Raw genomic sequence first — 112,154 nt, forward strand, 5'->3', positions numbered from 1 at the left:
GATCGACCGCAGTGAGATGGGGCTGCCGGTGTACGACTTCGCCGTGTGCTCGGCGGAGGACCGGCGCTCCCCCATCGGCGACGGGCACTTCGAGATCGTCGTCCCGTACGGGCTGGAGCGGCTGGAGAGCGCGGACCTGATCTGCGTGCCCGCCGACCGCGCGGCGGTGACCCGGGAGTACCCCGAGCCGCTGCTGGAGGCGCTGCGCCGGGCCGTCGACCGGGGGGCGCGGGTGCTGAGCGTGTGCAGCGGGGCCTTCGTGCTCGGCGCCGCCGGGCTGCTGGACGGCCGGCGCTGCACCACGCACTGGATGCACTCGTCCACCCTGGCCCGCCGCTTCCCGAAGGCGAGGGTGGACCCCGACGTGCTGTACGTGGACGAGGGCCCGGTGATCACCGCCGCGGGCACGGCTTCGGGCATCGACGCGTGCCTGCACGTCGTCCGCCAGGAGCACGGCGCCGAGGTGGCCAACACCATCGCCCGGCGGATGGTCGTCCCGCCGCACCGGGACGGCGGCCAGGCGCAGTTCATCCAGCGGCCGCTGCCGCGCACGGCGTGCGACACGGTGGGCGAGGTGATCGGGTGGATGGCCCGCCACCTGGACGAGGAGATCACCGTCGAGCAGCTCGCGGAGCGCGCGCACATGTCACCGCGCACCTTCGCCCGCCGCTTCCTCCAGGAGACCGGGACGACCCCGTACCAGTGGGTGCTGCGGCAGCGCGTCCTGCTGGCGCAGGAGCTCCTGGAGGCCACGGACGACACGGTCGACGCGATCGCGGGCCGCAGCGGCTTCGGCAACGGGGCGGCCCTGCGCCACCACTTCCTGCGCGCCCTCGGTACGACCCCGAACGCCTTCCGCCGCACGTTCCGGGGCCCGCAGGCCGTGGCTTAGGCGTATCCCGTAGGCGCCTGGGGAAGGCTCAGGCGTTCGGGACCGTCTCGTAGCGCGGGGTGCCCTCTTCCATCTGGCGCAGGGCGTCCTTGCGGTCGCGCTTCGAGAGGCGGTCGATGTACAGGTACCCGTACAGGTGGTCCGTCTCGTGCTGCAGGCAGCGCGCGAAGTAGCCCGTGCCGCGCACCTTGATCGGGTTGCCCTGTGCGTCCTGGCCGGTCACCTCGGCGTAGTCCGGGCGGGCCAGCGCGGCGTACGCGGTCGGGACCGACAGGCAGCCCTCGTTGGAGTCGTCGAGCACGCGGGAGCCGGCCGGCAGCTCCACGAGCTTCGGGTTGACCACGACACCGGTGTGGCGGTTGCCGTCGTCGTCGGGGCAGTCGTAGACGAAGACCTTGGCGTCGACACCGATCTGGTTCGCAGCCAGGCCCACGCCCTCGGCGGCCTTCTGGCTGGCGAACATGTCGTCGATCAGCTGCGCCAGTTCGTCGCCGAACTCGGTGACGTCCTTGCACTCGTGGTGGAGGACCGGGTTGCCGACGACCGTGATCGGGCGGGCGGTGCCGCGCTCGCGGTGGGCGAGCTCGCGCTCCGCACAGTCCTCGGTGTCCACGACGTACCCGTCGTTCACAAGCTCGACGACCTCGTTCTCCTGCTGCGCCATGTCCGCCGTACGCCTTCCGTAAGTCCACCCGTTCACCAATGTGCCGGTACAGCCTACGGTGCCCGGTCAGCAGACTTCCTCGAGATCCCGCCACTCCCGGGTCTCCGGGCTGTCCGCGACCCAGCCGTCGAGCAGTCCGCGCACCAGGCCGGCCGGCGCCGCGATGCCGCATTCCCGCTCCGGCACCCACAGCGGGCCGGAACCGTTCGTACGGTGCCCGAGCGGTCCGGGATGCCCCGGTTCGCTGTGGTCGTGCGGGTCGAGGTGCTCGCCGTCGCCCTCGCCGCTCGGCATCACGCTCTCCGAGCAGGTCCGGCACAGCAGCCGCACCGACGACGACCAGTCCTCGGCGGCGAAGCCGGCGTCCGAGGCCAGCTGCTCCAGCGCGTCACGGTCCGCCTCGGTGGCCGCCTCCAGCAGCACCACCCAGGTCGGCACCGGCGAGGGCGCCCACAGCTCGATCTCGTCGAAGACGGGGTACGAGGGCCCGGCCGCGGTGACCCGCTCGCCGTGCGGGACCCCGTCGTGCAGGACGACCTCGCCCCAGCGGCGTCCCGAGGAGGGCAGCGGGATCGACAGGACCTCCATACGGGCCGGGTCCAGCCGGCGGCCCCAGACCACCTCGGCCTCCCCCTCGGGGGACAGCCGTACGGCGGCGCTGCCGAGCTCCATGCCGACCGGTTCGCCGCTGTTCTTCTTCCCGCCGGCGGCGGCGTCCCCGGGCACCTTCAGCCCGTACGCCTGCCAGGCCCGGCGGGCCAGCGGCCAGTCCTGCAGCGCGGTCGCGGCGATCCCGACGTTCCACCAGTCCGGGGCGCCGGTCTCGCGGTCCAGCAGGGCCACGGCGCGCAGTCCGGCGGCCCGCGCCTGCTCCCAGTCGTGCCGGAACTTGTGCAGCAGGGCGAGGTTGAACCAGGACTCGGACAGCCAGGGCTCCAGGTCCGCGGCTCTGGTCAGCAGCGCACCCGCGTCCTCGTACCGCCCGTCGCCGATCAGCGTGAACGCGCGGTCGGTGGCCTGCCGCCACGAAGCGGAGGGCCGATGCCGTACCTTCCCGAAGATCCTCACGATTCCCGCCTGCCGGTCCAACGGTGCAGCCTTGCGGACACCCTCACGGACACTCCTACTGGCATCCAACCATGCCCACTCGGACGGCCGCTCATTACCCATGGGTTACCCAAGTGGGACTTGACCGACTCTGTCACGTCCGCCCCTGGCCAGAACCCTTGCAAGACACTCCACGACCTCTGGCTGGTAGTCGCGCCCGGTGCCCAGCCGGAGCTGCTCCAGGGCCGCCAGTGAGCCGCCCGGGTGACGGGTCCCGCCGAGCAGGTCGTCGTACGCGTTGACCGCCCGTACGATGCGCGCCGCGACGGGCTGGTCCCGGTACGGGTCCGCCTGCCGCTCCACGACCACGGCCACCTCGGCGGGCACCCCGGTCTGCCGGGCGACCTCCCCGCCGAGCACGGCGATCCGGCGGGCCTCGGCGGCGGGCAGCCCGGCGGTGGCCCCGGCCCGGACCGGGTCGACGAGGGAGAGCTGGCCGATGTCGTGCATGAGGGCGGCGTATTCCAGCACGGTGAGCTCCCGCTCCGACAGCCCGAGCTCCCGGCCGACGGCGCAGCTCAGCACGGCGACGCGGCGGGAGTGCCCCGGGCGGGTACAGCCGGCGATCTCGGTGGCCCGGGCGAGGGAGGTGATGGTCTGGCGGTAGGTGGTGCGGATCGCGGTGATCCGGTGGAAGGACAGCTGGGTCAGCAGCAGGGGGAGGCAGAAGACGGGCAGGGCCCACAGCCCGGCGACGGCCACGCCAAGGGCCATGACGACCCCGGTGGCGCAGATCGCCGAGCCGATGCCGAGCTGGGCGCGCAGTTCGTCGCGCAGCAGCGGCCCGTACGGCCGGCCCGTACGGGCGTCGGCCGGCGCGGCGGCGAGCACGGCGTCGCAGAGGGCGGTGAGGCCGAGCAGGAAGAGCAGGAAGAGGACGAGGTACGGGCCCTGCCCGATGCCGTGCTCGAGCCGGCCGGAGTTGTAGAGCGGCTGGAAACAGACGGCGGCGAAGGCGACGGTGAGGACCCGGCGGGCCAGGTGGTCGGCGGCGGGACCACGGCCCCGGGCGATGTGCGGGACGATCCCGGCGAGTGCCGCGGCGACGACCACCGCGACGATCTGGAGCACCCCGTGGTGGGTGGACTGGGCGGCGTTCGGGCCGAGCAGGGCGTACGCGAGGGCGCCGGCGGAGCCCAGCGGTGCGGGCTGGCGCTCCTCGGCCCCGTCCCGGACGGCGCGGGGGTCGCCGTCCGCCCGGCGGTCACGGGTGTCACGGCGGGCGAGCTCGCCGCAGGCGATCAGGGCGCCGAAGGCCAGGGCGGTGCCGGGCTCGACGACGCCGTACCAGAGGGTGTGCCCGAGCCCGGCCAGGGTGAGTACCCCGGCGGCCCCGCGCACCGTCCACACGACCGCGCCCCTCATGCCCCGCCCCCGCCGTCCGCTTCCTGCCCGGCCCGCGGGTCCACGGTCCGCACGCCCAGGCGGGCACCCTGGGCCGGGAGCCCGGACAGCCCGGAGCCGCCGGGGTCCGGGACGGCCGCGGCGGGGACGGCCGCGACAGGAGCGGCGGCGGCTGCGGCTGCGGCGACGGCCGCCGGCGCACGGCCGGAAGCGGAAGCGGAACCGGCCGGGATCACCTGCACGTCGTCGTCGGCGGTGACCACCGGGTGCCAGCCGTCCCGGCCGATCGCGTCCACCAGCGCGTGCACCATCGCCGGGTCGAAGTGCGCCCCCGCACACCGTTCCAGCTCGGCCAGCGCCACCGGCACCGGCCGGGCCCTGCTGTACGAGCGGGTCGAGGTCATCGCGTCGAAGGCGTCGGCCACCGCCACCACCCGGGCCAGGACCGGAATCTTCTCACCGGCCAGCCCGTACGGATAACCGGTGCCGTCGACCCGCTCGTGGTGGTGCAGGATCGCGGACCGGGCCTCCCCCAGGAAGCCGATGCCGCGCACCATCTCGTGCCCGTACTCGGGGTGCAGCTCGATGACCCTGCGTTCCTCGGGCGTCAGCGGCCCGTCCTTGCGCAGCAGCCGGGTCGGGACGCCGAGTTTGCCGACGTCGTGCAGGATCCCGGCGATCCGGACGGCCTCGAGCCGGCCCTCGGCCATGCCCAGCTCGCGGGCGATCATCGCCGAGGCCTGGCCGACGCGCTCGCTGTGGCCGCGCGTGTAGCGGTCCTTGAGGTCGACGGCCTGGACGAGCGCCCGGATCGTGGCCTGGTGGGCGGCCCGTTCGCGGTGGTACTGGGCGAAGACCCAGGAGGAGATGTACATCGGCAGCAGGACGAGCAGCGCGGCCGGGAGCCCGTACGGGCTGCGCCACATGACGGCCATCATCAGCCCGGCGAGGCCGTGCACGCAGTGCGGGGCCAGGGAGCCGGTGAGCCGTCCGCGCCACGCGGTCCGCGCGGGCCGTCCCTCGGCGGCGGCCAGGATGCCCGCGTCGAGGGCGCTCAGTACGAGGCAGAAGGCGGCGGCTGCGGCCGCCGCGGGGAGCATCGCGTACGGGAAGTCCGCGAGCCGGCCGGCCGCGCCGGGCGGCCCGGACCCCCCGAAGGCCGCGCCGAAAGACCCCTCGAAGGGGCTTCCGCCGAGCGCGGCCGGCCCGCCCAGCAGGGCGAACGTCCATCCCGCGGCCCAGGCGGCCGTGGCCTGCTGCGCCGCGTGCCACACCCGGCGCACCCGGGCGGGGCGCTGGACCACGGCCTGGGCGAACCCGCCGGGCAGCGCAACGAGGGCGGCGGCGGCCGGCGGCAGCAGGAAGACGGCGGCGAGCACCACGGGGAAGAAGGAGCCGATGCCCTCGAGGACCCGGCGGCGGCTGCCCGGCAGCGGGCACAGCTTGGCGAGTTCGCAGCCCAGGCAGAGGAGGGCGAGCAGCCCGACGACGGGCCAGGGGGTGCCGGAATCGGCGAAGGCCGGGGCGGTGCAGGCGAATGCCGCGAGGACGGCGCACAGGATGGCGGCCCGCATGAGGGAGGGGCGCGCCGCCGGGGGAAGTACCCGCATGGCGCTCTCCTCCCCTGTGCCGTGCGCACCCGGTACCGCCGGATCGCACCGGCACCGCTTGGGGAGAATAGGCGTGGCCCCTTGTACAGGGGGCCACATTTTCGTATTGCGCCGTACGGGCGCCCCCGGATTAGCACCTTCGGGTGAACGAAGTGGGTTTCCAGGGGCAGTTGTTCGATCAGCCGGTGGCGGGATCCGCGGTCACGTCATGATCGGGGACGGCCTGGCCCGAACGGATCAGCTCGATCCGGCCCATGACCTTCGAGCGCAGATCGGTCGGCACGTCGTCCGAACCGCAGCAGCGCTTCACCAGCTTCTTCACGGCCTGCTCGAGACCGTACTTCTCCAGACAGGGATTGCACTCGCCGAAGTGTGTCTCGAACTTCGTGCAATCACTGTCCGGCATCTCGTGGTCCAGGAACTCGTACAGGTGGTCCAGGACCTCAGAGCACTCCGTCTCGTGCGGCTCTCCGCAGCTCATGAGCCCGAGCCTTTCAGGTCGTTCGACTCTCCCGCGCCGGCGGGGACCAGCCCGCGCTCACGGGCATAGTCCTCCAGCATTCCGCGGAGTTGACGGCGGCCACGGTGCAGTCGCGACATGACCGTACCGATGGGTGTACCCATGATGTCCGCGATCTCCTTGTACGCAAAGCCCTCTACGTCGGCAAGATAGACCGCGATGCGGAACTCCTCCGGAATGGCCTGAAGCGCTTCCTTCACATCTGAATCGGGCAGGTGGTCGAGCGCCTGCGATTCGGCGGAACGCAGTCCCGTCGACATGTGCGACTCGGCGCGCGCCAGCTGCCAGTCCTCGATCTCCTCCGCCGCACTGCGCTGCGGTTCACGCTGCTTCTTGCGGTAGGAGTTGATGAACGTGTTGGTCAGAATGCGGTAGAGCCACGCCTTGAGATTGGTGCCCTCGCGGAACTGGTGGAAGGACGCGTATGCCTTCGCGTACGTCTCCTGGACCAGGTCCTCGGCGTCGGCCGGATTGCGCGTCATGCGCAGTGCGGCCGAGTACATCTGGTCGAGGTAGCCGAGGGCGTCCCTCTCGAAGCGCGCATTGCGCTCCGGGGTTGTCTCCTCCGCGTGGCCTTCGTCGGTCCCAGCGACAGGACCCACCTCCTCCGACTGCGTGACGGCTCCGAAAGCGGACCCGCTCGAATCGGAGAATAGTCGACCATCCCGGCCTTCCGCCGCCTGAACCAGGCTGCGCTTGGGCCCGGGCAGGACCGTCCAGTCCAGGCCTGCCGCCTGCGGACGGTGCTGGCTGATGACCTGGGTCATGCGCTCCCTCTCCTCCGACGATTTCCCGTGCGTTTCCGACATCCGGCACAACAGAAGGGCGGGGCCGTGCATTCCCGGGGTTTGAGGCCTCTGCCGGGCAGGCTCCGAAAGGTGATCGGGATCACGTCAGAGGGGAAGTCGGGCGAGCCATGCGGTGACGGCCCCGGTGATCGCCTCGAGGGTCTCCTCCTGGGTCGGACCGGCCTTCTTCGGCACCGCGAAGCCGTGATCGGCGTGCGGGACCTCCACCAGTTCGTACACCGCCTGCGCGGTCGGCGGCGGGAACTCCTCGGGCCGCCCGAAAGGGTCCCGGCCGCCCTGGACGACCAGGGTGGGCCGCCCGGCACCGGTCAGCTCCTCGGCCCGGGACTTCTCGGGCCGGCCCGGCGGGTGCAGCGGGAACGCCAGCGCCAGCACCCCGGCCGCCCCCAGCTGGGCGGCGGTCCGGCAGGCCACCCGGGCCCCGGCGCTGCGCCCGCCCGCCACGACGGGCAGCCCGGGCTCGGCCAGCGCCGGCCACAGGCCCCGCCAGCCCTCGTCGAGCACCTTGGGCGCGGCGGCCACCTTCTTCCCGGCGACCCGCCACGGCTGCTCGACCAGCGCCACGGTGACCCCCTGCGCGGGCAGGGCGGCGGCCAGGGCCTGGAGGTCGCGGGCCTCAATCCCGCCGCCGGCGCCGTGGCTGACGGCCAGTACGAGGCGGGCCGTGCGGGCGGGTGCGGGATGCCAGGTGATGCGGGCCTCGCCCGCCGGGGTGTCGACGCTCTCGGTACGCGTACGGGTGGTCATGGACCCATCCTGCACGGGTCAGAACAGCGTGCACTCCTGCGGCGCGGCCAGCTCGTCGAGCAGCTCCGGCCCGTTGTTGCGGACGTTGCTGACGGCCGCGGACACCGGGTACGCGCGCATCATCCCGCCCGGCGGCGGTGTGAGCAGGGCCTGGAGTTCGCCGGTGTCGGTGCGGGCCGGATCCAGCCAGGCGTCCCAGCGGTCCGGGGTCAGCATCAGCGGCATCCGGGGGTGGATCTCGGCGAGCGAGGCAGGGCCCTCGGCCGGGGCCACGGCCAGCGGCCCGGTCTCGGCCTCGGCGGTGATCACCGAGCAGGTCGCCCACCAGGCCTGCGGGTGGTCGCCGGGTAGGGTCGGGTCGCGCCAGAACTCGTACATCCCGGCCATGGCGAAGACGGAGCCGTCGGCGGGGAGCACGAAGTAGGGCTGCTTGCGGGCCCGCTTCTTCTTGCCCTCGACCTCGAGCTGCCGCTCGTCGTGGGCGGTGACCCACTCGTAGTAGCCGTCGGCGGGGACGATGCAGCGGCGCTGTGCGAAGGGCCGGCGGAAGGACGGCTTCTCGGCCAGCGTCTCGGACCGGGCGTTGATCATCCGGGCGGCGCCGTCGGGGTTCTTGGCCCAGGAGGGGACGAGCCCCCACTTCAGGGTGCGCAGCTGACGAACCGGACGCGGATCCGGAGCGTCCTTCACAGGACGGTCGAGGACGACGTGGACCTCCTTCGTCGGCGCCACGTTCCAGTCGGGTGCCAGGGTCTCCTCCGGCTCCCACCGCTCGATGCCGAAGGCCTCCACCAGGTCCTCGGGCCCACGACTCGCTGCATACCTTCCGCACATGGCTGCCACACTGCCATCTCACCCGCCCACCACCGCAAGGAGTCCGCCACTCTATGGACAGCACCACGACCGCCGGCCTGTGGGACCGGCTGACCGGCATACAGACCCCGCCGGCCCTGTGGCTGGTGATCGTGACGGGCGTGGCCGCGCTGGCCGTCGTGGGGCCGCGCCCGCTGTGGCGGCTGTCCCGCAACGCCGTGACCATCGCGCACGAGGGGGGCCACGGGCTGATCGCGCTGCTGACCGGACGGAAGCTGGACGGGATCCGGCTGCACTCCGACACCAGCGGGGTCACCGTCAGCGTCGGCAAGGCGACCGGGCCCGGGATGATCCTGACCGCCGCTGCCGGGTACCCGGCGCCCTCGCTGCTCGGGCTCGGCGGAGCCGCGCTGCTGTCGGCCCACCGGATCACGCTGCTGCTGTGGGCGTCCACCGCGCTGCTGCTGGCGATGCTGGTGATGATCCGGAACGCGTACGGCGCCCTGACGGTGGTGCTGTCCGGCGCCGCGTTCGTGCTGGTCTCCTGGCTCGCCCCGGCCGAGGTCCAGGCGGTCTTCGCGTACCTGGTGGTGTGGTTCCTGCTGATGGGCGGCGTGCGGCCGGTCTTCGAGCTGGGCGCCAAGCGCCGGCACGGCGGGGCGCCGGATTCCGACGCGGACCAGCTGGGGCGGCTCACCCACGTCCACCCGGTGGCCTGGCTGCTCCTGTTCCACGCCGTCGCACTGTGCTCGCTCATCGGCGGCGGGCGCTGGCTTCTCAACCTCTGAGACGGACCCCGCCCGGCCCCGCTACGGCGGCGCGATCAAGATCTGCGTCCGGGAGGAACCACTAAAGTGGGGGCCATGACCGAGACCCCCGCGCTTCACGCCCTCTGGCCCGCTCCGCTCGCCGACGGCACCGTCCACGCCACCGTCACCGTGCCCGGGTCGAAGTCGGTCACCAACCGCGCCCTCGTCCTGGCCGCGCTCGCCGCCGAGCCGGGCTGGGTGCGCCGCCCGCTGCGCTCGCGCGACTCCCAGCTGATGGCGGACGCGCTGCGCGCGCTGGGCGTCGGCATCGAGGAGACCGCGTCCTCCAGCTCCGGCGACGGCTCCGGCGGCGAGGCCTGGCGGATCATCCCGGCCGCCCTGCACGGCCCGGCCACGGTCGACGTCGGCAATGCGGGCACGGTCATGCGCTTCCTGCCGCCCGTCGCCACCCTGGCCGCCGGCGACATCCGCTTCGACGGCGACCCGCGTTCCTACGAGCGCCCGCTCGGCCAGGTCATCAGCGCCCTGCGCACCCTCGGCGCCCGGATCGACGACGACGGCCGGGGCGCGCTGCCCCTGACGGTCCAGGGCGGCGGGGCCCTGGAGGGCGGCGTCGTCGAGATCGACGCCTCCAACTCCTCGCAGTTCGTCTCGGCGCTGCTGCTCTCCGGCCCGCGCTTCAACCAGGGCGTCGAGGTCCGGCACGTGGGCACCGCCCTGCCGTCGATGCCGCACATCCGGATGACGGTGGAGATGCTGCGCGCGGCGGGCGCCCAGGTCGACACCCCCGAGGCGGGCGGCGAGCCGAACGTGTGGCGGGTCGCGCCGAGCGCGCTGCTGGGCCGCGACATGGTCGTGGAGCCGGACCTGTCGAACGCGCAGCCGTTCCTGGCGGCGGCTCTGATCACCGGCGGCACGGTCACCATCCCGGACTGGCCGCGCCGCACCACCCAGCCGGGCGACGAGCTGCGCCGGATCTTCACCGAGATGGGCGGCTCCTGCGAGCTGACCGACGCGGGCCTGGTCTTCACCGGCAGCGGCAAGATCCACGGCATCGACGTGGACCTGAGCGAGGTCGGCGAACTGACCCCGGGCATCGCGGCCGTGGCGGCACTGGCGGACTCCCCGTCCACCCTGCGCGGGGTCGCGCACCTGCGGCTGCACGAGACGGACCGGCTGGCGGCGCTGACCGCGGAGATCAACGGGCTCGGCGGTGAGGTCACCGAGACCGCCGACGGCCTGCACATCCGCCCGCGCCCGCTGCACGGCGGCGTGTTCCACACGTACGACGACCACCGGATGGCCACCGCGGGCGCGGTGATCGGCCTGGCGGTGGGGGGCGTGGAGATCGAGAACGTGGCGACGACCGCGAAGACCCTGCCGGACTTCCCCAGGATGTGGGCTGACATGCTCTCGGGAGCGGGAGCGTAGGGCCCGTCATGCGCAGGTACGGCAAGCACACCGACGAGGACGACATCCGCCAGCGGCCCAACCCCAAGGGCAACCGGCCCCGGACCACCATCCGGCCCAAGCACGAGGACGCGGCGGAGGGCTTCGTCCTGACCGTCGACCGCGGCCGGCTGACCTGCCTGGTCGACGGCCGCACGATCCACGCGATGAAGGCCCGTGAGCTGGGCCGCAAGGCGGCGGTCGTCGGTGACCGGGTCTGGATCGTGGGCGACCTGACCGGCAAGAAGGACACCCTCGCGCGGATCGTGCGGATCGAGGAGCGCAAGTCCGTCCTGCGGCGCACCGCGGACGACGACGACCCGTACGAGCGGGTGGTCGTCGCCAACGCGGACCAGCTGGCGATCGTCACGGCACTGGCCGACCCGGAGCCGCGGCCCCGGATGATCGACCGCTGTCTGGTGGCCGCGTACGACGCCGGGCTGGAGCCGCTGCTGGTGCTCACGAAGTCGGACCTGACCTCCCCGGACAAGATCCTGGAGATCTACTCCACGTTCGGCCTGAACTACGTGGTCACCAACCGCGAGGAGCTGGCGAGCGGCGACGCCGCCGACCGGGTGCGCGAGCGCCTGAACGGCCGGATCACCGCCTTCGTCGGCCACTCGGGCGTCGGCAAGACCACCCTGGTGAACTCGCTGGTCGCCGAGGGCCGCCAGCGCGCCACCGGGCACGTCAACGCGGTGACCGGCCGCGGCCGGCACACCACCACCTCGGCGCTCGCACTGCCGCTGCCGGGCGGCGACGGCTGGGTCATCGACACCCCGGGCGTGCGCTCGTTCGGCCTGCACCACGTGGACCCGTCCCGGGTGATCCTGGCCTTCCCGGAACTGGTTCCCGGTACGGAGGGCTGCCCGCGGGCCTGCAGCCACGACGAGCAGGACTGCGCGCTCGACAAGTGGGTGGAGGACGGCCACGCGGATCCGGCGCGCCTGTACTCGCTGCGGCGGCTGCTCCAGACCCGCGAGCGCCGCGAAGGAGACTGATCGTCCGGCGGGGTTTGCCGAGCACCACGTCTGGTAAATGCATAATCGCACCACGTGACATGACGTCACCTGACGCGGGGAGGCATGCGCCATGGCGTGGCTGCTGGTGGTCGTCGCCGGAATCCTGGAGACCGGTTTCGCGGTCTGCCTCAAGCTGTCCCACGGGTTCACCCGGCTGTGGCCGACCATCGCCTTCGCCGCGTTCGCGCTCGGCAGCTTCGGGCTGCTGACCCTGGCTCTGAAGAAACTGGACGTGGGCCCGGCCTACGCGGTGTGGACGGGCATCGGGGCCGCCGGGACGGCCATCTACGGCATGGTCTTCCTCGGCGATCTGGTCTCGACCCTCAAACTCGTCTCGATCTCGCTGGTCATCCTGGGCGTCATCGGCCTCCAGCTGTCCGGTTCGGCTCACTGAGCAGGCGCAGCAGCCGCATCAGTTCACCGAGCCCCGGCTCCTCGCCGGGGGCTATCACGTAGGACAGCGCGAGGCGCACGGCGAGCTCGCACCGCTGCGCCCCCTCCCCCGGGGTGAGCGCCACCGAGGCCCGGTCGCGGACGGCCCGGGCCAGCTCCCCGGGCCCCGGGGCCGGTACGCCCGGCCGCACTCCCTGCCCGGGCGGCATCGGTAGGTTCCCGTCCCAGCACCCTGTCAGCAGGGCCCGTACGAGGGGACGCGCGCGGGCCGCCCGTACGGTCCACTCCGCAACCGAGGCGAGGCGCTCGGCGGCCCCGGCCGGGGAGCGCAGGACCCGGTCCACCCCTTCGAGGTACCAGTCGGCCTCGCGGCGCACCAGGGCCCGGCCCAGGCCCGCCTTGCCGCCGAACTCGTTGTAGAGGGTCTGCCGGGACACCCCGGCGGTGGCCGCCACGTCGACCATCCGCACGGACGGCCAGGGGCGCGCCAACAGCGCCGCTCCCGCCGCTTCCAGCAAGGACTCCCGGGCTGCCGGCATCCGCGCCTCCCCGCTCGACTTCCCCGCTCGGCCTTCCCGCCAGAGTTGACGGACCGACAGATCCTGTCAAGGGCGCCTGCCGGTCGCTCCGTGGACGCCGTTCGCCGGGTCCGGGGAGTCCCGATACTGTTCGGCCATGCCCGAGTATGACGATGACCTCCGCCTTGCCCTTCAGCTCGCCGATGCGGCGGACGCCGCCACGATGCAGCGTTTCCGCGCCCTCGACCTGAAGGTCGAGACGAAGCCGGACATGACCCCGGTGAGCGAGGCGGACAAGGCCGCCGAGGAGATCGTCCGGGCCGGGATCGAGGCCGCGCGGCCCGCCGACGCCATCCTGGGCGAGGAGTACGGCCTCAAGGGCAGCGGTCCGCGCCGCTGGGTCGTGGACCCGATCGACGGTACGAAGAACTACGTGCGCGGCGTCCCGGTCTGGGCCACGCTGATCTCGCTGATGGCGGAGGATGCCGACGGGGTCTTCCGGCCGGTGGTCGGCGTGGTCTCGGCGCCGGCGCTGGGCCGCCGCTGGTGGGCGGCGCAGGGCGGGGGCGCGTACGCCGGCGGTGCGCTGGACGCTGCGCCCGTACCGCTCGGGGTCTCGAAGGTGGGCACCCTCGGCGACGCCTCCTTCGCGTACTCCTCGCTGAGCGGCTGGGAGGAGCAGGGCCGGCTCGCCGGGTTCCTGGACCTGACCCGGCAGTGCTGGCGGACCCGCGGCTACGGCGACTTCTGGCCGTACATGATGGTCGCGGAGGGCTCGCTGGACCTGTGCGCCGAGCCGGAGCTGAACCTGTGGGACATGGCGGCCATCGCGGTCGTGGTCCAGGAGGCGGGCGGCCGGTTCACCGACCTGGACGGCGCGGAGGGCGTGCACGGCGGGAACGCGGCGGCCTCGAACGGGCTGTTGCACGAGGAGATGCTGGGATATCTGCGCCCGCGCGCCTGAGCCGTCCGTGCCCTGCGCCCGACAACCGGGTGCGCCCTCTTGATGACCCTCCGTGTCCATGGGAATCTGAGACTCCATCCGCTTGTGCGCTTGTGAAGGCCTTCTCTAAGTTCCGTGCCGTTCGGTGCGGACCTTCACCGGGCGCACCCACCCAAGCGGAGGGACTCTCCCCAGGAGGTGGCTCTCTTCATGCTCGTCCGCGACGCCATGAGCACCGTGATCCTCACCCTCGGACCCGCCCACACCCTCCGGCAGGCGGCCTGCCTGATGTCCGGCCGACGGGTCGGCGCAGCCGTCGTCCTCGATCCCGACCACAGTGGGATCGGCATCCTGACCGAACGCGACATCCTCAACTCCCTCGGCGCGGGACACGATCCCGACCGGGAGTCCGTGGGCGCACACACCACCAACAACGTGGTGTTCTGCACCCCGCAGGCCACCGTCCAGGAGGCTGCCGAGGCCATGGTCCACGGCGGCTTCCGCCATCTGATCGTGCTGGAGCACGGCGGGCCCGTCGGCATCGTGTCCGTACGCGATGTCATCCGCTGCTGGGTGCCGGCGCGGCGCAGCACCGTACCGGCGTAGCACCCGTACGTACCGGCGCAAGCCGGAGGGCCGGGCCCCGTCGGGGTCCGGCCCTTCAGCTCTCGGCGAGCGGGGAATCAGCCGCGGAGGGCCTGGACCGCGGCCTCCAGCCGCTTGCCGAAGTCACCGTCCGCCTGGCGGAAGTTGTTGATCGCGCGCTCGGCGAGGTCGTCACGGGAGACCTTGGCGATGAAGCCGGACAGGTTCTCGATCAGACGGGACTTCTCGTCCTCGGACATCAGGCGGTAGAGGCTGCCCGCCTGGACGAAGTCGCTGTCCTCGGAGTGCACCGGGGCGGCGTGGTTGCCCGTGCCGCCGGTGACCGCGGTGGACTGCCACAGCGGACGGTCCGTCTGGAAGGGGCCGCCGAAGCTGTTCGGCTCGTAGTTCTTCGCGCCCTTGTGGCGGCCGTCGTACAGGAAGCCGTCACGGGAGTTGGTGCGCGCCTCGGTGGCGTGCGGGCGGTTCACCGGCAGGTGGTCGGCGTTGATGCCGACGCGGTAGCGGTGGGCGTCGCCGTACGCGAAGAGGCGGCCCTGGAGCATCTTGTCCGGGGACGGGCCTATGCCGGGGACGAAGTGCGCCGGACTGAATATGCTCTGCTCGACCTCGGCGAAGACGTTCTCCGGGTTGCGGTTGAGCTCCAGCTTGCCGATCTCGATCGGCGGGTAGTCCTCGTGCGGCCACACCTTGGTGAGGTCGAACGGGTTGAAGCGGTACTCGGCCGCGTCCGCCGCCGGCATGATCTGGACCTGCACGGTCCAGGTCGGGAACTCGCCGCGCTCGATGGACTCGCGCAGGTCGCGCTGGTGCGAGTCGGGGTCCTCGCCGGCGAGCCGGTTGGCCTCGGCCTGGGTGAGGTTCTCGATGCCCTGGTCGGTCTTGAAGTGGTACTTGACCCAGAAGACCTCGCCGGCCTCGTTGTTCCACTGGAACGTGTGCGAGCCGTAGCCGTTCATGTGGCGGTAGGACGCCGGGATGCCGCGGTCGCCGAACAGCCAGGTCACCTGGTGGGTGGACTCGGGCGACAGACCCCAGAAGTCCCAGACGTTGTCCGCCTCCTGCGAGCCGGTGTACGGGTCGCGCTTCTGGGTGTGGATGAAGTCGGGGAACTTGATGGCGTCCTTGATGAAGAACACCGGGGTGTTGTTGCCGACGAGGTCGTAGTTGCCCTCTTCGGTGTAGAACTTCAGCGCCCAGCCGCGGGGGTCGCGCACCGCGTCGGCCGCACCGAGGTTGCCCGCGACGGTGGAGAAGCGCAGGAAGGTCTCGGTCTGCTTGCCGACCTCGGACAGGAACTTCGCCCGGGTCCACTGCGAGACGTCACGGGTGAGGGTGAAGGTGCCGTACGCACCGGCGCCGCGGGCGTGCACCACGCGCTCCGGGATGCGCTCGCGGTTGAAGTGCGCCAGCTTCTCGAGGAGCAGCTGGTCCTGGACCAGAACGGGACCTCCGACGCCGGCCGTCTCGCTGTTCTGGTTGTCGGCGACCGGAGCCCCGGCCTCCGTGGTGAGCGGTCCCTGCGTCACGTGCGCCTCCTGCGTCATTCCTTGCGTGTCCCGTCCTTGGCCTTTGCCGTACTCGATCCTACAATGGACATTGTCTAAGTCAAGTAAGGATCCAACTCCGCACAGGTTCGGGAGTTACACCGAATCCCCTCGCTGTTAGGCTGGTGTCCATGAGTGACCTGCTGGAACGACTTCGCGGACGCGGATGGCGTATGACCGCACAGCGGCGTGTCGTGGCCGAGGTGCTCGACGGTGACCACGTTCACCTGACGGCCGACGAGGTGCACGCCCGGGCGGTGGACAAGCTGCCGGAGATCTCGCGCGCCACCGTCTACAACACGCTGGGCGAGCTCGTGTCCCTCGGCGAGGTCCTGGAGGTCTCCACGGACCGCCGGGCCAAGCGGTACGACCCGAACGCCCACCAGCCCCACCAGCACCTGGTCTGCGCCCGGTGCGGCGCGATCCGCGACGTGCACCCGTCGGGCAACCCGCTGGCCGACCTCCCGGACGCGGAGCGCTTCGGCTTCGTGGTGTCGGCGGTCGAGGTGACGTACCGGGGCCTGTGCCCGTCCTGCGCGGGGGCGTGACGAACGAGAACGAAGACGGGCCCGGGAGCGATGCTCTCGGGCCCGTCTTTTTGTCGTGAAACGACTGAAGGCCCGGATCCAGAGGATCCGGGCCTTCAGCCTTCAGTAGCGGGGACAGGATTTGAACCTGCGACCTCTGGGTTATGAGCCCAGCGAGCTACCGAGCTGCTCCACCCCGCGTCGGTAAACACGACTTTACGCGACGCTTCCCGACAGATGCAAATCGCTTAACGATGGGGCCCCGATCCAGCCCCGCCGGCGTTCAAGGCGGGGGGTCCGGGGGCAGAGCCCCCGGCAACAGCGCCGCACCCGCAGGGCGGCGGAACCCCGGCCACGGGTCAGGCGGAGAGCTCCTCGGCGAGGGCTTCGCGGAGCCGAGCGGCCCGCTCGGAGACCTCCGCCGGCCCCAGCTCCATGGCCCGGACGCACCACTTCTGCCCCTCCGCCAGGTCCCCGTGCCGCGCAGCGAGGAGCCCCAGCCGCAGCGCCGCCCGGCCGTGCCCGGCCACCGCGGCCCGGGTCCACCACAGCGCGGCCTCCGGCTCGTTTCCCTCGCGGGCGAGCAGCAGGCCGAGGTTGAACGCCCCGTTCCGGGAGCCGGCCTCGGCCGCCTCCCGGTACCACCGCGCCGCGACCGCCAGATCGCCCCGCGCAGCGGCCAGCATCCCGACCCGGACCTGCGCACGCCGGTGCCCCAGCTCCGCGGCCCGCTCGTACCACTCCTCGCTCTCGGTGCGCGGGGCCCCGCCGACCGGCTCGCCCAGCGCCACCGGCTCCGGCGGCGGAGCCAGCGATTCCAGCAGCGCGGCCAGCCGGAACGCCGCCTCCGCGCTGCCGCCGCCCGCAGCGCAGCGCAGGTGCCGCTCGGCCGCCCGGTCCTCGCCGTCGCGGACCAGCGCGATGCCGACCTGCAGCGCCGCGTCGGTGTGACCGGCCGATGCGGCCCGCTCGTACCACTTCAGCGCCGCCCGGTCCTCGTCCCTGCTCGCGAACAGGATCCCGAGGTTGAACGCGGCGTCGACGCTGCCCGCCTCGGCCGCCTTCGAGAACCACGGCTCGGCCCCCGCCGCGTCGCCGGCCTGCAGCAGCATGATCGCGAGGGCGTTGGCCGCCTCGCGGTGGCCCGCGTAGGCCGCCCGCCGGTACCACTGCTCGGCCTGCGCGGTCCGCTCCTGTGCAGCGCACAGCAAAGCAAGGTTGTACGCCCCGTTCTGGTCGCCTGCGTCCATGGCGGTGCGGTACCACTTCTCCGCGGTCTGGGTCTCCCCCCGCGCGGCGTGCAGCGCGCCCAGCGCATTGGCGGCGTTCCCGTCGCCGTCCTGGGCGGCCCGGTTCCACCACGCGACGGCGCTCTCCTCGTCGCCGGCGTCGCGCAGCAGGAAGCCGAGCGCGCACGCGGCCCGTGCCTCGCCCTGCTTGGCGGAGGTCAGGTACCAGCGTCCGGCCTCCTTGAGCTCCCCGCGCGCCTCCAGCAGGGCACCCAGGTGCAGCGCTGCCCGCCGGTGCCCGCGCGCGGCGGCCTGCCGGTACCACTGCTCGGCCTCGGCGGGGTCGCCCTTGCGCAGGTGCCGGGCCAGCCGGTACGCGGCCTCGCGGTGCCCCTGCTCGGCAGCCTGGCGCAGCCAGCGCTCGACGCCCTTGTCGCCGCGGTGCTCCAGCAGGTCGGCGAGCCCGTACGCGCCCAGGGCATGGCCGGATTCGGCCGCCTGGCGCAGCCAGTACTCGGCGGCGGGCTCGTCCCCGCGCTCGCGGAAGTGGCGGCCCAGTGCGTGTGCGGCCGGGGCGGATCCGGCGACGGCGGCGACCCGCCACCAGTCGGCGGCCTCCTCGGGGTAGCCCCGCTGGAGCAGGAGCACGCCGAGGTTGTTGGCGGCGGCACGGTCCCCCTCCGCGGTGGCGCCGCGCAGGTACGGCTCGGCGCCGGCCAGGTCGCCGCGGCGCAGCAGCAGCGCCCCGAGCACGCTCATCGCGCCCGGGTCGCCCCGGTCGGCCGCGACCCGGTGCCGTGCTTCCAGCTCGGTGTCGCTCGCCGGGTCGGTCTCGGCGAACATCTCTTCCGCGAAATCCGCATCGGTCAGTGCGGTCTGCGCGTTAACGACCGGAGCCTCCTCGTTGGCCTCTGCGCCCGATTCGACTTCCGCCCTCACAAACCGCCCTGTCTCCAGCAGAGTTGACCTGTCCCCCATAAATCCCATCGTCGCATCACCTGCTACCCGCGTACACCTGGTATGTCGCAGCCTGTGAGGTCACTACAGCGTTTTGTCGACATGCCCACAGAGAGATAAGTCAAACACGCCCCCACCCCAACTCACCCGTCTCAGCTACCTCATGACCCCCGCGTGTCCCCCTGGACATGACGAATGACCTGATGAACCAGGACATGACGAAGGCCCGGATCCCATGGATCCGGGCCTTCATCTTCAGTAGCGGGGACAGGATTTGAACCTGCGACCTCTGGGTTATGAGCCCAGCGAGCTACCGAGCTGCTCCACCCCGCGTCGGTGAAACCACAGTATCACGACGCGGGACTGAGCCATTACCAACGCTGCGTCCCTTCCAACGCTGCGTCCCTTCCAACGCTGCATCCCTTCCAACTACGTACCGGGCTTCGGAGCCGCCAGCTTCGCCTCCGCGTCGATCGCCCGCTGCAGCGCCGCCTTGATGTCGTCCTGAGCCTTGCCGAAGGCCGCCCAGTCGCCTGCCTGGCGGGCCTTCTCGGCTGCCTCGATCGCCTTCTTCGCATCGTCGAGGGCCGTCTTGACCGTCGGGTCCGTGGCGGTCGGGGGCGTGGTGGTGCCCTCGCCGGGCGGGGTCACCGGGGTCGTGGGCACCGTCGGCGCCTCGGCTCCGAAGACCACGTTCAGCGCCTTCTCCAGGGAGTCCTCGAACGCGGTCTGGCCGCCGTACGTCACCAGCACCTTGCGCAGCAGCGGGTACTTCAGCCCCGAACTGCGCACGTACACCGGCTCCACGTACAGCATCCCGCCGTCCAGCGGCACCGCGAGCAGGTTGCCGTACTCCACCTCGGAGTCGCCGCCGCGCAGCAGCCGGATCGACTCGGCGATCTTCGGCTCGGACTGGAACTTGCTCTGCACCTGCTTGGGGCCGTCGACCGGCTTGCTGGTCGGCAGCTTCAGGATTCTGATCTTGCCGTAGTCCGGGGTGCCCGGATCGGCGTTGACCGCCATGAAGGCGCTCAGGTTGTCCCGCTCGTTCGGCGTGAACGTCGTGGTGAGCGAGAAGACCTGGTCCTTCTCCTTCTGGTCCGGCATCTTCATCGACAGGTAGTACGGCGGGACCGCCGTGCCGGCCTTGGTCGTCGGGTCGTCCGGGACGGCCCAGGCCTCACTGCCGCTGAGGAAGGTCTGCGGGTCCGTGACGTGGTACCGGGTGAGCAGCTCGCGCTGGACCTTGAAGAGGTCCTGCGGGTAGCGCAGGTGGTCCATGAGCGGCTTGGAGATGTCGCTCTTGGGCTTGACCGTCCCCGGGAACGCCTTCATCCAGGTCTTCAGGACGGGGTCCTCGGTGTCCCACTGGTACAGGCTGACCGTGCCGTCGTACGCGTCGACGGTGGCCTTGACCGAGTTGCGGATGTAGTTGACCTGGTTCTCCTGCGCCACCACCGCGCGCTGGCTGTTGGTGAGCGAGTCCGCGGTGCTCTGGCCCAGCGTGGTGCGAGAGGCGTACGGGTAGCCGTTCGTCGTCGTGTACGCGTCGACGATCCACTTGATCCGGCCGTCGATGACCGCCGGGTACGGGGCGCCGTCGATGGTCAGCCACGGGGCGACGGCCTCGACGCGCTCCTTGGGCGTGCGGTGGTAGAGGATCCGCGAGCCGTCGCCGATGGCGCCGGAGTACAGGATCTGCGGCTCGTTGAACGCGAGCGCGTACGCCGCCCGGTTGACCGGGTTGTCGAGGTTGACGCCGGAGTCGCCCTTGTAGCTCGTCTCCTTCTCGCCCTTGTCGTCCGAGTAGTCGAGCTCCTTCTGCGGTCCGCCGACGATCGAGTACTGCTTCGTCTGCTCCCCGTAGTAGATGCGCTGCTCGAAGTCCGTGCCGAACATCCCCTTGGAGGGCAGGTCGGACTGCGTGAAGTCGGGGGCGCCGTCCTTCACGGTGGTGCCCTTGGCCGCGACCACGCCGTAGCCGTGCGTGTACTTGAAGTGGTCGTTGATCCAGTTGTTCTTCGGGATGCCGCCGATGTTCAGCTCGCGCAGCCCGATGACCGTGTCCTGGCCGCTGTACCGGTCGACGGCGAGCGTGGACGGGAAGGCGTAGTAGCCCTTGACCTGCTGGAGCTGCTGGAAGGCCGGGGAGACGATGTTCGGGTCGAGGAGCCGGACGCTGGCCGTGGTGTTGGCCGCCTGCCGCAGCTTGGTCTTGTCCTCGGTCTGCGGGACGCCCGGGTAGTCCTTCACGTCGGACTGGTCGATCCCGTACGCGTCACGCGTCGCCTTGATGTTCTTCTCGACGTACGGCGATTCCTTGGCCTGCTCGTTCGGCTGGACCTGGAACTTCTGCACGATCGCCGGGTAGAGCCCGCCGATCAGGATCGCCGAGAGCACCATCAGGCCGAAGCCGATGACGGGCAGCTGCCAGGTGCGGCGCCACAGCGTCGCGAAGAAGAGCACGGCGCAGATGGCGGCGATGGCGACGAGGATCGTCTTCGCCGGCAGGTACGCGTTCGCGTCGACGTAGCGCAGGCCGGTCCAGTTGTCCGCGGCCTTGAAGTCGCTGGACTTCACGGCGAGGCCGTACCGGTCGAGCCAGTACGCGACCGCCTTGAGCGTCACGAAGAGGCCGAGCAGCACCGACAGGTGCCCGGTCGCCGCGGCGGTGGCGCGGGCGCCCGGGCTGGTCACGCGCAGCCCGCCGTACAGGTAGTGGACGACGACCGCGGCGATCACCGACAGCACGACCGCGGCGAAGCCGAAGCCGAGCAGGAAGCGGTACCAGGGCAGGTCGAAGGTGTAGAACGACACGTCCAGGTGGAACTGGGGGTCCTTCTGCCCGAAGGGCACCCCGTTCACGTACATCAGCCAGGTCTTCCACTGGCCCGCCGCCGAGGCACCCGCGATCATGCCGACGAGCGCCGCGATCCCGAGGAGCAGCCACTTCTTGTACGGGGCGACGCTCATCCGGTACCGGTCGAGGCTCTGCTGTTCCATCGACATCGCGGACAGCGGCGGCCGCAGCCGGTACGCCAGCCAGATGTTCAGCCCGACGGCACCCGCCATCAGCAGGCCGAAGACGGCGAAGAGGCCGATCTTGGTCCACAGGGTGGTGGTGAAGACGGTGGAGTACTTCACGGAGCGGAACCAGAGCCAGTCCGTCCAGAAGCCCGCGAACATGATGAACGCCATGCCGAGGACGGCCAGTACGCCCAAGGTCATCAGAAGGGTTCGGGCACGCCGGGAGGGGCGGCCGACTCTCATCCGTGGCCCGGAGGGGCCTCCGCCGCGGTCCGGCATCTGGAAAGCCAAGGTGCGCACCTCGAAAGTCGCTGAGTCTCGTTACTGACATTTCTCAAGCTGGGCCCCCGATGGTAGGGCCCACTCATTCAACTTACTGAGGCTTTAGTCAGTTCCCGTTATCGGGTGGAGAGGAGGCAGGATGTTGTCCATGTCCAACCTTTCGCCTTCCCCGGGCGGCACGCCGATGGCCGCCACCCCCCTGACGCGTGCCGTCCTCGAGATCGACGAGTACGCCTCCACCCTCGGCTGGGACAAGCCCGCCCGGCTCTTCGCGCTCGTCGACACCGCCAGGCTCCGCACGTCGGAGCCCCGGCTCGCGAGCCAGCTCGGCCTCGACCAGGACGACGCGGGAAAGAGCCAGCTGACCCCGATCGAGCAGGACGAGGTGCCGAAGGGCACGCCGCTGGACAAGTTCCTGGGAACCATCGCCTGGCCCGCGTCGATCGTCGGCTGCGCGCTGACGGTGGAGCGGCTGATGCTGCCGCCGTCCGCGGAGGCCTCCGTACCGGAGGGGCTGGGCGACAAGCAGCTGGCCAAGTGGGTCGCCGCACACCCGGACCGGCAGGAGGTGCGGCTCACCGTGGGCGTGCTGCGCGACGGGTCGCGGGAGTCGGCCGTACGCCTGCGCGAGAAGGACTCGTCGACCGAGGTGCTGACCGGCGCGAGCCTGGTCCCGGGCCTGGCCGACGCGCTGGCCGCGACGTTCCTGGACTGAGCGGGTCCGGCCGACCCGTTCCCGGCGGACCGGTCAGGGCTTGCCGCACTGCGGCAGCCCGGCCGTGTCCCCCTTGCTGATCTTCTCCAGTGCCTTCGTGGCGTCGCCGATGGTGGAGACCTTCACGAGGGTCAGGCCGTCGGGGATGTGCTGGGCGGCGGAGGAGCAGTTCTCGGCGGGCGTCAGGAAGTACTCGGCGCCGGCCTGGCGGGCGCCGATCGTCTTCATCTGGATGCCGCCGATGGGGCCGACCTTGCCCGCGTCGTCGATGGTGCCGGTGCCCGCGACGAACTTGCCGCCGGTGAGATCGCCCGGGGTGAGCTTGTCGACGATGCCGAGGGCGAACATCAGGCCCGCGCTCGGGCCGCCGACGTCGGCGAGCTTGATGTCGATCGTGAACGGGAATGTGTGGTCGGTGCCCGCCCGGATGCCGACGATGGCGTGCCCGTCGCCCTCCGCCTTGGCGGTGGTGATCACGACCTTGGTCGACCCGGTGGGCTCGCGGTGCGCCTTCTCGGCCTCGGCCGCCTCGGCCACGGGCACGATGGTGAACTCGACCGGCTCGCCGGCCTTGTGCTTGGTGACGAGCTTGGCCACGTCCTCGGGGGCGTTGACCGGGCTGCCGTCGACGGCCCGGATCACGTCACCGGCGTGCAGTCTGCCCTCGGCGGGGCTGCCCTTGACGACGGTGGAGACCACGACGCGGGTGCTGACCCCCGGCGTGCCCAGCTGCTTGAGGGCCGCCACCTTGGCGCTCTCCTGCGACTGGCTGAACTCCTCCGCGTTCTCCTGGGTGGACTGCTCCTCCGTCTTCCCGTCCGGGTAGAGGTTCTCGTGCGGGACGACGATGTTGTCGTCGGACAGCCAGCCGTAGACCGCTTCGAGCAGGTTCATGTCGTAGTCGGCGCCCGTGACGCGGACCGTCGTCATGTTGAGGTGCCCGCCGGCCGGGTACGTCTTGTGGTCCGCGATGCTGATGACGGGCTCGCCTCGCGAGTCCCCGAGCGTGTTCACCGTCGGGCCCGGGCTCATTTCCGAGTACGGGACCTTGATGAACACCCCTGCGCAGAGCAGCGCGAACAGCATGAGGGTGGAAGCGAGCATCGTCGCAGTGCGGCGTGGCATGGATCGACAGTACGGGACGGCCCTGACGGGCGGCCGCCGGGGCCGGTACGTACGGGGGCCGTACGCGGAACTCTCAGCGGATTCTCAGGGGGCCTCGCCCGGGACGCGTCATACCGCGTCGGAACCGGAATGGGCCGCTGCCTTCGCCCTGGCCTGATCGGCCTTGTCCATCGCTTCACGGAACCTCGCGTAGCCCGCGAGTTCGGATATGTCACCTTGAGTGCGGTCGCGCGCCGCCCAGCTGCCCCATATCGCCGCTCCGATCGCGGCGAACAGCGGAATCAGCAACCACGCCAATGACGCCATGGACGTGCCTCCCTGCCCCGAAAGTACGTGTCGTTGGTGGCTTCAACGCTCGTGCCCGGGAGGGGGTTACGCAAATCGAGGGCGTGTTGCGCGGCCGAACGGGTGGGACAGTACCGGTTCGCGAAAACCTCCCCGCGCCCGGGTCCCCCGACCTGATCAGCAGGCGCCGACCCACTCCTCCGTGCCGTCGGAGAAGGTTTGGTGCTTCCAGATCGGGACCTCGTGCTTCAGGTCGTCGATCAGCATCCGGCAGGCCTCGAAGGCCTCGCCGCGGTGCGGGCAGGACACGGCCACGATCACCGCGAGATCGCCGACGGACAGGTCGCCGACCCGGTGGACGGCGGCCAGGGCGCGGACCGGGTACTTGGCCACCACGCGCTCGGCGACGCGGCGCATCTCGGCCTCGGCCGTCGGGTGGCAGGAGTAGCCGAGCGCGTCGACGTCCGCCCCACTGTCGTGGTTGCGCACCGTTCCGACGAAGAGCGTCGTACCGCCCGTCGCGTCGTCGCCGACGGCCGTGAAGACCTCGTCGATCGAGAGCGGGGTCTCACGGATCTCGAGCAGCCGGATCGGGTCCGAAGCGGCCTGCTCGCCGGGGTGGTCGAAGTGCGGTGCCATGCAGCCATCGTGCACCACCGCTCTCACATCCCGGAATAGCCAATTCGACCGGCTGTACGACCTGCAGATATGGAGCCTCCTACAGAACCCCCGCTCGCTCCGCACACCGCAACGGACCGAGGCACCCACCGCCCGCCGGGCCCGGGGCGAGGCGCCGAGCCCGGGCCGGGGGGTCAGAGGCCTCGACGGCGGCGGGCGGCGCGGACCACTGCGGCGGCGCCCAGCAGGGCGACCGTCGCGCCCGCGGCGCCCGCGGCGGTGGCGTCCTTGCGGCCCAGGCGGCGGCCCGCGACCGTGTGCCGGCCCGCGACCTCCTGGAGGAGCTCGGCCAGCACCTCCTCGTTGGTCCAGCGCGGCCGCCAGCCCGCCGCGTGCAGCCCGCTGACGCTGACCACCCACGGGTGCATCGTGTACGCGAGGTCGCCCGCCGGGGACGGCGTCAGGCCGATCCGGTGCAGCCGGGCCGCCGCGCCCAGCGCGACCGCCGACGGCAGCTCCATGCGGCGGATGCCGCTCAGCTCCTCGACCTCCTCCTGCTCCAGCCAGCCCTCGCAGCCCACCGCGAGCTCGCCCTCGACCTTCTCCAGGGCGGCGTACTCCAGCGCGCTGACCAGGTCCTCGACGTGGCAGAACTGCCAGGTCGGCCGGGAACCGGCCACCACCAGCAGGCGCGGGGACTCGAAATAGCGGGTCAGGGCGGTGTCCGTGCCGCCGACCAGGACCGCGGGGCGGACCACCGTGACGTTCAGGCCGGGGTGCGCCCGGGGCGCCCGGCGGCCCAGCCGCTCGATCTCCAGCAGGTCGCCGACGCCGGTCGCCTCGGCCGTGGCCCGCAGCTCGGAGTCCTCCGACAACGGAATGTCGTTGTCCGGCAGCGCCCCGTAGACCATCGCCGAGGTGCACAGCACGACCCGGTGCACCCCCGCCGCCGCGGCGGCCGTCAGGACGGTCTGGGTCCCGCGCACGTTGTATGCCGTACGGGCCGCCGGGTCCGTCTCGAGGTCGAGGTCCAGCGCCAGGTGCACGACCACGTCGGCGCCGCGCAGCTTCTCGGCGATCGCGGGGTCCCGTACGTCCAGGACGTGCCACTGCGCGGCCGCGCAGTCACCGCGCCGCTCGTCGATCGCCACGACCTGCTTGACCTCGTCGGAGGCGGCCAGGCGGGCCACCAGGGCGGCCCCGACCCCGGAGGCGGCGCCGGTCACGGCGATCACAGGGCCTCGTGTCGGCTGGTTTCGCGGCTGGCGAACGCCATGGGCGCTCTCACCGTGCTCAGGGCGGTTTTCGGCGTCGTGCGGCGCGCGAACCTGCGGATCTGGGGAACTCACCAGGCGTCTCCAGCGGTTGTCTTCAGTAGGGACGCGTCGTGACGCGTACCTACCAGGTGATGTCCATCCTGCCGCAGCCCAGGAGTCGGCGGAGCACCGAGCCCGGAAGCGGGTGTGGTGTCTACGCTGGGTGGTGTTGTCGGACCATTTCCCGTCGGCCTTGCCGGCGGCCCTACGAGCCGAGGAAACCCGTGAGCGACACCCCATTCGGATTCGGCCTTCCGCCGGAGGAGCCGGAGAACGGCGACGAGGGCAAGAAGGGCAATCAGGGCGGTCAGGGCGGCCCGAATCCGTTCGGGTTCCCGGGCATGGGCCTGCCGGGCGGCGCCGGAGGCCCCGGCGGCGCGGACAATCCGTTCGCGGCGATGTTCGGCTCGATGAACCCGGACGACCTGGGCGCGGCCTTCCAGCAGCTCGGCCAGATGCTCAGCTACGAGGGCGGTCCCGTGAACTGGGACATGGCCAAGGACATCGCCCGCCAGACCGTCGCCCAGGGCACGGCGGACGGCGTGAAGGACACGAGCGTCGGCGTCGCCGAGAAGTCCGCCGTCGAGGAGGCCGTGCGCCTCGCCGACCACTGGCTGGACGGGGTGACCTCGCTGCCCTCGGGCGCCACCACGGCCGTCGCGTGGAGCCGCGCCGAGTGGGTCGAGGCGACCCTCCCGGTGTGGAAGGAGCTCGTGGACCCGGTCGCCGAGCGCGTCGGCGCGGCCATGGGCAGCGTGCTGCCCGAGGAGATGCAGGCCATGGCGGGTCCGCTGCTCGGCATGATGCGCTCGATGGGCGGGGCCATGTTCGGCCAGCAGATCGGCCAGGCCGTGGGCGTGCTCGCGGGCGAGGTCGTCGGCTCGACCGACATCGGCCTGCCGCTGGGCCCGGCCGGCAAGGCCGCCCTGCTGCCGCTGAACATCGAGAGCTTCGGCAAGGACCTGGGCGTCCCCCCCGAGGAGGTGCGGCTGTACCTGGCGCTGCGCGAGGCGGCCCACGCCCGGCTCTTCGCGCACGTGCCGTGGCTGCGCTCGCACCTGTTCGGCGCGGTCGAGGGGTACGCGCGGGGAATCAAGGTCGACACCTCGAAGCTGGAGGACGTGGTCGGCCAGCTCGACCCGTCGAACCCGGAGCAGCTGCAGGAAGCCCTGCAGGGCGGCATGTTCCAGCCCCAGGACACCCCCGAGCAGAAGGCCGCGCTGGCCCGCCTGGAGACGGCGCTCGCGCTGGTCGAGGGCTGGGTGGACGCGGTCGTGCACGAGGCGGCCAAGCCCCGGCTGACCTCGGCCGACGCCATGCGCGAGACCATGCGCCGGCGGCGTGCCTCGGGCGGTCCGGCGGAGCAGACCTTCGCGACGCTGGTCGGGCTGGAGCTGCGCCCGCGCCGGCTGCGGGACGCCTCGCGGCTGTGGGCCTCGCTGACCGACGCGCGCGGCGTGGACGGCCGCGACGGGCTGTGGGAGCACCCGGACATGCTGCCGACGGCTTCCGACCTGGACGACCCGGACGGGTTCGTGCACCGCGAGCAGCTGGACTTCTCCGAGATCGACAAGATGCTCGGGGAGGCGGCGCAGAAGCGCGACCAGGGCAAGCAGGGCGACGGCGATTCCGACGGCGAGGGTGAAGCGAAGAAGTGAGCCTGTACGACGACGCGGTGCTGGTCCTCAAGGGGTACGAGGGCCAGCCCGAGCTGCGAGACCTCTATCTGGAACACCTGGCCGAGCACCCCGACGGGGTCTACAAGCCGTGCCGGGCCGGGCACATCACCGGCAGCGCGCTGGTCGTCGACCCGGCGGGCGGGCGCGTCCTGCTGACGCTGCACAAGAAGCTCGGCATCTGGCTCCAGATGGGCGGGCACTGCGAGCCCGAGGACACCACCCTCGCCGGGGCCGCGCTGCGCGAGGCCGTCGAGGAGTCGGGCATCACCTCCGGGCTGACCCTGCTGCCGGGCGGCCCCGTACGGCTGGACCGGCACCCGATCCCGGCGCCGTGCAACTGGCACCTGGACGTGCAGTACGCGGCGCTGGCGCCGGCCGACGCGGTGGCGGAGATCAGCGAGGAGTCGCTGGACCTGCGCTGGTTCCCGTACGAGGAGGTGGCGGCGGTGGCCGACACCTCGGTCGTCCGGCTGATGGAGGCGACCCGGGCGCGGCTCTGACCCCCGGAACGACGCCCCGGAACGACGGAAGGGGCGGCCCCGCATCCGCGGAGCCGCCCCTTCCGTATGCCGTTACGGCGCGCTAGTTCCAGGCGTTGTTCTGGTTCTGCGCGTGGGCGCCGTGCTGGCCCATGCCGTACTGCGCGGCGAGGCCCTGCCCGAGCTGGGCGTTCTGCGGCGGCAGCACCTCGCTCGGCTGCACCAGCGCGAAGCCGGTGCCGAGGAAGCTGAGCTCCCAGCCCTCGCCGGTGTTGCCGCGGCGCCGCCAGACGCCGGTGGAGTGCGTCTGGGCCTGCATCTGCACGCGCAGCGAGGTGGACCAGGCGACGATGGCGTCCGCGTCGGCGTTGACGTACTTGTCGGGCGTGACCTGCATCATCAGCGGCTGCCCGGAGGTCATCAGCGCGACCTTGCCGCGACCGGAGATGTTGAGCTGGTACTTGCCGGAGCCGGAGATCCCGTACTGGCTGTCCACCGCGATGGCCTCGGTGTGCAGGGTGGAGTCCAGGGCCAGCACGTAGCTGCTGTCGACGGTCAGGCCGTCCTGGTCCACGTCCACGACGTGCACGTACTGGGCGAGGTTGGCCAGGTAGACCGTGCCCTGCCCGGAGCAGCGCATCAGGTCGAGGCCCTCGCCGGTGCGGGCGCGGGCGGTGCGCTGGGTGGTGCTCTGGTACTCGCCGTCGAAGTCGATGATCCCCTGGTAGGCGACCATCGCGCCCTTGCGGGCGAGTACGTCGTCGGAGCCGGTCAGGGTCACCCGCAGCAGCTGCGGGTTCTGGACGGCGTACCGCTCCTGGGACTGCGCCTCGGCGTGGGCGAAAAGTGCGCTCTGCATGATGTGTCCGCTCCCCCTCAGCCCCGGGTCCGGAGCCGGTCGGTGCTGTCCTCGCTGGGCTGTACGACGACGATGCCTTGGCCGGAGAAGGCCATCTGGTAGGCCTCCCCGCTGCCCCGGCCGATCATCGACGAGGCCTTGAAGCTGCGCTTGCCCTTCACCTTGAGGTTCGGGGACCAGGCGACGAGCGCGTCGGGGTCGACGTACGTCTCGTCCTCGCCGCGGCCGCAGTCGACCACGATCGGGGTGCCGCGGGAGGTGATCGCAACCCATCCGGTGCCGGCGACCTGCACGTTGAACAGGCCCTGGCCGGCGAACTTGGCCATGCCCTTGACCCGTTCGACGCCCCACTGGAGGTGGGCGTCGAAGGCGAGCAGGTTGGTGCCGTTGACCGACAGCGCGTCGTTGTTGAGGTTGATCACGACGACGTCGGCGCCGTAGTCCGCGAGGTAGAGCAGGCCGTCGCCGGTGCACTTCATCAGCGGGGCGCCCTCGCCGGTGAGCCACTGCGAGGCCATCTGGCGCAGGGCCGGCGGGTTGGGCTCGTACTGGACGAAGCCCTCGTACGCGACCATCGATCCGGTGCGCGCGAAGAGGTCCTGGCCGCTCTGCATGGCGACCTTGAGCATGGCCCGGCCGTGGTTCTCCATGCGGGCCGTGACGGGGGTGGGGGCGTAGCCCGCGAGCTGCTGGTTCATTGCGTTCATGACGGGCTCCCTCAGACCTCGTACGGCTGGACGACGATGAAGTTGCCGGGAGCGCCGCGGAACTGGAGGTTCACGGTCTCCCCGCTGTGGCCGGGGTAGGCGTTGCGCCGCAGCCGGACCTGGCTGGAGACGATCACCTGGGAGGCCGCGGACCACGCGACGATGGCGTTGCTGTCGGCGAAGGTGGTCGGGGTGACGGGCAGCACGACCGGCGTGCCGTGCGTCTTGACGATCACCGTGCCGGAGCCCTGGAACAGCATGGTGAACAGGGCGCCGCCGGGGATGCCGTGGCCCTCGATGCGACGGACCTCGTGCTGGAGGGACTCGTCGAAGGCGAGGACACTCTCGGCGGAGACGCAGATTCCGTCGCCCTGGAGCTCGATGGCGTGCAGGTGCGCGCCGTTCTCGGCGAGGAAGACCTGGCCGCGGCCGCTGCAGCGCATCAGCTGCATCTCCTGGCCGGTGGCGTTGCCGACGATACGGCCGGCGAAGCCCGCGCCCTTGTAGCTGAAGTCGACCTTGCCCTGGTAGAGGACCATGCTGCCCTGGCGGGCGAGGACGGGCTGGCCGCCCATCGCCAGGTCGACCCGCATGAGCTGCTGGTTCTGCGCGGTCCAGCGGGTGCCGGTGGGGACTTCCTTGTACGGCTGGAGGGCGGCCGCGAGGCCGGCGCCGGCGGCCTGCGGGGCACCCTGGCCGTAGCCGGGCTGCTGGCCGGGCATCTGCCCGGGCGCCTGGCCGTACGGGGGCGGCTGCTGGCCGGGGACCTGGCCGTAGCCGGGGGGCTGCTGGCCGTACGGCGCGGGGGCCGGGGCGGGCGGCGGGACCTGGCCGTGGCCGGGCATCTGGCCGTACGAGGGCTGCGGCTGCCGGCCGTACGACGGCGGGCCGGGCGGCTGCGGGGCGTGGGGCGGCTGGCCGTACGGCGCGGGGGCCTGCGGGGTGGTGATCGGGCCGACCATGGTCGGGGCCGAGTGCACGGGGGCGGGCGCGGGGGCCGGGGCCGGCTGCGGGACGTGCGGGGCCTGGGGTGCCTGCGGGGCCTGGGGTGCCTGCGGGGCTTGGACCGGAGAGCCGAAGGACGGCGCCGGGGCGGCGGCCTGCGGCGGCGGGGCGAATCCCGGCGCGGCGCCGGCCTGGGCCTGGGCGGGGGCCTGCGGCTGCTGCTGGGCCTGCGCCTGGTCCTCCTCGGCGACCTCGCCGCCGAAGTTCTTCAGCAGTGCGGCGAGTCCGCCGTCGAAGCCCTGGCCGACGGCGGCGAAGCGCCACACGTCCTTGAGGTAGAAGTCGCCGAGCATCACCGCGCGCTCGGTACTGAACTCCGCGCCCGTGAACGAGTACCGGACGACTTCCTCGCCGCCGGCCACGATCCGGATGTAACCCGGGCCGATCTGCGACATCTGCCCGGCGCCGTCGATCGTGGCGGTGAAGGACAGCTTGTGGATGCCCGCCGGAACGCGGTCCAGCGTCACCCGGAAGGACTCGGTGTCGCCGGCCTGCGTGCCGAGCTGCTGAATGGACTCCTCAGGCGACTTCGGCTGGTTGTAGAAGACGAAGTAACGGTCGTCCGACAACTGCTCATTGGCGTCGAGACCGAAGCAGCTGATGTCGAAGGCGAGCCCGGGGCCGGCGATCTGGACGCCCACGTACAGATCGGTGCCTGCCGTCAGATCGCTGATCTTGGCCTTGTGACCGCGTTGGAATTCCCTGGCCATACGTAACGACCGTCCCCCATCCCGACAGTGAAATGCGTGCCGCTCAGGCTAGCCGCATCTACCGACATCCGGCCAAGCCGGTACCGACCCGGTACATATCGAGACGTCCGCGCCCGACGGTGCGCGGGCGGGGTCATTCCTCGCGGGCCGCCGGGACCTTGGGGAGGCGCTCGGCGGCGACCACTCCCTCGAGGTAGCCGCGGGCCCGCTCGGTGCGCGGGTAGGCCTCGAGCAGTTCCCAGAAGCGGGGGCCGTGGCCGGGCACGAGCAGGTGGGCGAGTTCATGGAGCAGCACGTAGTCGACGACGTACTCCGGCATCCCCTGGAGGCGGTGCGAGAGCCGGATGCTGCCTTCGGCCGGGGTGCAGGAGCCCCAGCGGGTGTTCTGGTTGGTGACCCAGCGCACCGAGCAGGGGCGGGCACGGGCGCTGAAGTACTGCTCGGACAAACGCTCGGCGCGCTCGGTGAGTTCCGCGTCCCCGAGGGTGCGCTTGCTCTCCTGCGTGGCCAGCTTGTCAAGCATGACCCCCACCCAGCGCTGCTCCTCGGCCTCGGACATCCGGGCAGGGATGAGGACGACCGTACGGTCACCCTCGCGATAGGCGGATACGGTCCTGCGGCGGCGCGCGCTCCGGCGGACTTCGACGGCGCGCTGCTGTGGGTCGGCGGACACGCCCAAGACCGTACCCGCTCGCCGTGGCGGAAGTCGCCCTGCTCCACGGTTCGAACATGATCGATTCGGAGCCGGTACAGGAAACACCCTTTTTCTCCATCTCATATGCCTAATAACCCTTGCCTGTGGACAAATGCGCGCACGGAATGCGGCGGGCGGGCACTCTGCAGGGGAAGGGAAAGAAGCGGAGTTCGTACGAGGGGGGAAAGCCATGTATCCGAAGGTGAAGCCGGCGCTGGCGAGGGCGTGGCGGGATCTGCAGACGGTGCAGTTCGGGGTGACGCCTGCGCATGCGGTGGTGCTCGGCCCGGTGGACACGGCGACGGGATCGCTCCTCGACCGGATCGACGGAACGCGGGGCATGGAGCTGCTGCGCGCGGAGGCGGCGGCCGTGGGGCTGCCGGAGGGGCAGGTGGACGCGCTGGTGCGGAGGCTGGCGGCGGCCGGGCTGCTGGACGATGCGACCGCGGGTGGGCCGCGGGCCCAGGCGGTGCGCAAGCGGCCGGAGACCCTGGAGCGGCTCGGGCCCGATGTGGGCTCGCTCTCGCTGGTCCACCGGGACCCGGGAGGGGACTTGCGGGGTGTTGCGGCGCGCCGGGCCATACGGGTCCAGGTGCGCGGGAGCGGCCGGGTCGGCGGGGTGATCGCCGGGGTCCTGGCGGGGGCGGGCGTGGGCCGGGTCGAGGTCCTCGACGGCGGCCGGGTGGAGGCGGCGGATGTGGCTCCGGGCGGGCTGGGGCCCGGCAGCATTGGCCGGCTGCGGGCGGAGGCCGCTGCCGGGCTGGTCCGCTCATCGGCCCCGGGGCGCGCGCCGCGGACCACCGAGCACGAGGGGCCCGAGCCGGGGGTGTCCCTGGTGGTGGTCGCGCCCCGGGACGGCCTGCAGGCGTGGGCCCCGGATCCGGGTCTCGCGGCCGACTGGATCGCCACGGGCACCCCGCATCTGTATGCCGGGGTGCTGGAGGGCACCGGGCTGGTGGGGCCGCTGGTGCTGCCGGGCGTCACGGCGTGCGCGGGCTGCATGGAACGCGACCGGGTCGAGGCGGACCCGGCCTGGCCACGGATGCTGGTCCAGTGGCGCTCGGCGCACCGCCGCCGGACCACCGCGGCCTGCGACCTGGGCCTGGCCACGGCGGTGGCCGGCCTCGCCGCGGCCCACGCCCTGTCCTTCCTCGACGGCGAACTCCCCGCCTCCACGGCCTCCCGCTGGGAGGCCGCCCTCCCAGGCCTCCACTGGGAACGGACCCCTCTGCACCCCCACGCCGCCTGCCCCTGCGCAGCGGCCCGGGTCCCGGCGGAGCAGGCGGTGGGGTCATGAGGCTCTTACGAGGCGACGCAAGCCGTCCGTCGCGCCCGCCCTCCCGCTCACCGCTCGATCCGCTGTCCGGTCATGCTGTCCGATGGAGGTGGATGCCGTCCGGCGACGGCTGGATCGGTGCCGGGTTCGGGGCGGGCGCCTCGGGCAGGGCGGGGCGGAGGCGCCATGACAGGATGCGGTTGGCCGAGGGGTCATCCTGAACCGCCGCTTGCGGCACAGCAGTCTGGGAACTGGAGGGGCATATGTCTGATCTTCCCCGGAAGGCGGTCACCCGTACCGTCAAGCTGGCCGCGCTGCCGCTCGGCTTCGCGGGCCGGGTCACCTGGGGGCTGGGGAAGCGGATCGGGGGCAAGTCTGCGGAGATCGTGGCGCGCGAGCTCCAGCAGCGGACCGCCGAGCAGCTGTTCCGCACGCTCGGGGAGCTGAAGGGCGGTGCCATGAAGTTCGGGCAGGCGCTCTCGGTCTTCGAGTCGGCTCTGCCCGAGGAGGTCGCCGGGCCGTACCGGGCGGCGCTGACCAAGCTTCAGGAGGCGGCCCCGCCGCTGCCGGCCGAGACGGTGCATCAGGTGCTGGCGGACCGGCTGGGCGCCGACTGGCGCGACCGTTTCGAGGAGTTCGAGGACAAGCCGGCCGCGGCTGCCTCGATCGGGCAGGTGCACCGGGCGGTGTGGCACGACGGCCGGCAGGTCGCGGTGAAGGTCCAGTACCCGGGGGCCGGTGAGGCGCTGCTGTCGGACCTGAGGCAACTGGGCCGGTTCGCGGGGCTGCTGGGGCCGCTGATACCCGGCATGGACGTCAAGCCGCTGATCAAGGAGTTGCGGGACCGGGTCGCGGAGGAGCTGGACTACGAGCTCGAGGCCGAGGCCCAGCGGATCCACGCGGACGCGTTCGAGGGCGACGAGGACGTGGTCGTACCGGACGTCGTGCACCAGGGCGACCAGGTGCTGGTGACCGAGTGGATGGAGGGGACCCCGCTGTCGGAGGTGATAGCGGACGGCACCGAGGAGGAGCGCAACGGCGCCGGTCAGCTGCTGGCCCGGTTCCTCTTCTCGGGGCCCGCGCGCACCGGGCTGCTGCACGCCGATCCGCACCCGGGCAACTTCCGCCTGCTGACGGGGGCGGACGGCCGGATGCGCCTCGGCGTGCTGGACTTCGGCACCGTCGACCGGCTGCCCGGCGGCTGGCCCAAGCCCATCGGCACGTCGCTGCGGATGACGCTCGAGGGCGACGCCGAGGGGATCTACGGGCACCTGTGCGCCGAGGGGTTCGTGAAGGAGTCCATCGAACTGGACCCGGAGGCGGTGCTGGACTACCTGTTGCCCATCATCGAGCCCGCCCAGGCCGAGGAGTTCACCTTCACGCGGCCGTGGCTGCGCGGTCAGGCGGCCCGGATCGCCGATCCCCGGTCCCCCGCACACCAGTTGGGCCGGCAGATCAATCTGCCGCCCTCGTACCTGCTGATCCACCGGGTGACGCTGAGCACCATCGGGGTGCTCTGCCAGCTGGGCGCGACGGTACGGCTGCGGAGCGAACTGGAGTCCTGGCTCCCGGGGTTCCTGCCCGAGGAGTGAGCGCGCAGACCCTGCGGGCCTGAGGCCCGGGGGCCCGAGGTCACCACCAGGACGAGTCGAGGCGGCCCTCGATCGCCCTGAGGTTGGCCCGCGCGCAGTCGACGCAGAAGTACTGTCTGGTCCCGTTCTCCACCGAGCAGGTCCAGGTGGGCGGGGCGCCGTCGGGGGCCTTCTTGCCGCAGCGCGCGCAGACGACGGGCTGGGCCTCGGGTCCCGACGGGGCGGGGTGGGGATTCGGCTGGTCCACCTCCAGACGATATCCCCGCAAGGGGTGGAGAACCGTCCGCAACGCACCGGCGGAGGGGACGGTTCCCCTCCACTCGGCTCATCCCGCTCGGCTCACACCAAGGTGATGGTCACGTCGACGTGGTGCGCCGCGTAGCTCAGGGTTTCCCAGAGCACCGCGCCGGCGAAAGCGTAGAAGGTCGCGCCCAGCCGGGAGACGGGATCGGGCAGCCAGCGCACCGGCTTGGGCGGCAGTTCGGTCGCCGCCGTCGCTCCCGTGGTCGGTTCTGGACTGATTTCCGGCTGCTCGGGTGTCTGTGAGCTGCTTGTGCAACGATTGCACATGGTGTGTCCCTCCGGATACGCCGTGGGCCGGCCCCTCATCGGGTGTTGTGAGAGACGGTCGGTGAGAGGGCGGGCCCGCTTGTCAGTGTCGGTTCTTGAAGCGCAGGTAGAGCGTGACCACGCCAGGGATGACCGCGAATACGGACATGATCACGGGAATGAGAACCGTGGAGATGTCCGCGGCGGTAAGGGTCACCATCAGACTCACGGCGGCCGTGAGGGTGGCGAGCGAGGTCGTGCCGAGAACCACGCTGGTCTGTTCGTCTTCCCGGTGCTGCCGAGCCTGGATCGCATCGGCCTTCTCCATGATTCGTGCGTAGCGCTGGTCGGTCAGTGCGCTGTGTCGAGCGTCCTTGCCGGGCATCAGGAACCTCCTTCCATGTGATCTGCGAAGAACGTCACCACGGCGTCGAGGTCCGTCACGGCGCTGATGCGGGCATCCGCCTTCGTGGTCCCGACCGAGTTGATGGAGACCCCGAGCCGGTCTGCGGCCAGAGCCATGGGATAGGCGAAGACCCGGCGGGCCTCGAAGACCCGCTTCATCGCATCGGGCATCCCGTCGATGGCCCGCAGCCCCTTCATCACCTCGGGGTCGGCGACGTCGGCGAAGAGTACGGCGTACTCGTTGCTGCTCCAGCTCTTGCCGGACCAGGTGTCCGGCAAGTCCTTGAGCGCCTCGCGAGCGTAGAACTTCACCAGTCGGCGCAACGACTCCACCGACCGGTTCTGTTGACGCACCCAGTCGGCGCAGAGCCGGGCGTACGCGTCCTCGACGACGCATTCGATGTCCACGCGCGGATCGGAGCACGTGGTGAACGCGATCCGCTGGCATGCCGCGAACTGCTCCGCGATCAGTGCCCGCTGCACAGCGACGATCTCCGGCGTCTTCCGGTAGATCCTGACGCGGCGGTTGACGAGACTGCTCCCGGCGAAACTGTTCACCCACAACTCCTTTCTGCTTGCCCCGCCTTCACCTACGGTGCCAGGTCGGCGTCAAGGGGCTGTGCCGCGCCCGCGGTGCGGCACGACGAGCCGGGGACGGCCGGAACCTCTTGGTCGCGCAGGTGCCGTGCGACCCGGTCCATCCGCTCCAGCAGGCGCGTCACCATGCGGTCCGCCTCGTCCTGGTCGGCCGTGGCGGCATCCCGGTACGCGGCGGCAACACCCTTCATGCTGGACGCGAACTCCACGGCTCGGTCGACGTATGCGGCGAACACCTGGACCGGATTAACCGGGTTAACCAGTTCACCGGTATCGGCCACCGGGGCGCCGGAGCGGGTCGCGGACGGAGTCGGCGTCCTGCGCGCGGACTTGGCCCGGCTCATCGCCTGCTCAGCCTCCGCCTGTTGCCGTTCGGCGGCCAGCCCGCCGATGCGACGGGCGTCCTTCACCGGGAGTTCGCCGCTGCGGACCTTGTCCTTCAGGCCGTCGGTGAGCTTGAGCAGAGCGAGCCGCTGCGAGACCCAGGCGGCGGTCTTGCCGAGCTTCGCCGCCACGTCCTTCTGCCGCCCATACGCCAGGACCAGCTGCTGGATCGCCATGGCCTCCTCCAGCGGCCCTAAATCGGCGCGGTGGATGCTGGTGATCAGCGCCGCCTCGAGCATCTCCTCCGCGCTCGCCGCGAGTTCGTCACGGATGTCGATCCTCAGCTCGGCGAGCCCGGCCACCCGGGCTGCGGCCAGCCTGCGGTTCCCGTCGACCACGACGTAGTCCGCCTCGCCGAGTACGTGCTCCTGCCCGGTGTGGACGGCGAGGAAGGCCTCGCGCCGCACGACGGTGACGGCCTGGATCTGTCCCCTGGTGGTCAGCGACTGGGCTATCTCCTCGATGTCGCCGAGCCGGATACGCGGATTGAACGGGTTGTGCGCGAGCTCGGCCGGCTTCACTGCCATCGGCGCGCGCCTCGTGTCACGCTGCATGCTCTGCACCCTAGGGGCCCTGCGGGAGTCCGTCGTGCCGGCCGGCGGTCCGCCGGGCTCGCCGGGTCATCAGGGCGCGGGAACTGGCGGGACCGGGTCCTGACGCACCAACAGGTCGTCGACCTGTGCGCACCACCGAAAACGGACGTCGGCCCCCACCTCCGGTGAACCGGTTGGTGAGGGCCGACGTCCTGTCTTCTTCAACTGTCAGTGCATGACGGCCATGGCCAGCGCCCGCCGGGCGCGCATCGACACGCGCTCGGCTCGCCGTTGCATGCGGCGGGCGGCGACCAGGCGCAGGGCCTGACGCTCGGCGTCGACCTCACGCATGCGGTCGTCCATATGGGCACGAGCCAGGGCTTCTGGGATGAGTTGCATTTCACGGGTCCTGTTCTGACGCGAGGTGATCGCGCCGGCGGTGATGAAGTCTGCGGTGGCGGAGCCGTACGGCTGCTCGCTCGTCGTGTGGGCGGTCATGGAGGCCTGCTTCAAGGGGTCGTGCGTCACGGGGCGGTCGATGGTTCCGATGGCGGTCATGCCGCAACAACCGGGTTCTTGCGCGGGCGGCCACGGGGGCGCTTCCGGGCTACGACGACACCCTGGACGAACAGCTCGCCACCCCAGACACCCCAGGGCTCGCGGCGCTCGAGCGCACCGGCGAGGCAGGCCTCGACCAGCGGGCAGGTGGCGCAGAGGGACTTGGCGTACTCGACGTCCGCGGGGGACTCGGCGAAGAAGACCTCGGGGTCGTAGGTACGGCAGGCGACGGGTACGCCGAGGTTCTCGATGGCGTCGTCGAGCGCGGTCAGCGCGGTGAGGGGAGTCAAGGTGGAGTCCTCCGGGACTGCGGGCGGGGAGATCGTCTGGGTCTGCGGTACGGACGGGGCGTGCGCTTCGAGTTGCACGGTGTTTTCTTCCTCGTCTTGGTTGGCTAGTCGTTCCGGCCGGGTTCGGCCGGGGGCGGCTGGTACCTGGTCTTGCCAGTCCCGAGGCTCCTTCGTGCCGTCGTCCCCGTTCGGGGACAAACAGAAGGGCCGCGGATCCCGGGTGGGGTTCCGCGGCCCTGAAGGCGCCGGCCTGATCTTGGAATCAGGCTGGATCACTCCAGGGTTCGAGCCCACGGAAGGCCCACATCAGGTGGTGCTGCTGCTTCGTCTGCTTCGTCTGGGATCCGGCACCGGCTGCGGCCGCAAACCCATAGGCGCCATGCGCCTGGGCTTCCAGTACTGCCACCGGTGCCTGGGTCGGTCGCTCATTCCGCTCGCTCACAAGGCGCGCGGCGGGCGCGGCCAGCAGGGCGCGGCCGTCAGCGGACATCGCAGACAGACCGGTACCCAGGAGCGGGAGGAGCGAGGAGGAGCCGAGCGTGCAGGAAGCGGCGACCGAGCGATCGGTCATTTTGGTGCTGGTGATGAAGCTGGTCACTGGTCTCGCCTCCTCTCGGCGTCTCGGGGACGGGGCCCGGGGGCCTGTCCCATACGTATTCGGATAAGTACAGCACGGATCCGGAGCTTCGGAGAAGCCACCGTTTCCGTTGCTAAGAACCTATGGGGATTCGCTGGGCATGTGCAAACTATTTTTCCGACGAGTTTCTACGCGTCGTCAGTTTCCGCGCCCCCAGGCTCCTGACCTGCACAGATGGCCAGGACGTCGGCTCCGTACCGGTCGAGCTTGCGGCCGCCGACTCCAGAGATCATCGAGAGCTCGCCCTCCTCGGACGGTGCGGCCTCGGCGATCGCGACGAGCGTCCGGTCCGTGAACACGCAGTACGCGGGCAGTCCCTGCTCCTTCGCCTGGCCCGCGCGCCACTCCCGCAGCCGCTCGTAGAGGCCTTCGTCCATGTCGGACGGGCAGTCGTCGCAGCGCATCAGTTTCAGCTCGCCGGCCTCGGTCAGCGTCTTGCCGCACACCCGGCACAGCGCCGGACCGCGGCGGCTCCGCTTGCGGACCCCCCGCTCGGCCGAGGCGCCCGTGGCGCCCGCTCGGCCGCCCGGGGCCGCAGAGCCCGGCCGCAGCCCGTTCAGGAAGCGGCTGGGGCGTCGGGACGCCCGGCCGCCCGGAGCCCGGGACAGCGCCCAGGACAGCGTCAGGTGCAGCCGCGCCCGCGTGACGCCGACATAGAGCAGCCGGCGCTCCTCCTCCACCTGCTCGTCGGACTTGGCGTACGTGATCGGCACCATGCCGTCGGTCAGGCCGACGAGGAACACCGCGTCCCACTCCAGGCCCTTCGCCGCATGCAGCGAGGCGAGGGTGACGCCCTGGACGGTCGGGGCGTGCTGGGCGGCCCGGCGCTCGTCCAGCTCGACCGTCAGGTCCGCCAGGGTGGCCCCGGGCCGGCTCCGGGCGAAGTCCTCGGCGAGCCGGACCAGGGCGGCCACGGACTCCCACTGGTCGCGGACCGCGCCGGAGCCGGCGGGCGGCTCGCTGGTCCAGCCGGTGGAGCTGAGCACGGCCCGGACCTGGGAGCCGAGTTCGACGACGTCGTCGAGCAGCGGGTCGTTCCCGCCGGAGCGGGCGGCGCCGCGCAGGGCGAGGATCGCCTTCTGCACCTCGCCCCGCTCGAAGAAGCGCTCGGCGCCGCGCAGCTGGTACGGGACCCCGGCGTCGGCGAGGGCCTGCTCGTAGACCTCGGACTGGGCGTTGATGCGGTAGAGCACGGCGATCTCGCCGGCCGGGACGCCCGCCGCGATCAGGTCCCGGATCCGGATGGCGACGCCCTCGGCCTCGGCGGGCTCGTCGGGGTACTCGGCGTACAGCGGGTCGGGGCCGGGCTCGCGCTGGGAGACCAGCTCGAGGCGGTGTTCGGCGGCGCGTCCCTTGGCCTGGGCGAGGAGCCCGTTGGCGAGGTGCACCACCTGGGGGGTGGAGCGGTAGTCCCGGACCAGCTTGACCAGGGTGGCCTGCGGGTAGCGGGTGCGGAAGTTCAGCAGGTGGTCCGGGGTGGCCCCGGTGAACGAGTAGATCGTCTGGCTGGCGTCGCCGACGACGCACAGGCTGTCGCGCTCGCCGAGCCACAGGTCGAGCAGCCGCTGCTGGAGCGGGCTGACGTCCTGGTACTCGTCCACCACGAAGTGCTGGTACTGGGTGCGGATCTGTTCCGCGATGTCGTGCCGGTCCTGGAGGATGCCGACCGTGAGCAGCAGCACGTCCTCGAAGTCGATCATGCCGCGGTCACGCTTGAGCTGCTCGTACGTCCCGTAGATCTGGGCGATCTCCGCCATGTCCCGGGGGGCTTCGCGGCCCGCCTTGAGGGCGGCCGCCGGATAGTCGGAGGGCACGGTCTGGGTGACCTTCGCCCACTCGATCTCGCCGGTGACATCGCGCAGCTCGCCGCGGTCTAGCCGGATGCGGCAGCGCGCGCCCGCCTCGGCGACCAGCTGGACCTTGCGCTCGACGAGCCGGGGCATCTCCCCGCCGATCGCCTTGGGCCAGAAGTAGTGGAGCTGGCGCAGGGCGGCGGAGTGGAACGTCCGCGCCTGCACCCCGCCCGCGCCGAGGGAGCGCAGGCGGCCGCGCATCTCGCCGGCGGCGCGGTTGGTGAACGTGACGGCCAGCACGCTCGCCGGCATCAGCTGGCCGGAGCGGACCCCGTAGGCGATGCGGTGGGTGATCGCCCGGGTCTTGCCCGTGCCCGCGCCCGCCAGCACACACACCGGCCCGCGCAGGGTCGTCGCGACCTCGCGCTGCTCCGGGTCCAGGCCCAGGAGCACCGCGTCGGCCGAGTCGGCTCCGGCAGGGAAGGATGAGAGGTGCGTTGCTGATGTCACCCCGCCATGCTGCCAGGTCTCCAGGGGCGCACGGGAAACTTGTCCACAGGGTGCGGGCATTCGTCGTACCGGCCTCCTTGACGCACGTGACGTACTTGACGTACCAGCCGTACCGCGGGTGCGGGAATGGCCCCGCGGTCCCGTACGTTCGAGTACTCGGACCACCCAGACCCCACAGAGGAGAGCGCAGCATGCAGGACACGGGTTCCGTCACGATGTACAGCACGACCTGGTGCGGCTACTGCCGCCGGCTGAAGACCCAGCTGGACCGGGAAGGCATCGCGTACAACGAGATCAACATCGAGCTGGACCCCGAGTCCGCGGCATTCGTCGAGAAGGCGAACGGCGGCAACCAGACGGTTCCGACCGTCCTCGTGGTGTCTCCGGCCGGCACCGAGGCCGTCATGACGAACCCGAGCCTGGCCCAGGTCAAGCAGGCCCTCGCCGTCTGAGCCACAGCTCGGCGCGCTGCGTGAACAGAGCTGCGTGAACAGAAAGGCCCCCGCCGCGGCGGGGGCCTTCTGCTGTGTGAGAAGCCTTACGTCGTCCAGAGGCCTTGCGCCCTCCGTCCCGCGCCTTACGCGAGCGGGCGCGGCAGCGGCTCTCCGTACCAGCGCTCGACCAGGCGGGCCGCGATGGAGATCCCCGACGGGGGCACCATCGCGCCCGACTCGAACGCCGCGCGCAGCTCCTCGCGGGAGAACCAGCGGGCCTCCTGGATCTCCTCGCCGTCGACCGTGATCTCCGTGGTGGTGGCGCGCGCCGTGAAGCCCAGCATCAGGCTGTACGGGAACGGCCAGGGCTGGCTGGCGACGTACTCGACCTCGCCGATCCTGACGCCCGCCTCCTCCCACACCTCGCGCACGACCGACTGCTCGATCGACTCGCCCGGCTCCACGAACCCGGCCAGCGTCGAGAAGCGCCCCTCCGGCCAGTGCACCTGGCGGCCCAGCAGCGCGCGGTCCTGCTCGTCGGTGACCAGCATGATCACCGCCGGGTCGGTGCGCGGGTAGTGCTCGGCGCCGCAGCCCGGGCAGCGGCGGATGTGCCCGGCGGCCGCGACCACCGTGCGCTCGCCGCAGCGGGAGCAGAACCGGTGCATCCGCTGCCAGTTCTCCAGGGCCACCGCGTGCACCATCAGCCCGGCGTCGCGCGGGGACAGCAGCAGTCCGGCCTCGCGCAGGCCGGCCGCGCGGGCCGACTGGTCCATCCGGCCCGGCAGCGCGTCCTTCTGGAGCGCGAAGTACCGTACGCCGTCCTCGTCGGTGCCGAGGAAGTAGCGGTGCGTCTCGGTGACCGGGGCCTCGAAGGCCGGGGTCATCACGATCCCGGTCTCCCCGTCGGGGGTGTCGTCGATCAGGACCTGACCGCCGGAGACGACGAACACGCGCGTCGTCGGGTGGCTCCAGGCGGCGGCGAGCCAGGCCTCGTCGAGGCGGTGGTGCGCGGCGCGGTCGACTCCGCTGGGCGCGGTGAGCGAGATCGGCTGCTCGGTATGGGTGCTCACAGGTACTTCCAACTCCCCCGGTGGTGGGACAGGCAGGCTCAGTGACTCGTGACTCGGTACGTGCGGTGCGTGCGGTCGTGCGTGCAGTGCGGTGGTGCGTGCTTGCGTCAGGCCGGCTTCCCGTGGTCGGCGGCCAGGTCGCCCCACAGGTAGGCGGCCGTCTCGACGCCCTTGAGGAGCAGGTCCAGCTCGACCTTCTCGTTCGGCGAGTGCCAGCCGTCGGACGGCACGGAGATGCCGAGGAACAGGACGGGCGCGTCCAGTACGTCCTGGAGGTCCGCCGCGGGTCCGGAGCCGCCCTCGCGGGTGAAGCGGACCTTCTCGCCGAAGGCGCGGCCCATGGCCCGTACGACGGACTGCAGCGCCGGGTGGTCCAACGGCGTCAGGCACGGCCGGGTGGGGGCGCCGAAGACGATGGAGTGCCGGATCCCCTCCGGGATCCGCGCCGCGACCCAGTCCCGGACGGCCGCCTCGACCTCGTACGGGTCCTGCCCTGACACCAGGCGGAACGACAGCTTCAGGTGGGCGGAGGCGGGCACGATGGTCTTGCCGCCGGGGCCCTGGTAGCCGCCGCCGATGCCGTTGACCTCTGCGGTCGGACGGGCCCAGACCCGCTCCAGGGTGGAGTAGCCCTTCTCGCCCGCGGCCGCGTGAGACTTGGCCGTACGCAGCCACTCGGACTCGTCGAACGGCAGCTCGGCGATCAGCGCCCGCTCCTCGTCCGTGAGTTCGGCGATGTTGTCGTAGAAGCCGGGGATCGTGACCCGCTCGTCGGCGTCGTGCAGCGCCGCGACCAGGCGGGCGGCGACGGTGGCCGGGTTGGGCACGGCCCCGCCGAAGGCGCCGGAGTGGATGTCCTGGTCGGGCCCGTGGAGGTCGATCTCGCAGTCGGCGACGCCGCGCATGCCGGTGCAGACGGTCGGGGTGGTCTCGGACCACATGCCGGTGTCGGAGACGATCACGACGTCGGCGGCGAGGCGCTCCGCCTCGCGCTCGACCAGGGCGCGGAAGTTCGGGGAGCCCGACTCCTCCTCGCCCTCGACGATCAGCTTGAGGTGCACGGCCGGGGCCTCGGCGCCGGTCGCGGCCAGGTGGGCGCGCACCCCGAGGGTGTGGAAGAAGACCTGGCCCTTGTCGTCGGCGGCGCCGCGCGCGTACATCCGGCCGCCCTGGATCACCGGCTCGAACGGGTCGGTGTGCCAGCCGTCGGCGACGGCGGCGGGCTGCACGTCGTGGTGCCCGTAGACGAGGACGGTCGGGGCGTCCGGGTCGGCGCTCGGCCACTCGGCGAAGACGGCGGGCGCGCCGGGGGTCGGCCAGATCTCCGTGACCGGGAAGCCGGTCTCCTTGAGCTTGGCGGCGAGCCATTCGGCGCTGAGACGTACGTCGTCCGCGTGCTCGGGCTGGGCCGAGACGGACGGAATGCGCAGCCACTCGGCGAGATCGTCGAGGAAGGCGGCGCGGTGGGTCTCGATGTACGTGCGGACGACGCTGTCCGCCGGGGTTTCGCTCATGCCCATGAGCCTAACTGTCGGGTTGCCGGTCACTGTCCGTGTCCGGTTTGCCTTGGAGGATCCGCTCAAGACGGGCCCGGTCGGGAAGGTTGCGGGGCCGGATCACGCGGCCGCTGCGGACGTGGAGGAAGGCGACGGAGACCCGGTCGAGGGGGGTGCCGGTGGCTTCCGCCCAGGCCAGGCGGTAGACGGCGAGCTGGAGGGGGTCGGCCTCGGTGGTGCGGCCGGTCTTCCAGTCGACGATCTCGTACGAGTCGTCGTGGTTGCGGTACACGGCGTCGATCCGGCCGCGGATGACGCGGCCGGCGAGGGTGAGCTGGACCGGGACCTCCATGCGGTGGGGGGTGCGCTCGGCGTACTCGCTCCGCTCGAAGGCGGCCTTGAGGGAGTCGAGGTCGGCCTCGTCGGCGATCTCCTGATCGGAGCCGGGCAGCTCGGTGGCGGGGTCGAGGACGTCGAGGAGCGGCAGCGGAAGCTCGTCGAACCGGGATTCGACCCAGGCGTGGAAGCGCGTGCCCTGGCGTGCCGCGGGCTGCGGGGGCTTGGGCATGGGGCGGGCGAGGTCGCGGGCGAAGCCCTGCTCGTCCGCGGCGAGGCGGAGGAGCTGGCTGGCGGAGAGGGCGGCCGGGAGTTCGACGTCGCGCACGGCGGCGCGGGCACGCCGGAGCTCGCCCTCGAGGGCGTCGAGATCCCGATCCCAGGATACGACGGCCCGGGCCTCCTCGGACGTGAGGCCGGCTGCTGCCCCGGTGCCCCGGGCTCCGGCTCCACGGGCCGGGCGCCCGCCCCGGCTCTGGCCCCCGAGCGGGGCCGGGCCCGCGGCGTGCGCGCCCGGTCCCTCCGGGGGTTCGGCGGAATCCCAGTCGTCGCCTTCCGGCCACAGGTCGTCGTCGTACGGATCGGGGGGGTCCGCCTCGGTGCGGGGGTGCGGGACGGCCGGGGCGGTGGCCGGGGCGGCCCAGGCCTCGTCCGCCGCCCACAGGTCGGCGTCGGCAGGAGCGGGTTCGTCCGCGTACGACGTGTCCTCGCAGTCCGGGGGCCAGACGTAGGGGTCCGGGGCCGGGGTGGCCAGGTGGGACTCGACCAGGGCCGCCGCCGCGCGGCGCAGGGCCAGCGAGTCCGGGTCCAGGGGCAGGGGCCAGGACCGGTCCGGGGTGGACTCCGTGGCGAGGGAGGGGTTCTCCGCGTCCGGGTCCGGTTCCTCCGCCCAGGCTTCGATCTCGCCGTGGCCCGCCAGGCAGTGGTCGTAGAGCGAGGACAGGAAGGGCGACGGGCCGCGGCGCTTCTTCTGCGTCGGGCCCCACCAGTGCGCCGAGGCCAGGAGGAGCGAGCGGGGGCGGGTGAACGTCACGTAGCCCAGGCGGAGTTCCTCCACCGCCTTGTGCTCCTTCAGCGCGGCCTTGAAAGACTTCAGGCCTGCCGAGGTCCACGCCGGATCAGCCGGGAGGGTGGCCGCGTCGCCGCGCAGACCGTACGGCAGGACCTTGGCGTACGAGGTCCACGGCTCCGGGGCCTTCTCCTTCGGGAACGAGCCCGCGCACAGGTCCGGGACGACCACCACGTCCCACTCCAGCCCCTTGGACTTGTGGGCGGTGAGCACCTTCACCGTGTTCTCCCCGCCGGGGAGGGCGTGGTCCAGGCCCTTCTCGTACTGGACCGCCGTGCGGAGGAAGCCGAGGAAGGCCAGCAGGGACGCCTCGCCGTCCAGCGACGCGAAGCCCGCCGCGACGTCCAGGAAGCCGGACAGCGACTCGCGGCGCCGGGCCGCCAGCGCGTGCGGCGACGCCGACAGCTCCACGTCCAGGCCGGTCGCGGCCAGCACCCGGTGCAGTACGTCCATCAGCGGGTCGGCGAGCGAACGCCGCAGGTCGCGCAGCTCCTGCGCCAGGTGCGCGAAGCGGACCCTGGCCGCCGGGGAGAACGGCAGGTCGTCCTCGGACGACCCCGACCCGGAACCGTCCAGGAACGTCTCCAGCGCGTCCGCCAGCGAGACGATCTCCGCCGGGTCCACGCCCTCCACCGCCGCCGCGAGGCGCTCGTCCGGGTCCACCTCTCCCGGCGCGCGGCCGATCAGCTGCCGCGCCCGGCGGCCCAGCAGGGCCAGGTCGCGGGCGCCGATCCGCCAGCGCGGGCCGATGAGGAGCCGGACCAGGGAGGCGTTGGCCCCCGGGTCCTGGAGCACCTCGCACACCGCGACCAGGTCCGCGACCTCCGGCAGGTGCAGCAGCCCCGACAGCCCCACGACCTCCACCGGCACGTCCCGCGCCACCAGTACGGCCTGGATCTGCGCGAAGTCCCGCGCGGACCGGCACAGCACCGCGATCTCGCGCGGCTCCGTCCCCGTACGGACCAGGTGCGCGACCGAGTCCGCGAGCCACTCCAGCTCCTCGGCGTGCGTGTCCAGCAGGGCGCAGCGGACCGTGCCGGCCTGCTCCTCCCCCGGCGCCGCGCGCAGCGCTTCGACTCCCTCGTGCATGGACCGCAGCGGGGCGGCCAGCTCGTTGGCCAGGTCGAGGAGGCGGCCGCCGCTGCGCCGGTTCTCGCTGAGCGAGAACCGGGTGGCGGGGCTGCCGTCAGCGTGCGGGAAGTGCTCGGGGAAGTCGTCCAGGTTGGCCACGGACGCACCGCGCCAGCCGTAGATCGCCTGGCAGGGGTCGCCGACGGCGGTCACGGCGTGCCCGCTGCCGCCGCCGAACAGGCCGGAGAGCAGGAGCCGCTGGGCCACGGAGGTGTCCTGGTACTCGTCGAGCAGGACCACCCGGAACTCCTCGCGCAGCAGCGCCCCGACCTCGGGCCGGGTGGTGGCGAGCTGGGCGGAGAGGGCTATCTGGTCGCTGAAGTCGAGCAGGTCGCGGGAGCGTTTGGCGGCGCGGTAGCGCTCGGTCAGCTCCAGCAGCTCGAGGCGGCCGCGCACGGCCTCGGGGACCTTGCGCAGGTCGTCGTTGGTGAGCCTGGTGGTGGCGAGGGTGTCGAGGAGGTCCGTGTCGTACGCGCGCAGCTCGGCCGGGGTGACCAGGTGCTCGGAGAGCTCGCCGTCGAGCGCGAGCAGGTCGCTGACCAGGTCGGGGACGGATTTGGTGAGCGCCGGGTACGGGCCGGGGGCCTCGCGCAGCACGCGCGCGGCGAGCTGGAAGCGGGTGGCGTCGGCGAGCAGCCGGGCGCTGGGCTCCAGGCCGATGCGCAGGCCGTGGTCCTTCAGGAGCTGGCCGGCGAAGGCGTGGTACGTGGAGATGCGCGGCTCGCCGCCGGCCGCGTCGGCCTCGGCGGTGGGGGTCCCCCCGGCGAAGCCGGGGGGAGAAGGGTCCGGGTCGCTGATGCCGGCCCGCGCGAGGGCCTTGCGTACGCGCTCGGCAAGCTCGCCGGCGGCCTTGTTGGTGAAGGTCAGGCCGAGGACCTGCTCGGGCGCGACCGCTCCGGTGCCGACCAGCCAGACCACGCGGGCGGCCATGACCGTGGTCTTGCCCGAGCCGGCGCCGGCCACGATGACCTGCGGGGCGGCCGGGGCGGTGATGCAGGCCAGCTGTTCGGGCGTGAAAGGGATGCCGAGGAGCTCCTTGAGCTGCTCGGGGTCGGTGAGGACGGACGGACGCGCGGACACGTGAAGAGGCTAGCCGGACCCACGGACACTCCCGGCCGCCGTCTCACCGGCCGGTCGGTCGCGGGCCGGAGACCACCGGCCCAGCGGTTCCGGCCGTGTGACTCACTCCACCGTCTGGCGGCCCTCCGGGCGCGCGCTGCACGAGCTGCGGAAGGAGCAGTGGTCGCATTGCTTGCCGGTGGCGGGCGCGAAGCGCTCGTCCAGTACCCGGCCGGCGGCGGTGGCGAGCAGGTCGCCGACCCATTCGCCGTTCAGCGGCTGCTGCGCCTGGATCTTGGGCACCGCGTCGCCGCCGTCGCGCTGGGCGGCGCCCTGGCGCAGCTGCACCAGCTCGGCGCCGCCCGCGTCGGGGCGCAGCCCGTCGAAGACCTCGTCGACGGCGCCTTCGCGGACGGCGAGCTGGTACACGGCGAGCTGGGGGTGCCGCGCGACCTCGTCCTTCGTGGGCGCGGCCTTGCCGGTCTTGAAGTCGACGACGTACGCACGCCCCTGGGGGTCCGATTCGACCCTGTCCATGGAACCCCGGATCCGGACGGCGTAGTCGCCCGCTTCGAGCGTGACGTCGAACGCGTGCTCCGTGGCCACGGCCGCCCTGCCCGCGCGGTCGGTGGTGTGCCAGCGCAGGAAACGCTCCAGGGCGGCGCGGGCGTTGTCCTTCTCCTGGCGGGATTTCCAGGGGGCGTCGAAGGCGAGGGCGTCCCAGACGGAGTCGAGGCGTTCCATCAGGACGGCGAGGTCGGCGGGGGTGCGGCCGGAGGCGACCTCGTCGGCGAGGACGTGGACGACGTTGCCGAAGCCCTGGGCGGCGGTGGAGGGGGCGTCGGCCTTGACCTCGCGGCCCAGGAACCACTGGAGGGAGCAGGTGTTGGCGAGCTGGTCCAGGGCGCTGCCGGAGAGGGCGACGGGCCGGTCCCGGTCGCGCAGCGGGACGCTGCTGCGGGTGGGCTCGTACAGCCCCCACCAGCGCTGCGGGTGCGCGGCGGGGACCAGCGGGCGGTCGTCCTCGTCGGTGAGCGCGGCGAGGCGGGCGAGCCGGCGGGCGGCGGCGTCGCGGAGCGCGGGCGAGGCCTCGGGGTCGACGGTGGTGGCACGCAGCTCGGCGACGAGCGCGGGGACGGCGAGGGGGCGGCGGGGGCGGCCGGTGACGTCCTTGGGGGTGACGCCGAGCTCGGTGAGGAAGCGGGAGGGCTGGTCGCCGTCCTCGGCGGGGGCCTTGACGGCGGTGACGACGAGGCGGTCGCGGGCGCGGGTGGCGGCGACGTAGAAGAGGCGGCGCTCCTCGGCGAGGAGCGCGCCGGGGGGGAGGGGCTCGGCGAGGCCGCCCTGGCCGATGCGGTCGGCTTCGAGGAGGGAGCCGCGGCGGCGCAGGTCGGGCCAGAGCCCTTCCTGTACGCCGGCCACGACGACGAGGCGCCACTCCAGGCCCTTGGAACGGTGGGCGGTCATGAGGCGGACGGCCTCGGAGCGGGTGGCGCGGGTGGTGAGGGTGTCGGCGGCGATGTCCTCGGCCTCGAGCTGTTCGAGGAAGTTGAGGGCGCCGCGGCCGCCGGTGCGCTCCTCGGCGCGGGCGGCGGTGTCGAAGAGCGCGCAGACGGCGTCGAGGTCGCGGTCGGCGTTGCGGCCGGCCGCGCCGCCGCGGCGGGCGCCCCGCTCCAGGCGCTGGGGCCAGGGGGTGCCCTCCCAGAGGGTCCAGAGGGCCTCTTCGGCGGTGCCGCCGCCCTGGAGGAGCTCGCGCGCCTTGCGCAGGAGCAGGCCGAGGCGCTGCGCTCCGCGGGCGTAGGCGGGGTCGTGGGCGGTGAGCCGTTCCGGCTCGGCGAGGGCGCGCGCGAGCAGGACGTCGGACGGGGCCGGCACCTTGATGCCGGCGGCCCGCTCCTCGTCGCGCAGGGCCCGCCCGAGCCGCCGCAGATCGGCGGCGTCCATCCCGCCGAGCGGCGAACTCAGCAGCGCGAGCGCCGCCTCGACCCCGACCCACCCTTCGCCTGCGGCGGGCTCGGACTCGGCGCCGTCGCCTGCGGCGGGCTCGGACTCGGGGTCGCTGCCCCCGCCTGCGGTGTGCTCGGGGTCCAGGCCGATGCCGTGGCCGGGCAGGCCGAGGTCGGCCGTGTCCGCGGGTGCGGATGCCGGGGCCGCCGAGGGCTCGTGGTCAGCGGTGGCCGGGGTGGCGGCTGCGCGGAGGGCTGTGAGGAGGGGGGTGATCGCCGGTTCGTGGCGGAGGGGGGTGTCCGAGCCGTCCGTTTCCGCCGGGACTCCCGCCGAGATCAGGGCGCGGCGCATCGCCGGGAGGGTGCGGCCGCCCGCGCGGACCAGGACGGCCATGTCCTGCCACGGCACGCCGTCCTCCAGGTGCGCCCGGCGCAGGATGTCGGCGATGTTGTCCAGCTCGGCCCCGGCCGTGGGGTACGTGAACACCTCCACCCCGCCGCCCTCCCGGACCGGGGCCAGGGCGCGGTGGGCACGCACCGCGGCCGACGGGAGGCGCGGGACGGGCATGCGGGACGTCAGCAGGCGGGTCGCCGCGAGGAGGTTCGCGCCCGAGCGGCGGCCCACCGTCAGGGCGTGCACCGCCGCGCCCGGGAAGGAGCCCTCGAAGTCCAGGATGTTGTTGATGTCGGCGCCGCGGAAGGCGTAGATCGACTGGTCCGGGTCGCCGAACGCGACCAGCGTGCCCGCCGGCCCGGCCAGCGCCCGCAGCAGCCGCAGCTGGGAGGCGTCCGTGTCCTGGTACTCGTCCACGTAGATCACGTCGTAGGAGAGGGTCAGGGAGGAGGTGCGCTCCGCCAGCAGGACCGCTCGGTGCACGAGCTCCGCGTAGTCCAGCGTGCCCTGCATGTCGAGGACGTCCAGGTACTCGGAGAGGAACGCGGCCGCCGCCTTCCAGTCCGGGCGGCCCAGCCGGGTCGCGAACGCGTCCAGCGCCGTCGGACCGAGGCCCAGCTCGCGGGCGCGGGCGAGCACGGCGCGGACCTCGTCCGCGAAGCCGCGCGTGGTCAGCGCGGCCCGCAGGTCGTCCGGCCAGCGGATGGACCGGATGTGGCGCTGGCCCTCCAGCAGGGTGCGGACGGTCACGTCCTGCTCCGGCCCGGACAGCAGGCGCAGCGGATCCGCGAACAGGTCGGTGTCCTGGTGGGCGCGGACCAGCCCGTAGCAGAAGGAGTGGAAGGTGGTGGCCTGCGGAGCCCGCGCCCCGCCGAGCCGCAGGGCGGCCCGGTCGCGCAGCTCCACGGCCGCCTTGCGGCTGAAGGTGAGGATCAGGATCCGGGCGGGGTCCGTCCCGGCTTCGACACGGGCCGCGGCCGCCTCGACCAGTGTGGTCGTCTTCCCGGTACCCGGTCCGGCCAGGACGAGAAGCGGTCCGCCGGTGTGATCAACCACCGCCTGCTGCGCTGCGTCCAGAACAGGGGGATCCACCCGCTGCGGCCCGGTGCGCACGAGGCGGTACGCGTCAGGGGTCCGCGTACGCCGCCGCTCGGAGCGGTCGGATGGAGAGGTGATCACGTGGGGTGCCGGTCCAGGTCCTGGTGGGTCTGCGGTTACTGCGGTTGCTGCGCTCGCTGCGGGTTCCGCGGCCGCTGCCGCGCTCGCCGAAGGGGCAACGCTACGGCAACCGGCGGGTCCCGCGCAGTTCCCCGAGGTCCGGGCAGGGAGGCCGCGGCAGCCCTCACCGGTCCCCCGTACCGTCGCCCGTACGGGCGCTCGACCGCCCGCCCGGGCCCCGCATGGACGAAGCTGTCAGATGTGACCCTCGTCCCGTGCGGCGCGCCCCTCCTGCCCGTCCCAGCGCGCCCGCGGCATGTTCAGCCGGGCCTCGCCGTCGGCGGTCAGACGCAGCGGGGTGGCCTCCGCGCGGTAGTGCTCCAGGGCCCGGTGCTCGCTGCCGGGCAGCGGCCGTCCGTCCGCCCTGACCACCCTCCACCAGGGCACGGCTCCCCCGTACAGGGCCATCACGCGCCCGACTTGGCGCGGTCCGCCCTCGCCGAGCCATTCGGCGACGTCCCCGTACGTCATCACCCGGCCGGGCGGAATCCGTTCGGCCGCCTCCAGCACCCGCTCCGCGTACGCGGGCAGCTCTTCGCTCATTGCGCCCATGGTGCCGTACATCACGGTCCGGTTCCCGGAAGGTTTCCTTCCGTACCGGCACGCACCCTGATGCCCCGCCCGCCGGTCGGTCCGTGCCACCATCTTCCGGGCGGTGACTGGTGATACGTGATCAAGAAGAGACGGATGTGACGACGAAGGAGCAGGGTGTGAGCCCTCCGGACGGCGCGGCTGAGGACGACGGCACGCGCCCAGACCCGCGTCCCGGGAAGCTCCCCGACGAGCTCCCCGGCCGGGCCGCACCCGAACCCGGGACAGGAGCCGCACCCGAACCCGGTCCCCGGGCCCGGGCCAGCTCCGGAGCCGGGGCCGAAGCCGGAGCCGGAGCCGGGGACCAGCCCGACGCGGCCGGCTCCGAGGGGCCGCACGGGCGCGCCTCCGCGTCCGCCGACCAGGTCGAGGTCGACGAGCCGCTGCTCGCCGCCCGCGTCCACCGGCCGTCCGACCTCGTACGCCTCCTCGTCGGCATCCTCGGCATCGCCGTCGTCCTCGGCATCGCCGCCTTCGCGCACCGCACAACCGCCGGCCTCGAGGCCGACATCTCCCAGGGCACCGGCGCCGCACCCGATCTGCTGATCAAGGTCGCCGGGCTGGTGTCCAGCATCGCCGTGCTGCTCGTACCCGTCGCCTTCGCCATCGAGCGGCTGATCAAGCGCGACGGGCTGCGCATCGCCGACGGCGTGCTCGCCGCCGTCCTCGCGCACGGCGTGACCCTGGCCACCGACCTGTGGGTCTCCCAGGCAGCCTCCGACACCATTCAGGACGCCCTCACCCGTCCCACCAGCGCCGGCGGCCCCATCACCGACCCGGTGCACGGCTACCTCGCGCCCGTCATCGCGTACATGACCGCCGTCGGCATGACCCGCAGGCCGCGCTGGCGGGTCGCGCTGTGGGTGGTGCTGCTGCTCGACGCCTTCGCGATGCTGGTGAGCGGGTACACCACCCCGTTCTCGATCATCCTGACCGTGCTGATCGGCTGGAGCGTCGCGTACGGGACCTTGTACGCCGTCGGCTCGCCGAACGTCCGCCCCACCGGGCAGACCCTCCTCGCCGGCCTGCGCCGGGTCGGCTTCAAGCCGGTCAGCGCCATGCGCGCGGAGCTCCCGGACGGCGCCGACCCCTCGGAGGTCAGCGACCGGGGCCGCCGGTACCACGTCACGCTGGAGGACGGCCCGCCGCTCGACGTCACCGTCGTCGACCGCGAGCAGCAGGCCCACGGGTTCTTCTACCGGGTCTGGCGCCGGCTCACCCTGCGCGGCATCACGACGCGGCGCAGCCTCCAGTCGCTGCGCCAGGCGCTGGAGCAGGAGGCGCTGCTCGCGTACGCGGCCATCGCGGCCGGGGCGAACGCGCCGAAGCTGATCGCCACCTCCGAGCTCGGCCCGGACGCCGTGATGCTCGTGTACGAGCACCTGGACGGCCGGCCCCTCGACGCGCTCGCCGACGAGGAGATCACCGACGAACTGACCCGCAGCACGTGGCAGCAGGTACGGGCCCTCCAGTCGCGGCGGATCGCGCACCGGCGGCTCACCGGCGACGCGCTCGTGGTGGATCGTTCCGGCAATCTCGTCCTCACCGACCTGCGCGGCGGCGAGATCGCGGCCGGCGACCTGGTGCTCCGGATGGACATCGCACAGCTGCTGACCACGCTCGGCCTGCGGATCGGCGCGGAGCGCGCGGTGGCCTCGGCGGTGTCGGTGCTCGGCCCGGACGCGGTGGCGGACTGCCTGCCGCTGCTCCAGCCGATCGCGCTGAGCCGCTCCACCCGGGCGACGCTGCGCAGGCTGGCCCGGGAGCGGGCCGACCGGCAGCGCGAGGCCGTACTGGAGTCCTCTCGGGCGGCGAAGGCTGCGCGCGAGGCGGCTGCGGAGGAAGCGAAGCCGGACAAGGCAGGCAAGCCGGGCGGCAAGGCCGGAGCCAAGCCGACGGCGACCACGGCCGCGGAGAAGAAGGCCGAGAAGAAGGCGCTGGACGACGCGCTCGACGGGGCCCGCGAGGAGGACCTGCTGAGCCAGATCCGCCAGCAGGTGCTGCTGATCCGCCCGCAGGCGCCGGTGGAGCCTGCCCGGCTGGAGCGGATCCGGCCACGCACGCTGGTGTCGTTCATCGCGGGTGCGTTCGGTGCGTACTTCCTGCTCACGCAGCTGGCGCACGTGGACTTCGCGACGATCGTCGGCGAGGCGCAGTGGGGCTGGGTGGGGGCCGCGCTGGCCTTCTCGGCGCTGACCTACTTCGCGGCGGCGATGAGCCTGCTGGGCTTCGTACCGGAGCGGGTGCCGTTCCTGCGGACGGTGGTCGCGCAGGTGGCGGGGTCCTTCGTGAAGCTGGTGGCGCCGGCGGCGGTCGGCGGTGTCGCGCTGAACACGCGGTTCCTGCAGCGGGCAGGGATCCGGCCGGGGCTGGCGGTGGCGAGCGTGGGTGCCTCGCAGCTGTTCGGGCTGGCGAGCCACGTCCTGCTGCTGTTGGCCTTCGGCTACCTGACGGGCACCGAGAAGACCCCTGAGATGACCCCGTCCCGGACGGTCATCGCGGGTCTGCTCACGGTGGCGGTGCTGGTGCTGGTGGTGACGGCGGTGCCGTTCCTGCGGAAGTTCGTGGCGACGCGGGTGCGGGCGCTGTTCGCGGGTGTCGTGCCGCGCATGCTGGACGTGCTCCAGCGGCCGCAGAAGCTCATGACGGGCATCGGCGGCATGCTGCTGCTGACCGGCTGCTTCGTGATGTGCCTGGACGCGTCGATCCGGGCGTTCGGGGGCGGCCAGGCCATCAGCTACGCGAGCATCGCGGTGGTCTTCCTTGCGGGCAACGCACTGGGCTCGGCGGCGCCGACGCCGGGCGGTATCGGCGCCGTGGAGACGACGCTGACGCTGGGCCTGATCGCGGCCGGGCTGGACAAGGAGGTCGCCATCTCGGCGGTGCTGCTGTTCCGCCTGATGACGTTCTGGCTGCCGGTGCTGCCGGGGTGGATTTCGTTCAACTACCTGACCCGCAAGGAAGCCATTTAGCTCCACGGGGGTCGGGGGTGCCGGGCCGCGGCGAAGGCTCCGTCGCGCGGCCCCGGCTGCGCCGCACTTCCGGGGCTCTGCCCGAACCCCGCGCCTCGAACGCCGGCGGGGCCGGAGTCCGCCCGGTGTCCAAGGGCCGGGGTCCGGGCAGAGCCCGGGGAAACGGTGAAAGGGCGGGGCGGGGAGGAAGCACCGCGCAGCGGCAGCCGTCATCGGCTGAACGCCGCCACCAGCGTGGCCAGGAGCGCCGCCGAGGCGGCTGCCGATCGCGCCCACCGCCGGGGGTTTCAGGCCGCGGCCGGGAAGGGTGGCCGCACGGGCCAGGTGGGCCGTGAAGGGGATCGCCGGCCAGGGCGACAGTCAGGCGGCCACCACCAGGGCCGCCGCGTGGTACGCCACCGAACCCCGTCGGTACGCCCGCGAGTTCCGCTCCCGGATCATCGTCTTCACGTACGGCACCGTGCCCGCGAAGTACAGCAGGCAGTAGGCGTGGCGGCCTGCATCTCCACGGCCCGCACGGCAGCCCGCGAAACCCTCTCCCGCCCCTGACGCCGTCTCAATATGTGCGCCGGTCAAGGCGCAAAGTTGGATCCCTCTCGAACACCCCCCAGGATTGCGTTCGATTGCAAACGGTGTGGGGGGTGTCGGAATGGGGTTCGACGAGGAGTGGGGCCGACTCCGGACGGAGGCCGCGGGGCGAGCGCACGAACCCGTCGCCGATCCCTTCGAGTCGGCCCGCGCAGCGGTACTGGAACGGCTGGCGGACTTCCGCAGCCGGGCGGTGCTCGTTCCGCTGGACGAGCAGGGCGGCGTGTGGACGGCCGAACTCGGCGGCCTGGACTGGATCTGCGCGTTCTCCGACGAGGAGGCGCTGTCCCGGTTCGCCGTGGCGCGGGACGATGCCTCGCGGGAATGGACGTACCGGCGCGTCACCGGAGCCCTGCTGCTCGATGAGATCATCCCGGCGCTGGACTTCCCGTGCGGGGTGGCCCTGAACGCGGCCGGCCCCGACGGCGCGGTTTTCCCGCCCATGCGCGGAATCGTTCCTGCCACGGCAGCGCTCGACGGGGAGGCTGCCGCGTGAGCGGAGATCAGCCGGATCTGGACGTCTCGAAGCAGGCGTTGGACCAGATCGCGAAGGGCATCACGGACACGCTGTCCGAGCTGGAGGAACTCGGCATGGTCGGCACGGCCGGCATGGGCCGCGGTTTCTCGCACCTCGGCCTCTCCGGCATGCAGACGGGCCACGACGGCCTGGCCTCCACCCTCAGGACGTTCTGCCAACGCTGGGAGTGGGGTGTGCGGTCCCTGGTCCAGCAGGGGAACGCGTTCGCGGCGAACGTGGGCCTGTCGGCAGGCCTCGTCCACGAGCAGGAGCAGAACATCCAGGGCAGTTTCAAGGTCGCCGTGAACGCGGCCTGGGGCAACCCGTACGCCTCCGAGGACGACATCACCGGGAAGGGCTGGGGCGATGTCGTCTCGGACAACCCCTTCACGCAGATCCGCGACGCCGACTACAGCCGCGAGTCCTTCGACCGCTCCTCGGGGAACATCAAAGAGGCCTGGAAGGGTGCGGCCCACGACGTGAACAGCTCCGACATGCTCCTGAGCAACCAGGTCATCGACGCGGCCGGACTGCGCGGCGAAGTGGACGACACGGTCGAGGACGTGCTCGGCCCGGCACCGGAAGGACACGGCCGATGACGGACTGGGGACGGCTCGTCGACAGGGGCCTGGACTCCGCCAGAGAGTTCACCGGACATGTCGTCGACAAGGCTTCCGAGGGACTCGGCAGAGCCCTCGACACGGCCGGCGCGCACGACTTGGCGGACAAGGTCGAGGACTTCGGCGACGACGTCGCCTCGAAACTCGGAGTATCCGTACGCGAGCAGGAACTCGGCCAGACCGAGCAGCCCAACGAACTGGTGCACGGCTCACCGTCCGCGATCCGCGAAACCGTCAAGCACTTCCAGGACTTCCAGGCCGCCTTCGACCGGGTCGGCCAGGGCATGCGCGCCCTGGACTCGGGCCACTGGAAGGGCGCGGCGGCCGACGCCTTCCGCGCCAAGTTCGCGATGCACCCGACGGAATGGCTGCACGCGGCCGACGCCTGCGAGGCGGCCGCCGGTGCACTCCTGCGCTACATGGAGACGCTGGAGTGGGCCCAGCGCCAGGCCCAGGCGGCGATCGACGCCTACAAGGCCGCCGAGAAGGCGTCGAAGGACTCGGAGGACGCACACAGGACGAAAACCGAGGCGTACAAGGCAGACCTTGCAGCGGGCCGCGACGCCGGACCGGAACCGGTCCCCGGCGCCGACCCGGGCAAGGCGGGCCGCCAGGAGGCAAAGGACCACCTCAACGAGGCCCGCCGCCAGCGCGACGAAGCCGCTTCGGCAGCCGAGCGGGCGCTCACTGCAGCCCTGGAACATGCCCCGGCCGTACCGTCGGCGATGAAGCAGCTCCTGGCCGAGTTCGCCGACTACGAAGGCGCCCAGGCAGTGGAGTTCGGCCACTTCTTCGGCGGAGTCGTCAAGGGCACGGCCGGCCTCCTCAACTTCGGCCGCGGCCTCAACCCCGCGGACCCCTACAACCTCACCCACCCCGCCGAATACGAGGAGCACGTCAACACGACCTTGGCGGGCCTCGTCTCCACGGCCTCCCACCCCGAGCGCATTCCCGGTCCCATGCTCGACAGCTTCCTGGAAGACCCGAGCGAGTTCCTGGGCCGACTCGTACCCGAACTCTTCGGCACCAAGGGCACGGTCGGCGCCGCCCGCACCAGTGTCCGCCTCGCTGAGGAAGGAGCGGAGACCGCAGCCAGGAAGGAGGCGACGCGGGCAGCGCAGCAGGCCGAGCAGGAAGCCGCGGCGCGCGCCAAGAAGGAGGACCTGACCTGCCGTGAGGACCCCGTCGACATGGCGACGGGCCGGATGATCCTCCCGCAGACGGACCTCGTGCTCCCCGGCTCACTGCCTCTGGTGTTCAGCCGTACCTTCGAATCCTCGTACCGCTCGGGCCGGTGGTTCGGCCCGACCTGGGCCAGTACGGTCGACCAGCGTCTGGAGATCGACGAGGAAGGCGTCATCCTCGTCCGCGAGGACGGCAGCCTGCTCGCCTACCCGGTCCCCGAGCCCGGGATCGCCGTCCTGCCCTCTCACGGCCAGCGCTGGCCGCTCACCCTCGACGCCGACGGCGCGTACACGGTGACCGACCCCGAGTCCGGGCACGTCCGCCACTTCGCGGAGAACGGCGCCCTCCTGCAGGTCGACGACCGCAACGGCGCCTGGATCGCCTTCTCGTACGACGAGTCCGGCGCCCCGAGCGGCATCTCCCACAGCGGCGGCCACCAGCTGCGCCTGACGTCGTCGGACGGCCGAATAACCGGCCTGGCCCTGGCCGACGGCACCCAGGTCCTCCGCTACGGCTACACGGACGGCCACCTCACCGACGTCACGAACTCCTCCGGCCGCCCCCTGCACTTCGGCTACGACGAACTGGGCCGGATCACCTCCTGGACCGACACCAACGACCGCCATTTCGACTACGTCTACGACGAGCAGCACCGCTGCGTCGCCCAGTCCGGCACCAACGGCCACCTCAACGTCCGCTTCACGTACGAGCCGGGCCGCACCACACTGATCGACTCCCTGGGTCACCGGACCCGGTTCCTGGTCAACGACCGCGCCCAGATCACGGCGGAAATCGACCCCGCGGGCGCAACCACCCACTTCACCCACGACGCGTACAACCGCCTGCTCTCCCGCACGGACGGGCTCGGCCACACCACCCGCTTCGGCTACGACGAACAGGGCCGGCTCACCCGGGTGGTCCGCCCGGACGGCCGCGAGATCCACGCGGCGTACAACGCCCTGGGGCTGCCGGTCGAGGTCGTCCTTCCCGCCGGCCGGGTGACCCGGCAGACGTACGACGACCACGGCAACCGCACCTCCGTCACCGATCCGTCCGGCATCACGACCCGGTTCACGTACGACACCCGCGGCCACCTGTCCACGGTGACGGACGCCTCGGGCCATACGACGACGGTGCGCTGCGACGCGGCGGGCCAGGTGGTGTCCGCCACGGACCCGCTCGGCGCGACGACGACGTGCACCCGCGACGCCTTCGGGCGGCCGGTGGCCGTCACCGACCCACTGGGCCACACCACCCACTTCGCCTGGAGCGTCGAAGGCCGTCTGCTCCAGCGCGTGAATGCCGACGGCAGCACGGAATCGTGGACGTACGACGGTGAAGGAAACTGCCTGACCCACACGGACGCGGTGGGCGGGGTGACCGTCTCCGAGTACGGCGACTTCGACCTCCTCGTCGCCCGGACCGGCCCGGACGGCGCCCACTACTCCTTCGCGCACGACACGCAGCTCCGCCTCACCGGTGTCACCAACCCCCAGGGCCTCACCTGGGACTACGCCTACGACCCGGCCGGCCGCCTGGCCGCCGAGACGGACTTCGACGGCCGCACCCTCACGTACAGCTACGACGGCTCCGGCCGCCTCAGCGCACGCACCAACGCGGTGGGCGAGACCACGACGTACCAGCACAACGTGCTCGGCCAAGTGCTCCGCAAGGACGCCGCCGGTCTGGTCACGACGTACGCGTACGACGTCTTCGACGCCCTCTCGAGTGCGGTGTCCCCGGACGCAACGGTCACCTGGCTGCGCGACGAGGCGGCCCGGCTGCTCTCGGAGACGGTCGACGGCCGCACCCTCACGTACGGCTACGACACCCTGGGCCGACGCACGAGCCGCACCACCCCCACGGGGGCCGAGTCCTCGTGGGCGTACGACGCGACAGGGAGGCGCTCGACGCTGACCACCGCGGGTCGCACGTTGAGCTTCGACCGGGACGCGGCAGGCCAGGAGCTGACCCGCACGCTGAACCCGTCGCTCTCCCTCACCCACGAGTACGACGACCTGGGCCGCCGTACCGCGCAGTCGGTCATCGGCGAGGACGGGCGTACCCTCCAGCGCCGCGGCTACAGCTACCGGGCGGACGGCTACCTCACCGGCATCGACGACTCGCTGACCGGCCCCCGCACCTTCACCCTCGACACGGCGGCGCGCGTCACGGCGGTGGATGCCGCGTCCTGGTCGGAGCGGTACGCCTACGACGAGGCCGGAAACCAGACGAGCGCCTCCTGGCCGACCCGCCACCCGGGCTCGGAGGCCCAGGGCGAGCGCACGTACGCGGGCACCCGCATCACCCACGCGGGCTCGATCCGGTACGAGCACGACGCGTTGGGCCGCGTCGTCCTCCGGCAGAAGACCCGCCTGTCCCGCAAGCCGGACACGTGGCGCTACGAATGGAACGCGGAAGACCAGCTCACGGCAGTCATCACCCCGGACGGCACCCTGTGGCGGTACACGTACGACGCCCTGGGCCGCCGCACGGGCAAACAGCGCCTGTCGGAGACGGGCGCGGTCGTCGAGGAAACGCTCTTCACCTGGGACGGCACCACCCTCTGCGAACAGACCACCAGCGGCGTCACCGTCACCTGGACCCACCAGGGCCTGCACCCCCTCACCCAGACCGAACGCATCGACCAGGACGACGTCGACGACCGCTTCTTCGCAATCGTCACCGACCTGGTCGGCACCCCGACCCAGCTCCTCGCCGAAGACGGCACGGCGGCGTGGCGCACCCGCAGCACCCTGTGGGGCACCACAACCTGGAACCGCGACGCGACGGCCTACACCCCGCTCCGCTTCCCGGGCCAGTACTACGACCCGGAGTCCGGCCTCCACCACAACTACTTCCGCACGTACGACCCCGAAACGGCCCGCTACCTCTCACCCGACCCCCTGGGGCTCACACCCGCCCCCAACCCCGCCGTCTACGTCGACAACCCGTTCACATCTTCTGACCCACTGGGTCTCACACCATGTGAAGCCGCCCAAAAGATTGCGGAGGCGAAAAAGGAGACCCTCCTAGGGAAGACTGTTCCAACATGGGGGGAGGCAAGCGTCGGCTGGACCGACAGCTTCAACTACAAAAAAACCTTTTTCGAGGAGCACCCTGGCCTGAAAGACAAGGTCGTCGTCCATCATGCAATTGAACAGCAGACCTTGAAGCGCTACCCCGGACTCTTCAGCCCTGAAGAAATCCACTCCCTCGAAAATCTTCGCGGCATACCGAAGGGCGACATAAACAGCCGCATCCATCTCAGTCAAATCAGAATCTCCTGGAACGAATTCTACAACCAGCACCCGAATCCAACTCGCCAGGAAGTACTCGACCACGTCGGCGTGGTTGACGACATGCTTGGCCACTGGTTCAGTCCGAGAATTCGATAGAGTAACCACAAGGCATTCAACATACAGGACGGATAAAATATCGTGTGGCGAGAACTCGTCGCTGAATACGAGGGATCAGAAGCAGCACCACCAGTCGATCTCTCTCGACTGGCCAGCCTCGAGGAAGCACTCGGCCAGCCCCTCCCCGACGCATTGCGAGAGCTTCTCGCAGAGGCCAATGGGATTACGGACGAATATGGCACCGATGTGATCTGGGGGGTCGACCAGATCATCGAAGTGAATATGGCATTCCGCAGCGAACCCTCGTACCGGAATCTATACATGCCTTTCGATCCACTCATGTTCTTCGGTGAGAGCGGCGGTGGGGACCAGTTCGCCTTTGTCCGCACCCCAAGCCGTAGCGAGGTGTTTGTGTGGGACCACGAAACCGACAGCCGCCTGTGGATCTCTCCCAGCCTGGAATCTTTCTTGCGTAACGCGCTCACGCATACCGGGCAAGACTGGTACCGCTGACAAGACAGGCCGGCAATACCTTCGGCTCCGGCTCCGGCTCCGGCTCCGGCTCCGGCTCCGGCTCCGGCTCCGGCTCCGGCAGCGACCCGATACCACGAGTGGCGAGCCGACCCGAATGGGTCAGCGCGGGGGCGAGGGGTCCGAGGGGAACGCAGGATGGGGGCATGGGTCGAAACGTGGTGCGGGGTGCCGTTGCCGTGGTGGCTGCCCTTGGGCTGGCCGGGGTCAGTGGGTGTTCCGACAGTGGTGAGGGCAAGCCCGAGGCCGGCGGGACCAAGGGGGCCGCGCCGCTCAAGTGGGGGGAGTGCGAGGCGCCCACCGTCGCCCAAGGTGGCGGGCAGGCTCCGCCCAAGGACTGGGAGTGCGCCACGCTCCACGTGCCCCTCGACTACGCTAAGCCCGAGGGAGAAACGATTCCGCTCGCACTGATCCGGGCCAAGGCGCGGGACAAGGGCAAGCGGCTCGGGTCGCTCGTGTTCAACTTCGGCGGGCCCGGGGGGTCCGGGATCAGTACGCTGCCCGGCGCCGCCAAGGAGTACGAGGCCCTCCGCTCGCGGTACGACCTCGTGAGCTTCGACCCGCGCGGCGTCGGCCGCAGCGCCCCCGTCCGGTGCGAGGACGACAAGCAGCTCGATGCCTATTACTCCCAGGACTCGAGTCCCGAGACAGCGGCCGAGGAGAAGGCCTTCGTCGGCAACATCGACAAGTACCAGCAGGCCTGCAAGGACAACTCCGGCCACCTGCTGCCGTACGTCGGCACCGAGAACGCCGCCCGCGACCTCGACCGGATCCGCCAGGCCCTCGGCGACGACAAGCTGAACTACTTCGGGATCTCGTACGGCACCGAGCTCGGCGGGGTCTACGCCCACCTCTTCCCGAAGAACGTCGGCCGGGCCGTCTTCGACGCCGTCGTGGACCCGACGAACACCTCCGAGGAGGGGGCACTGGGCCAGGCCAAGGGGTTCCAGCTGGCCCTCGGCAACTTCGCGCAGGACTGCGTGAACCGCGGCGACGAGTGCCGGCTCCAGGGCAGCACCGCCAAGGAGATCGAGGACAACATCATCAAGTTGCAGAAGAGCCTGGCCGACAAGCCCATCCCCGGCATCGGCGGCCGGATGCTCACCGACTCCGCCGCGACCAACGGCATCGCGCAGGCCCTGTACTCCAAGGAGCTGTGGCCGCTGCTGGAGCAGGGGCTGGACGAGGCCGACGGCGGGCAGGGCCAGCTGCTGATGGCGCTGTCCGACTCGCTCAACGGCCGTGACCAGCAGGGGCACTACAGCAACATCGGCGCCGCCAACACGGCGATCAACTGCGCCGATTTCAAGGACCGGTTCACTCTCGCGCAGACGAAGGCGAAGCTGCCCGGCTTCCGTGCCGCGTCCCCCGTCTTCGGGGACTTCCTCGGCTGGGCCCTGATGAGCTGCACCGACTGGCCGGTCCCCGGCGCATGGGAGACCCCGGACGTCTCCGCCCCCGGATCGGCGCCCATCCTGGTGATCGGCAACACCGGGGACCCGGCCACCCCGTACGTGGGCGCCCGCAAGATGGTGGAGCGGCTCGGCCCCGGCGTCGGCGTGGAGCTGACGTACAAGGGCGAGGGGCACGGCGCGTACAACAGCGGCGACAAGTGCGTGCAGCAGGCGGTGAACTCCTACCTGCTGGACGGGAAGGTGCCGGCCGCCGACACGGTCTGCACCCCTTCGCAGAACCCGTCGGGGACGCCCGTGGCACCGGAGCCCCCGCCGCAGGGTGCCTGAAGCATTCGGGGCGCCTGAAGCATGTGGGGCGCCTGACACCCGGAGGGGCCGTTCCGCAGCTGCGCGGAACGGCCCCTCCGGGACGTGACTAGTAGACCGGCTTCTCGGGCTCGATCTGGTGGACCCAGCCGATCACGCCGCCGCCGACGTGGACCGCGTCCGCGAAGCCCGCGGACTTCAGGACGGCGAGGACTTCCGCACTGCGGACACCCGTCTTGCAGTGCAAGACGATGCGCTTGTCCTGCGGGAGGTCCTGGAGGGCGGTGCCCATCAGGAACTCGCCCTTGGGGATCAGCTTCGCGCCGGGGATCGAGACGATCTCGTACTCGTTGATCTCACGGACGTCGATGATCTCGATCGGCTCGTCGTTGTCGATCCACTCCTTGAGCTGCTTCGGAGTGATCGTGGAGCCGAGCGCCGCCTCCTGCGCCTCCTCCGACACGACGCCGCAGAAGGCCTCGTAGTCGATGAGCTCGGTGACCGTGGCGTTCGGACCGCACACCGCGCAGTCGGGGTCCTTGCGGACCTTGACCTGGCGGTACTGCATCTCCAGGGCGTCGTAGATCATCAGGCGGCCGACTAGCGGTTCGCCGACGCCGGTGAGGACCTTGATGGCCTCCGTCACCTGGATGGACCCGATGGACGCGCAGAGCACGCCCAGCACGCCGCCCTCGGCGCAGCTCGGGACCATGCCCGGCGGCGGGGGCTCCGGGTAGAGGCAGCGGTAGCACGGCCCGTGCTCGGACCAGAAGACCGAGGCCTGGCCGTCGAAGCGGTAGATCGAGCCCCACACGTACGGCTTGTTCAGCAGTACGCACGCGTCGTTGACGAGGTAGCGCGTGGCGAAGTTGTCCGTGCCGTCGACGATGAGGTCGTACTGGCTGAAGATCTCCATCACGTTCTCGGCCTCGAGCCGCTCTTCGTGAAGGACCACGTTGACGTACGGGTTGATGCCCAGCACGCTGTCGCGGGCGGACTCGGCCTTCGAGCGGCCGATGTCCGACTGGCTGTGGATGATCTGGCGCTGCAGGTTCGACTCGTCGACCTCGTCGAACTCCACGATGCCCAGCGTGCCCACACCGGCCGCGGCCAGGTACATGAGGGCGGGGGAGCCGAGGCCGCCCGCGCCCACGGCCAGCACCTTGGCGTTCTTCAGGCGCTTCTGGCCATCCATCCCGACATCCGGGATGATCAGGTGGCGGGAGTACCGACGGACCTCGTCAACGGTGAGCTCAGCAGCTGGCTCGACCAGGGGTGGCAGCGACACGGGGACTCCGTAGATGGGAAAGTCTGAACGGTGGTTCTCCCCGTAACACTGCCACGCCCTTCTTCATTCCGAGACACCCGGTCCGATCCGCGAGACGATTTCGTCCCAGTACGCGGGCATCGAGGCCCACGGATCCCTCCCGGCGGCGCCTGGCCGGTCGGTGAACCAGATCGTGCCGGCGCCCTGCCAGCGGGCGATCCGGACGGCCTCCTCCAGATGCGCCCGCGACACCCCGTGGACCAAGTGGCAGAAGCGCTCGGGCGGGTACTCGGCGGTCCACTCCGCCACCTGCGACCAGCGGTAGTCGGCCCAGGCCCCGGAGAAGGTGACCAGTTGGTCGGCGGCCTCCGCATAGCCCTCGTACGGGTGCGTGCCGTGTCCCAGCACGATACGGAGGCCGTCGCCGAGGCCGCGCAGGGTGTCGGCGACCCGGCGCACCTCGGCCAGTTCGGCCTCGTCCGCCGGGGCGTCGGCCAGGTAGAAGCCGCCCACCCGGTACCAGTCGAGGAAGCGGTGGGCGTCGGAGACGAGCTCACCGAACGACCGCGCACCGTCTCGCATCGCGAGATGGCCGAGCACGGTCCCGCCGGCCTCCCTGAGCTTGGCCGCGGCCTCCGTGCAGTGGGGGTCGGGCCGGCCTCCCGGCCCGTCCGTGACATTGAGCACCGTCCAGTGCAGCGGGGTCCCGGGCCGGGTCAGCTCGGCCCATTCGACGGGGGCGAGCAGCGGGTGGGCGTAGCCGGGGACGCCGAGGCCGAGGCGGCCCGCCTCGGTCGCGGCGGCCGCCGTGGCTGCCGTCGTCAGATGCGGCACGCCGCCTCCATCCAGATGTCCGCGAGGGATTCCTCCAGGTTGATCCGGGGCCGCCAGCCGAGCCGGTCCCGGGCCGTGCGCACGTCGGCTTGCTGCCAGGCGCCGCAGCCGTCGGGGTACGGGTACGCGGGCGCCGCGCCGCCGGCGGCGAGCTGCTCGGCCGTCGCCTCGGAGCGCGGGGAGCCGATGGCGGCGAGCCCGGGCGAGCGGCCCTGAGGCCCGAGCCCGAGCCCGTGGCCGCCGCCGTGCCCGGCCCCGTGCCCGGCCCCGGCCCCGTGTCCGGGTCCATGCCCCTGCCCGTGCTGCCCCTGCTGCGGTACGTCGAGCTCGTGCAGGGCGCCGCCGTACCCGGCGACCCGGGCCAGTACCGCCGCCGCGTCGCGCAGCCGGACCGCACGCCCGGTGCCGATGTTGACGACGCCCTGGGCGGCGGAGAGCGAGGCGGCGTGCACGGCTCGCGCCACGTCCCGTACGTCCACGAAGTCGCGCTGGACGCCGAGCCCGCTGAGCTTGAGCTCGCCGTCGCCGTTCTGCATCGCGCGGCGCATGGCCTCGGCGAGCCGGCCGAGCGGGGATCCGGCCGGGGTGCCGGGTCCGACGGGCGAGAAGATCCGCAGGACGACCGCGTCCAGCCCCGAGCCGAGCACGAGCTCGGTGGCGGCGAGCTTGCTGACGCCGTACGGTCCGCCCGGTCTCGGCACGGCGTCCTCGGCCGTGGACGATCCGGGCTGGCTGGGACCGTACTCGGCGGCGCAGCCGAGCTGGACGAGGCGGGCCCCGCAGCCGCTGCGGCGCAGCGATTCGCAGATGGTGGCCACGGCGACGGTGTTGTGCCGGGTCAGTTCCCGGGCCCCGCCGCGGGTGGCGCCGGCGCAGTTGATGACGACGCCCGGGTGGACGGCGTCGAGGAACCGGGTGAGGGCGCCGGGGCTGCCGGTGGCGAGGTCGAAGCGGACGTCCGCATCGTCGCCCCGGCCGAGCGCGGTGAGCTGGACGGCGGGGTCGGCGAGCAGCCGGTCGGCGACGTAGCGGCCGAGGTATCCGTTGGCTCCGATCAGCAGCACCCTCATCGCGCGGCCCCTCGGTTGGTTGGCTGGCCGGTCATCCTGTGTCTCCTTGGTCGATGGGCAGGGGGTCGGGGGTCGGGGTCTGGGTTCGGGATCCGGTGGGGGGTACGGCGCTTCGGCGTCGGCTCCGAAGAGCGGCGGAGCGGCGCAGCGGCGGCGGGACGGGAGGGAGCCGGCTCAGGGCCGGGCGTGCGCGGATGCGCGGGACAGCACGAGGACGGCGTGTACGAGGAGCCCTGCCGCGGCGGCGGGCACCGCCAGCGGAATCGGGAGCAGGGCGAGGGCCAGGGCTGCGGTGACGGGCCCGCGCGGGGCGCCGTGCGCGAGCAGCAGCCGGGTCAGGAAGAGCAGCACGGCGAGTGGTACGGCGACGGCGGCCGGTGTCCCGGCGAGCGCGGCCGCCCCCGCGGCGGTCGCGGCGAAGGCCAGGGCGGCCGCGACCAGCAGCGGCCGGGCCCGGTCGGCGAAGTCCTCCAGGGCGCGGCTGCCGACGAGCCGGCTCCGGGCGCGGGCGGCGTACACGGCGCCGACCAGGTGGCCGGGGGCGGCGGCCAGTGCGAGGCCGGCTCCGAGAGGGGTGCCGTGCCGCAGCACGGCCCAGCCGACGACGGCCGCGGCGAGCAGGAGCGCGGCGTACGGGAACCGGCCCGCGGCGGCCCGCCCGGTCCGCCCGGGCCTGCCGGGCCACACCAGGGCGGCGACGGTGGCGAGTACGGCGACGGGCCCGGCGTACGGCACCCCGGCGGCGGCCGCCCCGAGCGCGAGGGCCCCGGGGAGCAGGGCGTACCCGAAGCCGCGTAACGCCCGGGCGTCGGACGGGCGGACGGCGCGGGGCGCGGCCGGCTCGTCCCCGCGCGGGGTGCGGGCGTAGAGCTCCTCGGCGAGCGAGAACACGTCCCGGTGCCGGAAGCGCGCGGCGGTGCGGTCGGTGATGCCCTGCACCTCCAGCCCGGCAGCGATCTCCAGCGGGTCCACGGCCCGCTCGCACAGCGCCCGGTGCCGGTGCAGCAGCGTCTTGACGGGATCCCCGCCGGCCCTGCGGCGGGGGGCCGGGGCGACGGGGGCGGCTTCGTCCAGGGTCATACCGTCGCCTCCGTGGTCGTGGTCGTGGTCGTGGTGGTGGTCGGGGTCTGGGCCGGAACCGGAACCGGCCCGGCCGCCGAACCCGCACCCGCACCCGCACCCGCACCCGGCGCGCCCGTCCCGGCCGCCGGGGCCCGGTCCGCAGCCGCGGCCGGTGCCGCCCAGGTGGGGCTCGTCCAGTGGCCCGGGACCCGGGCCTCGGGGGGCTGCTCGAAGAGGATCCCGCCGTCGGGCCGGGCCGGGCCGCGGGCCAGCAGCCGCAGGTAGATCTCCCGGAAGGCGGCCACGTTCTGCTCGACGGTGAACAGCTCCAGGGCCCGGGCCCGGGCGGCCGCTCCCAACCGCAGGGCCCGCTCGGGGTCCCGCAGCAGCGACAGACAGGCGTCGGCCAGGGCCCGCGGGTTGCGCGGCGGGACGACGAGGCCGGTGCCGCCGATCACCTCGCACACGGCGCCGACGTCGGTGGACACGGTGGCCCGGCCGCAGAGCATCGCTTCGGCGAGGGTGATCGGGAAGCCCTCGATCACCGAGGACAGCACGACCACCCTTCCGGAGCCGTACGCGTCGGCCGGCGAGGGGGCCTCGGGCCCGCCGATCTCCTCGAAGGTGACGGGGTTCTCCCCGGCCGTGACGGCGTCGGCGGCCTCGTCGGGGAAGAGCTGCGCGGCGAGCGAGCGGCAGTCGGCGAGGTAGCCGGGGACCACGGCGGTCGCGAAGATCCGCAGCCGGGTGTCCGGGGCGGCCCTGCGTACTTCGGCGAAGGCGTGGAGCAGCGCGATCAGGTCCTTGGCGGGCTCCATCCGGCCGACCCAGACCAGGGTGTCCGGGTCCCCGCAGTCCGGGTCCTCGCCGACGGTGGCGAATCGGTCCGCCTCCATCCCGGGGTAGACCGTCTGCAGCCGGTCGCGGGTGGCGCCGCAGCGCTCCTGCCAGCGCCGGGCGTGCGCGTTGCCGGGGGTGAGGAGGTCGGCCCGGGCGTAGATCTCGGCGGCCAGGCGCATGTGGAAGGCCGCGAGCAGGGCCCGGACGGCGGGCCGGGGGGCACCTCGGCCCGCTCCCGGGCCGCCGGGCCCGGAGGCGGCGTCCGCCGAGTGCTCCAGATAGTGGGCCCGCAGCTGGACCCCGTACTCGGTGACCAGCAGCGGGACTCCGAAGAAGCGTTTGGCCAGCAGGCCGGGGAGCGCGGCCACCCCGCCGGCGGCCGCGTGGCAGACGTCGACCTCGCGCAGGTCCTCGTACCAGTCGAGGGACAACGGCCGCAGCAGCCGCTCCAGTTCGTCGACGAAGTCCAGCAGGTCGGCCACCTGGGCGCGCTGTACGGAGCGCAGCGCCCCGGGGGCCCGGCAGGCGGACTCCACCGCGCGCACCGCGGTCTCGGAGCGCAGGGCCGCGTACAACCCGCCCTGTTCCCGGGCGAGTTCGGCGAGTCCGTACAGGCCGGACGCAAACGGTTCGGGCTCGCCCGCGCAGATCCCGCGGACGAGGTCCTTGAAGCACTCGGCGAAGCGCCGGCGCTCACGCCGGGAGTACGTGCGGCCGTCGTCCGCCGGGGCCCAGAGCGGGGCGGTCCAGACGCGGGTGACGTGCTCGGGCAGGACGACCCGGCCGCGCTCCTCCTGCTCGGCGCTGCGGCTCAGCGCGTAGAGCTCGAACTCGTGCTGCGGCAGCCCGCGGACCAGCCGGTCGCACCACAGCCTCGCCTCTCCCGTCGCATACGGATAACCACCTTCCGTGAGCAGTCCGATCCGCACGAGTGGCACCCCCGATCTCCCGTTCAGGCGGTCGCCGTCGGTCCGGTGACCCGCCGCGGGAAACTCAAGCGGATATGCCGATGACGCGACGGACGGTTGTCCGTCGCGCCACCGGAAGGGGTGAAGAGTCGTAACTTTCGCCTGCGGGCCGCGTTCGAGCGCGCTACAAAGGGCCTACGGCCCTCGGGCCTCTCGTGGCCTCTCCCGCTCCGCGGGGAGCCCCCGGCCCGGGCCCGCCACGGCGGCGGCGCGCCGCAGGGGAGCGTCAATTCCCGGGGAACACCCAGGGGTTGGGCTTGCACTGGATGCCGCCGATGTCGAGCGACTTCGTCTGCTGCTGCATGATCGGCGCGAGCGAGCCCGGGGTCTGGCAGTTCACGTGCCCGTGCCCGAGCCGGTGGCCGACCTCGTGGTTGATGAGCATCTGCCGGTACGCGAACATCTGGTCCGCGCCGTACGTCGGCGAGCCCTGCGCCCAGCGGAACGCGTTGATCATGACCCGCTCGGTGGACGCGGAGTCACAGCTGACGTTGTCGACGGTGGTGTCCAGATCGGACTTCGCGCACCACACGCCGGTGGTGCCGGGGCTGGCCAGCGTGATGACGAAGTCGGCCTCGCCGCCCGGCACCCGCTCGAAGGTCTTCGTCCCGCCGTGGCCCCAGCTGCGGTCGTCGTTGAGGGTGCGGTGGACGGCCTCGGCGAACAGCTGCGCGTCCAGGCCGAGCCCCTGCTCGACGTCGACCCGGTAGCGGACCTTCTTGCCCTTGCCGGGCGCCGGAGCCACCCCGGGGACGGTGTCGAAGGTCCCGGGTCCCTTCAGCTTCTCGTCGATGGGGAACTGCTGGGCCATCTTCTGCTCGTACGACAGCTCCACCGCGGGTGCGGCCGGCGCGGCGGGAGCGGCGGGGGTCGCCCGGCCGTCGGAGCGGGAGGCCGGGGACCTGCCGGGCTCGGCGCGCTTGTCGGTGTCGCCGGCGGCCCGGGCGGTGGGCGAGGAGCCGCTGTCGCCGTCGGAGGCCATCTGTACGGCCACGACGACGGCGAGCACGGTGGTGACGGCTGCGGCGGCCATCCCGGTGTACGCACGGACCTTCCGCCCGCGACCGGACCCGGGCTGTTCCTCGGCCGGATCGGCGGGATCGGCGGGATCGGCGGGATCGGCCGGTGCTGCGGGAGCGACGGGTCCGGCAGGGGCGGCGGGCGCCACGGGCGGCGCCGCTGCGGCCGCGGGCATCGGCGCACGCGGTCCGGGCACCAGGCCGTGCGAGCCGGTGGAGGTGAGGGCGTCGGCCGGGGGCTGCGGGAGGGTCACCTGCGGGAAGCCGACCGCCGGGGTGCCGAAGGCCGGCGTATCGCTGTCCATGACGGCGGCGGCCGAACGCCGCGCCCGCGGTACGCCGCGCCAGTCCCCGTAGACCGCGTCGGGCCCCACGCCCCAGGCGCCGCCGGGCTCGCGCTGCTCGGGGTGGCCGCCGCGCGGTTCCTCGTACGGGAGCTGCTCCTCGTACGGGAAGTGCTCCTGGTGGCCCGGGTACTCCCGGTACTCCTGGTACGGAGCCTGCTCCTGGTACGGAGGGTGGTACTCCGTATACGGCACGTGCTCGGCGTACGGCGGCTGCTCCCCGTACGCCACCTGCTCCCCGTACGGGAACTCCGCTGCGGGTTCCGCCGCCGGTGTCGGGCGGACAGGGGCGGGGGCCGGAGCGGGCCCCTTGCGACTATGTCGTCCCACGGTCCTCAGCCTCTGCCGTCTTCGGTATCTCGGTCGGTGTCGTGCAGCAGCTCCCGGAAGGCGTTCGCCACCACCTCGGGGTACTCCATCATCGCCACGTGCCCGGCCTCGGGCAGGCTCAGCAACCGCGAACCCCGGAAGGACGCCGCCGCCTTCTGCGCCATACGGTACGAGACCAGCTGGTCCCGGCCACCGTAGACCAGCAGGGTCGGGGCGAGTACCCGCTGCGCCTGGCGCCACAGCCCGTGCTGCCCGCCGAGGGTGTACGCGTCGACGATGCCGCGCGAGGAGCGGGTCATCGCGTCCCAGAAGTACGGCAGTTCCATCCGCCGCTCCATCTCTGCGACGGCGTGCCCGAAGCCCTCCGGCGTCACCCGGGAGGGGTCCCCGTAACAGAGGTCGGTCACCCCGCGGGTGCGTTCCTCGGCGGTCAGCCCGCGGGTCAGCCGGCCGAACAGGGAAGCCATCCCGGGTACGGCGAGCAGGGCGGTCGGCACGGCCGACTTCTGCACCCGCAGCTCGGGCAGCGCGGGCGAGATCAGCGTGAGCGTGCGCACCAGGTCGGGGCGGACGGCCGCGACCCGGGTGGAGACGGCGCCGCCGAGGGAGTTGCCGAAGAGGTGCACGGGGCCGCGGTCGGCGGCGTCGAGGTGCCGGATGACCGCGCGGGCCAGCGCCGTGACCGAGTAGTCCCGGTCGGCGGGCGGCGGGGACCAGCCGAAGCCGGGCAGGTCGAGGGCCTCGCCGTCGACGGTGTCCTCCAGCTGCACCATGAGGTCCGACCAGTTCGTCGACGAACCGCCGAGTCCGTGGACGAACAGCGCGGGGGGCAGACCCGTACGCCGCGGGGGCCGGGACCGGACGGCGAGCTCCAGTCCGGGCAGCACGGCGGTGCGCAGTTGCTCCCCCTCGGCGACGTGGACGGCTCCCACCTGGGAGGACGGCTCGGATGTGGATCGCACACCCGGCAGCTCGGTCGAAGACATGCGGCCAATGTTACGAGACGATCACGTCCGGACTCTTGTGTTCGGCATCACAGATGTATGGGGATCCGCGTAGCGGGGTATCCGCGATCCTCCTAGGCTCATAGGTAGGGCAGGCCCAGGGGGGTGAGGGAAGAAGGGGAGCCACATGACCGTCGACCCCGCAGAGCCGGATACCTTCCAGGACCGATTCCGGGAAACCCTCGACGCCGAGGCACCCGAGGCCGATACGGCGGAACAGCTGGCCGAGTTGCAGCCCGACGACGACGACCGGGTCACCGGGGTGGACCGCGACGAGGCTGCGGACGGGGACGCCGTCGAGCAGGCGCGGGTGGTGACCCTGGACGAGGACGACTACCGCTGACTCCCCCTGGGCCTGGCGGCCCGGGAGGGTACCCCCAGCTCAAAGCTACCGCGCGGTACCCCTGCCGAGTACCGCTGACCAGCGTCTCCGGGCGGTCCGTACAGCGAGAAAACTCGGCTTCGACCCTCCAGATTCGGTTACCGAAAAGTACGATGGCGGCGCGGCGCAGAGCGCACTGTGTGTTCTTAGAGAAAGTGGGAGGCGGCGTGACAGCCATCGAGCAGACGGAGGCAGCGCGTCCCCGGGGCACGCGACTGCCGCGCCGAGCCCGACGCAATCAGCTCTTGGGCGCGGCCCAGGAGGTCTTCGTCGCGCAGGGCTACCACGCGGCGGCGATGGACGACATCGCCGAGCGTGCCGGAGTCAGCAAGCCGGTGCTGTACCAGCACTTCCCGGGCAAGCTCGACCTCTACCTGGCGCTGCTGGACCAGCACTGCGAGGCCCTGCTGCTCGCCGTGCGCACGGCGCTCGCGTCGACGACGGACAACAAGCTGCGCGTGGCCGCGACCATGGACGCCTACTTCGCGTACGTGGAGGACGAGGGCGGCGCGTTCCGGCTGGTCTTCGAGTCCGACCTGACCAACGAGCCGGCGGTGCGCGAGCGCGTCGACCGCGTCTCGCTGCAGTGCGCCGAGGCCATCTCCGACGTGATCGCCGAGGACACCGGCCTGTCCAAGGACGAGTCGATGCTGCTCGCCGTGGGCCTGGGCGGCGTCTCGCAGGTCGTGGCCCGGTACTGGCTCTCCAGCGAGAGCCCGGTCGCCCGTGACACGGCGGTGGGGCTGCTGACCTCGCTGGCCTGGCGCGGTATCGCCGGCTTCCCGCTGCACGGCACGGAGGGCGCGCAGGAACAGGCCTGACCGGCCGCTGTTCGCTGCGAGCGTGTCCGGAGCGCCGCATCCGCGTCCCCTCTCCGGGCTAATGTGGACCGGTACGGCGCGGCTGATCGCGCACAACCGACCATCGGAGGGACAAAGCCGTGGAGGTCAAGATCGGCGTGCAGCACGCACCCCGGGAGATCGTGCTGGAGAGCGACTTGAGCGCCGAGGAGCTGGAGCGCATCGTCACGGCCGCGCTGACCGGTTCGGAGCCGCTGCTGAGCCTCACCGACAACAAGGGCCGCAAGGTCCTGGTGCCGGCCGACCGCCTGTCGTACGTCGACCTGGGCGAGCCGAACGTGCGCAAGGTCGGTTTCGGCGCGCTCTGAAGCAGCGCGACCCGCGTTCGAGAACTGGGTGGAACGGCCCGGTGGTTGATTCCACCGGGCCGTTTCCCTTTCTTCCGCTTCGGGTAGGACCGCAGTGAACCGGTTTGCCCCTGACCTGCGGGAGGCCCACATGCTGCTGATGGAAGCGCTCGGCTCTGCCCTCCTGGGCCTCGCCCTGGCCGGAGTGGCCGTACGGGTGCTCGCACAGCGGCTGCCGTCCCCGAGATTGGTGCTGGTCAGCGGGCTGCTGGGGGCGCTGTTCGGGGCTTATCTCACGCAGTTCGCGCTCGGCCCGGGGCACAACACGCTGACCGCGACCCTGGTCGGCTCGGTGCTGGTCTCCGCGGTGGTGCTGTCGCTGCTGCTGCGTCCCGGCGCGGGGCCCCGGCGCTCGTCCCACCGGACTCCGTTTTCGCTCCCGTCGCAGGGCTGACCGGTCCTCGGACTCCTCCGGCTCGTCCGACTCCTCCGGCTCCTCCGACTGACCACGTACGTCGGCCCCGGCGCGGTATTCCGCGCCGGGGCCGACGTACGTGCAGGTGAGGGCGAGCAGGTGAAGCGATCAGGCGGCGAGGCCCAGTGCGGCCATCCGCTTCGTGTGCGCCTTGGTGATCCGGGTGAACATCTCGCCGACGGCCGCCAGGTCGAAGCCGGCCGCCATCCCGTCCACGCCGCCGACCAGCATGGTGGAGAGCGCGTCACGCTCGGCGACCACACGCTGCGCCTGCGAGAGCGCCTCGCCCATCAGCCGGCGGGCCCACAGCGCGAGCCGGCCGCCGCAGCGCGGGTCGGCCTCGATGGCGGCCCGCACCTTCTCGACGGCGAAGCCGCCGTGGCCGGTGTCGTCCAGCACGCTCACGACCAGGGCGCGCGTGTCGGTGTCCAGGTGGCTGGCGACCTCGCGGTAGAAGTCGCTGGCGATCGAGTCACCGACGTAGGCCTTGACCAGGCCCTCCAGCCAGTCCGACGGCGCGGTCTGGCGGTGGAAGTCGTCGACGCCCTTGGCGAAGGGCTCCATGGCGGCGGTGGGCTCGGCGTCGATCGCCGCCAGCCGGTCGCGCAGCCGCTCGAAGTGGTGGAACTCCGCGGAGGCCATCTTCGCGAGCTCGGCCTTGTCGTCGAGGGTGGGTGCGAGCTTCGCGTCCTCCGCGAGGCGCTCGAAGGCCGCGAGCTCTCCGTACGCGAGTGCGCCCAGCAGGTCCACGACGGCGGCCCGGTACTGCGGCGAGGCGGAGGCGGTCGCCCAGTCCTGGGCAGCGATCCCGGTCGCCTCGGCGGCGGTGCTGTCGTCGGAGGGCGATGCGTTTTCAACGGTGGACATGCTCCGCACAATAGCCCGCCGGAACGCCCTGCAAGGCACCGCATCCGGTCACTGTCGGTCCGCCCAAACGCGACTACCAGGTGAATTCACCCGACACAGCTGCGCGATTCCGGGGTACAGTGGTAATGCGCCTGCCGGATACTCGGCGGGCCATCCGAATGAGGATGCCCGGTCGGTGGCCCGATCGGCTCCACCCGACCGCCCTCGGCGTGATGCGTACGTCCATGCGTACCGCCTCTCCACGAGGGGCCCCCTCAGCGGCACAAGCGCTTGAGCGAAGGCTAGTGGTCCCGCGCAGCTTCGTAATGGCTCTCCCGAACTTTGGGCGGGGCGCAGTACTGCAAGCCAGGCACGGTACGACCCCCCTCGCCGCCTCGCGCCGCGTCTCACAGAAGAGGCAGCACCCTGACTACGTTCCGAGACCTCGGGATCTTTCCCGAGACGGCCGAAGCCCTTGAGGCCGTCGGCATTGTGTCCCCCTTCCCGATCCAGGAGATGACCCTCCCCGTCGCCCTTTCCGGCACGGACGTCATCGGCCAGGCGAAGACCGGAACCGGCAAGACGCTCGGTTTCGGCCTTCCGCTGCTGGAGCGGGTCGTCGTCCCCGCGGACGTCGAGGCCGGCCGGGCCACGCCCGCGCAGCTCACCGACTCCCCGCAGGCCCTCGTCGTCGTCCCGACGCGCGAGCTGTGCACCCAGGTCACCAACGACCTGCTGACCGCGGGCAAGGTCCGCAACGTCCGCGTCCTCGCCATATACGGCGGCCGCGCGTACGAGCCCCAGGTCGAGGCGCTCAAGAAGGGCGTCGACGTGATCGTCGGCACCCCGGGCCGCCTGCTCGACCTGGCCGGTCAGCGCAAGCTCGACCTGTCGCACGTCAAGGCCCTCGTCCTGGATGAGGCCGACGAGATGCTCGACCTGGGCTTCCTGCCCGACGTCGAGAAGATCATGAACTACCTGCCGGCCAAGCGCCAGACGATGCTGTTCTCGGCGACCATGCCGGGCGCGGTCATCGGCCTGGCCCGCCGGTACATGACGCAGCCGACGCACATCCGCGCCACCTCGCCCGAGGGCGAGGGCGTGACCGTCGCCAACATCAAGCAGCACGTCTTCCGTGCGCACAACATGGACAAGCCGGAGCTCGTCTCCCGCATCCTGCAGGCCGAGGGCCGCGGGCTGGCCATGATCTTCTGCCGTACCAAGCGCACGGCGGCCGACATCGCCGAGCAGCTGGAGAAGCGCGGCTTCGCGTCCGGCGCCGTCCACGGCGACCTGGGCCAGGGCGCGCGCGAGCAGGCGCTGCGTGCGTTCCGCAACGGCAAGGTCGACGTGCTGGTGTGCACGGACGTCGCCGCGCGCGGTATCGATGTCGAGGGTGTCACCCACGTCATCAACTACCAGACGCCGGAGGACGAGAAGACCTTCCTGCACCGCGTGGGCCGTACCGGCCGCGCGGGCAACAAGGGCACCGCCGTCACCCTGGTCGACTGGGACGACATCCCGCGCTGGCAGCTGATCAACAAGGCGCTGGAGCTGGACTTCCACGACCCGGCCGAGACGTACTCCACGTCTCCGCACCTGTTCGAGGAGCTGAACATCCCGGCCGGCACCAAGGGCATCCTGCCGCGCACCGAGCGCGTGCGGGCCGGCCTGAAGGCCGAGGAGCTCGAGGACCTGGGCGAGACCGGCGGCCGCGGTGGCCGTGGCGGCCGCGGTCCGGCCGCCGCCGCCGCTGCGGTGGTCGAGGAGCGTCCCGCCCGTACGCGCACCCCGCGCCAGCGCCGCCGTACGCGGAGCGGGTCGGAGCTCGGTGCCGAGGGCGCTGCCGTCACCCCCGTGGTCGAGGCCGAGGCCCCCGAGGCTCCGGCCGGCGACGAGTCGCGCAAGCCGCGGCGCCGGCGGACGCGTTCCGTGACGACGGCTGCCGCCGCTGCGGCTGCCGTGGCCGAGGCGGCCCCGGTCGCCCCGGTCGTCGAGGCCGCCCCGGTGGCCCCGGTCACCGAGGCTCCCGCCGAGGAGGCCCCGGTCAAGGCCCGCCGGACCCGGACCCGCAAGGTCGCCGAGGCGCCGGTCGTGGCGGAGCCGGACTTCCAGCAGGCCCCGCAGGCCGAGCCGGTCAAGGCCGAGCCGGTCAAGGCCGAGCCGGTCAAGGCCGAGCCGGTCAAGGCCGAGCCGGTCAGGGCCCGCCGGGTCCCGACCCAGAAGCCCGTCCTCGCCCAGGTGACCCCGATCGCCGAGGCTCCGGCCGCGGAGACTGTGGTCAAGGCCCGCCGGACCCGCAAGGTCGTCGACGCGGCCCCGGAGCCGGACTTCCAGGTGGCCCCGCCCGTGGAGCCCCCGGTCAAGGCCCGCCGCACCGCCACCACCCGGACCCGCAAGGTCGCAGAGGCCGCTCCGGTCGTCGCCGAGGCCGCCGCGGTGGCCGAGGAGGCTCCGGTCAAGCCGAAGCGCACCCGGACCCGCAAGGCCGCCGCTGCCGTCGTCGAGGCTCCGGCCGCGCCGGCCGCCGAGGAGGCCCCGGCGAAGCCGAAGCGCACGCGGACCCGCAAGGCCGTCGCGGAGACCACGGAGGCCTGATCCCCCGTTCCGCCGTCCGGTGGCCCCGGTCCCCTTCCGAGGGGGCCGGGGCCACCGGCGTACCCGGGCTGGACAGGCCCCTACGGGCCGGTAACCTCTGGCCATGAGCAAGCCGCCCCGCCTCACGCTGCCGTCCGGTGCCCGTGCGCACGTCCTGTCCACCGCCCGCGGCGGGTTCGCCGTGCACGAGGCCGGTGAGCCGGTCCGCGGCACCGCCCTGCTGGTCCCCGGTTTCACGGGCAGCAAGGAGGACTTCATCGGCCTCCTCGAGCCGCTGGCCGGCGCCGGGTACCGGGTGGTCGCGGTTGACGGGCGCGGGCAGCACGAGAGCCCCGGACCGCGCGAGGAATCGGCGTACGCGCTGGACGAGCTGGCGCTGGACGTCCACGCCCAGGCCGCCGCGCTGGGCGGGGGTTCGGTCCACCTGGTCGGCCACTCGCTGGGCGGGCTGATCGCGCGGGCCGCCGTACTGCGCGATGCGGCGCCCTTCGCCTCCCTCACCCTGATGAGCAGCGGCCCGGCCGCGATCTCCGAGGGCCAGCAGGAGCGTACGAAGCTGCTGGTCTCCGCCCTGGAGGCAATGCGCGAAGACATGCCGGGCGTATGGACGGCGATGCGGTCCTTCGACCCGGAGGACGCGGTGCCCGACGCTCCCGAGCTCGCGGATTTCCTGCGCGGGCGGTGGCTGGCCACGGTGCCCGAGCAGCTGATCGCCACGGGCCGGATCCTGGTCTCCGAGCCGGACCGGGTGGACGTGCTGAGCGGGGTGGACCTGCCGAAGCTCGTGCTGTCCGGCGAGGTCGACTACGCGTGGCCGGTCCCGCTGATGGACGACATGACACATCGACTGGGCGCTGAGCGGGTCGTCGTACCGGGTACCGAGCACTCCCCCAATGCGGAGAATCCGCAGGTCACGGCCGGTGCGCTGGCTGCGTTCTGGGACGCCCACCCCCAGGTTTAGTTAGCGAATGAAAAAATTTCCTTAGCGTAGGGAATGTTTGCCTCTTACACTTCGTTGGAACAGTGCAAGGAGAACACTGACGAAGGGAGAAGCCCCATGCGCTTCGAGATTCTGCGCCTGGACGATGTCGACGGATCCGCCGTGGACAGCACCGTCGTGGACGCGGCCTCCGTCAACCGGATCGTGCAGCAGGCGGCCGCCGTAGGCCAGCGCATTCTGATCCGACCGGCCGAGAGTGCGTCCTCCTGACACCTCCGCTCAATCCGCACATGCCGCAGACGCCCCCGCACCGATCCGGTGCGGGGGCGTTCGCGTACGCGGGAACGGGTCAGGCCGTGTGAATGACCTGGAGCACGCCGTTGATGATCTGCTGGACGGCGATCGCGGAGAGCATCATGCCGGCGAGCCGCGTCACGAGGACGACGCCGCCCTCCTTGATGACCCGGATGATCACGAGCGAGTAGCGCATCGTGAGCCACAGCACGACGTGCATGGCGATGATCGCCAGCCAGACCGAGACCTGGCCGGTGACCCCGTCCGCCTTCTGCACGGCGAGGATGACGGACACGATCGCACCGGGACCGGCGAGCAGCGGCATGCCGAGCGGCACGAGGGCGACGTTCACGTCCTTGGTCTGCTTGGGCTCGTCGTTCTTGCCGGTGAGCAGGTCGAGCGCGATGAGCAGGAGCAGCAGACCGCCCGCGATCATCAGCGCGGGGACGGAGACGTGCAGGTAGTCCAGGATCTGCTGGCCGCAGATACCGAAGACGGCGATGACGCCGAAGGCCACGCAGACGGCCTGCCAGGCCATACGGCGCTGCACCTTGGCGGGGCGGCCGGAGGTCAGGGCGAGGAAGATCGGCGTGATCCCCGGGGGGTCCATAATCACAAAAAGCGTGAGAAATAGGGATCCGAAGACGGCGAAGTCGAACACAGTGATGCCTTGCAGGAGAGAGGGGTGTTACGAAGAAAGAAGAAGGGGCGGCGAAGCGCGGTTACGCGCCGGTCGCTCCGCCGGCGCCCGGAACGGGGAAGGCCCCCGTCGCGCGGCGCGTGATCTCGCCGTAGATCTCGGGGTCGGTCGTGTACTCCCCGAGGCGGCAGGTCTTGCGGCTGCCGTGGTAGTCGCTGGACCCGGTCGCGAGGAGTCCGAGCTCGCCGGCCAGGGCGCGCAGCCGCGCGCGCGTGTCGGAGTCGTGGTCCATGTGGTCCACCTCGATCCCGTCCAGGCCTGCGGACGCGAGCTCGGCTATCGCGGACTCGGGTACGCACCGGCCGCGCTTGACGGCGGCGGGGTGCGCGAACACGGTGACCCCGCCGGCCGCCTTGACGAGGCGGATGGCTTCGAAGGGGTCCAGCTCGTGCTTCTCGGCGTACGCGCGGCCGCCGTCGGCGAGCCAGTCCGCCGTGAACGCGTCGGACACGCTGGGTACGACGCCCAGCTCGACGAGCGCGGTGGCGATGTGCGGCCGCCCGACGGAGCCTTCGCCCGCGATCCGGGAGACCTGCTCCCAGGTGACGTCGACGCCGAGCTCCCGGAGCTTGCCGATCATGGCGTGGGCGCGCGGGGTGCGGTCGTCGCGGACGAGCTCCCGCTCACGGGCGAGCTCGGGCTCCTCGGGGTCGAAGAGGTACGCGAGCATGTGCATCCCGATGCCGTCGAGCCGGCAGGACAGCTCCATGCCGGTGACGAGGGTGAGCCCGTGCGGCACCGCGGCGAGGGCTTCGGTGTATCCCCCGACGGTGTCGTGATCGGTCAGTGCGACCACGTCCAGCCCGGCGGCGGCCGCATTGCGGACCAGCTCGGCGGGGGTGTCGGTCCCGTCGGAGGCCGTGGAGTGGGCGTGCAGATCGATGCGCACGGCCGGGGCTCCAGGGGTCTCGCGGGTACGGGGGGACACCCCAGGGTACCGCCCGCCTGCCGTACGGGCGCCACGCCACCCGACACCCGGCCCCCGGCGGGGGCCTTGGGGTGTCCGGCTACGGACCCAGCACGCGCGGGCTCAGCGCGCCGCACGGGAGGAGTTCGACCTCGGCGCCCGCATCGCGCAGGTCCGTCAACACCAGTTCGTCGTACATCAGCAGGCCGGACTGCTCCGGCCAGACCACGGCCCACAGCCACAGCCCGCGCGCCTCGCCGGCGAACACGGCCCGGTCCTCCGGGGCTCCCTTCACGTGCCACAGCGGTGTCGGGCGGCCCGCCGCGACGACCTTGGCGTGCGGCGGGGCCGAGACGTCGATGTACGTACCGGGGTCGGGACCGTCGATCCCGGCGTACCGCGCGCCGAGGCCGACCCCCAACTCCTCGGCGACCAGCAGCAGCTCCCCCAACCCGCCGAGCGGTCCGGGGCCCGTGCAGGCCACCGCCGTCGCGCGACCCCCGCTGCGGTCGTCACCGGCCGCGGCCACCCCGGTGAACAGCCACCCCACCGGCAGCGGCCACGGCATCCACACCGGCACCTTCGCCCGGTTCACCACGACGCCCAGGCCTTCGACGCTGGGCGGGATGACGGGCTGCAGGGGGTGCACCGTGCCATGCACCGCACACTGCCACGAGTCGGAGAAAAGCCCGGGCGCCCTGACCCGACCGCCGCACTTCGGGCAACTTGGTTCGCCCCTCATAAGAAGCCACGCTCCTCCCCGCCCGGCGCCCCGTCAAGACACGATCACCCGTCCGGATGTCTCAGTCCAGCGCCACGGCGGTACGAAGAGGATCCCGCAGATCCGTGCCGTGCGACAGCCAGCGTTCCTGGAGCGCCGCCGCGCCGTGCACCCGCTTCCACGCGGCCTCGTTGGCCGTCATCGGCAGGAGGGGGAGGAAGTGCACCGGGTCCATGGGCTCGTCGAGTTCCAGGTCCTCGACCAGCCCGCCCGGCTCCGCGACGAGTACGGAGGTGAAGGGCGCCCCGTCCCACAGCGGGCCGCCGACGTCGAGCGAGGCGCCGGGGGTCACGACCAGCCCCTCCACCTGCGGCGAGGCGCCCAGCACCGCGAGGGGCCGCAGCAGCTTGTCGGTGGGCGCCAGGCCCGCCCGTACGGTCAGCACGAGCTCGGCGCGCGGTCCGCGCAACGGGTCGGCCACCACGGAGGTCGGGTCGCCCATCGGATGCGCGGACATGCCGAGGGTCGCGTAGCGCACGAGGTCGCCCTCGGCGAAGCGGAGCACTTCGATGCGGTCGGTGCCGAGGAAGGTGACGGCGGCGCGGGCGTCGGGTTCGCCGAGTGCGCTGCGCAGCCGGGCTTCGACGAGAGCCAGAATTTCTGCCATGAAGCGAGCATAGAACTCGTATGAGGCGGGTAAAGCGCGGGTCTTGACCATCCGTCGGCTGATAATGTTGACCGCTGGTCGGGGCCACACTCTTGAAGAGTTGTTCAGGGCGTCCGACGACAGGACGTCCTCCACGGGGGACCGGCCGGAGGAGGTGGGGCTGCAATGGATCGAAGTCGATCGTGCAGTACCAACCGCTCTTCCACTCCCGGTACGGGCACGTTCCAGCCCGTTTGATCATCTGATCAGTCGAAGAGCGACGGCAGAACTTTGTCCTCCCGTCCTGTTCCTTCCGTCTGCCCGGCCCTGCCCGCCGGCAGCGGCGGAAGGCCTCCCACCCGTACGGTCCGCAGCCGTGCGTGCGAAGGAGCCTGCCATGTCGATGCTGCCCTACCTCCGTGCCGCCGTACGTCCGGCCCTGCGCAGGTCCACCCCGGCCCAGCCCGGCTACGACACCACCCGCGACCCGTCCGCGAGCAGCGCGGTCGTCGACTGCGCCGTGTACCGCGACGGCCGACGCGCTCTGGGATCAGCCTGCCTGACGCCGCGTGAGGCGATGGCCCGGGTCCGCGAGGGCGGCGGCTTCGCATGGATCGGCCTGCACGAGCCGACCGAGGCGGAGTTCGCGGGGATCGCCGCCACCTTCGGGCTGCACCCGCTCGCCGTGGAGGACGCGGTGCACGCGCACCAGCGGCCGAAGCTGGAGCGCTACGACGACACGCTCTTCACCGTCTTCAAGACGATCCACTACGTGGAGCACGCCGAACTGACCGCCACCAGCGAGGTGGTGGAGACCGGCGAGGTGATGTGCTTCACCGGCCCGGACTTCGTCATCACGGTCCGGCACGGCGGCCAGGGCTCCCTCAAGGGGCTGCGCCACCGGCTCCAGGACGACCCCGACCTCCTGGCCAAGGGCCCCTCCTCGGTCCTGCACTCCATCGCCGACCACGTCGTCGACGGGTACATCGCGGTCGCGGCGGCCGTCCAGGACGACATCGACGAGGTGGAGAGCGCGGTGTTCGCCGCGCCCGCCAAGGGCAGTGCGCGCGGCGGCGACGCGGGCCGCATCTACCAGCTCAAGCGCGAGGTGCTGGAGTTCAAGCGGGCCGTCGCCCCGCTGCTGCGGCCGATGGAGCTGCTGAGCGAGCGCCCGATGCGGCTGGTCGACCCGGACATCCAGAAGTACTTCCGCGACGTCGCCGACCACCTGGCGCGGGTGCACGAGCAGGTCGTCGGCTTCGACGAGCTGCTGAACTCGATCCTCCAGGCCAACCTGGCCCAGGCGACGGTCGCCCAGAACGAGGACATGCGCAAGATCACCTCCTGGGCGGCGATCATCGCCGTCCCGACGATGATCTGCGGGGTCTACGGGATGAACTTCGACCACATGCCGGAGCTCCGGTGGCGCTACGGCTATCCGATGGTGATGGCCACGATCGTCGCCATCTGCTTCACCATCCACCGCGCCCTGCGCCGCCACGGCTGGCTCTAGTGCCACCCCCTACTCTGGTGCGCATGACTCTCAGCACGCTCGACCTGGCCCTCGTCGAGGAGGCCACGAAGAAGTCCGGCCTGATCTGGGTCCGCGGCTCCGGGGCCGACCGGGCCCTGTGGCACGCCTGGGTGGACGGCGCGGCCCACGTGCTGGGCGACGGTCCCGGTGAGCAGCCGTTCCCGGGTCTCGCGGACGGCGCGACCGCCGAGGTGACCGTGCGCAGCAAGGACAAGGGCGGCCGGCTGGTGGCCTGGACCGCGACCGTACGGGAGCTCGCGCCCCGCAGCGAGGAGTGGCAGGCCGCGGTCGCCGAGCTCAAGGGGAAGCGGCTGAACGCGCCCGACTCGGAGGAGATGACCGAGCGGTGGGCGCGCGAGTGCCGGCTGCTGCGGCTGGAGCCGGTGACGGCGAGCACCGACCTGCCGGGCGGATCGCTGGCCGCGGCCCCGCTGGGCTCGCCCGCGGTCACCCGCCGGCCCATCCCGGCCGGCCTGCCGAAGCTGCTGCTCAAGCGGAAGAAGGCGGCCCGCTAGGGCCGGTCCCCTTCCTTTTCCTTGCCCTTCGGCTACTTCGTCGGGTTCGAGCCCTGGCCGGAGCCCTTGCTCGGGGCCGGGGCGGGCGACCCGCTCTGCTCCTTGGTCGTCGGCATCTGGGAGCCGTAGTCGACGGTCTGGTCCTGCGCGGGCGCCTCCAGCGGGAAGGCCTTGCCCCACTCCACGAGATCGACCCGGCCCGCCCCGCCTGCCCGCTCCAGGCGCAGCGGGTACGGGGTCCCCTCCAGGGAGACCGACAGCTTGCCGCCCTTGCCCTTGTCCGCCGTGACCAGGACCGCGCGGGTGGGCCCGACCTTGGTGTAGTCGCCCTTGGCGAGCTTGCCGTCGAGTCCGAGCAGCCCGTCGAGGAGCACGTGCATGTCGGTGAACCCGCGGAACTGCTTGTACGTGGGGTCGCTCTCGGGCACCTTCACGTATTTGTCGCCGAGCTTGCCGGCCGAGTCGGACTTGCCCCAGAAGGCGGCGCTCGCCTTGAGGTAGAGCTGCTCCCCGACCCGCAGCACCTGGAAGGTGTCCTCCTGCGACTTCACCTCGCCGGAGCCGCCGTCCTTCTTGAGCCGCATGTCGAGCGTGAAGGACTTGCCGCCGCTGACGAGCGTGCCGGACAGGTGGACCGAGTCGGCGGCGCCGGCCGCGGCCTTCGCCTTGTCCTCGATCTGGTCGGCGGAGAGCTTGCCGACCCCGTTGGTGCCCTCGTCGGGGTCTGCACCGCAGCCCGCGCCGGTGACGGCCAGGCCCGCGAACAGAACACCGGCGAAGGCCGCCCGGCGCAGCCGTGCGGCGGGGAGGTAGGCGGTCACGGGCAGGTGCCTCTCGTCGTGCGTCTTCGAGCAGCAGGCAGCGTACCCGCCCGTAGCAACCGTGCCGGGCGGGTGGTCGGCCGGCCCGGCCGACCGCCTCCCCCGCCTGCGCACGGGCGGACCGCCCCACCAGGACGGTCTCCCGCGGCACGGGCTAGCCTGAGGGGCGGCAGGACTGAGGATCGACGCTCTAGGAGGCGCTCGCATGGCTGGTGGCGCCCCGCGGATCTTCGTCTCGCATCTGTCGGGTGTGCCCGTTTTCGACCCCAACGGCGACCAGGTCGGCCGCGTCCGCGACCTCGTCGCGATGCTCCGCGTCGGCGGCCGTCCGCCGCGGCTGCTGGGCCTGGTGGTCGAGGTGGTCAGCCGGCGCCGGATCTTCCTCCCGATGACCCGGGTGACGGGCGTGGAGTCCGGGCAGGTAATCACCACCGGCGTCGTCAACATGCGGCGCTTCGAGCAGCGGCCCACCGAGCGGCTGGTCCTCGGCGAACTGCTGGACCGCCGGGTGACGCTGGGCACCACCGGCGAGGAGGTCACCGTCCTCGACGTGGCCATCCAGCAGCTGCCGGCCCGGCGCGACTGGGAGATCGACAAGATCTTCGTACGCAAGGGCAAGGGCGGCGCGCTGCGCCGGCGCGGCGAGACGCTGACCGTGGAGTGGTCGGCGGTGACCGGCTTCTCGCTGGAGGAGGAGAGCCAGGGCGCCGAGAGCCTGGTGGCCACCTTCGAGCAGATGCGCCCGGCCGACGTGGCGAACGTCCTGCACCACCTGACGCCGAAGCGGCGCGCGGAGGTGGCCAACGCCCTCGACGACGACCGCCTCGCGGACGTCATGGAGGAGCTGCCCGAGGACGAGCAGGTGGAGATCCTCGGCAAGCTGAAGGAGGAGCGCGCCGCCGACGTCCTGGAGGCGATGGACCCGGACGACGCGGCCGACCTGCTCTCGGAGCTCCCGGAGGACGACAAGGAGCGGCTGCTGACGCTGATGCAGCCGGACGACGCGGCCGACGTGCGCCGTCTGCTGTCGTACGAGGAGAACACCGCGGGCGGTCTGATGACCACCGAGCCGATCGTGCTGCGCCCTGACGCGACGGTCGCGGACGCGCTGGCCCGCGTACGGCAGGCGGACCTGTCGCCGGCGCTGGCCGCGCAGGTCTACGTGTGCCGGCCGCCGGACGAGACGCCGACGGGCAAGTACCTGGGCACGGTGCACTTCCAGCGGCTGCTGCGGGACCCCCCGTTCACGCTGGTGAGCTCGATCGTGGACGCGGGCCTGCCGCCGCTGCGCCCGGACGCCTCGCTGCCCCAGGTGACGAGCTATCTCGCCGCCTACAACATGGTGGCGGTACCGGTGGTCGACGAGAGCGGTTCGCTGCTGGGTGCGGTGACCGTGGACGACGTACTGGACCACCTGCTGCCCGACGACTGGCGGGAGACGGACTACCACGCCGAGGAGGTCCCCGGTGCCCGGTGAGCGACGCGGTGAGCCGGCGCGCGAACGGCGCCGTGAGCAGATCCGCGTACGGCGGGAGCTGGCGCGCGAGCACGCCCGCGAGTCCGCGCGCGAGCAGGGGCTCACGGGCCGGGAGGAGGAGGTCGCCGAGCGGCAGCGGGCCAGGACGGCCGGTTCCTCGACCGGGTCGACCGCGCTGACCCGGTCGCCGCGGGTGCGGCTGGACCAGCCCCGGTCGGACCGGCGGCGGCTGCTTCCGGTGTACGACCCGGAGGCGTTCGGGCGGCTGTCGGAGCGGGTGGCGCGGTTCCTCGGCACGGGCCGGTTCATCGTCTGGATGACCCTGGTCATCATCCTGTGGGTGCTGTGGAACATCTTCGCGCCGGACCACCTGAGGTTCGACGAGTACCCGTTCATCTTCCTGACGCTGATGCTGTCGCTGCAGGCCTCGTACGCCGCCCCGCTGATCCTGCTCGCGCAGAACCGGCAGGACGACCGGGACCGGGTCAACCTGGAGCAGGACCGCAAGCAGAACGAGCGCTCCATCGCCGACACCGAGTACCTGACCCGGGAGATCGCCGCGCTGCGGATGGGTCTGGGCGAGGTCGCGACCCGCGACTGGATCCGGTCGGAGTTCCAGGACCTGATCAAAGAGATGGACGAGCGGCGGCTATTCCCGCTCGAGAGTGACGAAGGCGACCGCTAGCGGCCTTTCCGGAGGCAGGCTACCGAGCCGTACCATCGTGGCATGGCTACCGACACAAGCTCCGCCGCCGTGCCTGAGCAGGACGCGATCCTCGACGCGCTGGCGACGGTGAACGACCCCGAGATCCACCGGCCGATCACCGAGCTCGGCATGGTCAAATCGGTGGAGATCGGCGACGGCGGCGAGGTCGCCGTCACGGTCTACCTCACGGTGTCGGGCTGCCCCATGCGCGAGACGATCACCAAGAACGTCACCGAGGCCGTCGAGCGCGTCGCCGGCGTCACGTCGGTCGCCGTCACGCTGGACGTGATGAGCGACGAGCAGCGCAAGGAGCTGGCGGCCACGCTGCGCGGCGGCACCGCCGAGCGCGAGGTCCCGTTCGCCAAGCCGGGCTCGCTGACCCGCGTCTACGCGGTCGCGTCCGGCAAGGGCGGCGTCGGCAAGTCGTCCGTGACCGTGAACCTGGCCGCGGCGATGGCCGCGGACGGCCTGAAGGTCGGCGTCGTGGACGCGGACATCTACGGCCACAGCGTGCCGCGCATGCTGGGCGTGGACGGCCGCCCGACCCAGGTCGAGAACATGATCATGCCGCCGTCCGCGCACGGCGTGAAGGTCATCTCCATCGGCATGTTCACCCCGGGCAACGCGCCGGTGGTGTGGCGCGGTCCGATGCTGCACCGGGCCCTCCAGCAGTTCCTGGCGGACGTGTACTGGGGCGACCTGGACGTACTGCTGCTGGACCTGCCGCCGGGTACGGGCGACATCGCGATCTCCGTGGCCCAGCTGGTGCCGAACGCGGAGATCCTGGTCGTGACCACCCCGCAGCAGGCCGCGGCGGAGGTCGCGGAGCGGGCCGGCTCGATCGCCGTGCAGACGCACCAGAAGATCGTCGGCGTCGTCGAGAACATGTCCGGGCTGCCGTGCCCGCACTGCGACGAGATGGTCGACGTGTTCGGCTCGGGCGGTGGCCAGCGGGTCGCCGACGGCCTCACCAAGACGGTCGGCGCGACGGTCCCGGTGCTCGGCTCCATCCCGATCGACGTACGGCTGCGCGAGGGCGGTGACGAGGGCAAGCCGGTCGTCCTGTCGGACCCGGACTCCCCGGCCGGTGCGGCGCTGCGCTCGATCGCGGGCAAGCTGGGCGGCCGCGCCCGCGGCCTGGCCGGCATGTCCCTGGGCATCACCCCGCGCAACAAGTTCTGACCGTCGCGACGTGAAGGGCACCGCCGACCGGCGGTGCCCTTTCCCGTACCCGGGGCTACTCGTATGCGGCCAGGTCGCCGATCACCGAGAAGCCGATCCCGTACGCGCTCATTCCCCGCCCGTACGCACCGAGGTGCACCCCGCCCCGCGTCGAGCCGGCCAGCACCCACCCGAACTCGGACTCGCGGTAGTGGAACGGCGTCGGCTCCCCGTCCACGGGGAGCGAGAGCGTCGACCAGTCCTCGCCGTCGAGGTCGTCGGCGAGCTCCCACGCGGCCTCGGTCTGCTGGTCGAGCCAGTCGTCGCGCAGGGTGTGGTCCATCTGCCCGGGCCAGCTGTACGCCAGCAGCCCGGAGCCGGCCAGCCAGGCCGCCGAGGAGACCGACGTGGCCTCCAGGACGCCGGTGCCGTCGCTGCTGCGGCGCAGCGGGTTGCTCGCGACGGTGACGACCACCGCGAAGCGCTCCTTCTCGCCGGTGGCGAGCTCTCCGCGCGCGGAGGGCTCGTCGCCGTGGCCGGTGGAACCGTGCTCGACGGTGCCGTCGGCTCCGGTGCCCACCTGCATGAGCCAGCGGGGGCCGGTGAAGGCCCCGTCCAGCCCGTACCAGGGGAAGTCCGCCGCCAGGAACCCCCCGGCCGTCCGGCGGGCCGTCGGGACGGGCGCGGCGGCCTCCTGGGGCTGCGCGGGGGCGGGCTCGGCGGCTGCAGCCGCCGACTCCGCCGGTGCGGCGGGTTCTGCTGGTGCGGCAGCGGGAGCGGGCGCCTCGGCGGGCTGCACCCCAACCCGGCTACTGCTCGTCGTCTCCATCGATGCGGCCTCTCGTTCCGTGGGGTCCGGAACGCGCCCTCCCCCACATCTCGTCGGGGGGACCCCCACCCTGGGGCGTCCTGGGTCCGGACTCATGGAGGATAGCCACCGGACCCCGGATCACCGGGGAAGGCTCGAATCAGGGGGTGTCTTACCGGCCGCAGGCCTCGCCGGCCCGACGGGATGTGGACGACACGACCTAGGTGGCGTCGGCGTCGTACGGGGTGCGCTGCTCGGCGGCCGGGGTGGCGGGCTTCTTCAGCAGGTCCGGGCCGGTGGCGGCGGGCGCGGCGGAGGTGCCGGCGGCGGCCGGGGCGGGGGCCGGGGCGGGGGCCGTCTCCCTGCTGTTGACGGCGTCGGTGACGTCGTTCAGCTCCTTGCGGAGATCGAAGGTGCTGCGGATCTCCCGAAGGTCCTCGTTCTCGGTCAGCTGCTTGCGGATGAACGTCTTCGGGTTCAGGTCCTCGAACTCGAAGTCCTTGAACTCGGGACCGAGTTCCGACCGGATGTCCTGCTTCGCGCTGTCGGAGAACGCGCGGATCTTCCGGATGACCCCGGTGACGTCCTGGATCACCTTGGGCAGCTTGTCCGGGCCGAAGACGAGGATGGCCAGCACCACGATCGTGACCAGCTCGAGTGCGCCTATGTCGTTGAACACCTTGCCGCTCCTCGGCTCTCTTCACTTCGGGCCACGACACACGGTACCCGGCCTTGCCGACGAGCCCATACATCGGTGCGCCATCGGCCTCGGATTCTCCGTATGGTCATGATCCGTTCGCCGAACCGAGGACCAGCTCCAGGGTGCGCTCCCGGCCGTCGCGCAGCACGGTCAGGGTGAGCGGATCACCCGGGCGGTGGGCCCGGATCTTGATGACGAGCTCGTCGCCGCCGTGCACGCGGACCCCGTCCACCTTGGTGATCACGTCGCCGCCCTGGATCCCGGCGCGGGCGCCGGGGCCGTCGGCGGTGACGGCCGGCTTGCCGCCCTCGCCCTTGGTGGCGACGCGGGCCCCGTCGCCGGTGTACTCCATGTCGAGGGTGACGCCGATGACGGGGTGCGTGGCGTGGCCGGTGCGGATGAGCTCCTCGGCGACGCGCTTGCCCTGGTTGACCGGGATGGCGAAGCCGAGCCCGATGCTGCCGCTCTGCTTCGCGCGCTCGTCGCCGTCTCCGCCTGCGTCGGCCTCCCGGATCGCGCTGTTGATGCCGATCACGCGGGCCTTGGCGTCGAGGAGGGGGCCGCCGGAGTTGCCGGGGTTGATGGGGGCGTCGGTCTGGAGGGCGTCGACGTAGCTGATGTCGCTGCCGTCGCCCTTGTCGCCGCCTGCAGTGATGGGCCGGCCGGTGGCGCTGATGATGCCGGCGGTGACGGTGTTGGAGAGGTCGAACGGCGCGCCGATGGCCACCACCGGGTCGCCGACCTTCACGTTCTCGGAGTTCCCGAGGGAGAGCGGCTGCAGGCCCCGTACGCCTTCGACCTTGACGACGGCCAGGTCGTAGCCGCCGTCCCGGCCGACCAGTTCGGCGGCGACGCTCTCGCCGGTGCTGAAGGTGACCGTTATGTCCTTGGCGTCGGAGACGACGTGGTTGTTGGTGAGGATGTGGCCCTGCTGGTCGAGTACGAACCCGGTTCCGGTGCCGCTGCCTCCGCTGCCGCGGACGTGCAGGGTCACCACGCCGGGCAGTGCGGTGGCGGCGATCCCGGCCACGCTGTCGGGGGCCCGGCCCTTGCTCTCGACGGCGGCCTGCGGGAGTTCGAGGCGGGTGCTGCTCTGCCGTTCGGCGAGGACGCCGAGCCAGCCGCCGATGCCGCCGGCGAGGAGGGCCGTGCCGAGGCTGAGGGCCACGGCGTGCCGCAGCCGGATGCCGCGCCCGCCCGGGGCCTTCCCCTGATCGGCGACCTGGAGCGGCCGCTCGCCCCACGGGTCGTACCGCGGACCCGGCACCGACGCGTGTGGCACGGGCTCGGCCGCCGGATCGGAGCCTGCACCCGGCTCGCCCTCCGGCCCGGGCTCCGCCCCGGCCGATGCCGCCGGGCCGGCGGGGCGGCTCCACCAGGACGGAGCCGTGTCGGACTGCTGCTGGTCGGCCATGGGCGCTCCCCGGGGGTACCTGTAGCACCGCCGGGCGGCGCATCTGCCGCAGATTCAACCAGGTCCCCCACCCCCTGGGGGCCACACCCCGGTTCCCGGGCCCCCCGCCCCGGGTGTCAGCGGGTCAGGGAGACCGGGCGGGGTGAGGCGGAGATCGAGGGGTGGACCGGTGGCAGCGGGCCCGTGGGGTGCGGGCCGGCCACGAACCCGGGGCTCGGCGCCCGGTCCCGGACCACCGCATCGGCCACCGACACCGTGGGACCGGGCCGTGTCGCCGGGGCTTCACCCCGTACGTTCGGCTCGAGGGTGTCGACCGGCAGCGAACCGCCCAGCGCGATCGCGGCCAGCGAGACCGCCCCGGCCGCCACGAACGCGAAGCGGCGGCGCGGGCGCCCCACCTCGTGGATGCGGAAGCCCTGCTGCGGTGCGGCCGGGGGCACGTACCCGAAGAGCTCCGCCCCCGGCGGGCTCTGCGGACCCGGCGGACCGGGCGGCCCGTCGAGGCCGTCGCCCGGCAGCCCCTGCAACCGGGCCAGCAGCCCGGCCGACAGCGGCGGCGGTGCGCTCTCCACGAAAAGGCTCTTCACACGGCGCTGCGCATCGGCCTCGGCCTTGCACTTGGCGCACGTGGCCAGATGCGCCAGCACCCGCTCGCGCACGTCATGGCTCAGCTCCCCGTCGACCAGCGCGGCGAGACGGTCGCCCAGGTGCTGTTCGGCAGGAGACGGACTGACTCCGCTCACTCGGCTCCGCCCTCTCCCCCGGCGCCCGGCGCGCCCACCGCCACTCCCGCCAGCGCCCGCTGCTCGGCACGGGCCTCGGGAGACCGGTGCTTGAGCGCCTTGCGCAGATGGGAACGGCCCCGGTGGATACGGCTGCGCACGGTGCCGAGCTTCACGCCCAGCGTCGCGGCGATCTCCTCGTACGAGAGGCCCTCGATGTCGCACAACACCACCGCCGCACGGAACTCGGGCGCAAGGGTGTCCAGCGCCTGCTGCACGTCCGCGTCGAAGTGGGTGTCGTGGAGGACCTGCTGCGGGGACGGCTCACGGCTCGGCAGCCGCTCGGCCGCGTCGTCGGCGAGCGCGTCGAACCGGATCCGCTGCTTGCGGCGGACCATGTCGAGGAACAGGTTGGTGGTGATCCGGTGCAGCCAGCCCTCGAACGTGCCCGGCGTGTACGTGGACAGCGAGCGGAAGACGCGGACGAAGACCTCCTGCGTCAGGTCCTCGGCGTCGTGCTGGTTACCCGTCAGACGGTAGGCAAGGCGGTAGACCCGCGCACTGTGCGTGCTGACGATCTCCTCCCATGAGGGAGGGGTCCACGCCTGGGTGCCCGCATCGGCGGCAAAGGTCGCGGTGGTTGCGGTGGCAGCGGTGTGGAAGCGGTCAGCAATGTTGGTCACGGATTTCGGCTCACCCGCCGACCAGAAGAGGCGTCTGAATACGCCTCCACGATCCACAAGCGCAGCCGCACCTCCCCTATCGGCTCTGGTGGTGTCCAGTGGAGTCCCTACCATAGCCACCCCTCCCGTCAGCTCCGGATAAGCATTTTTGCAGTAACTTTGCACGTGCCTTCGGCACGCCGAGCCGTCGATCTGCCCGGTGCCGTCCCCATCTATCCCGGCTGCGCCCCGCCCTTACGCCCCTTTTGCCTCGCTGGGTCTTTCCGCCGCTGTTTTCTTCAACGCCCGGTCCCATCTGCGGGTTCCCGACGTCAACGGATACAGTCACCGTTGCGCCAACTATGGGGACAGGAGAGGGTCATTACCGGCAACCGGCAGACGAGCTGGGCGTTCGCCGACGCGTTTGTCGCCGAGGACGACGCTCTGCGGTGGGCCCGCGACCGGGCCAGGGAAGCGGGCCTGCGCTCCGTCTCCCCGGGCACCGGGGCTGCGCTGCGCCTGCTCGCCGCCACCGCGGACGCCAAGGCGGTCGCCGAGATCGGCACCGGCACCGGCGTCTCCGGCATCCACCTCCTCCACGGCATGCGCCCCGACGGGGTGCTGACCACCGTGGATCCCGAGGCCGACCGGCAGGCCTTCGCCCGCCAGGCCTTCCGGGCCGCCGGCTTCGCGGGCAACCGCGCCCGGTTCATCCCGGGCCGCGCACTCGACGTACTCCCCCGGCTCGCCGACGGCGGGTACGACCTCGTCTTCTGCGACGGGGACCCGTCCGAGTCCCTCGACTACCTCGCCGAATCGTTGCGCCTGCTGCGCCCCGGCGGGCTGGTGTGCTTCGAGGGGGTCTTCTCCGACGGCCGCACCGTCGACTCGGCGGCGCAGCAGATCGAGGTGATGCGGGTACGGGAGCTGCTGCGCAGCGTCCGGGAGAGCCCGGCACTGGAGGCGGCCCTGCTCCCGGTGGGCGACGGCCTGCTGTGCGCGGTCCGGCGCTGAGTGCCCGTACGGCTGGTGCCGCGTCAGGCGACGTTCGCCCCGTCGCGACGCCCGGCACGCCGAGAGCACGCACCGGACGCCGCTCCCTGACGGGCAAACGTCGCCTGACGCGGCACCAAGCGGCCTCGGCTCAGCTCAGGAGCAGGAAGGTGAGGGCCGACGTACCGCCCAGCGCCGTACCGGCGAGGAGTTGCGCGGGGGTGTGCGCCCGCAGGACCAGCCGGGACCAGGCGACGGCGGCGGCGATCAGGGCCGCCGGGAGCACCCGCGGTCCGAAGACGAGCAGCAGGATCATCACGGTGCCTCCGGCCACCGACATGTGAATCGATATCTGCCAGCCGACGGTCACCAGCAGGGACGACACCAGACCCACGAGCATCGCGACGACGAGCGCGAACACCTCGCCGGGGGCGCCGAGGACGCGCAGCAGGGTGATCCCGGCGACCACGGAGACCAGGCTCAGGGCCATCGGGACGATCCGCTGCCTCCGCACCCGGATGTGCTGGTCGGTCAGCGCCCCCCGCCGGACGCCGGAGGCGATGATCCCGACCGGGACCACACCGCAGAACAGGGCGGCGAGCAGGCCCCAGCCGAGACCGGTCCACGACGCCCTGCCGTGCCATCCGATGAGCAGGAGAAGGGCGACGACCATGTTGGCCGGCGCCAGCCCGTCGGAGACGACGCGGGCGGCCTTCTGGCGGGGAGTGCACTCGGCGAAGGCCGGCGGCGCAGGCGGGGAGAAGGTCACGACGGGCTCCGCGAGGCGCAGGGGATCAGTCCGGTGACGGGGTCCCCGGACACGACACAACGCTGCCCCGGCCGCGGAGAGCGGACGGGGCAGCGCAGAGAATACGGGAATGCAGATGGTGCGCGGTGCTGCCGACTGGTTAGCCGACGACCTTCTTCAGGGCGTCACCCAGGGCGTCCGCCTCGTCCGGAGTCAGCTCGACGACAAGCCGACCGCCGCCCTCGAGCGGTACGCGCATGACGATGCCCCGCCCCTCCTTGGTGACCTCGAGCGGGCCGTCGCCCGTCCGCGGCTTCATGGCCGCCATGCTCGTTCCCCTTCCTGAAACCAGCTCATCGTCAGCCGACGGCCCCATTCAGGCGCCTGGAACCCGGCATCGAACACATTGCTTCTTGGCCATTATCCCGCATGTCAGGACCCGATGACCAACATCGGCAGGGAACGCTTGCGCAACGCGCTCGGCCAAAACCACTCATTTCGGGGACGTGCCTGCGATACTTCGCCGCCGCACCCGGCGTTCGTCCTCCGCTTTCTTTGACGCACATCACATGCCCCGGGACGGTCCGGTCCGCCATGCTGGCCCTTGCACCGGCCGGTACCGGCCGGTAGCCAAGCCCGCGACGAAGGGGGACCCCCTGCCATGGCCGACAGCGTGCTCTACGAAGTGACCGACGGACTCGCAAAAATCACGATCAACCGTCCCGACGCCATGAACGCGATGAACACCGAGGCCAAGGTGGCGCTCCGCGACGCGGTCCAGGCGGCGGCCGCGGACACGGCCGTCCGCGCGGTGCTGCTGACCGCGGCCGGCAACCGGGCGTTCTGCGTCGGCCAGGACCTCAAGGAGCACATCGGGAACCTGGCGGCGGACCGCAAGAACGGGTCCTCGCTGACCATGAGCACGGTCGCGGACCACTACAACCCGATCGTGCGCGCCCTGACCGAGATGCCCAAGCCGGTGGTGGCGGGCGTCAACGGCGTCGCGGCCGGAGCGGGCTTCGGCTTCGCGCTCGCGGCGGACTTCCGGGTCGTCGCCGACACGGCCTCCTTCAACACCTCCTTCGCGGGGGTGGCGCTCACCGCGGACTCGGGCGTCTCCTGGACCCTGCCCCGCCTGATCGGCGCCTCCCGGGCCTCCGACCTGCTGCTCTTCCCCCGCTCTGTGAAGGCGCAGGAGGCGTACGAGCTCGGCATCGTGAACCGCCTGGTCCCCTCGGACTCCCTGCACGCCGAGGCCGAGGCGGTGGCCCGCACCCTGGCGGCCGGCCCGACGGTGGCCTACGCGGCCCTGAAGGAGTCCCTGGCCTACGGGGCCGACCGCTCGCTGGCGGAGGCCCTGTCCCACGAGGACACCCTGCAGGCCCGCGCCGGCGCCTCCGAGGACCACTCCATCGCCGTCGAGGCCTTCCTCGCCAAGCAGCCGCCGAAGTACCTGGGCCGCTGAGCCCGGCACTCCCGTTGCCGCCCGCCCCCGCCGCTCAGCTCAGCTCAGCTCAGGCGGGGGTACGGGCGGCGCAGGCGGCCAGGTGGTCGTTGACCAGCCCGCAGGCCTGCATCAGGGCGTAGGCCGTCGTGGGGCCGACGAAGCGGATCCCGGCCTTCTTCAGGGCCTTGGACAGGACCGTGGACTCGGGCGTCACCGCCGGGACCTCGGAGATCGTCGCGGGGGCCGGGCGGCCCGGCTCCGGCGCGTGCGACCAGATCAGGGCGTCCAGCTCACCCGGCTCCCACCCCGCCAGGACCTTCGCGTTGGCGAGCGTGGCATCGATCTTGGCCCGGTTGCGGATGATCCCCTCGTCCGCGAGCAGCCGCTCCGCGTCGGCCGGCCCGAATTCCGCGACCTCGGCGATCACGAACCCCGCGAAGGCCGTACGGAATCCCTCCCGCCGCCGCAGGATCGTCAGCCAGGACAGCCCGGACTGGAAGGCCTCCAGGCACAGCCGCTCGTACAGGGCGTCGTCCCCGTGCACCGCGCGGCCCCACTCCGTGTCGTGGTACGCGATGTAGTCCTCGGTGGCCAGCGCCCAGGGGCAGCGCAGGCCTCCGTCCGGACCCGCGACGGCCGTCACCGCTCCTCCTTGTGCAGCTCGACCGCGCCGCCCTGCGCCTGCGCGCGGCTGTGCGCGGCCGCCGCCGTCAGCTCCGCGATGCGCGCGTCCCGCTCGGCGAGCTCCGCCGCGAGCCGCTCCAGTACGTCGTCCACCTCGGCCATCCGGTACCCGCGCGGCGCGACCGGCAGCCGCAGCGCATCGATGTCGGCCCGTACGACCGGGCGGCTCTCCGGCAGCGCGTCGGCCACCCGGTCCGGCTCCGCTTCGGGCAGCACGGCCTCGGAACCACCGCCCACCACGGCCAGGGTGACCGCCGCGACGACCACGACCAGCGCGATCAGCAAGAACCAGAACACGAGCAACTCCCTGAGAGACATCGGGCCACCGGCCACCAGGTTAAGGTCGCAGCGAGGCGCGAGGGCCGCCGGAGGAGGAAAGAACGGGATGCTGCGACTGGGCAGGCGCGAGTTCGACACCCACGAACCGGTGATCATGGCCATCGTGAACCGGACTCCGGACTCCTTCTACGACCAGGGCGCGACGTTCCGCGACGAGCCCGCGCTGGACCGGGTCGAGCAGGCGGTCGCCGAGGGCGCCGCGATCATCGACATCGGCGGGGTCAAGGCGGGCCCGGGCGAGCACGTCGACGCGGCCGAGGAGGCCCGGCGCACGGTCGGCTTCGTGGCGGAGGTACGGCGCCGCCACCCGGACGTGGTGATCAGCGTCGACACCTGGCGGCACGAGGTCGGCGAGGCGGTCTGCGAAGCCGGGGCCGACCTCCTGAACGACGCCTGGGGCGGCGTGGACCCGAAGCTGGCGGAGGTCGCCGCCCGTCACGACGTCGGCCTGGTCTGCACCCACGCGGGCGGGGTCGAGCCGCGCACCCGGCCGCACCGGACGACGTACGACGACGTGGTGGCGGACATCCTGCGCGTCACGGTCGGACTTGCCGAACGCGCCGCTGCACTCGGCGTCCGCCGGGACGCGATCATGATCGACCCGGGCCACGACTTCGGGAAGAACACCCGGCACTCGCTGGAGGCCACGCGCCGGCTGGCGGAGATGACGGACACCGGCTGGCCGGTGCTGGTCTCCCTGTCCAACAAGGACTTCGTCGGCGAGACCCTCGACAAGCCGGTCAAGGAGCGCCTGCTGGGCACCCTGGCCACGACGGCCGTCTCGGCCTGGCTGGGCGCCCAGGTCTACCGCGTCCACGAGGTCGCGGAGACCAGGCAGATCCTGGACATGGTCCGCTCGATCCAGGGCCACCGGCCCCCGGCGGTCGCCCGCCGGGGGCTCGCGTAGTGGCAGGGGCTACTTGCCGACTTCCTTGGTGACGAGCGCGATCGCCTCGTCCACGTCGTCCGTGACGTGGAAGAGGTGGAGGTCGCGCTCCGAGGCCTTGCCCTGCGCGATCACCGTGTTCTTGAGCCAGTCGAGCAGGCCGGACCAGTACTCCGTCCCGAACAGCACGATCGGGAACCGGGTGATCTTCTGGGTCTGGACCAGGGTCAGGGCCTCGAACAGCTCGTCCAGCGTGCCGAGTCCGCCCGGCAGCACCACGAAGCCCTGGCTGTACTTCACGAACATCGTCTTGCGGACGAAGAAGTACCGGAAGTTCAGCCCGAGGTCCACGTGCTGGTTGAGCCCCTGCTCGAAGGGCAGCTCGATGCCCAGGCCCACGGAGACCCCGTTGGCCTCCCGGGCGCCCTTGTTGGCCGCCTCCATCGCGCCCGGGCCGCCGCCCGTGATCACGGCGAAGCCCGCCTCGACGAGCGCGCTGCCGATCTGCACGCCGGCCTCGTACTCCGGCGAGCCGGCGGGCGTACGGGCCGAGCCGAACACGCTGATCGCCGGCGGCAGCTCCGCCAGCGTGCCGAAGCCCTCGATGAACTCCGACTGGATGCGCAGGACCCGCCAGGGATCGGTGTGCACCCACTCGGAAGGCCCGGCCGAATCCAGCAGCCGCTGGTCCGTCGTACTGCCCGCCTGCACCTGGCTCCGCCTGCGCAGCACCGGCCCGAGCTGCTGCTCCTCGGGCCGACGACGAGCGTTGCCTTCGGGGTTGCCCATGATGTGCTCCCTCCTGCTGATCGTTGGATCAGGGTAGGCGCACAAAGGTGACGAGAAGCGGAATTCAGGTGGTCAGCCAGGCGCGGAGTCGTTCTTCGCAGTGGAGGATCGCCTTCGTCTCCACGCGCTCGTCCACCTTGTGGGCCAGCAGGGCGTCGCCCGGGCCGTAGTTCACGGCCGGGACGCCGAGGGCGCTGAAGCGGGACACGTCCGTCCAGCCGAACTTCGGCATGGCGCGGCCGCCGACCGCCTCCATGAAGGCCGCCGCCGCGGGGTGGGAGAGGCCCGGGAGGGCGCCGCCCGAGAAGTCGTCGATCACGAACTCGTCGACGCCGCAGTCCGCAAAGACCTCCCGGACGTGGGCGATCGCGTCGTCCATGCTGCGGTCCGGGGCGAAGCGGAAGTTCACGGTCACCGTGCACGCGTCCGGGATGACGTTGTTGGCGACGCCGCCCTCGATGCGGACCGCGTTGAGGCCCTCGTGGTACTCCAGGCCGTCGATGACGGGCTTGCGGGGCTCGTACGCCGCGAGTTTGGCGAGAATCGGGCTCGCCGCGTGGATGGCGTTGGAGCCCATCCAGCTGCGCGCGGAGTGGGCGCGCTCGCCGGAGGTCCGGAGCAGGACGCGCAGGGTGCCCTGGCAGCCGCCCTCGACCTCGGCGTTCGACGGCTCCAGCAGGACCGCGAAGTCGCCGGTCAGCCAGTCGGGGTGGGCGTCGGCGACCTTGCCCAGGCCGTTGAGGTCGGCGGCGACCTCCTCCTGGTCGTAGAAGACGAAGGTGAGGTCGCGGTTGGGCTCGGGCACGGTCGCGGCGATGCGCAGCTGTACGGCGACGCCGGACTTCATGTCGGTGGTTCCGCAACCCCACAGGACGTCGTTCTCGTCCAGGCGGGACGGGACGTTGTCGGCGATCGGCACCGTGTCGAGGTGGCCGGCGAGCACGACGCGCTCGGCCCTGCCGAGGTTCGTACGGGCCACGACGTTGTTGCCGTACCGGTCGACCGTGAGGTGCGGGAGGCCCCGCAGGGCGTGTTCCACCAGGTCGGCGAGGACCTTCTCGTCGCCGCTCACGGACGGGATGTCGACGAGCCGGGCGGTCAGCTCGGCGGCGTCCAGGGTGAGGTCGAGCTCGGATTCGGACATGGCTCTGACCATAACGCCCCGGGCTGCGACGAACGTCCCACGTCCGGCCGGTGGACGCGTCACATGGCTCAAGTACGGTGGGCGGCGTGTCCAAGAGCGATCACCCCCGTCCTCGCCGCCGCCGGCCGCTGCTCAAAGTCGCCGGTGCGTTCGTGCTGCTCGCGCTGATCGGCTACTTCGCCGTGCAGTACGACTCGACGAACGGCGGTGGCGGCGCCCCGCACTGCACGGCCGCCATGCGGACGAATCCGACCCTCGTCGACATGACCCCCGAGCAGGCGGGCAACGCGGCGACGATAGCCGCGGTCGGCGTGGCCAAGGGCCTGCCGGACCGGGCGCTGACCATCGCGCTGGCGACCGCGATGCAGGAGTCCGGGCTGCGCAACCTGCCCCACGGCGACCGGGATTCGCTGGGCCTGTTCCAGCAGCGGTCCTCGATGGGCTGGGGCACCGAGCAGCAGATCATGGACCCGGTGTACTCGGCCGGGATCTTCTACGAGCGCCTCGTCGCGGTCAAGGGGTACTCGCGGCTCCCGCTGACGGAGGCCGCGCAGCAGGTGCAGCTCAGCGGCTTCCCCCAGGCGTACGCGAAGCACGAGCCGGACGCGACCGTCCTGACGGCCGCCTTCGCCGGTGACGGCGAGCTGACGTGCGGCGGGCCCGCGCCCACCGCGCCGGGCGACCCGGAGAAGGTGCGGACGGAGCTCACCCGGATCTTCGCCAAGGACAAGCTGCACTCCGCTCCCGCGGAGCCGCGCCGGACGCCGGCCGCGGGCCAGGAGGTCAAGGAGGCCGAGGTGACCTTCGTCGAGAAGCAGGACGGCGGCGCGTCCGCGGCGCGCGGCAGCAAGGCGATGGCCGGCTGGGCGGTGGCCAACTCGCGGGGAATGGGCATCGCGCGGGTCTCGTACGGCCGGGACGGCTGGGTGGCGGGCGAGGCCAAGGGCAAGTGGCAGCAGAAGGGCAGCCAGGGCGGGAAGTCGGGTGCCGGTGATCCCTACGGCGCCGAGCACGACGAGGTACGGATCTTCGTGGCCCGCTGAGCCGGTGCCGGTGCCGGTGCCGACGCGTAGCCGCGGCCCGCTGACACGTCGGCCGCGCGGCACGGTCGCGCGTACGAGACGTCCCCCGTACGGGGGTGAACCGGAGGGCGGCCCGATCCGCCCCCGGGAGACGGAAGCCCTGGTCGGCGCGTATTCATGAGCTTTTCGCGGAAGCCGATTAAACGATGCATTACTGATCCTTTACCCGGTGGCTCCGCAACTCCACCCGCCCCCTGAGCGGTTGTACACGGCGTACTCAGCCGCTACCGCTTAGGAGCATCATGTCCCTCCCCCTGACCCGCCGGATCGCCCGTACCGCGCTGCTGCTCGCAGCCGGGGCAGCTCCCGTGGTCGGTGCGGCCGGCGCGGCCAGCGCCGCGGGCCTGGAGTCCGTGCCTCAGCTGGGCGCCCTGACCCACCCGGACGCCGCGGGCACCGCGGACGCCGACGGTACCGCGGGCGACGTGGTCGGCACCGGTGAGGCCGCTGCCGCCACCGCGACGGACACCGCCGCCAAGGCCGTACCCGGAGCCCCCGCGGAGGTCACCAAGACCGCGGGCGCCCTGCTCGGCGGGCTGCCGGCCAAGGGTCTGCCGACCGGGAACCTGCCGACCGGCGCCGTGCCGGCCGGCGACCTCACCAGCGCGGTTCCCACCCAGGGGCTGCCGCTGGACGGCCTCCCCCTGGGTGGCTGATCCGCCGCAAGCAGGAACGCCGAGGGGCCGGGAGCACGAACTCCCGGCCCCTCGGCCTGTGTGCAGGGTGCGGACACGGCGCCGGCGCCGGATCAGGCGAGGCGCTTGACCGCCGCCTCGACGCGCTCGTCGGTGGCCGTGAAGGCGACGCGGACGAACTGCGCGCCCGCCTCGCCGTAGAAGTCGCCCGGCGCGACCAGGATGCCCAGCTCGGCGAGGTGGGCGACCGTCTCCCAGCAGGCCTCGTCCCGGGTCACCCACAGGTACAGGCTGGCCTCGCTGTGCTCGACCCGGAAGCCGTGCGCCTCCAGGGCCGCCCGCAGCGCCTCGCGCCGCGCGGCGTAGCGCACGCGCTGCTCCTCGACGTGCGCGTCGTCACCGAGCGCGGCGACCGTGGCCGCCTGCACCGGGGCCGGGGTCATCATGCCGCCGTGCTTGCGGATCTCCAGCAGTTCGCCGATCACGTCGGCGTCACCGGCGATGAACGCGGCCCGGTAGCCCGCCAGGTTGGAGCGCTTGGAGAGGGAGTGGACGGCGACGATGCCCTCGTACGAGCCGCCGCAGACGTCGTCGTGCAGGACGGAGACGGGCTCGGCCTCCCAGCCCAGCTCCAGGTAGCACTCGTCGCTGAAGAGCAGGATGCCGTGCTCGCGCGCCCAGGCCACGATCCGGATCAGGTCTTCCTTCGGGATGACCTTGCCGGTGGGGTTGGACGGGGAGTTGAGCCACAGCAGCTTCACGCCGGCCGGGTCGAGCTCGGTCGGGTCGTCGTAGACCACCGCCTCGGCGCCGCACAGCCGCGCGCCGACCTCGTACGTCGGGTAGGCGAGCCGGGGGTATGCGACCTTGTCTCCGGCGCCCAGGCCCAGCTGGGTCGGCAGCCAGGCCACCAGCTCCTTGGAGCCGACGACCGGCAGGACGTTGCGGTGCCCGGCGGCGCTCGCGCCGAGGCGGCCCTGCAGCCAGCCGGTGATCGCGTCGCGCAGCGCGACGGTGCCCCACACCGTGGGGTAGCCCGGGGAGTCGGCGGCCGCGACGAGAGCGTCCTGGATCAGCTGCGGGACCGGGTCCACGGGCGTGCCGACGGACAGGTCGACGATGCCGTCCGGGTGGGCCGCCGCCGTCTTCTTGTACGGCTCCAGCTTGTCCCAGGGGAAGGCGGGAAGACGTGCGGATACTGCGGCCACGGTGTTCTCTGCTCTCTACTGGTGCTGGACGTACTGGACGTACGGGCAAACGACTCGGTCCCGCGCGGCACGGGGGCCGTACGGGACCGAAGCACGCGTTCTGCCGGGTGGGGCAGTGGCCGTCAGTGGCCTTCGCCCATGGGCGGCAGCGCGGCGATGAAGGGGTGATCGCGCTCGATCAGGCCCAGCTTGGAGGCACCACCGGGCGAACCGAGCTCGTCGAAGAACTCGACGTTCGCCTTGTAGTAGTCCTTCCACTCTTCCGGAGTGTCGTCCTCGTAGAAGATGGCCTCGACCGGGCAGACCGGCTCACACGCACCACAGTCGACGCACTCGTCCGGGTGGATGTACAAGGACCGCTGGCCCTCGTAGATGCAGTCGACGGGGCACTCTTCGATGCATGCCTTGTCCTTGACGTCGACACAAGGCTCCGCGATGACGTAGGTCACGCTCTCGTTCCTCCTCGGTAGGGCTTTCCATATCGCGCGGGAGCGCGGCGTCGTCGATGCCCACGCCTAGTATCTCCGTTCCCGGGCACGATCCGAACAGGAGGGGCGGACAGAGCTGTGGAAATCACTGCCGGTGGGCTGCTGGAGATCCGTATTACCCCGGCTGACGTGGGTAAACGTGTCTCTGTACGACGGGTGGAGAGTGGCTCGAGCGGGTCACCGTCGTTCACCGACACGGTAGGAGTTCTCACATCCTGGAACCAGGGTGTGCTGACGATCACACGAAAGAGCGGCGAGTCCGTCCACATCGCGGAATCGTTGCTGGTCGCGGGCAAGATCGTACCTCCGGCGCCGGCCCGGCGGCGGGGCCCCGCGGCCTCTTTCGCGGAGCTGGCGCGGACCGGGGCGCGGGCCTGGCAGCCGCTGGAGAGCGAGCCGCTGGGCGAGTGGACGCTGCGCGCGGCCGGCGGGTTCACCCGGCGGGCCAATTCCGTGCTGCCGCTCGGCGACCCGGGGGTCCCGCTGGACGAAGCACTCGCGCGAGTGACGTCCTGGTACGCGGAACGTGAGCTTCCGGCGTATGTCCAGACGGCGACGGGGGCGGTCGGCACCCAGGAGCTGCTGGGCGGGGAGCTGGAGCGCCGGGGCTGGGTGAACGAGGTGTCGGCGGAGGTCCGGATCGCGGCGCTGGCACCGATCGCGGACGTGGACACCGCCGCCACCGGCCCGGAGGTACGGCTGACCCGCGCCCCGGACGAGGAGTGGCTCGGGCGGTACGGGCGGGTCAAGGACCCGGAGGTGGCCCGGCGGGTGCTCGTCGCGGGGCCGTCGGTGTGGTTCGCGACGCTGCCCGGACGGGCGATCGGGCGGCTGGTGGTGGACGGCCGGTGGGCCGGCTTCGCGGCGGTCGAGGTCGACCCGGCGCACCGGCGCGCGGGCCTGGGCACGGCGGTGATGGCGGTACTGGCCCGGCAGGCGCTGGAGGAGGGCGCGTCGGCGGCGTGGCTGCAGGTGGAGGCGGACAACGCGGGAGCGCGGGCGCTGTACGACGGCCTGGGCTTCGCGACGCACCACGCGTACCACCACTTCCGGGCGGCGCGATGAGCGCGGAGTCCCGGGAGCGGTTCGCGGAGGAGGCCCGCTCGGAGCGGCCCGACCTGGCACTGCTGTGCCTGCTGCTCGCCGCGGAGGCGGACCCGGAGCTGGACGAACGGGCCATGGACTGGGCACAGATCGAGCTGGACCGGCTGGCGGGGATGCTGCCGTACGGACTGCGCGGCGGCAAGGCGTGGGCCTCGGCGGTCACCGAGCTGCTGGGCGGCCGGATGGGCTTCCACGGCACCCCTGCGGACTACGACCGGCTGTCGTCCTCGCTGCTGCACGAGGTGCTGCGGCGGCGCCGGGGCCTGCCGATCCTCCTGTCCGTCGTCTGGCTGGAGGTCGCACGGCGGGCGGGTGCGCCGGTGTACGGACTGGGGCTGCCGGGGCACTTCGTGGTGGGGTTCGGGGACCCGGACGAGGGGCTGGTGGTGGACCCGTTCGCCGGGGGCGCCTCGCTGGGCGCCGGTCCGGCGGAGCTGGCCGCGGAGCCGCGTACCCCGGCCCGGACGCTGGACATCGTCCTGCGGATCCTGAACAACATCAGGGCGTGGGCCTCGGCCCGGCCCGAGCAGTCGGGGGTGGCGCTGTGGGCGCTGGACCTGTCGCTGCTGCTGCCGTCGCATCCGGCGTCGCTGCGGTACGAGCGGGCCAGGCTTTTGGTGGAACGGGGGGAGTTCGCCTCCGGCGCGGCGGAGCTGGAGGCGTACGCGGTGGTCGTCGACGCGATCGATTCGGGAGCGGCGGGGCGCATCCGCGCCGAGGCGCTGTCCGCGCGGGCCCTGCTGAACTGACCCGGGCTACGCCCCGGACCCCGCGCCTCGAACGCCGGCGGGGCCGGGTTCGCTACAGCCAGCCCTTTTCGCGGGCTGTGCGGACCGCTTCCGTGCGGTTGCGGGAGGCGAGTTTCTGGATCGCCGTCGAGAGGTAGTTGCGGACCGTGCCCTGCGACAGGTGGAGGCGGGCCGCCAGTTCGGCGTTCGTCGCACCCTCCTCGGCGGCGCGCAGGACCTCCCGTTCCCGGTCGGTCAGCGGGTTCGCGCCCTCCGCCAGGGCCGCCGCCGCCAGGGTGGGGTCGATGACGCGCTCGCCCGCCAGGACCTTGCGCACCGCCTCCGCCAGCTGCGCGGCCGGGGCGTCCTTGACCAGGAACGCCGAGGCTCCCGCTTCCATCGCGCCGCGCAGGTAGCCGGGGCGGCCGAAGGTCGTCAGGACGACGATCTTGAGGTCCGGGACCGCGGTCCGCAGGGCCGCCGCCGCCTCGATGCCCGTCATGCCCGGCATCTCGATGTCGAGCAGCGCGACGTTCACGTCGTGCGCCCGGGCCGCCGTCACCACCTCGTCGCCGCGGGCGACTTGGGCCAGCACCTCGATGTCCGGCTCCAGTCCGAGGAGGGCCGCGAGGGCTTCCCGGACCATGGACTGGTCCTCCGCCAGGAGGATCCGGATGGGGCGTGTGGTCATGATCCCGATCCTAGGGGGATGCGGGCCAGCAGGCGGAAGCCCTTCTTGCCGGTCTGGCCTGCCGACAGCGTGCCGCCGACCGCCTCGAGGCGTTCCGTCAGGCCCGTCAGGCCGTTGCCCGCCTCCGCGGGGCCGCCCGCGCCGTCGTCCGCGACCGACAGCTCCACCACCGGTCCGGCGAGGGTCTGCAGGGTCTCCAGCCGGACCGTGCACCGCTGCGCCCCGCTGTGCCGGACCACGTTCGTCACCGCCTCCCGGAGCGACCAGGCCAGCGCCGACTCCACTTCCTCGGGGAGGCCCTCCACCGGCTCCGCCGGGAGGTCCGCCCGTACGCCCGCCGCGGTCAGCGCGGTCCGCGCGCCGGCCAGTTCGCCCGGCAGGGTCGCCCGCCGGTAGCCGCTCACGGCCTCCCGTACGTCGACCAGCGCCTGCCGGCTGACCTGCTCGATGTCGGCCACCTGCTGGGCCGCCTGCTCGGGACTGTCGGGCAGCATCCGCCCCGCCAGCTCGCTCTTGAGCGTGATCAGGGACAGTGAGTGGCCGAGGAGGTCGTGCAGGTCCCGGGCCATCCGCAGGCGTTCCTCGTTCGCAGCGAGCTGCGCCACCGTGGCCCGCGCCTCGCGCAGTTCTATCGTCGTCCGGATCATCGCGCGGATGCCGACCATCGCGAACCCTCCCATCAGGGCCGGGATCAGCAGCCCGGCCAGGTACGCGTCGCCGCCCGGCACCGCGAGGGCCGTCAGTGCGAGCAGGGCGGTGGCGCCGGGCACCGTGAAGCGGGAGATCTCCCCCGGCAGCGCGGCGCCGGAGGCGATCGCCACGTACACGAAGAGGACGAGCCATTCGCGGCCCAGGGTCAGCGACAGGATCGTGGCCTGCGCGGAGAGGACCGCCACCGAGAGCAGCACGCGCCGTGCCTCGGTCTGCCGGGCGGTGCGGAAGACCAGGACCAGGTACCAGGCGACGAAGGCCACGAGGCCCAGGCCGCCGAGCAGCCGGGCCCCGAGGCTGTGTCCACCGCTGATCAGGTCGGTGACGGGGGCGCTGAGGTAGAACAGCCAGACGCTGATCCACAGCGACTTCACGATCTTCTGCCGGCGGTTCTCGGGACGGAGCCCGACCCGGGGCCCGCCCTTCGTTCCCAGCAGACCGGTCTCGGTCATCGGCTCCGTCGCGCCGGTTCCACCGGTCGCTCCCGTCGCACCCATCACGCTCGTCACACCCGTCATGCCTTCAGCGAGTCCTTGCGGTACAGCCATGCGGCGGCACCGGTGAACAGTACGAAGTACACCGCCAGGATCGCCACGTCCTTCAGGTGTGGTGCGCCTCCGAGCTCGATGGCCTGGCCGAGGCCCGCGTACGCCCGGGTCGGCAGCCACTCGCAGATGTTCTGCAGCCACTGCGGGAAGTTCGCGGTCGGCATCCACAGGCCGCCGAGGATCGAGAGGCCGAAGTAGAACAGCATCGTGATCGGGCGGACGGTGTCCCCGCTCGCGAGGTAGCCGATCGCCACGCCGAGGGCGGCGAAGACCAGGCTGCCGGCCCAGATGGAACCGGTGAGGGCCAGCCACTGCCAGGCGTCGAACCGGACGCCCTTGACGCCCGCGGCGACCGCGAACACGACGAGGATGGCAGGCAGCGAGAGCACGCCTGCGCTGGCGGTCTTGCCCAGGACGTAGCCGCGGCCGGGCAGGGCGGTCAGCCGGAGCTGGCGGACCCAGCCCTTCTCGCGCTCCTTGGCGATGCGCTCGCTGTTGCCCATCAGGACGGCGGTCAGGGCGCCGAAGGAGGCCATGGCGACCATGTAGAAGGCGGGCATGGTCAGTTCGGTGCCCATGACCTTCGTCGTGCCGTTCAGGGTGCCGCCGAGCATCAGGAACAGCGCGGCCGGGTAGAGGACGGTGAAGAACAGGTACTTCTTGTTGCGCAGGGCTCGGCTTGTCTCGAGCTTGATGAGCCTGATCGTTCCAGTGGTCAGCATGATGCGTCGGCCTCCTCGGCCTCGGTGAGGGCGATGAAGGCCTGTTCCAGGCCCAGCCCGGCGACTTCCAGGTTCCGGGGGTAGAGCCCCAGCGCGTACACGGCGTGGACGGTGGCGTCGGCGTCGCGCGACTGGAGCCTGACCGTGTCGCCGTGGCGCTCGTAGGCCGTCAGGTGGGGCAGGGCGCGCAGCGCCGCCTCGTCCACCGGGGCGTCCCCGGCGAGGTCGAAGGCGATCCGGCGGGCGCCGGCCTTGGCCTTGATCTCGGCGGCGGTGCCGTCGGCGAGCAGCCGGCCCTTGTTGAGGACCAGGACCCGGTCGGCGATCGCGTCGGCCTCCTCCAGGTAGTGGGTGGCGAAGAGGACGGTGTGGCCCTGGGCTGCCTGCTCGCGCATCGTGGCCCAGAAGGCCTGCCGGGAGGTGACGTCCATGCCGGTGGTCGGCTCGTCGAGGACGATCAGGTCGTTGTGTCCCGCGGTGGCGAGGGCGAAGCGGACGCGCTGCTCCTGGCCGCCGGAGAGCTTGTTGACCATGCGGTCGGCGATCTCGGTGATCCCGGCGCGGCTGAGGACCTCCTCGACCGGGCGGCGGCGGGGGTGCAGGGCGCAGCCGAGGGCAACGATCTCCCGTACGGTCACGTCCTCCATCAGGCCGCCGCTCTGCAGCATCGCGCCGACCCGGCCGGCCGCGATGGCCTCGCGCGGGGTGGTGCCGAAGAGGCGGACGGTGCCGGAGTCGGCGGGGCGCAGGCCCAGCAGCAGGTCGAGGGTGGAGGACTTGCCGGCGCCGTTGGGGCCGAGCAGTGCGACGGTCTCGCCGGGGTGGAGTTCGAGGGAGAGGCCGTCGACCGCGCGGACCGCGCCGTAGTTCTTGGTCACGTCGTGGAAGGCCACCACGGGGCCCGCGCCGGGTCCGGTGTCCTGTGCGGCGGCGGTGTGCGCCGAGGTCGTCGTCGTCATGACCGAAGATTCCCCCGTACGGGGGTGCGCGCGGCAGTGTCTGCGGTCGTGACCGGTGGATGACAGATGTCATGCGGTCGGCATGACGGCCCGGCCGCGCCAGGTGGCGGGGCCTGCGGCGGATACGGCGGCGAGCACAGCGCGGCCACGGCGGAGCCCCCGCCCGGAGGCCGGACGGGGGCTCGTGTGCAGCCTGGCCGCTAAGCGGCCTCGGTGGAGTGGGGCACGCCCCCGCGCCGCCCGGCACGGCGCCTCGCCGCGTTGTCGCAGCACCCTGGTACGTCCAGTACAAACGTGCCGCTCCGCCTTGCGATGCACCGCACCGCACGACGCGAAAACGCACCCCACTCCACCGAGGCCGCTTAGTTGGGGTTGGTGTTGATGGTGGCGGTCCGCTCGGCGGTGGTCTTGCCGCGCAGGGCCGTGCCGAGGGCGCCGGCGACGTCCTGCGGGGTGACCGCGGTCTTCTCGCCCGTACCGCGCGTGATCAGGACGCCGTCGAAGGTGTTCCCGTACGTCGCCTTGAGGGCTTCCAGGTCGTACTTCTCGACCAGGTGCCCGTCCACGACCTGCATGCTGAGGATCTTGGGCAGGGACTTGGCCCCGAAGGGGATGGACTTGGCGCCGGCCTTGACCGTGGCGGGGGCGGACATCGCAGGCTCCGCGAACTCCTTCATGGCCCGGTTCAGTTCGACCTGGTCGATGACGGGGTTCTTGGTGGCGACGGGGAGTTCGACGGGGGCCGGCTTCCCGGTGGCGACCATGTCGCGGAAGGCCTTCTTGACCAGCTCGGCGGAGGCGTCCGCGTCCAGGGTGGAACCCGGCTTGCCGGCGACGGCGACGGCCTTGCCCGTGTCGAAGGTGATGGTGCCCTCGGTGGCGGTGCCGGCGGTTGCGGCCAGCTCCTGGAGCGCGACCTGGAGCTTCTCCTCGTCGATCGGCATCACGGGTTCCGCGATGCGTTCGTTGCCGAGGAGCGAGCCGATGACCGTGACGGGGTTGTAGTCGCTGCCCGCCGCGTTGCGGACGGTGGTCTGGGCGTCCAGGCTCAGGCCGGCCTTCTCGGGCTTGAGCTCGACCGGCTTGCCGCCGACGGTGAGCGTGAGCGGGGCCGCGGCGCGGTTGCCGAAGGCCGTCTGGAGCTTGCCGACGGCCTCGTCGCGGCTGCCGCTGATGTCGACGCCGAGGACGGTGGTGCCCTTGGGGACGTCGGAGTGGTTGAGGAGCAGCCCGGCGCCGTAGGCCACGCCGAGCAGGGCGATGAGGCCACTGCCGACGAGGACCAGCTTGGAGCGGCCCTTCTTGATCTTGGTCGGCGTGGCGCTGGCCGGCTTCGGGCGCCCGGGGGCGGCCGGTGCCGGGGCGGGGACCGGGGTCGGGACCGGCGGGAACGGCTCGTCCAGCTCCGGTCCGGGCCAGCGGGGGGCCTCGGCGCCGAGCGGGACGGTGCCGAGCGCGGGGCCGCCGGTGGGGCCCGCGGGGGCTCCGGGGCCTGCCGGGCCGCCGTACGCGGGGAACGGCTCGGTGGCGGGGCCGCCGTCGCCGCCGCCGTAGCCGGGGAGGCCCGGGGGCGTGCCGACGCCGGGGCCGCCGGGCCGCCGGGGCGAGAGGGGCGCGTCGGGGCCGGGGCCGTAGCCGTAGCCGGGGCCGGCCGGAGCGGGCGGCGGGGCGAAGCCGTGGGCGGGCGCGTCGAAGCCGGGTGCCGGGCCGCCCGTACGCGGGCCCGCGGGGCCGGGGGCACCCGGAGCGAAGCCGGACACCGGAGCGCCCGGAGCGCCCCCGGCGGGCGGCGCCGGGGTACGGGTCGGCAGCACCGGGGCGGGTCCGGCCTGCGTGCGGTGGGGCAGCGCAGGCGCAGGCGCAGGGCCCGCCGCGGCCGGGGTACGGGTCGGCAGCGCCGGGGCCGGAGCGGGCGCCGCAGGGCCCGACTTGCGGGGGGCGAACCAGTTGCTGGACGGCTCCTCCGGCTCGGCGGCCGGCCCGGGCTCCGCCGCGGCCTGCTCGGCGGCGGGCTCGGCCTCGGGCTCCGGCTCGGCGGCGGCAGCCGCCACCGGCTTGCGTACGACCACCGGCGGGATCGGCCGCGAACCCGGGATGTTGATCCGGATCCGGGTCGTCAGGGTGGTCTCGGTCTTCGGCCCGTCGGTGTCGGGCGTGGACGGGTTCGAGGTCACAGGGTTCTCCTCCGAGGCAGTCGCCGCGCCGGGCCCGGACGGCACGGGCATGGACGGGTACTGGCCGGTTCCGTACGGCGGTGTACCCGAGGGGTAAGCGGCTCCACCGCGCCCCTGGGGCCCGGAGGACGAACTGTCGGTTTTACGACTCAAGGCAGGTTCTCCCGGTTGGCTCCGCCGCCCGTCATACCGTGCGCGGGCAGCTCGGCGGCCCGACCACCATACTGGCCGTCGCCCTCGCGCAACTGTCCTAGGGGAATCAGGGGTTCCCCTTCGGCCCCTCCAGGGCCCCTCCGAGCAGCCCGGGAGCCCCCACCCAACCCCCGTGAACCCGCACCTCGACGGAGTTCAACGGCACGTCACTTGCCGGACTGCGCGGCCGAAACCGGCCCCTCGAACGGGCCGCGCAGCGTGGCGCACATCACAGCCAGCACCGTCCCGCCCAAAAGGTAGGCGTACATGCCGATTCCGGACGAACTGAGCAGGAAGTCCCCCTCGGGGCGCGGGGCGCCGAGCAGTACGTACGCGAGGAACCAGCCGACCACGCCGGCGCCCACCCCGAGCCCGCTCCCGACGGCGATCCGGCCGCCGAGGAACAGCCCGAAGAGCGCCAGCAGTCCCAGCAGCAGCCCGCCGGGGAACCACAGGTCCACGACGAGCCAGCCGGCGATGCCGGTCAGCACTCCCGCCACCAACAGGCCGAGCAGGACGGCGATCCGCGCGGGCGTCAGGGTTCCGGTCATGCCTGCACCCCCGCGAACAGGTCGTGCTCGCGCTCGCCCGCCGGGGCGCCCGGACGGCCCGCGACCAGTTCGTAGTACTCGCGGGCGAACAGCGGCTGCGCGAGGTCGTTGGAGAGGGCGAAGAAGGGCCCCTCCACGGCGATCTGGGTGGCGTGGGCGCGCATCGCGGCCGCCTTGGCCGCCACGAACGCCTCGTCGGCCCCGATCTCGGCGGTGATCCGCTCGTCGGCGACGACACCGGGCACGTCGTCCGGCGAAGCCAGCCCCGGGAAGGGCGCCTTGGCCTCCCCCTCGACTGCCGTCGGGGGGTGCCCCCACGCCGCCTCCAGTCGGGCGAAGCCCTCCTCGACCACCGAGCGCGGGACCCTGTTCCAGTAGATCTTCCCGATCTCCCAAGGGTCGCCGAGGTCCCGGCGGTACATGGCCTCCGCGGCCAGCTCCGCGCCGCGCATGGCGACCCGGTGGGCCTGGATGTGGTCGGGGTGCCCGTAGCCGCCGTCGGGGTCGTAGGTGACGAGCACCTGCGGGCGGACCTCGCGGATGACCTCGACCAGGTGGGCGGCGGCCTCGTCCACGTCGGTGGACCAGAAGGAGCCGGGCCGGCGGTTCTGCTCGGCGCCCATCATCCCGGAGTCCCGGAAGCGGCCGGGGCCGCCGAGGAACCGGTGGTCGGTGACGCCGAGTTCCGCCATGGCGGCGGCGAGCTCGCCGATGCGGTGGGCCCCCAGGGTGTCGTCGCGGTCGGGCGCCAGGTGGGCGAGCCCGGGCGGGATGACCTCACCCTCCTCGCCGAGGGTGCAGGTCACGAGTGCGACGTGGGCACCCTCGGCCGCGTACTTGGCCATGGTGACGCCGTTGTTGATCGACTCGTCGTCCGGGTGCGCGTGCACGAGGAGAAGCCGACGGGCGGGAAGACCGTTCATGGGGCCAAGACTACGAGGACCGGCCTACAACTTGAGTCCACTGATCATGCTGGCCACGTTGGTGGTCAGCTGGCTGAGGGTCGGCGCGATGGTCGAACTCGCCAGATAGAACCCGAGGAGCACACAGACAACGGCGTGTCCCGCCTTCAGGCCCGACCGGCG

Annotated in this window: 106 protein-coding genes, 2 tRNA genes and 2 pseudogenes (2 of these 110 running past the window's edge); 40 read left to right on the forward strand and 70 right to left on the reverse strand. The window is 72.2% G+C overall.

Translation table 11 applies throughout. The features are described from left to right. Positions 1–892, forward strand: partial view of a helix-turn-helix domain-containing protein gene (locus AB0M76_RS10695; RefSeq protein WP_365952524.1) — the 3' portion only. The gene continues 77 nt to the left of window position 1, outside the view; 892 of the gene's 969 nt are visible here — the last part of the coding sequence; its start codon lies beyond the left edge, outside the window; it ends in the stop codon at positions 890–892. 28 nt (positions 893–920) lie between these two features. Here AB0M76_RS10695 and def read toward each other — a convergent pair whose 3' ends face one another. The 8 genes from def to AB0M76_RS10735 all read right to left on the reverse strand — a co-directional run bounded on the left by def (position 921) and on the right by AB0M76_RS10735 (position 8,527). Further along, positions 921–1,556: a peptide deformylase gene (gene def, locus AB0M76_RS10700; RefSeq protein ID WP_266996946.1), complete on the reverse strand. Its 636-nt coding sequence runs from the start codon at positions 1,554–1,556 to the stop codon at positions 921–923. A gap of 66 nt (positions 1,557–1,622) precedes the next feature. Next, positions 1,623–2,624, reverse strand: coding sequence for a hypothetical protein (locus AB0M76_RS10705; RefSeq protein WP_266625664.1), 1,002 nt, complete (start codon positions 2,622–2,624; stop codon positions 1,623–1,625). Positions 2,625–2,729: 105 nt separating this feature from the next. Further along, positions 2,730–4,028 carry an HD domain-containing protein gene (locus AB0M76_RS10710; protein ID WP_365952526.1) on the reverse strand — a complete coding sequence of 433 codons (1,299 nt, stop codon included), beginning with the start codon at positions 4,026–4,028 and terminating at the stop codon, positions 2,730–2,732. Continuing rightward, positions 4,025–5,617, reverse strand: coding sequence for an HD-GYP domain-containing protein (locus tag AB0M76_RS10715; RefSeq protein ID WP_365952527.1), 1,593 nt, complete (start codon positions 5,615–5,617; stop codon positions 4,025–4,027). Before AB0M76_RS10715 ends, AB0M76_RS10710 begins: the two co-directional genes overlap by 4 nt. A gap of 178 nt (positions 5,618–5,795) precedes the next feature. Then, positions 5,796–6,098: a mycothiol system anti-sigma-R factor gene (gene rsrA / locus AB0M76_RS10720; protein ID WP_053784609.1), complete on the reverse strand. Its 303-nt coding sequence runs from the start codon at positions 6,096–6,098 to the stop codon at positions 5,796–5,798. Continuing rightward, positions 6,095–6,739, reverse strand: a complete 645-nt coding sequence (locus tag AB0M76_RS10725) for a sigma-70 family RNA polymerase sigma factor (RefSeq protein WP_008741505.1) — start codon at positions 6,737–6,739, stop codon at positions 6,095–6,097. Before AB0M76_RS10725 ends, rsrA begins: the two co-directional genes overlap by 4 nt. Positions 6,740–7,030: 291 nt before the next feature. Then, the gene (locus AB0M76_RS10730) at positions 7,031–7,693 is read right to left on the reverse strand and encodes an alpha/beta family hydrolase (protein WP_365952528.1); all 663 of its coding nucleotides are present in this window, start codon (positions 7,691–7,693) and stop codon (positions 7,031–7,033) included. An 18-nt stretch (positions 7,694–7,711) separates the two neighbouring features. Then, positions 7,712–8,527 (reverse strand): SOS response-associated peptidase, encoded by an 816-nt coding sequence (locus AB0M76_RS10735; protein ID WP_365952529.1) that lies wholly within the window; start codon positions 8,525–8,527, stop codon positions 7,712–7,714. Between the two features lie 53 nt (positions 8,528–8,580). On the opposite strand from AB0M76_RS10735, the gene AB0M76_RS10740 reads away from it, so the two are divergent. The 4 genes from AB0M76_RS10740 to AB0M76_RS10755 all read left to right on the forward strand — a co-directional run bounded on the left by AB0M76_RS10740 (position 8,581) and on the right by AB0M76_RS10755 (position 12,141). Beyond that, the gene (locus AB0M76_RS10740; protein ID WP_365952530.1) at positions 8,581–9,294 is read left to right on the forward strand and encodes a M50 family metallopeptidase; all 714 of its coding nucleotides are present in this window, start codon (positions 8,581–8,583) and stop codon (positions 9,292–9,294) included. Positions 9,295–9,369: 75 nt separating this feature from the next. Beyond that, positions 9,370–10,707, forward strand: a complete 1,338-nt coding sequence (gene aroA, locus AB0M76_RS10745) for a 3-phosphoshikimate 1-carboxyvinyltransferase (protein ID WP_365952531.1) — start codon at positions 9,370–9,372, stop codon at positions 10,705–10,707. Positions 10,708–10,715: 8 nt separating this feature from the next. Continuing rightward, positions 10,716–11,726 (forward strand): ribosome small subunit-dependent GTPase A, encoded by a 1,011-nt coding sequence (gene rsgA / locus AB0M76_RS10750; protein ID WP_266663953.1) that lies wholly within the window; start codon positions 10,716–10,718, stop codon positions 11,724–11,726. 91 nt (positions 11,727–11,817) lie between these two features. Beyond that, positions 11,818–12,141 (forward strand): multidrug efflux SMR transporter, encoded by a 324-nt coding sequence (locus tag AB0M76_RS10755; RefSeq protein WP_030153546.1) that lies wholly within the window; start codon positions 11,818–11,820, stop codon positions 12,139–12,141. Here the strand turns inward: AB0M76_RS10755 and AB0M76_RS10760 are convergent. Next, positions 12,107–12,679, reverse strand: coding sequence for a TetR/AcrR family transcriptional regulator (locus AB0M76_RS10760; protein ID WP_365952532.1), 573 nt, complete (start codon positions 12,677–12,679; stop codon positions 12,107–12,109). The genes AB0M76_RS10755 and AB0M76_RS10760 overlap by 35 nt on opposite strands. 136 nt (positions 12,680–12,815) lie before the next feature. Here AB0M76_RS10760 and hisN point away from each other — a divergent pair, with 136 nt between their 5' ends. Then, positions 12,816–13,622 carry a histidinol-phosphatase gene (gene hisN, locus AB0M76_RS10765; RefSeq protein ID WP_365952533.1) on the forward strand — a complete coding sequence of 269 codons (807 nt, stop codon included), beginning with the start codon at positions 12,816–12,818 and terminating at the stop codon, positions 13,620–13,622. Between the two features lie 189 nt (positions 13,623–13,811). After that, on the forward strand, positions 13,812–14,207 hold the full coding sequence (locus AB0M76_RS10770) for a CBS domain-containing protein (protein ID WP_365952760.1): 396 nt from the start codon (positions 13,812–13,814) through the stop codon (positions 14,205–14,207). A 77-nt stretch (positions 14,208–14,284) separates the two neighbouring features. Here AB0M76_RS10770 and AB0M76_RS10775 read toward each other — a convergent pair whose 3' ends face one another. Further along, positions 14,285–15,754, reverse strand: coding sequence for a catalase (locus AB0M76_RS10775; RefSeq protein ID WP_365952534.1), 1,470 nt, complete (start codon positions 15,752–15,754; stop codon positions 14,285–14,287). 131 nt (positions 15,755–15,885) lie between these two features. On the opposite strand from AB0M76_RS10775, the gene AB0M76_RS10780 reads away from it, so the two are divergent. Then, complete coding sequence (locus tag AB0M76_RS10780; RefSeq protein ID WP_365952535.1) at positions 15,886–16,302, forward strand: Fur family transcriptional regulator; 417 nt, start codon at positions 15,886–15,888, stop codon at positions 16,300–16,302. Positions 16,303–16,408: 106 nt separating this feature from the next. On the opposite strand, the gene AB0M76_RS10785 is transcribed toward AB0M76_RS10780, so the two are convergent. The 4 genes from AB0M76_RS10785 to AB0M76_RS10800 all read right to left on the reverse strand — a co-directional run bounded on the left by AB0M76_RS10785 (position 16,409) and on the right by AB0M76_RS10800 (position 21,773). Continuing rightward, positions 16,409–16,482, reverse strand: a tRNA-Met gene (locus tag AB0M76_RS10785). 158 nt (positions 16,483–16,640) lie between these two features. After that, complete coding sequence (locus AB0M76_RS10790; protein WP_365952536.1) at positions 16,641–18,497, reverse strand: tetratricopeptide repeat protein; 1,857 nt, start codon at positions 18,495–18,497, stop codon at positions 16,641–16,643. Positions 18,498–18,726: 229 nt separating this feature from the next. Beyond that, a tRNA-Met gene (locus AB0M76_RS10795) sits at positions 18,727–18,800 on the reverse strand. A gap of 96 nt (positions 18,801–18,896) precedes the next feature. Beyond that, positions 18,897–21,773, reverse strand: a complete 2,877-nt coding sequence (locus tag AB0M76_RS10800; protein WP_365952761.1) for a UPF0182 family protein — start codon at positions 21,771–21,773, stop codon at positions 18,897–18,899. Positions 21,774–21,915: 142 nt separating this feature from the next. On the opposite strand from AB0M76_RS10800, the gene AB0M76_RS10805 reads away from it, so the two are divergent. Then, complete coding sequence (locus AB0M76_RS10805) at positions 21,916–22,491, forward strand: PPA1309 family protein (protein ID WP_365952537.1); 576 nt, start codon at positions 21,916–21,918, stop codon at positions 22,489–22,491. Between the two features lie 33 nt (positions 22,492–22,524). Here the strand turns inward: AB0M76_RS10805 and AB0M76_RS10810 are convergent, their stop codons facing one another. From AB0M76_RS10810 to AB0M76_RS10825, 4 genes are all read right to left on the reverse strand, one after another. After that, positions 22,525–23,616, reverse strand: a complete 1,092-nt coding sequence (locus tag AB0M76_RS10810; RefSeq protein WP_365952538.1) for a PDZ domain-containing protein — start codon at positions 23,614–23,616, stop codon at positions 22,525–22,527. A gap of 108 nt (positions 23,617–23,724) precedes the next feature. Next, positions 23,725–23,922 (reverse strand): hypothetical protein, encoded by a 198-nt coding sequence (locus tag AB0M76_RS10815; protein ID WP_266663975.1) that lies wholly within the window; start codon positions 23,920–23,922, stop codon positions 23,725–23,727. Between the two features lie 156 nt (positions 23,923–24,078). After that, positions 24,079–24,540 carry a molybdenum cofactor biosynthesis protein MoaE gene (locus AB0M76_RS10820; protein WP_266625697.1) on the reverse strand — a complete coding sequence of 154 codons (462 nt, stop codon included), beginning with the start codon at positions 24,538–24,540 and terminating at the stop codon, positions 24,079–24,081. 173 nt (positions 24,541–24,713) lie between these two features. Then, on the reverse strand, positions 24,714–25,868 hold the full coding sequence (locus AB0M76_RS10825; protein ID WP_365952539.1) for an SDR family oxidoreductase: 1,155 nt from the start codon (positions 25,866–25,868) through the stop codon (positions 24,714–24,716). A gap of 191 nt (positions 25,869–26,059) precedes the next feature. Between AB0M76_RS10825 and AB0M76_RS10830 the strand changes: the two genes are divergently transcribed. Together AB0M76_RS10830 and AB0M76_RS10835 are read left to right on the forward strand one after the other, a co-directional pair. Next, complete coding sequence (locus tag AB0M76_RS10830) at positions 26,060–27,493, forward strand: zinc-dependent metalloprotease (protein WP_365952540.1); 1,434 nt, start codon at positions 26,060–26,062, stop codon at positions 27,491–27,493. Further along, a complete protein-coding gene (locus AB0M76_RS10835; RefSeq protein WP_266663981.1) occupies positions 27,490–28,014 on the forward strand; it encodes an NUDIX hydrolase in 525 nt (174 codons plus the stop codon). The genes AB0M76_RS10830 and AB0M76_RS10835 overlap by 4 nt, the downstream gene beginning before the upstream one ends. Before the next feature lie 82 nt (positions 28,015–28,096). Here AB0M76_RS10835 and AB0M76_RS10840 read toward each other — a convergent pair whose 3' ends face one another. From AB0M76_RS10840 to AB0M76_RS10855, 4 genes are all read right to left on the reverse strand, one after another. After that, on the reverse strand, positions 28,097–28,852 hold the full coding sequence (locus tag AB0M76_RS10840; protein ID WP_365952541.1) for an AIM24 family protein: 756 nt from the start codon (positions 28,850–28,852) through the stop codon (positions 28,097–28,099). A gap of 17 nt (positions 28,853–28,869) precedes the next feature. Beyond that, positions 28,870–29,550: an AIM24 family protein gene (locus tag AB0M76_RS10845; RefSeq protein ID WP_030291234.1), complete on the reverse strand. Its 681-nt coding sequence runs from the start codon at positions 29,548–29,550 to the stop codon at positions 28,870–28,872. 20 nt (positions 29,551–29,570) lie between these two features. Continuing rightward, the gene (locus AB0M76_RS10850; protein WP_365952542.1) at positions 29,571–31,274 is read right to left on the reverse strand and encodes a TerD family protein; all 1,704 of its coding nucleotides are present in this window, start codon (positions 31,272–31,274) and stop codon (positions 29,571–29,573) included. A 133-nt stretch (positions 31,275–31,407) separates the two neighbouring features. Beyond that, a complete protein-coding gene (locus tag AB0M76_RS10855; RefSeq protein ID WP_365952543.1) occupies positions 31,408–31,947 on the reverse strand; it encodes a M48 family metallopeptidase in 540 nt (179 codons plus the stop codon). Positions 31,948–32,158: 211 nt separating this feature from the next. On the opposite strand from AB0M76_RS10855, the gene AB0M76_RS10860 reads away from it, so the two are divergent. Together AB0M76_RS10860 and AB0M76_RS10865 are read left to right on the forward strand one after the other, a co-directional pair. Then, positions 32,159–33,265: a ThiF family adenylyltransferase gene (locus AB0M76_RS10860; protein ID WP_365952544.1), complete on the forward strand. Its 1,107-nt coding sequence runs from the start codon at positions 32,159–32,161 to the stop codon at positions 33,263–33,265. A 242-nt stretch (positions 33,266–33,507) separates the two neighbouring features. Next, on the forward strand, positions 33,508–34,836 hold the full coding sequence (locus tag AB0M76_RS10865) for an AarF/ABC1/UbiB kinase family protein (RefSeq protein WP_365952545.1): 1,329 nt from the start codon (positions 33,508–33,510) through the stop codon (positions 34,834–34,836). A 40-nt stretch (positions 34,837–34,876) separates the two neighbouring features. Here AB0M76_RS10865 and AB0M76_RS10870 read toward each other — a convergent pair whose 3' ends face one another. The 9 genes from AB0M76_RS10870 to AB0M76_RS10910 all read right to left on the reverse strand — a co-directional run bounded on the left by AB0M76_RS10870 (position 34,877) and on the right by AB0M76_RS10910 (position 41,152). Next, positions 34,877–35,083, reverse strand: a complete 207-nt coding sequence (locus AB0M76_RS10870; RefSeq protein ID WP_099889587.1) for a hypothetical protein — start codon at positions 35,081–35,083, stop codon at positions 34,877–34,879. A 92-nt stretch (positions 35,084–35,175) separates the two neighbouring features. After that, complete coding sequence (locus tag AB0M76_RS10875; RefSeq protein ID WP_365952546.1) at positions 35,176–35,406, reverse strand: hypothetical protein; 231 nt, start codon at positions 35,404–35,406, stop codon at positions 35,176–35,178. Between the two features lie 82 nt (positions 35,407–35,488). After that, complete coding sequence (locus AB0M76_RS10880) at positions 35,489–35,770, reverse strand: hypothetical protein (protein WP_266996925.1); 282 nt, start codon at positions 35,768–35,770, stop codon at positions 35,489–35,491. After that, a complete protein-coding gene (locus AB0M76_RS10885) occupies positions 35,770–36,348 on the reverse strand; it encodes a hypothetical protein (protein ID WP_365952547.1) in 579 nt (192 codons plus the stop codon). Before AB0M76_RS10885 ends, AB0M76_RS10880 begins: the two co-directional genes overlap by 1 nt. 32 nt (positions 36,349–36,380) lie before the next feature. Beyond that, positions 36,381–37,298 carry a ParB/RepB/Spo0J family partition protein gene (locus AB0M76_RS10890; protein ID WP_365952548.1) on the reverse strand — a complete coding sequence of 306 codons (918 nt, stop codon included), beginning with the start codon at positions 37,296–37,298 and terminating at the stop codon, positions 36,381–36,383. Positions 37,299–37,532: 234 nt separating this feature from the next. Continuing rightward, complete coding sequence (locus AB0M76_RS10895) at positions 37,533–37,862, reverse strand: hypothetical protein (RefSeq protein WP_266625714.1); 330 nt, start codon at positions 37,860–37,862, stop codon at positions 37,533–37,535. Then, entirely contained in the window at positions 37,859–38,230 is a 372-nt protein-coding gene (locus tag AB0M76_RS10900; RefSeq protein ID WP_030153506.1) for a WhiB family transcriptional regulator, read from the reverse strand. Before AB0M76_RS10900 ends, AB0M76_RS10895 begins: the two co-directional genes overlap by 4 nt. Positions 38,231–38,414: 184 nt before the next feature. Next, positions 38,415–38,750: a hypothetical protein gene (locus AB0M76_RS10905; protein ID WP_365952550.1), complete on the reverse strand. Its 336-nt coding sequence runs from the start codon at positions 38,748–38,750 to the stop codon at positions 38,415–38,417. Positions 38,751–38,917: 167 nt separating this feature from the next. Further along, on the reverse strand, positions 38,918–41,152 hold the full coding sequence (locus tag AB0M76_RS10910; RefSeq protein WP_365952551.1) for an ATP-dependent DNA helicase UvrD2: 2,235 nt from the start codon (positions 41,150–41,152) through the stop codon (positions 38,918–38,920). Positions 41,153–41,283: 131 nt separating this feature from the next. On the opposite strand from AB0M76_RS10910, the gene AB0M76_RS10915 reads away from it, so the two are divergent. After that, positions 41,284–41,544 carry a mycoredoxin gene (locus tag AB0M76_RS10915; RefSeq protein WP_030291216.1) on the forward strand — a complete coding sequence of 87 codons (261 nt, stop codon included), beginning with the start codon at positions 41,284–41,286 and terminating at the stop codon, positions 41,542–41,544. Between the two features lie 125 nt (positions 41,545–41,669). Here AB0M76_RS10915 and nudC read toward each other — a convergent pair whose 3' ends face one another. The 5 genes from nudC to AB0M76_RS10940 all read right to left on the reverse strand — a co-directional run bounded on the left by nudC (position 41,670) and on the right by AB0M76_RS10940 (position 51,800). Beyond that, positions 41,670–42,611, reverse strand: coding sequence for an NAD(+) diphosphatase (gene nudC / locus AB0M76_RS10920; RefSeq protein ID WP_365952552.1), 942 nt, complete (start codon positions 42,609–42,611; stop codon positions 41,670–41,672). Between the two features lie 95 nt (positions 42,612–42,706). After that, positions 42,707–44,113, reverse strand: coding sequence for a dipeptidase (locus tag AB0M76_RS10925; RefSeq protein ID WP_365952553.1), 1,407 nt, complete (start codon positions 44,111–44,113; stop codon positions 42,707–42,709). 10 nt (positions 44,114–44,123) lie between these two features. Then, positions 44,124–47,711, reverse strand: a complete 3,588-nt coding sequence (locus AB0M76_RS10930) for an ATP-dependent DNA helicase (protein ID WP_365952554.1) — start codon at positions 47,709–47,711, stop codon at positions 44,124–44,126. A gap of 102 nt (positions 47,712–47,813) precedes the next feature. Next, on the reverse strand, positions 47,814–51,143 hold the full coding sequence (locus tag AB0M76_RS10935; protein ID WP_365952762.1) for an ATP-dependent DNA helicase: 3,330 nt from the start codon (positions 51,141–51,143) through the stop codon (positions 47,814–47,816). A 300-nt stretch (positions 51,144–51,443) separates the two neighbouring features. Further along, entirely contained in the window at positions 51,444–51,800 is a 357-nt protein-coding gene (locus tag AB0M76_RS10940; protein WP_365952763.1) for an MGMT family protein, read from the reverse strand. A gap of 110 nt (positions 51,801–51,910) precedes the next feature. On the opposite strand from AB0M76_RS10940, the gene AB0M76_RS10945 reads away from it, so the two are divergent. From AB0M76_RS10945 to AB0M76_RS10975, 7 genes are all read left to right on the forward strand, one after another. After that, on the forward strand, positions 51,911–54,811 hold the full coding sequence (locus AB0M76_RS10945; protein WP_365952555.1) for a flippase-like domain-containing protein: 2,901 nt from the start codon (positions 51,911–51,913) through the stop codon (positions 54,809–54,811). A 331-nt stretch (positions 54,812–55,142) separates the two neighbouring features. Beyond that, entirely contained in the window at positions 55,143–55,298 is a 156-nt protein-coding gene (locus AB0M76_RS10950; RefSeq protein WP_365952556.1) for a hypothetical protein, read from the forward strand. 162 nt (positions 55,299–55,460) lie between these two features. Next, a complete protein-coding gene (locus AB0M76_RS10955; protein WP_365952557.1) occupies positions 55,461–55,895 on the forward strand; it encodes an SseB family protein in 435 nt (144 codons plus the stop codon). Then, positions 55,892–56,515: a hypothetical protein gene (locus tag AB0M76_RS10960; protein ID WP_365952558.1), complete on the forward strand. Its 624-nt coding sequence runs from the start codon at positions 55,892–55,894 to the stop codon at positions 56,513–56,515. Before AB0M76_RS10955 ends, AB0M76_RS10960 begins: the two co-directional genes overlap by 4 nt. Beyond that, a complete protein-coding gene (locus AB0M76_RS10965) occupies positions 56,512–61,119 on the forward strand; it encodes a putative T7SS-secreted protein (RefSeq protein ID WP_365952559.1) in 4,608 nt (1,535 codons plus the stop codon). The genes AB0M76_RS10960 and AB0M76_RS10965 overlap by 4 nt, the downstream gene beginning before the upstream one ends. A gap of 42 nt (positions 61,120–61,161) precedes the next feature. Continuing rightward, complete coding sequence (locus tag AB0M76_RS10970; RefSeq protein WP_365952560.1) at positions 61,162–61,593, forward strand: SMI1/KNR4 family protein; 432 nt, start codon at positions 61,162–61,164, stop codon at positions 61,591–61,593. Between the two features lie 164 nt (positions 61,594–61,757). After that, positions 61,758–63,353: an alpha/beta hydrolase gene (locus tag AB0M76_RS10975; RefSeq protein WP_365952561.1), complete on the forward strand. Its 1,596-nt coding sequence runs from the start codon at positions 61,758–61,760 to the stop codon at positions 63,351–63,353. A gap of 88 nt (positions 63,354–63,441) precedes the next feature. Here the strand turns inward: AB0M76_RS10975 and moeZ are convergent, their stop codons facing one another. The 7 genes from moeZ to AB0M76_RS11010 form a co-directional block, all read right to left on the reverse strand. Continuing rightward, positions 63,442–64,620 (reverse strand): adenylyltransferase/sulfurtransferase MoeZ, encoded by a 1,179-nt coding sequence (moeZ, locus tag AB0M76_RS10980; protein ID WP_030291201.1) that lies wholly within the window; start codon positions 64,618–64,620, stop codon positions 63,442–63,444. Positions 64,621–64,683: 63 nt separating this feature from the next. Next, positions 64,684–65,433: a spherulation-specific family 4 protein gene (locus AB0M76_RS10985; RefSeq protein WP_365952562.1), complete on the reverse strand. Its 750-nt coding sequence runs from the start codon at positions 65,431–65,433 to the stop codon at positions 64,684–64,686. Then, complete coding sequence (locus tag AB0M76_RS10990) at positions 65,421–66,503, reverse strand: NAD-dependent epimerase/dehydratase family protein (protein ID WP_365952563.1); 1,083 nt, start codon at positions 66,501–66,503, stop codon at positions 65,421–65,423. The genes AB0M76_RS10985 and AB0M76_RS10990 overlap by 13 nt, the downstream gene beginning before the upstream one ends. Positions 66,504–66,677: 174 nt before the next feature. Then, positions 66,678–67,583 carry a hypothetical protein gene (locus AB0M76_RS10995; RefSeq protein WP_365952564.1) on the reverse strand — a complete coding sequence of 302 codons (906 nt, stop codon included), beginning with the start codon at positions 67,581–67,583 and terminating at the stop codon, positions 66,678–66,680. Beyond that, positions 67,580–69,334, reverse strand: coding sequence for a DUF3492 domain-containing protein (locus AB0M76_RS11000; protein WP_365952565.1), 1,755 nt, complete (start codon positions 69,332–69,334; stop codon positions 67,580–67,582). The genes AB0M76_RS10995 and AB0M76_RS11000 overlap by 4 nt, the downstream gene beginning before the upstream one ends. A 265-nt stretch (positions 69,335–69,599) precedes the next feature. Then, entirely contained in the window at positions 69,600–71,066 is a 1,467-nt protein-coding gene (locus AB0M76_RS11005) for a DUF3152 domain-containing protein (RefSeq protein ID WP_365952566.1), read from the reverse strand. A 5-nt stretch (positions 71,067–71,071) separates the two neighbouring features. After that, positions 71,072–72,052 (reverse strand): alpha/beta hydrolase, encoded by a 981-nt coding sequence (locus AB0M76_RS11010; RefSeq protein ID WP_365952567.1) that lies wholly within the window; start codon positions 72,050–72,052, stop codon positions 71,072–71,074. 145 nt (positions 72,053–72,197) lie between these two features. Between AB0M76_RS11010 and AB0M76_RS11015 the strand changes: the two genes are divergently transcribed. The 4 genes from AB0M76_RS11015 to AB0M76_RS11030 all read left to right on the forward strand — a co-directional run bounded on the left by AB0M76_RS11015 (position 72,198) and on the right by AB0M76_RS11030 (position 74,053). Further along, positions 72,198–72,413, forward strand: a complete 216-nt coding sequence (locus AB0M76_RS11015; RefSeq protein WP_365952568.1) for a hypothetical protein — start codon at positions 72,198–72,200, stop codon at positions 72,411–72,413. 206 nt (positions 72,414–72,619) lie between these two features. Then, complete coding sequence (locus AB0M76_RS11020; RefSeq protein ID WP_365952569.1) at positions 72,620–73,273, forward strand: TetR/AcrR family transcriptional regulator; 654 nt, start codon at positions 72,620–72,622, stop codon at positions 73,271–73,273. A gap of 119 nt (positions 73,274–73,392) precedes the next feature. After that, positions 73,393–73,620, forward strand: coding sequence for a DUF3107 domain-containing protein (locus AB0M76_RS11025; protein ID WP_365952570.1), 228 nt, complete (start codon positions 73,393–73,395; stop codon positions 73,618–73,620). Between the two features lie 130 nt (positions 73,621–73,750). Further along, on the forward strand, positions 73,751–74,053 hold the full coding sequence (locus AB0M76_RS11030) for a hypothetical protein (protein WP_365952571.1): 303 nt from the start codon (positions 73,751–73,753) through the stop codon (positions 74,051–74,053). Between the two features lie 129 nt (positions 74,054–74,182). Here the strand turns inward: AB0M76_RS11030 and AB0M76_RS11035 are convergent, their stop codons facing one another. Then, positions 74,183–74,941, reverse strand: coding sequence for a ferritin-like fold-containing protein (locus AB0M76_RS11035; protein ID WP_266664043.1), 759 nt, complete (start codon positions 74,939–74,941; stop codon positions 74,183–74,185). A 495-nt stretch (positions 74,942–75,436) separates the two neighbouring features. Here AB0M76_RS11035 and AB0M76_RS11040 point away from each other — a divergent pair, with 495 nt between their 5' ends. The 3 genes from AB0M76_RS11040 to AB0M76_RS11050 all read left to right on the forward strand — a co-directional run bounded on the left by AB0M76_RS11040 (position 75,437) and on the right by AB0M76_RS11050 (position 78,728). Continuing rightward, on the forward strand, positions 75,437–77,518 hold the full coding sequence (locus AB0M76_RS11040) for a DEAD/DEAH box helicase (protein ID WP_365952572.1): 2,082 nt from the start codon (positions 75,437–75,439) through the stop codon (positions 77,516–77,518). A gap of 103 nt (positions 77,519–77,621) precedes the next feature. Beyond that, positions 77,622–78,479 (forward strand): alpha/beta hydrolase, encoded by an 858-nt coding sequence (locus AB0M76_RS11045; RefSeq protein ID WP_365952573.1) that lies wholly within the window; start codon positions 77,622–77,624, stop codon positions 78,477–78,479. Between the two features lie 96 nt (positions 78,480–78,575). Beyond that, entirely contained in the window at positions 78,576–78,728 is a 153-nt protein-coding gene (locus AB0M76_RS11050; protein ID WP_166663124.1) for a hypothetical protein, read from the forward strand. Positions 78,729–78,807: 79 nt separating this feature from the next. On the opposite strand, the gene AB0M76_RS11055 is transcribed toward AB0M76_RS11050, so the two are convergent. From AB0M76_RS11055 to AB0M76_RS11070, 4 genes are all read right to left on the reverse strand, one after another. Continuing rightward, a complete protein-coding gene (locus tag AB0M76_RS11055; RefSeq protein WP_365952574.1) occupies positions 78,808–79,413 on the reverse strand; it encodes a MarC family protein in 606 nt (201 codons plus the stop codon). Between the two features lie 61 nt (positions 79,414–79,474). After that, on the reverse strand, positions 79,475–80,341 hold the full coding sequence (locus tag AB0M76_RS11060; RefSeq protein ID WP_365952575.1) for a PHP domain-containing protein: 867 nt from the start codon (positions 80,339–80,341) through the stop codon (positions 79,475–79,477). Positions 80,342–80,459: 118 nt separating this feature from the next. Then, on the reverse strand, positions 80,460–81,101 hold the full coding sequence (locus tag AB0M76_RS11065; RefSeq protein WP_365952576.1) for a DUF6758 family protein: 642 nt from the start codon (positions 81,099–81,101) through the stop codon (positions 80,460–80,462). Positions 81,102–81,162: 61 nt separating this feature from the next. Further along, on the reverse strand, positions 81,163–81,747 hold the full coding sequence (locus tag AB0M76_RS11070) for a suppressor of fused domain protein (protein ID WP_365952577.1): 585 nt from the start codon (positions 81,745–81,747) through the stop codon (positions 81,163–81,165). A gap of 376 nt (positions 81,748–82,123) precedes the next feature. Here AB0M76_RS11070 and AB0M76_RS11075 point away from each other — a divergent pair, with 376 nt between their 5' ends. Beyond that, positions 82,124–83,239: a magnesium and cobalt transport protein CorA gene (locus AB0M76_RS11075; protein ID WP_365952578.1), complete on the forward strand. Its 1,116-nt coding sequence runs from the start codon at positions 82,124–82,126 to the stop codon at positions 83,237–83,239. Between the two features lie 23 nt (positions 83,240–83,262). Next, a complete protein-coding gene (locus AB0M76_RS11080) occupies positions 83,263–83,775 on the forward strand; it encodes a hypothetical protein (RefSeq protein WP_365952579.1) in 513 nt (170 codons plus the stop codon). Positions 83,776–83,807: 32 nt separating this feature from the next. Here AB0M76_RS11080 and AB0M76_RS11085 read toward each other — a convergent pair whose 3' ends face one another. Continuing rightward, positions 83,808–84,596 (reverse strand): hypothetical protein, encoded by a 789-nt coding sequence (locus AB0M76_RS11085; RefSeq protein ID WP_365952580.1) that lies wholly within the window; start codon positions 84,594–84,596, stop codon positions 83,808–83,810. Positions 84,597–84,801: 205 nt separating this feature from the next. Between AB0M76_RS11085 and AB0M76_RS11090 the strand changes: the two genes are divergently transcribed. The 3 genes from AB0M76_RS11090 to AB0M76_RS11100 all read left to right on the forward strand — a co-directional run bounded on the left by AB0M76_RS11090 (position 84,802) and on the right by AB0M76_RS11100 (position 87,961). Continuing rightward, complete coding sequence (locus AB0M76_RS11090) at positions 84,802–86,073, forward strand: CBS domain-containing protein (RefSeq protein WP_365952581.1); 1,272 nt, start codon at positions 84,802–84,804, stop codon at positions 86,071–86,073. A gap of 175 nt (positions 86,074–86,248) precedes the next feature. Next, positions 86,249–86,758 (forward strand): DUF1003 domain-containing protein, encoded by a 510-nt coding sequence (locus AB0M76_RS11095; protein ID WP_365952764.1) that lies wholly within the window; start codon positions 86,249–86,251, stop codon positions 86,756–86,758. Positions 86,759–86,845: 87 nt separating this feature from the next. After that, a complete protein-coding gene (locus AB0M76_RS11100; protein ID WP_365952765.1) occupies positions 86,846–87,961 on the forward strand; it encodes a P-loop NTPase in 1,116 nt (371 codons plus the stop codon). A gap of 55 nt (positions 87,962–88,016) precedes the next feature. Here AB0M76_RS11100 and AB0M76_RS11105 read toward each other — a convergent pair whose 3' ends face one another. The 5 genes and pseudogenes from AB0M76_RS11105 to sigE form a co-directional block, all read right to left on the reverse strand. Then, positions 88,017–88,769, reverse strand: a complete 753-nt coding sequence (locus AB0M76_RS11105; RefSeq protein WP_365952582.1) for a hypothetical protein — start codon at positions 88,767–88,769, stop codon at positions 88,017–88,019. A gap of 199 nt (positions 88,770–88,968) precedes the next feature. Continuing rightward, a complete protein-coding gene (locus AB0M76_RS11110) occupies positions 88,969–89,427 on the reverse strand; it encodes a sec-independent translocase (protein WP_365952583.1) in 459 nt (152 codons plus the stop codon). Between the two features lie 106 nt (positions 89,428–89,533). Beyond that, positions 89,534–90,595: pseudogene (locus AB0M76_RS11115) on the reverse strand (trypsin-like peptidase domain-containing protein); the annotation flags it as partial. Between the two features lie 590 nt (positions 90,596–91,185). Then, positions 91,186–91,605: pseudogene (locus AB0M76_RS11120) on the reverse strand (zf-HC2 domain-containing protein); the annotation flags it as partial. After that, a complete protein-coding gene (sigE, locus tag AB0M76_RS11125) occupies positions 91,602–92,381 on the reverse strand; it encodes an RNA polymerase sigma factor SigE (protein WP_365952584.1) in 780 nt (259 codons plus the stop codon). The gene sigE and the pseudogene AB0M76_RS11120, both read right to left, overlap by 4 nt. Positions 92,382–92,597: 216 nt before the next feature. Here sigE and AB0M76_RS11130 point away from each other — a divergent pair, with 216 nt between their 5' ends. Next, entirely contained in the window at positions 92,598–93,260 is a 663-nt protein-coding gene (locus tag AB0M76_RS11130; protein ID WP_266664074.1) for a class I SAM-dependent methyltransferase, read from the forward strand. Between the two features lie 130 nt (positions 93,261–93,390). On the opposite strand, the gene AB0M76_RS11135 is transcribed toward AB0M76_RS11130, so the two are convergent. After that, complete coding sequence (locus AB0M76_RS11135; RefSeq protein WP_365952585.1) at positions 93,391–94,008, reverse strand: hypothetical protein; 618 nt, start codon at positions 94,006–94,008, stop codon at positions 93,391–93,393. Between the two features lie 139 nt (positions 94,009–94,147). After that, a complete protein-coding gene (locus AB0M76_RS11140; protein ID WP_003966491.1) occupies positions 94,148–94,315 on the reverse strand; it encodes a DUF3117 domain-containing protein in 168 nt (55 codons plus the stop codon). A 333-nt stretch (positions 94,316–94,648) separates the two neighbouring features. On the opposite strand from AB0M76_RS11140, the gene AB0M76_RS11145 reads away from it, so the two are divergent. Next, positions 94,649–95,452 carry an enoyl-CoA hydratase-related protein gene (locus tag AB0M76_RS11145; RefSeq protein ID WP_266625785.1) on the forward strand — a complete coding sequence of 268 codons (804 nt, stop codon included), beginning with the start codon at positions 94,649–94,651 and terminating at the stop codon, positions 95,450–95,452. 49 nt (positions 95,453–95,501) lie between these two features. Here AB0M76_RS11145 and AB0M76_RS11150 read toward each other — a convergent pair whose 3' ends face one another. Together AB0M76_RS11150 and AB0M76_RS11155 are read right to left on the reverse strand one after the other, a co-directional pair. Beyond that, positions 95,502–96,077, reverse strand: a complete 576-nt coding sequence (locus AB0M76_RS11150) for a DNA-3-methyladenine glycosylase I (RefSeq protein ID WP_365952586.1) — start codon at positions 96,075–96,077, stop codon at positions 95,502–95,504. Further along, on the reverse strand, positions 96,074–96,421 hold the full coding sequence (locus AB0M76_RS11155) for a DivIVA domain-containing protein (protein WP_365952767.1): 348 nt from the start codon (positions 96,419–96,421) through the stop codon (positions 96,074–96,076). The genes AB0M76_RS11150 and AB0M76_RS11155 overlap by 4 nt, the downstream gene beginning before the upstream one ends. An 82-nt stretch (positions 96,422–96,503) precedes the next feature. Here AB0M76_RS11155 and folP point away from each other — a divergent pair, with 82 nt between their 5' ends. Then, a complete protein-coding gene (gene folP, locus AB0M76_RS11160; protein ID WP_365952587.1) occupies positions 96,504–97,364 on the forward strand; it encodes a dihydropteroate synthase in 861 nt (286 codons plus the stop codon). 9 nt (positions 97,365–97,373) lie between these two features. On the opposite strand, the gene AB0M76_RS11165 is transcribed toward folP, so the two are convergent. Continuing rightward, positions 97,374–98,132, reverse strand: a complete 759-nt coding sequence (locus AB0M76_RS11165; RefSeq protein WP_365952588.1) for a TIGR00730 family Rossman fold protein — start codon at positions 98,130–98,132, stop codon at positions 97,374–97,376. A gap of 64 nt (positions 98,133–98,196) precedes the next feature. Further along, positions 98,197–99,276 (reverse strand): succinyl-diaminopimelate desuccinylase, encoded by a 1,080-nt coding sequence (dapE, locus tag AB0M76_RS11170; protein ID WP_365952589.1) that lies wholly within the window; start codon positions 99,274–99,276, stop codon positions 98,197–98,199. 86 nt (positions 99,277–99,362) lie between these two features. On the opposite strand from dapE, the gene AB0M76_RS11175 reads away from it, so the two are divergent. Then, a complete protein-coding gene (locus AB0M76_RS11175) occupies positions 99,363–100,319 on the forward strand; it encodes a hypothetical protein (RefSeq protein WP_365952590.1) in 957 nt (318 codons plus the stop codon). A gap of 281 nt (positions 100,320–100,600) precedes the next feature. After that, positions 100,601–101,014, forward strand: coding sequence for an ATP-binding protein (locus AB0M76_RS11180; RefSeq protein WP_365952591.1), 414 nt, complete (start codon positions 100,601–100,603; stop codon positions 101,012–101,014). Positions 101,015–101,106: 92 nt separating this feature from the next. Here AB0M76_RS11180 and dapC read toward each other — a convergent pair whose 3' ends face one another. Both dapC and fdxA read right to left on the reverse strand, forming a co-directional pair. Then, complete coding sequence (gene dapC, locus AB0M76_RS11185) at positions 101,107–102,201, reverse strand: succinyldiaminopimelate transaminase (protein WP_365952593.1); 1,095 nt, start codon at positions 102,199–102,201, stop codon at positions 101,107–101,109. Between the two features lie 122 nt (positions 102,202–102,323). Continuing rightward, the gene (gene fdxA, locus AB0M76_RS11190; RefSeq protein ID WP_030291119.1) at positions 102,324–102,650 is read right to left on the reverse strand and encodes a ferredoxin; all 327 of its coding nucleotides are present in this window, start codon (positions 102,648–102,650) and stop codon (positions 102,324–102,326) included. Between the two features lie 117 nt (positions 102,651–102,767). On the opposite strand from fdxA, the gene AB0M76_RS11195 reads away from it, so the two are divergent. Together AB0M76_RS11195 and AB0M76_RS11200 are read left to right on the forward strand one after the other, a co-directional pair. Further along, positions 102,768–103,754: a GNAT family N-acetyltransferase gene (locus tag AB0M76_RS11195; RefSeq protein WP_365952594.1), complete on the forward strand. Its 987-nt coding sequence runs from the start codon at positions 102,768–102,770 to the stop codon at positions 103,752–103,754. After that, the gene (locus tag AB0M76_RS11200) at positions 103,751–104,542 is read left to right on the forward strand and encodes a transglutaminase-like domain-containing protein (protein ID WP_365952595.1); all 792 of its coding nucleotides are present in this window, start codon (positions 103,751–103,753) and stop codon (positions 104,540–104,542) included. Before AB0M76_RS11195 ends, AB0M76_RS11200 begins: the two co-directional genes overlap by 4 nt. A gap of 52 nt (positions 104,543–104,594) precedes the next feature. Here AB0M76_RS11200 and AB0M76_RS11205 read toward each other — a convergent pair whose 3' ends face one another. From AB0M76_RS11205 to AB0M76_RS11240, 8 genes are all read right to left on the reverse strand, one after another. Continuing rightward, entirely contained in the window at positions 104,595–105,212 is a 618-nt protein-coding gene (locus tag AB0M76_RS11205; protein ID WP_365952596.1) for a response regulator transcription factor, read from the reverse strand. Further along, positions 105,209–106,375, reverse strand: a complete 1,167-nt coding sequence (locus AB0M76_RS11210; RefSeq protein ID WP_365952768.1) for a sensor histidine kinase — start codon at positions 106,373–106,375, stop codon at positions 105,209–105,211. Before AB0M76_RS11210 ends, AB0M76_RS11205 begins: the two co-directional genes overlap by 4 nt. Before the next feature lie 62 nt (positions 106,376–106,437). Next, positions 106,438–107,193: an ABC transporter permease gene (locus AB0M76_RS11215; RefSeq protein ID WP_365952598.1), complete on the reverse strand. Its 756-nt coding sequence runs from the start codon at positions 107,191–107,193 to the stop codon at positions 106,438–106,440. Next, entirely contained in the window at positions 107,187–108,152 is a 966-nt protein-coding gene (locus AB0M76_RS11220) for an ABC transporter ATP-binding protein (protein ID WP_365952600.1), read from the reverse strand. The genes AB0M76_RS11215 and AB0M76_RS11220 overlap by 7 nt, the downstream gene beginning before the upstream one ends. Positions 108,153–108,514: 362 nt before the next feature. After that, positions 108,515–110,326, reverse strand: coding sequence for a peptidoglycan binding domain-containing protein (locus AB0M76_RS11225; RefSeq protein WP_365952601.1), 1,812 nt, complete (start codon positions 110,324–110,326; stop codon positions 108,515–108,517). 359 nt (positions 110,327–110,685) lie between these two features. Further along, positions 110,686–111,069, reverse strand: a complete 384-nt coding sequence (locus AB0M76_RS11230) for a DUF6113 family protein (RefSeq protein ID WP_365952602.1) — start codon at positions 111,067–111,069, stop codon at positions 110,686–110,688. Beyond that, positions 111,066–111,992 carry an N-acetyl-1-D-myo-inositol-2-amino-2-deoxy-alpha-D-glucopyranoside deacetylase gene (mshB, locus tag AB0M76_RS11235; RefSeq protein WP_365952603.1) on the reverse strand — a complete coding sequence of 309 codons (927 nt, stop codon included), beginning with the start codon at positions 111,990–111,992 and terminating at the stop codon, positions 111,066–111,068. The genes AB0M76_RS11230 and mshB overlap by 4 nt, the downstream gene beginning before the upstream one ends. Before the next feature lie 24 nt (positions 111,993–112,016). Then, on the reverse strand, positions 112,017–112,154 hold the 3' portion of the coding sequence (locus AB0M76_RS11240) for a hypothetical protein (RefSeq protein WP_030291103.1). Its footprint extends 57 nt past the window's final position; only the last 138 of its 195 coding nucleotides appear in the window; its start codon lies off the right edge, out of view — the gene reads right to left on this strand; the stop codon is at positions 112,017–112,019.

The sequence above is a fragment of the Streptomyces sp. NPDC051364 genome (assembly GCF_040682115.1).
Lineage (GTDB): Bacteria > Actinomycetota > Actinomycetes > Streptomycetales > Streptomycetaceae > Streptomyces.

Excerpts from the sequence above, each read along its gene's own strand:
- def (WP_266996946.1), bottom strand. The coding sequence starts at position 1,556 with ATGGCGCAGCAGGAGAACGAGGTCGTCGAGCTTGTGAACGACGGGTAC.
- AB0M76_RS10710 (WP_365952526.1), bottom strand. The coding sequence starts at position 4,028 with ATGAGGGGCGCGGTCGTGTGGACGGTGCGCGGGGCCGCCGGGGTACTC.
- AB0M76_RS10715 (WP_365952527.1), bottom strand. The coding sequence starts at position 5,617 with ATGCGGGTACTTCCCCCGGCGGCGCGCCCCTCCCTCATGCGGGCCGCC.
- rsrA (WP_053784609.1), bottom strand. The coding sequence starts at position 6,098 with ATGAGCTGCGGAGAGCCGCACGAGACGGAGTGCTCTGAGGTCCTGGAC.
- AB0M76_RS10730 (WP_365952528.1), bottom strand. The coding sequence starts at position 7,693 with ATGACCACCCGTACGCGTACCGAGAGCGTCGACACCCCGGCGGGCGAG.
- AB0M76_RS10735 (WP_365952529.1), bottom strand. The coding sequence starts at position 8,527 with ATGTGCGGAAGGTATGCAGCGAGTCGTGGGCCCGAGGACCTGGTGGAG.
- AB0M76_RS10740 (WP_365952530.1), top strand. The coding sequence starts at position 8,581 with ATGGACAGCACCACGACCGCCGGCCTGTGGGACCGGCTGACCGGCATA.
- aroA (WP_365952531.1), top strand. The coding sequence starts at position 9,370 with ATGACCGAGACCCCCGCGCTTCACGCCCTCTGGCCCGCTCCGCTCGCC.
- rsgA (WP_266663953.1), top strand. The coding sequence starts at position 10,716 with ATGCGCAGGTACGGCAAGCACACCGACGAGGACGACATCCGCCAGCGG.
- AB0M76_RS10755 (WP_030153546.1), top strand. The coding sequence starts at position 11,818 with ATGGCGTGGCTGCTGGTGGTCGTCGCCGGAATCCTGGAGACCGGTTTC.
- AB0M76_RS10760 (WP_365952532.1), bottom strand. The coding sequence starts at position 12,679 with ATGCCGGCAGCCCGGGAGTCCTTGCTGGAAGCGGCGGGAGCGGCGCTG.
- hisN (WP_365952533.1), top strand. The coding sequence starts at position 12,816 with ATGCCCGAGTATGACGATGACCTCCGCCTTGCCCTTCAGCTCGCCGAT.
- AB0M76_RS10770 (WP_365952760.1), top strand. The coding sequence starts at position 13,812 with ATGCTCGTCCGCGACGCCATGAGCACCGTGATCCTCACCCTCGGACCC.
- AB0M76_RS10775 (WP_365952534.1), bottom strand. The coding sequence starts at position 15,754 with ATGACGCAGGAGGCGCACGTGACGCAGGGACCGCTCACCACGGAGGCC.
- AB0M76_RS10780 (WP_365952535.1), top strand. The coding sequence starts at position 15,886 with ATGAGTGACCTGCTGGAACGACTTCGCGGACGCGGATGGCGTATGACC.
- AB0M76_RS10790 (WP_365952536.1), bottom strand. The coding sequence starts at position 18,497 with ATGGGATTTATGGGGGACAGGTCAACTCTGCTGGAGACAGGGCGGTTT.
- AB0M76_RS10800 (WP_365952761.1), bottom strand. The coding sequence starts at position 21,773 with ATGCCGGACCGCGGCGGAGGCCCCTCCGGGCCACGGATGAGAGTCGGC.
- AB0M76_RS10805 (WP_365952537.1), top strand. The coding sequence starts at position 21,916 with ATGTTGTCCATGTCCAACCTTTCGCCTTCCCCGGGCGGCACGCCGATG.
- AB0M76_RS10810 (WP_365952538.1), bottom strand. The coding sequence starts at position 23,616 with ATGCCACGCCGCACTGCGACGATGCTCGCTTCCACCCTCATGCTGTTC.
- AB0M76_RS10815 (WP_266663975.1), bottom strand. The coding sequence starts at position 23,922 with ATGGCGTCATTGGCGTGGTTGCTGATTCCGCTGTTCGCCGCGATCGGA.
- AB0M76_RS10820 (WP_266625697.1), bottom strand. The coding sequence starts at position 24,540 with ATGGCACCGCACTTCGACCACCCCGGCGAGCAGGCCGCTTCGGACCCG.
- AB0M76_RS10840 (WP_365952541.1), bottom strand. The coding sequence starts at position 28,852 with ATGCAGAGCGCACTTTTCGCCCACGCCGAGGCGCAGTCCCAGGAGCGG.
- AB0M76_RS10845 (WP_030291234.1), bottom strand. The coding sequence starts at position 29,550 with ATGAACCAGCAGCTCGCGGGCTACGCCCCCACCCCCGTCACGGCCCGC.
- AB0M76_RS10850 (WP_365952542.1), bottom strand. The coding sequence starts at position 31,274 with ATGGCCAGGGAATTCCAACGCGGTCACAAGGCCAAGATCAGCGATCTG.
- AB0M76_RS10860 (WP_365952544.1), top strand. The coding sequence starts at position 32,159 with ATGTATCCGAAGGTGAAGCCGGCGCTGGCGAGGGCGTGGCGGGATCTG.
- AB0M76_RS10865 (WP_365952545.1), top strand. The coding sequence starts at position 33,508 with ATGTCTGATCTTCCCCGGAAGGCGGTCACCCGTACCGTCAAGCTGGCC.
- AB0M76_RS10875 (WP_365952546.1), bottom strand. The coding sequence starts at position 35,406 with ATGTGCAATCGTTGCACAAGCAGCTCACAGACACCCGAGCAGCCGGAA.
- AB0M76_RS10880 (WP_266996925.1), bottom strand. The coding sequence starts at position 35,770 with ATGCCCGGCAAGGACGCTCGACACAGCGCACTGACCGACCAGCGCTAC.
- AB0M76_RS10890 (WP_365952548.1), bottom strand. The coding sequence starts at position 37,298 with ATGGCAGTGAAGCCGGCCGAGCTCGCGCACAACCCGTTCAATCCGCGT.
- AB0M76_RS10895 (WP_266625714.1), bottom strand. The coding sequence starts at position 37,862 with ATGACCGCCATCGGAACCATCGACCGCCCCGTGACGCACGACCCCTTG.
- AB0M76_RS10910 (WP_365952551.1), bottom strand. The coding sequence starts at position 41,152 with ATGCCCGCACCCTGTGGACAAGTTTCCCGTGCGCCCCTGGAGACCTGG.
- AB0M76_RS10915 (WP_030291216.1), top strand. The coding sequence starts at position 41,284 with ATGCAGGACACGGGTTCCGTCACGATGTACAGCACGACCTGGTGCGGC.
- AB0M76_RS10925 (WP_365952553.1), bottom strand. The coding sequence starts at position 44,113 with ATGAGCGAAACCCCGGCGGACAGCGTCGTCCGCACGTACATCGAGACC.
- AB0M76_RS10940 (WP_365952763.1), bottom strand. The coding sequence starts at position 51,800 with ATGGGCGCAATGAGCGAAGAGCTGCCCGCGTACGCGGAGCGGGTGCTG.
- AB0M76_RS10955 (WP_365952557.1), top strand. The coding sequence starts at position 55,461 with ATGGGGTTCGACGAGGAGTGGGGCCGACTCCGGACGGAGGCCGCGGGG.
- AB0M76_RS10965 (WP_365952559.1), top strand. The coding sequence starts at position 56,512 with ATGACGGACTGGGGACGGCTCGTCGACAGGGGCCTGGACTCCGCCAGA.
- AB0M76_RS10975 (WP_365952561.1), top strand. The coding sequence starts at position 61,758 with ATGGGTCGAAACGTGGTGCGGGGTGCCGTTGCCGTGGTGGCTGCCCTT.
- AB0M76_RS10990 (WP_365952563.1), bottom strand. The coding sequence starts at position 66,503 with ATGAGGGTGCTGCTGATCGGAGCCAACGGATACCTCGGCCGCTACGTC.
- AB0M76_RS10995 (WP_365952564.1), bottom strand. The coding sequence starts at position 67,583 with ATGACCCTGGACGAAGCCGCCCCCGTCGCCCCGGCCCCCCGCCGCAGG.
- AB0M76_RS11010 (WP_365952567.1), bottom strand. The coding sequence starts at position 72,052 with ATGTCTTCGACCGAGCTGCCGGGTGTGCGATCCACATCCGAGCCGTCC.
- AB0M76_RS11015 (WP_365952568.1), top strand. The coding sequence starts at position 72,198 with ATGACCGTCGACCCCGCAGAGCCGGATACCTTCCAGGACCGATTCCGG.
- AB0M76_RS11030 (WP_365952571.1), top strand. The coding sequence starts at position 73,751 with ATGCTGCTGATGGAAGCGCTCGGCTCTGCCCTCCTGGGCCTCGCCCTG.
- AB0M76_RS11035 (WP_266664043.1), bottom strand. The coding sequence starts at position 74,941 with ATGTCCACCGTTGAAAACGCATCGCCCTCCGACGACAGCACCGCCGCC.
- AB0M76_RS11040 (WP_365952572.1), top strand. The coding sequence starts at position 75,437 with ATGACCCTCCCCGTCGCCCTTTCCGGCACGGACGTCATCGGCCAGGCG.
- AB0M76_RS11045 (WP_365952573.1), top strand. The coding sequence starts at position 77,622 with ATGAGCAAGCCGCCCCGCCTCACGCTGCCGTCCGGTGCCCGTGCGCAC.
- AB0M76_RS11050 (WP_166663124.1), top strand. The coding sequence starts at position 78,576 with ATGCGCTTCGAGATTCTGCGCCTGGACGATGTCGACGGATCCGCCGTG.
- AB0M76_RS11065 (WP_365952576.1), bottom strand. The coding sequence starts at position 81,101 with ATGAGGGGCGAACCAAGTTGCCCGAAGTGCGGCGGTCGGGTCAGGGCG.
- AB0M76_RS11070 (WP_365952577.1), bottom strand. The coding sequence starts at position 81,747 with ATGGCAGAAATTCTGGCTCTCGTCGAAGCCCGGCTGCGCAGCGCACTC.
- AB0M76_RS11075 (WP_365952578.1), top strand. The coding sequence starts at position 82,124 with ATGTCGATGCTGCCCTACCTCCGTGCCGCCGTACGTCCGGCCCTGCGC.
- AB0M76_RS11080 (WP_365952579.1), top strand. The coding sequence starts at position 83,263 with ATGACTCTCAGCACGCTCGACCTGGCCCTCGTCGAGGAGGCCACGAAG.
- AB0M76_RS11090 (WP_365952581.1), top strand. The coding sequence starts at position 84,802 with ATGGCTGGTGGCGCCCCGCGGATCTTCGTCTCGCATCTGTCGGGTGTG.
- AB0M76_RS11105 (WP_365952582.1), bottom strand. The coding sequence starts at position 88,769 with ATGGAGACGACGAGCAGTAGCCGGGTTGGGGTGCAGCCCGCCGAGGCG.
- sigE (WP_365952584.1), bottom strand. The coding sequence starts at position 92,381 with ATGGTAGGGACTCCACTGGACACCACCAGAGCCGATAGGGGAGGTGCG.
- AB0M76_RS11140 (WP_003966491.1), bottom strand. The coding sequence starts at position 94,315 with ATGGCGGCCATGAAGCCGCGGACGGGCGACGGCCCGCTCGAGGTCACC.
- AB0M76_RS11145 (WP_266625785.1), top strand. The coding sequence starts at position 94,649 with ATGGCCGACAGCGTGCTCTACGAAGTGACCGACGGACTCGCAAAAATC.
- folP (WP_365952587.1), top strand. The coding sequence starts at position 96,504 with ATGCTGCGACTGGGCAGGCGCGAGTTCGACACCCACGAACCGGTGATC.
- AB0M76_RS11165 (WP_365952588.1), bottom strand. The coding sequence starts at position 98,132 with ATGGGCAACCCCGAAGGCAACGCTCGTCGTCGGCCCGAGGAGCAGCAG.
- dapE (WP_365952589.1), bottom strand. The coding sequence starts at position 99,276 with ATGTCCGAATCCGAGCTCGACCTCACCCTGGACGCCGCCGAGCTGACC.
- AB0M76_RS11180 (WP_365952591.1), top strand. The coding sequence starts at position 100,601 with ATGTCCCTCCCCCTGACCCGCCGGATCGCCCGTACCGCGCTGCTGCTC.
- AB0M76_RS11200 (WP_365952595.1), top strand. The coding sequence starts at position 103,751 with ATGAGCGCGGAGTCCCGGGAGCGGTTCGCGGAGGAGGCCCGCTCGGAG.
- AB0M76_RS11205 (WP_365952596.1), bottom strand. The coding sequence starts at position 105,212 with ATGACCACACGCCCCATCCGGATCCTCCTGGCGGAGGACCAGTCCATG.
- AB0M76_RS11210 (WP_365952768.1), bottom strand. The coding sequence starts at position 106,375 with ATGACCGAGACCGGTCTGCTGGGAACGAAGGGCGGGCCCCGGGTCGGG.
- AB0M76_RS11215 (WP_365952598.1), bottom strand. The coding sequence starts at position 107,193 with ATGCTGACCACTGGAACGATCAGGCTCATCAAGCTCGAGACAAGCCGA.
- AB0M76_RS11220 (WP_365952600.1), bottom strand. The coding sequence starts at position 108,152 with ATGACGACGACGACCTCGGCGCACACCGCCGCCGCACAGGACACCGGA.
- AB0M76_RS11230 (WP_365952602.1), bottom strand. The coding sequence starts at position 111,069 with ATGACCGGAACCCTGACGCCCGCGCGGATCGCCGTCCTGCTCGGCCTG.
- mshB (WP_365952603.1), bottom strand. The coding sequence starts at position 111,992 with ATGAACGGTCTTCCCGCCCGTCGGCTTCTCCTCGTGCACGCGCACCCG.